Genomic DNA, 87,805 nt, shown 5'->3' on the forward strand with positions numbered 1-87,805 from the left:
TTTTACCATTTTCAAATTCGGCCAGTTTAAATTCCTTACGGAACCACCAGGGCTTATCAAGCCGGGCATCGTTCAGTTTTTCGAAATTTCTTCCATAAAAAGGATCAAAATCATATACCTTATTGGCAAGCAACCCGGCAATAACAGTGGTTGGCACACTTACTTTGTACCATTTATCAGCTTTAAAATCAGCTTTTGAGATCTGGCCACCGGTTGAGGCATCAGTAACCGCTGATTGCATGTTCCAGTCGTTTTTCAATAACAGCCGGTAATTTTCTGTTGCATCCTGGCCAAACGAGTGCTGGCAGGCAAAGCCCAGCAATCCAAAAAGTATAAGTTTTTTCATTTTAATGTTTAAAAAAGGCTAATGCCCTGATAAATAGCAGGTGTATAAATAATGGTACACAATTTTAATAAAATAATATCATAAACTTTATTGAATAGTATACTTTTTACGACCTTAGACCCTACAAATTCACTACTTATGAAATCGATCTGTATTTTTTGTGGAGCTAATTTCAATGGCGATCCCAGTTTAATACAAGCTATTGAAGAATTGACCGAAATTATGGTGGACCGCAGCATCGCCCTGGTATATGGCGGTGGTAAAGTAGGTGTAATGGGGATTTTAGCCGATGCGGTATTAAGTAAAGGCGGGAAAGCTATCGGGGTGATCCCGCAGTTTTTGATGGACAAAGAAGTTGGTCACCACGGACTAACCGAACTGCATATAGTTGAAAACATGCATCAGCGCAAACAACTGATGAATGATCTTTGCGATGGCATTATTATGCTGCCCGGCGGCTTTGGTACATTGGAAGAGTTTTTTGAAGTTTTAACATGGCTGCAGCTTGGCTTACATACACATCCCGTGGGAATATTAAACGTAAACGGATTTTATGACCTGCTGCTAAAGCAAATGGATGTTATGGTTGAGCAAAAGTTTTTAAAGCCGGCAAATCGTGCGCTGGTTTTAACGTCAGGTGATGCAATTGAGCTGGTAAACCTGATGGATAATATTGAGATAAAACCTGATGAAGTTTGGTTTAAGGATAGGAATTTGACGTAGGGCATTCGTCTTTAAAATAAATCCGAATGAGAGCCAGCTCTTAAAAGCAAAATTTCGCTGTCTTTAATAATTTCAAACCAAATTATCAGCAAATCAGGTTTTATGTGAGCTTCCCAATCGTTTTTATAATTTCCTGAAAGCTTGTGCGGTAAATATTTTCTGTCAAGTCCCAAAGCCCCGGTCTCTTTTAATTCAGAAAGAAAATCAAATATTAGCGTGTAATTTCGAGGTGATCGCTTTTTTAATGTCTTAAGATCTTTTTAAACTGGCTGGTTATTTTTAAAGTAAACATTACAACGAGTCCATAAAAGCTTTAAGATCAGTAATAGGGCCTTCTATACCGATTCCATTACGAGCATCCTCAATGGTTTTAGCCGTCAATGCATTTGGAATATGTGGTTTAGTACTTTTAACAATAGCTTTTTTGTCAATAGTAACCCCCAATTCTTTTAACAATTGCTTTACCAATGCGCTTTTTTTCTCAGGAATATTTATCACCAGCGTTTCCATACACAAATATAAATAAATCAAACAGCATCTGAAAATATTACTGACTAGCCTGTCTTTACAAATCTATACAGTAAATAATACCCTCCAGCTGCCACAACGCTTAATCCGCATAACGCCCACCATAACAAACTAAACCCACCAAAGGCAATTATCAAACCACCGGTAAGTGGGGCAATCACTTGTGCTGCAGACCACGACATAGTGTACAAAGCAGCATATTCGCCGCGGTTATATTCGGTTGAGCGACTGATCCAGAACGTGTTCATAAATGGCATGGCCAACATCTCGCTGAAGGTCATCAGCAAAACAATAAGTATTGCCGCTGCCGTGCCTGCCGGTAAAAATACCAGCAATACAAAACCAGCAGCGCCCATTAAAACGCCTGTTATTATATAGGTTAAACCGTTCCTTTTGCCTTCAAGGTTGTGGATCAGCACCATTTCCACAATGCCTATCAGGATCCCATTTAAAGCCATCAGGAAACCAATAAAACGCTCGCTAAAGTGCCATTGGATCTTATAGAAGACAGGCTCCATTATAAAGAACTGGAAAAAGCAAATGCCAAACAATGCCGAAAGCAAGATGAAAGCCAGGTATATTCGATCTTTATAGGCTGAGGTACTGACAATGCCTTCTTCAATCTTTTTAATCGTGTTTATTACGCTTGCCCTTGGCATTAATCTTAACAAAAACAGAGCTGCCATAATATTGGTTACACCATCAACCCAAAACAATAAATGATAATTTATAGATGCCAGTAAACCTCCAAAACCGGCGCCCACTGCCCAGCCCAGGTTGACTGCCAACCTATTTAAAGAATACGAACGTGTTTTATTTTCAGGTGTGCTGTAATGTGCTATAGCCGTTGAGTTTGCCGGCCTGAATGATTCATTACAAAAGCTGAGCACAAAAGTGCCGATGCTCACGCTTAAAAAAGTATGCTGGTAACCTAAGATCAAAAATAGAATACCGCCGCTTAATAAGGCCCCAACCTGCAGATCATAAAAACCAAATTTATCAGTTAGCTTACCGCCAACAAACGCCCCGCTTATTGACCCTACCCCAAACAAGCTCATGATGGTGCCCGCTTCAACAATGCTGAAATGCAATTGCTTTATACAGTAAATGCTCATAAAAGGCACAACCATAGTACCGCTGCGGTTAATGAGCATTACTATGCACAGGTACCAGCTGTTACGTGAAAGGCCGCTATAAGCTTGTTTATATAATTGGAAAAAGGAGGTGAGCATTGTTGCACAAATATAATGTGCGGATGTGCGAATATGAAGATGTGCGGATGTTTTTTTATTGATTAAACCTTATTCAAAATCTATCGAGTTTATCAACTGCTCCCGTTCGTGAAAATTAATGATGCGATCATCTGAAATAATGTCTTCTTTTTTGATCGTTCTTTTTAAGGTTATGCCGTTTAACGTGCGGCAGCGGCTAAGGGCAGTGTACATTTGCCCGTTTACAAACGTACCGGTGCCTACATCAATTATTACATTATCAAAAGTGAGGCCCTGGCTTTTATGGATGGTTACCGCCCAAGCCAGCTTAATGGGGTATTGGGTAAATTTACCTTTTACCTCTGACACAATCCTCCGTTTAAATTTATCGTATTGAAACACCCTGTTTTCCCACGTGGCTTTTTCCAGTTTGTGAATGCTGCTATCCTGCAGCCTCACCTCAATGAAATTGTCAGAGATAAAGTCAACTTTGGCAATTGTCCCGTTTACCCATCTTCCTGCTGAATCATTCTTTATAAATATTACCTGTGCATATTTTTTAAGCTCGAGAACTTTATCTGCAGGAAACTTTTCCTGGTTAAATTCGCCCTCTATTTGCGCTTCGAATTTAAAGGCAGTGTAGGGTAGTTCATATAGTCTTCTCGCGTTTTCGCTATAGGCAATAGCATTATTTGATGTTAGCGTAATTACAAATTCATCATTTTGCGGTATGTACAACGGATCAACCCTGGTATTTAAGTTTTGAAGTACTTCGTTATTAATATCACAAACCCTTACTTTATCCAATAGATCTACAAAATCTAAGTCTGAGCCTTGCCTGTAAGAGATCTTAAATTCAAAATATGTTGGATTTAACTTTTTATAAGCCAGTGAATCAAAAAAATATTTACTCTTATACTCCTCCGTAAAAAGCATATTTTCGAGGGTATCGTTTGAATTGGCTACCGGGGGTAGTTGAAAAATATCACCAACAAAAATAATTTGCTTGCCTCCGAAAACTTTATTGGGGTCGCCTCCATTAATTCTTAACGAATAATCAATGGCTTCAACAATATCAGCGCGGAGCATAGATACTTCATCAATAATGATGGTATCAATTTCCTGTATCAAATTGTATTTCTTCGAGTATTGCTCAAACTTGGTAATTTCATCATCTTCAGGCAGTAATGGTTTCAGCGGGAACCTGAAAAACGAATGTATGGTTTGCCCGCCTACATTAATTGCAGCAATGCCTGTAAATGCGCACATTAACAGCTTTTTGCCGGTTTTTTTGGCGAAGTATTGAATAAATGTAGATTTACCTGTACCGGCTTTGCCTGTGATATAGAAACTGTCATTAGCTGTTTCAAGCTTTTCGAACAGCTGTTTTACAATCATATTCTTTTCGTAGCCATCGGGAAAGTTTTTAAACCTGCTGTATAGATCGGGAAGGTATAATGGCTCATCAAAAATTTTCAACTGAATTTCACCGCATTCAATTCGTGCCAAATAATCAATTTCACGAAAAGTGTCTTTATAAGGATTGGCTAAAACAAGGGTTTGTCCATAATGGGCAAGCGTTTTTAAAAGATAATAACACTTGTCTACAAAATTTTTGTACTCGGCAGGGTTTTTTCTGATGTGCTCTTTTAATCTATCGCTGTTTAATTTTATCCCTATAAAACTTAAGAACTCGTTACATTTTTCTAAAACAGCTAATACATCTAATGAAGAATGAATTGAATAATAACTTTTAAAGTCGAAAAGAAAATCGTCCGGACAAAGGCTGTTCTCTGATTTTCCATAGAAAAACTGGAAAGCAAAATCACTTTTAAAAAGCCCGGTAGAGCTATCCACCAGGGGTGAATTTCTAAAATTCTCTATCCACCTTTTTTCTACTGCTTTTATGTTAGACATTTATAGTTGATGCACAGGTAAAATGCTTTGTCTAACAAAATTAGCAAATAAAATTTCTTTACGCTAATAGAATTAGATTTGTCAACTTTTTAAAAAGCTAACAAATTTTCCCGGGTTAGTAAGGCAGAAGAGGGGGCATTATTGAATTCCTGTTTCTTAGCCAATGGTCGGCAAGTACCAGCGCCGCCATTGCTTCAACAATGGGTACAGCACGCGGTACAACACAAGGGTCATGACGGCCCTTACCCGAGATTTCGGCTGCATTGCCCTGGCTGTCAATAGTTGCCTGGTTGTGCATTATGGTGGCAACGGGTTTAAAGGCTACCTTAAACTCAATTGGCATCCCGTTGCTTAAACCGCCCTGGATGCCGCCTGAGTAATTGGTAAGTGTTCTGATCTCGCCTAAATGATCTTTTATAAAGATGTCGTTATGTTCTGATCCGCGCATTTCGCTGCCTGAAAAGCCTGAGCCATATTCAAAGCCATGTACCGCATTAATGCTAAGCATAGCTTTCCCCAAATCAGCATGGAGCTTATCGAACACAGGCTCACCTAATCCAACGGGGCAGTTTAAAATATGGCAGCTTACTTTGCCGCCAACGGTATCGCCCTGCTTGCGGATGGAATCAATGTATTCGATCATTTCTTCTGCAGTTGCCGGATCAGCACAGCGAACAATGTTCTTTTCTCGCTCATCAATAAATTCCTGCGCACTTCTTATCTCTACATTTGGCGCATCAATTTTACCAACGCTGCTTACATGGGCAACAATTTCAATGCCCTGTGTTTTTAACATGAGTTTTGCTATTGCACCTGCAGCGACACGTGCAGCAGTTTCGCGGGCTGATGAGCGACCACCACCACGATGATCGCGGATTCCATATTTTGTCTGATAAGTGTAGTCAGCATGTGAGGGACGGAACACATCAACATTGTGGGTATAATCCTTTGAACGCTGGTCCTCATTTGGGATCAGCATGGCAATAGGAGTGCCGGTAGTTTTACCTTCAAACACACCCGAAAGTATTTTTACCGTATCGCTTTCCTTACGTTGTGTAGTGATCTTTGATTGGCCCGGCTTGCGTTTATCAAGTTCACCCTGGATATAATCCATGTCGACCTCCAGTTGTGCCGGACAGCCGTCAATAATTACCCCAATAGCCTCGCCGTGCGATTCGCCAAATGTTGTTATCCTGAATAGTTGCCCGAATGAATTGCCTGCCATATTATTTTTTTGATTTCACCGATTATGTTGTGATTACACTGATTGGTGAATGATTACACTATATTGTGATTACACTGATTGGTGACTGATTACACGGATTATTTACGGCCACTTTGTATTCGCACAACTTTCTTGGCGATTATCTGCAATATACAAACTTAGTCCAACTTGTTGGTGACAACACCAACAAGGGCGCTAGCCTCATCGAATGCAAAGCGGTTAAGCACAGTTCGCGATTGCTTCGTACCTAGCAAAGACAAGTTTGTTAAACCTTTCGCGTTTTTCCTTTATCCTTTCACCTCTTCCTCAAACCCCATCTTTTCCAGATCTTTCCAAAATGCCGGGTATGATTTTTCAACCACGTCGGCATCTTCAATTTCAACCTGCGGGATCAGTAAAGCTAACGGCGCAAAGGCCATGGCCATTCTGTGATCATCGTAAGTATTAACAAATATACGTTCGGGGATCTGTTTTTCGCTGCAATCCAGTTTATAAACCTGTCCTTTTTCAATCAACTTAACCCTTAACTTGGCAAGCTCATTTTGCAAGGCTTTTATACGATCTGTTTCTTTAATCTTCAGTGTTTCCAGCCCGGTAAAGGTAGCGTCGTGACCTAATGCTGCGCATATCACAATAATGGTTTGGGCAAGATCCGGGCATTCTTTCAAATCAAAGATCTTGCGGGATATTTCTTTTGCTTCTTTTTGCAAATACACGCCGCCATCCTTAAACTGCGAAGTAATGCCAAAATTGGCCATTATCTCGGTTATAATGCTGTCGCCCTGTAAGCTGTATTGCGCTAATCCAGGTAAAAACAGTTCCGCTTCATCAGCTAATGCCGCTATAGAGTACCAGTATGATGCTGCGCTCCAGTCGGGCTCAATATACAGAGAAGTGGTCGCAAATTCCTGGTTTTGTACGGAAATCACATTGCCCTGCCAGTTATGCTGAATGCCCGCGGTTTGCAGCATGGCCAGCGTCATTTCAACATAAGGGCGTGATGTTAAGTCGCCTTCAATGTGCAGTTCCAAACCAAAAGGCAGCCGGGCAGCTATAAGCAAAAGCGCGGTGATGTACTGACTGCTTATATTTCCTTTTATACTGATCTTATTAGACTGCTGCACTAAGCTGCCTTTTAGTTTAATAGGGGGGAAGCCCTCGTTCTCAACGTATTCAATTTGCGCACCCAACTCACGCAACGCCTCCACCAGGATCCCTATTGGGCGCTGTTTCATCCGCTCGCTGCCGGTTAATATCACTTCTTCATTCTGCAAAGTAAAGTATGCAGTTAAAAAACGCATGGCTGTTCCGGCAGGACCGATGTTTATGAGTCTTAAGTCTTGAGTCTTAAGTCCGGAGTCATTTGATTTTTGACTTAAGACTTTCGACTCTAGACTCAGGACTTCGGCCAAAGTCACCGCATCCGCAGCGTCTGATATATTTTCAACTTTTACCTTTCCATTGCTTAACGCCTCAATTATAAGGGCGCGGTTACATTCACTTTTTGAACCGGTAAGTTGTACAGTGCCTTTTATTGATCTGCCTTTTTTGGTAAGGATGATGTTATGCTTCATTACAAAATATAATCCTGTAGAGACACAATACTTTGTGTCTTTCTGTATACAATTTAATATAAGAAATTAAAGGCCCAATCCAGAGACGCAAAGTATTGCGTCTCTACGGGGTTTTCGAATTTACGCGTGAGTTAATTTTTCTGCTGCTTGTCCGGCTTCGTCCTTATTCATTATTTCAGTTTGTTTACGGATAGATTCAGCGTGGATCAGTTCCAGCAATTTTTCAGTAAACTCGGTGCTTAACTTAAGTGCTTTAGCATAACTGGTACGTTTGTTTAAGATCTCGTCCCAACGATTAACCTGTAAAATAGTGATGTTGTTATCCTTTTTATAGTTGCCGATTTGCTCAACAATTTTCATGCGCTCAGCCATTTTCTGAATCACCAGATCATCAATTTTATCAATCTGGTTACGCAGTTCTTCCAGCTTATCTTTCACTTCTGCATTACGGATCTCAGGTTTGCGCAGGGTTAGGTGCTCAATTATCTCAACTAAAGCAGCAGGGGTAACCTGTTGTTTAGCATCTGTCCAGGCAACGCTTGGGTCAATATGCGATTCAATCATCAATCCCTGCATATCAAGGTCAAGCGCTTTTTGTGAAATGTAACCAATCAGGTCACGGTTACCGGTAATATGGCTTGGATCATTAATCAAAGGCAATTCGGGTGCTAATGTTTTAAGGCTAATGGCCAGATCCCACATGGGCTCATTGCGGAAAGCACTTTTTTCGTGTGATGAAAACCCACGGTGAATAGCCGCCAGTTTGGTAATACCAGCATTGTTGATCCGCTCAATAGCGCCAATCCATAAAGAAAGATCAGGGTTTACAGGGTTTTTAACCATCACTGGTATGTCAACTCCACGCAAAGCGTCAGCAATTTCCTGTACTGTAAAAGGGTTTGCGGTTGAACGCGCTCCAACCCACAAAATATCCACACCTGCCTTTAAAGCTTCTTCAACATGTTTTGCGGTAGCAACTTCAACAGCGGTAGGCAAGCCGGTTTCTTCTTTAGCGCGTTTAAGCCATTCCAAACCAATACTGCCGATGCCTTCAAACTCTCCGGGACGGGTACGCGGTTTCCAGATGCCGGCACGTAAAGCAGATACCTTGCCGGTTTTTGCTAATAAATGCGCTGTGGCTACTAACTGATCTTCGGTTTCGGCACTGCACGGACCAGCAATTAATAATGGCTCACTTCCGGTTTTAATCCAGGAGCTTAATGGTTGTATGTTTAAATTCAGTTTCATCGTTTTGTTTTTTGTTAGTCCGGAGATCCGGAAAATGATTTTTATTTATTTTAATTATTTTTGGCTCTTTAATAATTTCGGATTTCTGACTTTCAGACCTCCGCCATCCTTCTGTCTTTTGGACTTCCGGACTTTCCCGACTTTCCGACTCCTCCCTCAACTCATCTTCTTCATATTTATATATGTACGCGGCACCTTTACATTCTTTACCGTTTTTGGCAATTTTTCATTCTCTTCATCATGCCTTTCATATTCACCCAGGATGTTGAAGTTTTGCGTGTACTTCAGGATCTGCCTTATTGCTGTATCGTATTGTTTGGCATCATCCCATTCAACATCTACATAAAAATTATACTCATTGCGTTTGCCTAAAATTGGCATACTCTGTATTTTGCTCATGTTAAGGCTTTGTTCAGCAAAAATGTTCAGCACCTTTGCTAACGCGCCAACCTTATTGCTTACCTGGAAACAAAGTGAAGCTTTATTAGGATGTTTCTTAACCACATTTTCATGATGGGTAAGGATCAAAAAACGGGTAAAGTTCTTTTTGTTCGATTCTATCCTGCGCTCCAATACATCCAAACCGTAAAGCCTTGCTGCTAAGGTGTTTGCAATAGCAACAGTATCTGTAAGCTGCTCATCACGGATGCGCTTGGCACAGGCAGCTGTATCATTGCTTTCAATAATGTTTAAATGTGGATACTCATCAAAAAAATCAACACACTGGCGGATAGCAATAGGATGGGAGGTTACATTTTTAACATCCTCAAACTTTACCCCCGGCAGCGCCATTAAATGCAATTGGATAGGAAGATAGATTTCGCCAACTACCGGGAAGGCATAGCTAAGCAACAACGAATAGTTAGGCAATATGCTGCCGGCAATGCTGTTTTCAATAGCCATCACCACATAATCGGCATTTTTATTTTTTAAAGCCTCAAATGTTTGCTTAAAGGAATTGCACTCAATGGTTTGGATATTTTCACCAAAATATTTTAATGCGGCCTCTTCGTGAAACGAAGCGCGGATCCCCTGTATTGCAACTCTCAGATTTTCGTTTTTCATAAATCCATTTAAAGCAAAAAGTCCCGGTTTTTGGCCGGGACTTTTCAGTTTCTTATATGTTTGTTATTGCATATTAGTCCCGGCTCTTACTGTTAAAGTAAAAGTAGTAACCATAAAAATATGCAGTGTTAAATTTCATTTGTTTTTGTTTGCGATGTAAATGTACATGTAAAAATGATATTGTCAATAGAAAATTTTATTTTTTTGAAAATTAATAGGGTAAACAGAATATTATTTGGCGAAATGCTTACCCGATTGATATTATATACCGGTTTTTAATTTCCAGTTTTCCCACACAAGTTCATATTGGTAGGTTAACTCATGGGTTTTGCTCAATTTTCTCTGGATATTTTTCATTCTTTTAATTGCCCCGGGAAAAAAATCATGAAACTGGACCTGGATATTTTCTATTTTATGGGCCGTCCCTTCATCAATCAGTTCGTCCAAAAGGTCGTATTCTCCTCCTTCGATATTGATTTTCATTAAATTGATCAGGTCAATATCATGTTCCTTTATAAAAGCCGAGGCTTTAACTATTCTTATTGTGGTTGAATTTTCATTATCGCTTTCACTTTCATCCTGTTTAAACAAGGATGACCTGTTTGCCGAGATATGAAGTTTTTCATCAGTATCAGTCTTTCCCAGCCCAATTGAAAATACCTTTATTTTGCTATTGCCTTTAAAACGTAGTTCAATATCCTTAGCATAGGGCAAGTAAGGTTCAAAAACATATACCGCGCAGTTATATCTCAAAAATATCTCATTTGCCCATTGCCCTTCATAACCACCCAGATCCATCACTATTGAATTATCGTTAAGCCCGGGGTAATTTAAACGGAGGGTTTCGTCGCCGTTATCGCTGTACCAGGCTTTTAAAGCAAGGGCTTGTTTATCTTTAAACACGAAGCGGTATAGCTTTTTAATCAACACGGCTGGCATTTGGTATATTAAATTTAGATGGGATTTTGTATAGATGTAAAACTAAATAAAAATCAGGCATTAATTCATAGGTGTTTTATAGATTGGTTAAATATACTCGTATCGCTCTTTCAGCAACCCCATCATATAAACATTAATATCCCATTGATTAGCCACCGGCATTTTGGTATAAGGCAATGCGGGCATATAAGGGGCAGGACCAAATTCGGGTGTGATTGTTAAAAGCTGAGCGCCATGTTTTAAACGGCATTGAACAATAGCATCCCACCAGTTAAGATGTGCTTCTACTTCTGCTTTCCATTCTTCAGCCCTTGGGTCTGAAACCTGGGCCGATTCCGCATGGCCGACCCTTGCATGAATATGTACGGTTTTACTTACAGCAATATCAACGGCATCCTGCTGTTGTTCCAGTAAGCTTTCAGATACATTGCACCAATGGGAAAAATCCGCCGTGATCACTGCATCCGGGTTATCCGTCAGCAATTCTTTTGTTACATGCACCGCAAACAAGGCTTTGTTCCGATGAGTTTCATGGGCTATCACTATCCCGGTGTCATCAGTTATTTTCTTAGCCAATTGGAAAAGCTCCCGGTTTTGAGCATGGGTAAAGTAATCTTTCCCGGTTTGCGAATCGATTAGCAAAGGCTGCAGACCGGCTAAACTTTCAAGATGCTTTTTAAAGCTCTCTTTATGCAGCTCCAAATCTTTTTCAAATGATTGGTAGTACTGGCCGATTAGCAGAAGATCATGCTTTTTTAATGCAGCAGTAATTTCTTTTTTTTCGCCCTCATCAAAAGATACAGGGGTTTCAATTCCGTCATAGCCTGCTTCTTTTACTTTGGCACAAAAGTTATCCCAGGTTATATTATCAGAACCCCATTTTGGACAAAAAAATTTGATTTGCATAAATAAATAGTTTCATCAAAAATCAATATAAATTAGATAAATTCCTATTGCTTTACCCACCGCCTTTAATGTTTCAAATTTGAGCGACTTGATCAAATAGATATAGAAAATTGGATGAAAGATTTGATATAGCGCATTTAGATAGTTGTATTTTCATACTCCTGCTGCAATACCCTTGCCGTTTGCGTACTGCCATCATGACTCCATCCCGGCGGATTTAGAAAATATTGCAGCTTGGTTTTTAACTCTGGCACTTTTTTCACATCAGCCAATAAAGCTTTCCATTCATGGAAAAGGATGTTCACAGGCCCGAGGTTATCCGGCTGATGCGTTAGTCCGTATTTTACAGGCTCAGGCAGGTTTTCTTCACGGAAGGTGCCGAACAGCCTGTCCCATATAATCAAAACCATACCCATGTTTTTATCTAGATAGGGAATGTTTGATGCGTGGTGTACACGGTGATGGGATGGGGTTACAAATATAAGCCCGTACCATTTTGGAAGAGGGAAATTGTATTGCGTATGTACCAGGTTACCATATAGCTGCGTAACAAGGTAAGCATAAAGTATATCCACCGCGCTAAAACCCATAATGGCCAGTGGTAAATAAAAAAACACCCGGTAAAGTGGCTCAAAAACAGTGGAGCGGAAGCCGGTTGTGAAGTTAAAATGCGCTGAAGAGTGGTGTGTTACATGTATAGCCCAAAACAGGCGGCAATAATGCCCGGTATAATGCAACGCCCAATATAAAAAATCCTGCATTACAACCAGCACAAACCAATAAAGTATAGCATTATGTATCTCAAACAGCCTGAAATGCCAGGCATAGTGCAAAATGAAAAACGTACTGCCGCCAACAGCCATATTTAGCAGGAAGGCAAGAGTGGTTAAATAAATATTTGTAAGCGTATCTCTTTTCTCGTAATATTTACGGTTTTCGCGGTAACTAAACCACATTTCAAGCACAGTTATTACTACCAGCAAGGCTACCAGTAGCAATGCTGTTTCTTGTCTAATGTCGGGGTGAAACATTTTTATTCGAATGAAGGGTGTTCGATTTCGGATTTTTAAAATCGATTTATAAAAGTAGCACTGTATTAATTTATATCCTAATTTCCAAGCTATAAGTTTGCATAATAGGATAAACTCTCACAAAGTTCGGCATCTGTGCAAATATTATCAAGACTGCATTTGCCTATGCTTGTCAATAAAGTGCAATTTATTTGGCCGTTTTGGTTCTTTTTGTCTTTTAACATTATGGAACACATGGTCTCATAATTTGTTTCTGGCAGGCTGTACTTGGGATACAGGTTGCTTATCACGGTAACTATTTCGGTCAGTTCATCACTGCTTAATCCTGTTTTTTTGTGGGATAGATAAGCCTCGCAAATCATCCCTAAAGCAATGGCCTCACCATGGGTTAAAGGATCCTTATCGTTTATCAGCGAATAGGTTTCTACTGCATGGCCTACAGTATGGCCAAAGTTAAGAGCTTTTCGAATTCCCTTTTCCTTTGGATCTTCAATAACAACCTCGTTCTTTATCTCAACAGACCGGTGGATCAATTCACCTGAAGGGACACGTAGGTCACTGTTTTTTAATGCCTCCCAATAAGCCACATCAGTTATAAGGCCATGTTTAAGCATTTCTGCAGTACCTGATAGAATTTGCCTTGCGGGCAAGGTTTTTAAAAATTCATCAGCAATAAACACTGCTTTTGGTTGGGTAAAGGTACCGATGATATTTTTTATATTGTCCATATCAATACCCGTTTTACCACCCACGGAAGCATCCACCTGCGAGAGTAGGGTAGTAGGCACATGCACAAAATCTATCCCGCGCTTAAAGGTTGAAGCCGCAAAACCACCCATATCAGTAATTACGCCGCCGCCCAGGTTTATCAGCAGGCTTTTACGGTCGGCTTCAAAATCAATCAGCATTTTCCAGATGCCGATACAAAAATCAATAGTCTTGCTTTCCTCACCTGAATTAACTTCTATAATGTCGAAATTTTCGCGACCTTCAAATTGCGCCTGTATCAGTGGCAGGCAATGTATTGAAGTATGCTCGTCAGTTAATATAAATGACCTGGAATAATTGCCGGCTTTAACAAATTTTTCAAGCTCGGCTATGCTGTTCTCAAAATATATGGGGTAATTGTCGCTCTGAATAGTTTTCATATGTTATATCACTGTGATAGTTTCGCCGCGGAATTCAACGGTGTCACCTTTTTTTACTTTAAGGCGTTTACGAAAATCAACCTGGCCATTATACATTACTTCTCCTTCTGTTACAACTATTTGCGCTTCGCCACCGGTTTGTACCAGGTTGGCCGCCTTTAGTAGTTGGATCATGGGGATATAATCTCCGGTAACTTTAAATTCTATCATGAGGCAACAAAAATAAACTATTCAATGAATAATGAGATATTTGGCTTGCAATTTATAATTTTGCGCACCGGTTTATATTTCATTGGTCATAGTTTATGGTTGTTTCCCATTTATTATGAACGAATAACTATGAACCATGTACTAACTGACCATGAACGAAAAGAATAATTTATCTTTTGAAAATACGGAGATAGCTTTCCGGCATTCTTCAAATTTCGACCTTAAACGCGCATACTGGCTATTTAGAGTAATTAACGTTAACTTTTTAGTGAAGATAGGCCCTCCGGTAACTAATTTCGCAATAAAAATAGGGCTGCCTGTTAAAGGTCTTATAAAGGCTACCATTTTCAAACATTTTTGCGGCGGCGAAACCATTGCCGAATGCGATAAAACAATTAAAAACCTTAATAATGGTGGTGTGGGCACCATTCTTGATTATTCAATTGAGGGAGAGGATGATGAACATGTGTTTGATAACACCCGCGATGAAATTATCCGAACCATCGAAAGGGCATCGGCTGATAAAGCTGTGCCAATTACGGTATTTAAAGTTACAGGTGTCGGTCGTTTTTCGCTATTGGAAAAACTTGACGAAAAAGCACAGCTAAGCGTTATTGAACAGGAAGAATGGCAAAAAGTGCAGGCAAGGGTTTTAGCGATTTGCGAAAAAGCACATTCAACGGGTATCCCGGTAATGATTGACGCTGAAGAAAGCTGGATTCAAAAAACTATTGACATGCTGGCTTTGGATATGATGCACCTGTACAATACTGAAAAAGCAATAGTTTATAATACTTACCAGTTATACAGGCATGATAAACTGGCATCGTTAAAAAACGACCATGCAATTGCCGTTAAAGGGAAATTTATATTAGGAGCCAAATTAGTGCGTGGCGCTTATATGGAAAAAGAACGTAAACGCGCTGAAGAAAAGGGCTATCCCTCACCAATTCAACCGGATAAACAATCATCAGATAAAGATTATGATGCCGCGCTTAATTGCTGCACTGATCATATTGATACAATTGCTTTTGTGGCCGGTACGCACAATGAAGAAAGCTGCAGATTGCTCGCTGATCTTTTGGATAAAAAGAATATCGACCATAGAAACCCGCATGTGTATTTTTCGCAATTGCTGGGTATGAGTGATAACTTAAGCTTTAACCTTGCCAATGCACAATATAACGTGGCCAAATATGTTCCATATGGGCCAATAAAGGCAGTTTTGCCTTACCTTTTCAGGCGCGCCCAGGAAAATACCGCTATTGCCGGACAAATGAGCCGCGAACTGAGTTTAATAGTAAAGGAGGTAAAGCGGAGAAAAATTTCCGGATAATTTATCTCCGGTCATGCTTATTAATAATACAGGCTTAATAATGATCATATTAAGCCTGTTTCTGCATTAAGAAACTTAAAGTTTTTTTAAGCTTTTTATGTATGGAAGTTATCACGGTTTTTCAATCTTCCGGGCCTGGTTTAAGTAAGGAAGATATTTCATGCAACATTGTCAGGATAATTATTATCTTGGTCAACGGATTCGTGCTCACGATGTCGACTATCTTTAATCCCCAAAAATTTCTTTAAACCCATTGATTTAGTATGAAAAAAACACTACTACTCGTTTCTCTTGTTATGGGCCTGACATTTAGCCTGTACGCCTTAAAATCACATTTTTACACGCTTGAGGGTAAGACTGGCAACACAAATTCATCTGCCAAACATACTAACGGTAAGCCCCGAATTAGCAATGCCTCCGCAGGTTACTCTTTAGTAGATACGGTTGTTCATTTGAGCACAATTGCGCAAATGATAGGGTATACAGATTCTGCCACTTCTGTTATATTATCAGATACCCTGCAAGGCGGCTCAACACCTTTTATTTATCAGCCGGCATATACCGGCGCTATTGATAGCGGCATTTATTTTCCTGCAACAGGAAAGGGGCACGGCGCCTGGCAAAGGCTGACCACCGGGAGTAAATATTCTGTAACCTGGTGGGGTGCAAAGGGAGATTCAGTTAATGTTGATACGCATTACATTCAAAACGCTATTACTTATTTAAACAGGACAGGTAACCGTGTAGGTACACAAATACTGTATTTCCCAAAGGGCAAATATGTGGTTGACCGCACACTGTTTTTATACAGCAATATATCATGGGAAGGTGATGGAGTTGGAACGTCAAAAATTTATCCCCGTGGTAATTATGGAAACTCAGTTGATACATTATACACTATAGCACTTGGAATTGTAAGTAAAGGGGGCACGGTTATTCCCTGGCGTGGGTCGCACATAACAGGCATCCAGTTTCACCCAAATGCGGGTACAAAAGTAGGAACTCTTATTAACGGATTTTCTATTGACGATAGTTATATCAGCAATAATTACCTCTATTTAGCCGACCTCGTTCCAGCCAATGGGCTTTGCACAGCAATTGAAACAGCATTAAACACTTCCTGGTGTGCCGGTAGTTCAATAACTGATTTTACCATAACAAACAACAAAGTTACCGCAAAGCATGCTTATAACCAGGGTGAAGGTATTGGCGTTACAAAAGGCACCCGCATAATTATAGATAATAATTACATCTCTGGTATTGGCGACGATGGAATTGCTTTTCACAACTGTACCAATGTGTCTGCCCGCAATAATAAAATATACGTTGTTGATGGCCGCATATTTTTATCAAATACCAAAGATGCCAAAATTGATGGCAACTATATTGAAAGGATAGCAGATCAGCAGTCGGGTAAATGGATAAGCGGAGGTGATTTTATTCGTGTAACACTTGAAGCCATTGGCACGGCCCAGGGCAGTGAGAATATTGATATTACAAATAATACTGTCTATTTGCCATCTAACGTAATTGATACAACTTTCCAAACCTATCAAATTCGTGTTCAGGGAGTACAAGCAGGTCATATAACCGGCAATACCTGCATTAGTAACAGTGCAAGGATTCAGAGCGCCATTTCAATTGAATCGGTTACATTAGCAGGCTGGACAGGCGTTTCAGGTAATCCTGATTTTTCGAATGGTGGTACACAGCGGCCGCGTAATATTATCGTTAACGGCAATGTTTGTAAAGGAAATAATTCGGGAAATATAGTTGAAAATGCCTTGAGCACAGCAAATATTGTTGGCCCCATATTATACACCAATAATATAGGCAAATACAGCCTCATTGGGGCACAAAGCTTTGTGGGCGGTCAGTTATTTGGTTCGGGCACACCACAATCAGTAATAGCAGCCCCGCCAGGCTCAATGTATACTGACATAAGTAATACAACTAATAACTTATGGGTAAAGTTATCCGGTACAACCAATACCGGCTGGGCTCAATTTTCGCCTTCAATACCTTCCGGTATCTATGCGTTTTCAGGGAATGCTTCAACAACTTCATTTAGCGTTACTTACACAGCTTTAGGATATGTTCCGTCAAATGTAATATTAATGCCAAGCAGCACGGCTGCCTCTTCCGACTGGTCAATTGTTTCACTGGGTTCTACCGGCTTCACAATTAATTACAAATCACCACCGGCAACAGGTACTAATAATATAACTGGTAAGTATTCAATAATCAGATAAATAATTTACAAAGGCAAAATCGTATAGACGCAAAATATTAGTCTATACGATTTTGATAATTTAAAATGACTGTATGAACTGCATCTTCCTTTAGCTTCAATCACCTGGCAAATAATAATTAATACTCAATTGTCAGGGTACTTTTAATTATAAAAAAGTACCTGATGCAAAAATTTAATATAGCGGGGGGATGCCATTATCATTGATCCGCACGCACGTCATACAATCACTAACATCAGGAATGCCGACCGGTTGATGATCAGGTATGGGATCCCATTAGATAAACCTTCGGTATTTGTGACAAGCAAAAGTCAGCATGACAGTGCTGCCAAAGAGGCTTTTGATAACCGTAACCTGCATGAGCTTGGTTATTTGCCTTACAGGGGCAAAAAGAGCATTCCAATCACGATATAGATTTTTATCCTGTGCTGGAAAGCCTGCACATGGACCCTCTTGACCCGCTTGATCCATAGGAGTTGGCACTAATAAAAGAATAAATACACGTATTGATTTTTAATTTGTGTAAAAATAATAAGCAGCAAAAGGAGCAAAGCACAAACTTTGTTCCTTTTGTATGTTACCCAGGTTTGCGTTTGTCATGCTTCCATAAGCCATAATTTTTTGTCCAACGCTGGGTTTTAAACCTGTACCAAAAATGTAAGCACATGGACAAAATGAACAGGATTGGTAAAATGATCCAGAGCAATTTGCTTCCCCACAAAAAGTACAGCATCCCGCCAATTAAAATATATTTCAAAATCCTGAACCAGCCCGGCTGAGAGTGTTTTGAAAATGCAACCTCCGGTTCGCGTTTTATAGTTTCAGTACATATCATACTAGGTTCGTTGTTATTAAAATTTCTGTGGCGTAAGCGTGATCTTTTAAATCAAATCATCATAATAAAGAAACCGCATCAATAAGATCGATCCCGCAATCCAATTATTTTTTTGTAGTAAGGCGGTATTGTTCAGGAGATGCACCCATAAATCTTTTAAATAAGCGGGAAAAGTAATAGGGATCATCATATCCCAAATCCATTGCTACTTCTTTTATTTTTATCTCATTGGCGTGTAAAAGCTGGCAGGCTCTCTGCATTTTAAGATTAATAAAATAATCTATTGGCGGCATCCCTGTTTTTTTCCTGAATATGTTTGAGAAATGGGATGCGGATAGCTGGTGCTGATATGCCATATCATCAACTGTAAGCTTGTTTTCCAGGTTAGCCTTCATGTACCTGATGGTGTCATTTACAAAATCCTTATTCTCCTGTTTCTCTGATACGATATGCTTATCCGGAAACATGAAGGTTGCTAGTAAATGGTAAAGACAAAAACTGGCGTTGCATAAATTCTCAATACTGTAACCTAATTCAAGGCTGTTATATATGCTTGTCCATATCTCAATGGCTTTTTCATTAAATGGAATTTGAAAAGGCCCTTTTAATGCATTAAAATTTAACGACCGGTTAAAGTCATTCAAGTCGTTTCCGCTAAAATGCACCCAGTAAATAGTCCAGGGATCATCACTGTCTGCCCAATAGCGCATGTATTTATCCGTGGCAGGTAACATCACAAATTGGTTTGCAACTACGGTATACCGCTTATCATCTAAAATATAATAACCTTTGCCATGAAGGCAATAAATTAAGATATTATCCTCACAACCCTTTCTTCTCTCCCTGTAATGAAAGGAGGCTTTTGGAAAATATCCGATATGCGTAATGTAAATTTTAAATAAATGGGGATCGCGGCGAATGGCGTCTTTCCATACTTTCTCCGGCAGGCTGATCAGCTTTTCACCCTCAAAGCCATCTCTTCTTTTCAGAACATGGGGCATACACAACCAGGTTTAATATAAATAATTGGATATTCCATCACAACCGGGAGTTGTAAATGTTTTTTGCTATATTAATCAATTTGTGGTTAACTGAGTAATATAATGTAAATAATTTTTGATTATGATAAAAATTAAATGATGGAATAATCCATCAAAAAAAATGAATTGCCTATTATATGATGTATTAAGGTCAGCTACATTTGAAATGAGAAGTCTATAAACCAATAATCATCCCGTCAAGGTATTAAAGTGGATCAGTAATTATTCTTATAATCACTACGTACATCTATATGCAATCATTAAACAATAAAGTAATCTTTTTAACAGGCGGGACAGCAGGTATTGGGCTTGAATGTGCTAAAGCTTACCTGGAAGCCGGTGCAAGGCTAAGTATCCTGTCTAACGATGAGCAAAGTATTGAACGGGCCGGAACACAGTTGCCAACAGCAGAAACTTTGTTTATTTATGCTGATGTTTCGATTGCCAAAGAGGTTGATGCTGCCATATGTGAAACTGTAAAAAAATTTGGGAAAATCGATGTGATTCATAATAACGCAGGTATTTCCAATCCCTCAAAAGCACTGCATGAAACTACTGATGAAGAATGGGAGCACCTGTTCAATGTTAATGTAAAAGGAATATTTAATACAACAAGGTTTGGCCTGCAGGAACTGATTAAAACAAAAGGGAATATTTTAAATACCGGGAGCCTGGTAGGTGAAATAGGACAGGAAATACATGCTGCTTATACTGCAACCAAGGGTGCTGTAAGTGCTTTAACAAAATCAATGGCACTGGATTATGCTAAATACGGGATCCGGGTAAATGCCGTGGCGCCTGCCGGTGTGTGGACACCCATGCTAAGAAGCTGGAGCAGGCAGCAAACTAACAGGGAGGCTACAGAAGAATACCTGGATCAGATTCATGCGCTGGGTTATTGCCCGGAAGGGGATGTGGTTGCTGATGTTTGTCTGTTTCTGATATCAAACCAGGCCAGGTTTATAACGGGCTGTGTTATGCCGGTCAGCGGTGGCGCCGAGCTTGGTTATAAGAGGTATATGAGCGATCTGCCTCCAAATCGTAATAATAATTTTTTGTAATCTATAAACTTAAGTTAACCGGGATGATTTCAAGAATTGAGATTAATGACATCCGTTACCCATTACCTGGTAATGCAGGGAGTGATGCTATTCACCGGGATCCGGTATATTCATACGCGGTTACCCGTTTGTTTGATGACAAGGGCTTTATTGGTACCGGCTTTGCCTTTACACTTGGAGAAGGGAATGACCTGGTATGTAAGGCTGCCAAATATTATGCGGATAAGCTTGTTGGAAAAGATATTGAGGAAACCATGGCAACATTTGGCTCCTTATTTTTTGAGTTATCTAACGATCAGCAGTTTCGCTGGCTGGGCCCGCATAAGGGTGTGGTGCACCTGGCGCTTGCCTCAGTAACCAATGCCTGTTATGATTTATGGGCAAAAAAACGAGGTGTGCCCTTGTGGAAATTGTTGATTGACCTGTCGCCCGAAGAGATCATAAATACGCTTGACCTTTCATACCTGGAAGATGAACTGACCAGGGAGCAGGCATTGCAAATTTTACGGGTGCAGCAATCCACCATAAAGAACAGAGAAAAGATCATGGAAACCGGTTATCCCGGCTATGATACATCCATAGGCTGGTTTAACTATTCGGACGAAAAGGTGCGCGAAAATTGCTACAAAGCAATTGCCGAAGGATTTACTGCCATGAAATTAAAGGTAGGATCGGCAGATCCGGACCGTGATATTCGCAGGGCCGGGATTGTGAGAGAAGTAGCAGGTGCGCAGGTAAAAGTTATGCTTGATGCCAATCAGCAATGGAATTTGCCACAGGCCATGGCAATATGCCAGCGCCTGAAAGATATACATCCTTACTGGATTGAAGAGCCTACCCACCCGGATGATATATTGGGCCATAAAAAACTGGCTGATAGCATTGCGCCTTTAAAACTGGCTATTGGAGAGCATGTTCCTAATAAAGTTGTTTTTAAAAATTATTTACAGGCGCAGGCTGCTTCCTTTATACAGGTTGATGCCGTGCGTGTTGGCGGAGTAAGCGAATTTATTACTATAAGTTTGCTGTGTAAAAAATATGGTGTGCCTGTGGTACCGCATGTTGGCGATATGGGGCAGCTTCATCAGCATCTGGTATTATTTAATCATATTAAAATGGGGCATGAAGTAATTTTCCTGGAGCATATTCCGCACTTAAAAAATCGTTTTATCCATCCCGCACAAATAATAAACGGAACTTATAAAACACCACAGGAAGCCGGAAGCAGCTGTGATTTAGTTGAACTGGCCAAATAAGCCTCAAAAACAATGCTGTAAAAGTACGATGATACAAACATTAGATCTTACCATCAGCGCATTTTATGTTGGTGCCATATTTATTATAGGCTTATGGGCCGGGATCCGTCACCGCAGGAAAAATCTGTATAAAAATGAGGCTGCCAATGATTATTTTCTTGCCGGAAAAAGCCTCCGCTGGCCAATGATCGGGCTTGCTCTTTTTGCAACCAATATCTCCTGTGTGCACCTGGTAAGTTTGGCGCAAAGTGGTTTTGATACCGGACTGCTAAATGGCAATTTTGAATGGATGGCATCATTTACGCTGATCATTTTGGCATTGTTTTTTGTTCCATTTTACATGAAATCAAGGGTAACTACCTTACCCGACTTCCTGGAAAAGCGCTATGACCGGGCCAGCAGGGATTGGCTGGCCTTTGTTTCAGTATTATCTGCAATTATAATCCATATCGCTTTTTCCCTGTTGGCAGGAGGGATTGTGCTCGAAACATTATTCGGTTTTAACTTATATACCAGCGTAATGGTTATAGCTATAATTACAGCAATTTATACCATTATAGGAGGTTTGAAAGCAGTTGTAATTACGGAATCTATCCAAACCATTGTACTTATTAGCGGAGCCGTTATTATGAGCATTGCATCCTATCATAAAATGGGGGGATGGGAACCAATGGTCCAAGTATTAAAGCGGCATAACGAACTTTCAATGCTATCGATGATGCGGCCACAAGGCGACCCTGCCGGGATGCCCTGGTATGCGGTTTTTTTAGGATACCCTATATTGGGTATTTGGTACTGGTGCGCCGATCAAACCATTGTGCAGCGCGTTTTAGGCGCAAAGGATGAAAATAACGCCAGGATTGGGGCCTTATTTTGCGGGTTTATAAAAATTTTGCCTGTTTTTATCTTTGTTATGCCCGGTTTATTTGCTTACACGCTTGCACAATCTGGAAAATTGGATGTTAGTGCTTTAACAACAATGCAAGCAGGAAAGGCGGTTGTAAACAGCAAAGGCATTTATACTTTGATGATTATCCAATTAATTCCAAAAGGGTTGATTGGCGTATTGGTTGCTGCACTGTTATCAGGTTTAATGAGCCAGATCTCTGGTGCTCTGAATTCAATATCAACACTGGTAAGTTATGATATTTATAAACGCAGGCAACCCAATGCTAAGGATGATGCATTGGTAAAGGTTGGTAAAATAGCAGCCGGGCTCTCATTGATATTATCACTGGCACTGCTGCCGCTGTTAAATCACTATGAAAGCATATTTAATGGTTTAAATGATATTATAGCGCACATTGCACCACCTATTACCTGTGTGTTTCTGTTAGGTATATTTTGGAAGGGAGCCTCCGTACATTCTGCAAAATTCACACTCTGGATCGGGTCGGCTATCGGGGTTTGCGTGTTCTTTGCCAGTAAATTATATCCTGATTCTGTTATAGGGCACATCACATTTATGATGATGGCTTTTTATTTGTTTTGTGGCTGCGTTTTCATACAGGTTTTATTTTCGTATTTATATCCCGATGAATCCGGTATTGCCATTGCAGAGCTTACATGGTCATCTCCTTTCGAACCGCTCAAAAGCCCTGGCTGGAAAGGCATCGGCAATTATAAATTTCTTTCTGTGCTTTTATTAGTCGTGATGGCTGTATTATTCTGGATCTTCAGATAGTATTTTAAACTATTTTTCTTCACAGGTTTGCTTAAACGCCAGCCTATAAGCCGGTACTTTCGGAATAAGAAGATTCTTGTTAATAAACAGTAATTATCCATTACTTCAATTTGAAATCCAGCTTGTGAAAAATTAAATTAATCGTGGTTACCTGTTGCTCCCTTTTATTCCCCGGCTAATTGTCCCTAAATTGAATATCTTGAATGTTTTAGCTATTAAGTATTATTAGCAACAGTATAAAATACTTAATTCTTATCGCTATAAATTTTCTTTAAATAAGGTACAATAGATCATTATTTGCGTAGAATAATCCATCTACATTAAAGATTTATCCATTTCATGGGATTTTCCCTGTATCTAACTTTATGGCAACCAATATTTAAACTCCTATATGAAAAGATTTACTCATCAATCAGTAAGACATTATTTTGTTTTGCCCTGGCCCTCCGGTTTCTTTTATTCCGGGTAATTTAATAAAAGATCTATTTATAGCCTCGCTATCTTATTAATGGTTTTATATCACCTGGTGTATTGCCCAAACGGGGATTATCCAGGGCCGGGTATTTGATGCTAAGGGTCTCTCCCGGGCGTTGCGGTACAGGTGCAGGGGACTACCAAGCGGCGGTGTACCGGTGCAAAATCCAAACTTTTAATTATACCAAAAAAAGGAGTTATTTTAGCCTGACTCCTTTTTTTGTAATCAATAAATCTGTATTAATGTTTAATCGTTTTCTGATATCTTTATTAATTCTTGCACCTGCTTTATTAAGTGCACAAACCACTGTACCCGATGCAGAAACCTGGATGGGTTTTAAGCGTGTTTTTATAACGATAGACAATCATAAAGCTTATTATGTAAAGCCGGATAACCCACTCCCGGGCAATCCCTGGGTTTGGCGTGCTTCATTCCCCGACTGGCACACCCAAATTGATAGCATATTGCTAAAAAGAGGCTTTTATGTTGCATATATTAATGTTGATGACCAGTATGGAAGTCCGCAGGCTATGCAGGTTTGGGATAAGTTTTATGCGTATTTAACAGGTAAGGTTTCATTAGCGCCGCGAGTGAGCCTTGAAGGAGTAAGCCGGGGTGCATTGTATACTATGGCATGGGCAAAAAGAAATCCAGATAAGGTAAACTGTATCTATAACGAAACGCCTGTTTATGACTTTAAAAGCTGGCCTGGTGGCAAAGGTAAGGGCCCGGGTGATACAGCCGCCTGGAAACAATTGAAACAGGTTTATAATTTTACAGAGCAGCAGGCAATGGATTACCGCGATAATCCAGTGGATCATTTGGAAGGCCTTGCCGGCTTTAAGGTGCCGGTTTTAAATGTTATTGGCATCAACGATGAATTAGCACCGCGTGCAGAAAATACGGACCTGTTTGTACAGCGATACACTGCGTTAGGGGGGCCGGCAAATATTTACCCGGTAACAGATGGGCCGCAGGAATTGCGCGGGCATCATTTCCCTATTAAACACGCCCTGCTTTATGCTGATTTTATTTACAGTAATTCGTACCCGGTAAAAAAGGTTTTGCCTTATACCGATTATTTTACAACGAGGGATGGACTGCCCCATTTTTTTGACGCGGCATTAAATAAAAAGAAAGCAACGGTTGCTTTTCTTGGTGGTTCAATAACCTATAATCCCGGTTGGCGGGAAAAAACCTGTGCTTACCTTAAAGAGTGTTTCCCCGCAACTGAATTCCATTTTATTGCTGCCGGCATCCCTTCATTAGGCAGCCTGCCTCATGTATTCCGTTTACAAAAGGATGTGTTGGATTCCGGAAAAATCGACCTGCTTTTTGTGGAAGCAGCCGTAAACGACCGGGTTAATGGTACGGATAGTATTACCCAGGTACGGGACCTGGAAGGGATAATCAGGCATACCAAACAAAACAACCCACTGGTGGATATCGTAATGATGGAGTTTGCTGATCCTGATAAAAACAAGGATTATAGTAAAGGGGTTAGTCCGGTAGAAATAAAAAATCATGAATTGGTGGCCGGGCACTATAATTTTCCTTCCATCAACCTGGCTAAGGAAGTATATGATAAACTAGAGGTCAATGAATTTAGCTGGGTTGATGATTTTAAGGACCTGCACCCCGCTCCGTTTGGACAGGAGCTTTATTTTGAAACGATCAAAAGCCTGCTGCAGGCCTGTTGTGAAAACTATGCCTTGCACACACAGCCGATCAGCCCAAACCTATCATTGCCAAAACCACTGGATAAGTTCAGTTTCACTAATGGAAGCTATTACCCGGTCACACATGCCAAATGGGACAGCAAATGGGCATATACCCAAAACTGGAGCCCGCAGGATCACCTCGGTACAAGGGAAGGTTTTGTACATGTTCCGGTACTAAGTGCAGAGCAGCCCGGCGCTTCATTAACTTTATCTTTTAAGGGAACGGCGGTCGGCATTGCCATAGTATCAGGCGCAGATGCCGGGATGGTTATCTATTCAATTGATGGGGGGCCATCAAAAACCATCGACCTTTATACGGAATGGAGCAGTTTTCTGCATTTGCCCTGGTACCTTTTACTTGATGGAAGTCTGGCCAACAAAGGTCATATCTTAAAACTAACAATAGTAGATAGTAAAAACCCAAGCAGTAAGGGAAATGCCTGCCGCATTGTTACTTTCTTTAAAAATGATTAAACAACTCCTTGATTGGAAGCGGATAATAACAAACCGCTCGTTTATTGATAAAAAAATAGGATAGTCCATTTTTATTAAAGATTTATCCATTTTAAAGCACAATATTGCATAGTAATTTAGTACGACCAATTACATTGAATAAAATCTATATAATTCCTGAGCTGTCCTGATAAAAATTAACATCATGAATAAAAAACTGCAATTATTTTTAACTGTAATATTTACATTTATATATCATGCCGGCATTTGCCAGCAAAGCAATTTACAGCTATGGTATAATAAGCCGGCCATACATTGGGAAGAAACTTCGCCATTGGGCAACGGTCGTTTAGGCATGATGCCCGATGGGGGCATTAACCGGGAAAATATTGTATTGAACGATATTACCCTTTGGTCTGGCTCGCCACAGGATGCAAATAATTATGATGCCTATAAAAGCCTGCCCCGCCTCAGAAAGTTACTTGCACAGGGTAAAAATGATGACGCGCAAGTTTTGGTCGACTCCAATTATATCTGTAAAGGGCCCGGATCAGGCAGCGGGACCGGAGCTAATGTGGCTTTCGGATGTTACCAGGTATTGGGAAATCTCTCCCTTAAGTTCAGCTATAATGGACAGTCGGCTGATACTACAAAGCTTGAAAATTATAAAAGAACTTTATCTTTAAATAATGCAATAGCTACCTGTTCCTATAAATCTGGCGGGGTAACTTATAGCCGCGAGTACTTTACCAGCTTTGGTAACGATGTAAGCCTGGTTAAACTTACTGCAGACAGGCCGGGGCAGCTTAATTTTACAATCTCGCTTTCACGACCCGAAAGGGCATTAGTTAAAGCGGGGGATGGCATGCTGCAAATGTATGGACAGCTTTCCAGTGGTACAACTGCCCCCGGCATGAAGTATCTTGCCCAGGTAAAACCTGTTTTAAATGGTGGCTCTATAGGTGTGAAGGATAATATGCTGGTGATAAAAAATGCAACATCAGTAATTCTGTATATCTCTGCCGGTACTGATTTTAAAAATCCGCATTATCAAGCAAAAGTATCATCATCGTTATACAAAGCTACGCGTACCGCGTATGCTGCAGAGAAGGCACAACACTTAAGCCATTACCATAAATTGTTTAACAGGTTGCATTTGTCTATAGGTAATCAAAATAAAGCCGGTATACCTACAGATGAGCGCCTGGTAAGCTATCATAATAACCCGGATGCCGATCCCGGGTTCCCTGTTTTATTTTACCAGTTTGGCCGGTACCTTTCTATTTGTAGCACAAGGGTGGGCCTGTTGCCTCCAAATTTGCAGGGCTTATGGGCCAACCAGGTACAAACACCATGGAACGGCGACTATCATTTGGATATAAATGTGCAGATGAATCACTGGCCGGTAGAGGTGGCTAACCTGCCTGAGCTTGATTTGCCATTAACCGCTTTGGTTAAAGGAATGGTAAAAAATGGCGAACGCACGGCAAAAGCCTATTATAATGCCGATGGCTGGATTGCCCATGTAATTACAAACGTATGGGGCTTTACTGAACCCGGCGAAAGCGCCTCGTGGGGCATCACCAAATCAGGTTCGGGCTGGTTGTGCAATAATTTGTGGGAACATTACGCCTTTACAATAGACAAGAAATACCTGGCAGAGATCTACCCTATATTAAAAGGATCCGCACAATTTTATAACAGCACGCTGGTACACAATAGTAAAACGGGTTGGCTGGTCACTTCGCCTTCCTCATCGCCCGAAAATAGTTTTTATCTGCCTAACGGCAAAACAGCAAGCATTTGTGAAGGGCCTACAATTGATAACCAGATCCTTAGGGAATTATTTAATAATGTGATCACTGCATCAAAAACATTGGGTATAGATGCTTCGTTGAGAAATTTGCTGATCTCAAGACTTAAGCAGCTCCCTCCCCCAGGTCAAATTGCCAAAGACGGCAGACTAATGGAATGGCTGGAGGATTATAAAGAAACAGAAGTACATCACCGGCATGTTTCTCACTTGTATGGACTGTACCCTGCTTCCCTCATTACACCCGAATCAACACCCGAACTTGCTGAAGCTTGTAAAAAAACACTGGATACGCGCGGCGATGATGGGCCGAGTTGGTCTATTGCTTACAAACAACTTTTTTGGGCAAGATTGCACGACGGTAATCGCGCCTATAAGCTGTTTACAGAGATGACAGCGCCAACGCTTAAAACCAATATGAATTACGGCGCGGGCGGAGGCGTTTATCCCAATTTGCTTTCGGCCGGGCCGCCTTTCCAAATTGACGGCAATTTTGGGGCCGAGGCCGGGATCTCAGAAATGCTGATCCAAAGTCATGCAGGCTTTATTGAACTGCTACCGGCAATGCCTGATGCATGGAAAGCAAAGGGAGAGATAAAAGGTATGAAGGCGCGCGGAAACTTTACCGTAGATTTTAAATGGAAGGACGGAAAAATAATAAATTACAGGATAAGTTCTCCTAATCCCCGGAAAGTAAGACTAAAAATAAACGGGGAACTAAAAACTATAACTGCTGAAAAAGCATAACTTAATAATATTTATAAAATGATTACAGGTAAGTATAACAGCCTCTTAAGTTTTATTGCAATAGTTTTTTTAGTGGTTCTGCAATTTAAAACTGTATTTGCAAAAAAACCTGCAGCACAACAAATCATCCGGATGGAATATGGTATTAGGGGTGTTATTAAGTATGATCTGAAAAGCGGCACCTTCAGTATTTACAAGGATAACAAAATTGTAATTTACAACGCATATTCTTCGGCCAGGGTAAATAACAGATCAATATCATCAAGAGATTATACCGAAAGAACCTATAGTCATACAGCTATTATGGACGGTTTTGGCAAAGGACAAAAGTATGTAGTGATTTCAGCAGGAGAAGGCCTGCCCGTTATGAAACAGGTATTTTATGTTTACCCGGGCAGGGCATTTTTGCTTATGGAAGAAGAATTAAACGGAACTGGCTTAAGGAGCAATTATATGGCTCCTTTAACAGGAAGTTTTATGCCGGTTAAGGGTGATGTGAGATCATTAATAGCTCCTTTTGATAATGATACTTTTATAAGTTATGACGCAAGGCCCTTTACTGCTTCGGGCATTGATACCAGCGCAGAGGTTGGGGCTGTATTTGATAACGTGAACCGGAATGGAATTATTGCCGGATCGGTAGAGCATGGCACCTGGAAAACAGGCATCAGGACAGCATCAAACATAAAGGCTAATGAAATTGAAGTTTGGGGCGGATATGCTGCAGTAAATGTTACAAGGGATGAAATAGCACATGGAGTAATTACCGGCAAATATCTTAAATCACCAAAAATATTTATAGGTTATTTTTCTGACTGGAGAGAAGGCATGGAAGAATATGGCAAAGCTAACCGTATCGCTGATCCGCCGTTTGTTTTTAACTGGACAAAGCCTGCACCGGTTGGCTGGAACAGTTGGGGAGTTATGCAAGAAAAAATAACCTATGAAAAAGCTGTAAAGGTTGCAGATTTCTTCGCCGATAGTTTAGCTTCCCTTCGTACAGGTAATACAGCCTATATTGACCTCGACTCCTATTGGGACAAAATGGTGAAAAACGGTGATTACAGTAAATTAAAGCAGTTTGCTGATTACTGTAAATCAAAAGGGCTGCAGCCCGGCGTTTATTGGGCGCCTTTTACCGATTGGGGGCATAAGGCCGGCCCGGATAGGAAGGTTGAAGGCAGCAATTACAAATATGGAGACTTATGGGCCAGGGTTGGTAATGGTTATCATGATATTGACGGAGCAAGAGCATTGGATCCTACCCATCCCGGTACGCAGCAACGCATCGATTATTTTATAGGCCATTTAAAGGCCTGCGGATTTAAAATGATCAAAATTGATTTTTTGGGCCATGCTGCAATAGAAGCAAATAAATTTTATGATACTACTGTAACTACAGGGATGCAGGCCTACCGTAAGGGAATGGAATATCTGGTTAAGCAACTCGACGGTCAAATGCTGATATATGCTGCTATTTCACCAAGCCTGGCAACCGGAAGATATGTACATTCACGGCGCATTGCATGTGATGCCTTCCAAACCATAGCTCATACCAAATACACGCTGAATAGTGTTACTTATGGATGGTGGCAAACCTGGTTGTACAACTACATTGATGCAGATCACGTTGTTTTAGATCATCAGTCAGAAGGTGAAAACCGGGCGCGTATGTTATCATCTATAGTTACCGGAACATTTATTACCGGGGATGATTTTTCAGAACATGGCCCGTGGTCAGTACGTGCAAGGCAATGGTATCAAAATAAAGAACTACTTAAAATTATTGGAAACGGAAAAGCATTTAAGCCCGCAGATGGGAACGTTGGTAAAGGCGCATCAAATATATTTAGCCGGCGGATAGGAGCATACCTGTACCTGGCTGTTTTTAATTATGATGCAGATCCCAAAACCTTTATAATCGACACAAAGCGGATTGGATTATCTCCTCACCATTTATATAAGGGTGTTGAATTATTGCAGGGAAATAAGATATCCCTTAATGATTCAGCTCAGATAAATTTGGCAGGCGCTGATGCTATATTATTCAAAATTAAAATCAATTAAACGGGTATTAGTAACTGCATAATTATATAAAGTTCTCTCTCATCCCGTGGTAGATTCCCTTATAACAAGTTTGGACGGTATAATGATATGCTCTTCTTCCAGCTTGATATAATTATGTGATAAATACTCAAAAAGCAGTGCACCGGCTTTTTGCCCCATTTCATAAGCTGGCTGTAAAATGGTTGTAAGAGGAGGGTTTAAAACCGGAGCCGTGATCTGGTTAGTAAAACAAGCAATCTTTATGTCATTTGGTATGCGGAGTTTGATTTCATGACATGCGAGATAAGCTGAGGTTGCCAGGTGCTCAACAGTTAACAAAAGGCCATCCGGCCGGGCAGAGATCAGGTGATCCCTGATCAGGGCAATATTTTCATCAGTATACTTATTTACACAGTAAATTAAATTTGAGCCATCGCTGGTAATTGCCATGTCTGACAACGCTTTCTTGTAGCCTTCTTCTCTTGAAGAGAAGATAGAAACATATCCCTGAACCGTTATCAGTGAGATATTTTTACATCCCTGCGCAATCATGTGGCTTGCGGCAATATAAGCACTATTGAAATCATCTGTTGTAACACTCGCAGCAGAAAGCTGGGCGCAATCCCGGTCAAAAAAAACTATTGGCATACCAGCCTGCTGCAATTTGCTGATATGAGCGGTATCACTGGTATTGCTTGCGACGGATATAAGTATGCCATCTACCCGGCCGCTTGTAAATTCGTTAAGAATACTTACTTCACGTTCATAACTATCATGCGTCAGATAAATCAGGAAGTGATATTTTTCTTTGCCTGCGATACTTTCGATGCCATTAATAACCTGACTGAAAAAACTGTCAGCTATTTCAGGAATCACTATAGCTATGGTATTGCTGAGGTGTTTTCTCAGACTGCTTGCGTGTGGATTAGTAACATAATTTAACCGGCTGGCAGCCTCTTTAACCCTGGATTTAGTTTGATCACTGATATCATAGCTGTCTCTTAATGCTTTAGAGATTGTGGCAGTTGACAGATTCAGCACTTTAGCAAGTGCTTTCATATTGATCTTTTTATCATCAGTGTTGTCTTCCATCTTTATTTATAGTAATTCAGGTATCTGGAAATTTAAAAATTCACTTTGCGATAAAACCAAGAGCGTTTAAACTGGCGAAGCAATATAAAAAACGCGACTGAATAATTCACTATTTTATCTTTTTAACCTTGTTATTTACTTAAACGATTAAGTAAATAAATTCAACCCTTTTACAAAAAGTAACTTTTTAAATCAGGAAATTTGATTCAAAGCCTTAAGAATTATTACCAATTATTCTTTTAATTTAATTATCATGAGCAAGATCATTCATACACAGGATCAGAATCCGTTGGCATCTATTGAAGAATGGGAAGAAGATCTTTTGATTCGTTATCCTGATGCGGAAACAATTGCGGCTGGACGGGATACAGCAGCCTTTCGTAATTATGAAACTACACTTAAAGATACAGTAAGGGAATTTTATCGTTTACAGCACATCAATCAAACTTATGATTTTGTTCTTCAAAAAAAGGAGCAATATTTAAAGTTTGACAAAAAGGAAATGTCAATATGGGAAGCATTTGATTTTTTAAATCAACTGGTTGACGATTCCGATCCTGATACTGATCTGGATCAGCTTCAGCATTTGCTGCAAACTTCAGAAGCTATTCGTGCTGATGGGCATCCGGACTGGATGGTACTTACAGGCCTGTTTCATGATTTAGGGAAAGTTCTTTGTTTATTTGGTGAACCACAATGGGCAGTTGTAGGCGATAGTTACCCTGTAGGTTGCGCTTTCTCGGACAAAATTGTTTTTCCTGAATATTTTAAAGACAACAAAGACAACGATGACCCTCGTTATAATACTAAGTATGGTGTTTATGAACCGAACTGCGGCTTGGAAAATGTGCACATGACCTGGGGCCATGACGAATATATTTATCATTTAATGAAACCTTATCTTCCCGAGCAGGCGCTATATATGCTCCGGTATCATTCCTTTTACCCGCAACACAGGGAAAACGCTTATAGCCATCTAATGACGCCGCACGACCATCGTTTATTTAAATCGGTGGCACAATTTAATCCCTATGATCTTTACTCAAAAAGTTCTGTGCCTCCTGATTGGAATAAATTACGGCCATATTATGAAGATCTCGTTGCCAAATACTTACCAGCTACCTTGAAATTTTAAAGTAACTGATAAATTATATTACTAATAGATAACCGGAAATAATAAACCAGGGCAATTGATCCCGGTGTGATCTGCAGGATTATGTGATTTTTACAAAGTGCTCAGCAACGTTGTTTAGCTGCAAAAGGTAGTAAAGAAAGATTGGGAAGTCCTGTATCCTGCCAGGATTCTTAAGATTAAGGTTTGAAAGTGACAGTTCAGATCAAAGTTTTAAAACTGTAGATCTGGCTTTATCTTGTGATCATTTCATTAAATGTTTCTAGTAGTTGAAGGTATTTGTTTTTCCAAATTTCATTTTCTTTTGAACTATATTTCGCAATATAGCTAACTTGTGAATCAGGCACCTGATGAATGATTTTAAAATCCTCACTTTTAAAGATTTCGGGAAATTCCTGTGAGAAATCATGTCTTATTATACACCCAATTTTATATATTACTTCATTTTTTAAATGCTTTTGATTAAACCAGTTGTAAATAGATCTTCTGTTTACATTTGTGGCCCTTGCCAGGTCACTAATACAATAACCATTTTTTCGTACCCTATATTCAACAATCTGACCGTAATGTTTGTCCATGGTATTTAATTAAATTATTAATTGAAACTATAAAAGTATTTCTCATTTGTAAAATGTATTAAGTTAAGAAAGCGCCTATTTGTGGCAAAAGTTGACACATATAATATAAATTTATTATAACTAAATTACAATTATTTAATTAAAAATCAATTTACTGATAATTATTATATTAATTTTTTAACGGGTTTTATAATTATGTAATTCGAAAAAGAAAATCGGCAAGTATTTTATAAATATTATTTAAGTGATTTATAAGAAGTCCGGAGTTGCATAAAAAACTCCAAATCAATATAAAATAAGCCAGTATTGACCCAGCGTATTTTATTGGCAAATAATTTAATTTGTAAATTATGAAATTTTATTTATAGGCTTACGGGGCAAATTTACATTATAAAACGAGAAAAATTTTGTATTAAAATCCCCATAAAACGTACAATATCGTTCTCACATTGGCTGGTTTCAGTAAGTTTAATCCCAGGTTGAAACATTGCCATAAAATTCTTCTCTCTCTTAAATAACTTTCAACGTAGAAGAATTTACAGAGCTTTATGCTTTGGAAGATAATATTATATATTATCAAATATTTACATATTTTCTCAATATGATATACACTTTCTTTCAAACATTATATCTGCTGTTTAGATGCTTTACTTTTACTATAAATAAAATGTATGGCTATGAAAAAAATCAACAAAAATTTAAATTGGAGCAAACCTATAAACTTGAGCGTAGGTACTTTCCCGGCATTATCTTACAATGCAAAAAGAGTTTGTTTATTATTGTATACAGTTATTTTGCTTTCTGGTCTGGGGTGTAAAAAAAACAATTCCGTGGCAGACCAAAGCTCTTACTATGGATATGGTAAATTAGTTGTAACATGTGGTGGAAAATGTCATGTATTATTTGGAGTTCCAGACAAAATGAATGCATATGATATTGACTCAACCACAGCAACCTATTCCTTTAGATACCAAACAAAATATGATCTTGATATAACGATAACCCCAACGGATAAAGATCAAAGTATTTCCATGGCTGTTTACAGTAGGGAAGAGAAACAAATCTTTCATAATACAGTAAATCAAAAGGTCGGGGTGCCCTGGCATTCAACAATACTTGTGCCTTAAGCTGTCAATTAACTTTATTGCTTTAATTAAGTAAGGTAACTACTAGTGTTGTGGCACATATAAATTGACGTTTAGTCCTGAGTCAAAAGTCTTAAGTTCTAAGTCAGAAAAAGGCAAAATTTGACTTACTTACGACTAAATACTGTTGACTTAACACTAGTGTATACTTTACTTAATTAAATTTATAATGGCTGCAGATTAATAAAAATCAATTCAGGTCATTTAATTATGTTTGAAATTTCACAGCAACACTTACCTAAACTGAGTATTGTTATTGCGAATCAACCTGAATTGTAAATAAAGTTATAAAGAAAAAAATGTCCTTTTGAATTTTGCGGAAAGCCTACTTGTTTAAGCAAATTATATAACCTTCCATACTAACCAGGAAAGTTGATTTTTATTAAGACCAGACTCATTGTCCACTCTCAATTCTGTTCCTTAAAAGATTGTTGTATTTTTCCAAAAGTTCAATATACTTATCTTTCCATAATGGGGGATTTGAAGAGTCCCAAATTGAAAAACCGTTTAAACCCGGTAGATTTTGACTGAAGTCTTCCTTTCTGAATAACTCAGGAAATTCAACTGAAAAATCATGGTTTAATATTATTCCTATTTGATAAATTATTTCTTGTTTTAAATATTTTTGATTAAACCAGTTATAAACAGACCTTCTGTTCATATGTGTTAAACGGGCCAATTCACTTATACTGAACCCTTTTTTTCTTATAACTAATTCAACTATTTGACCGTAATGCTTGTCCATAACTAATTTTAATTATTCAATTAAGACTAATATGCGGTTGACTTATTAAGAAGGAATCATAGTTTTCACTTATTTAGTTCCATATTTAAATTATAAGCCTAATTACTTATTAATTCTACTTTTTTAATTAATTGAAGACGATAATAACTGCTGACTCGTAAAGGAAAGTTGCTTTTGATTTATTTTTACGGTTAATGCACAATTAATATTGTCGAGGATCATCACAACTGATCGGCCTTGTATTTTTGAAACTTCCCCTTCGTGGTTCAAAAGCGGACCGTTTGTTACTTTTACAATGTCTCCAACGTTAATATTTTTTAAAGAAATAGTTTTAATGTCAGTGTATTCATTCACTATTGTACGTATGCGTTCAATTTCATTATCTTTCATTGTTGCTGGCTTGCCACAATAAGATATAAAATTGATAACACCTGAAGTTTGCATCACCCTGGCTCGTTCATATGCATTTATGTGTACAAATAGGTAAGATTGAAATAACGGGATTTCAATAATTTTATTTCTGTCAACCCATTGCCTGGTTGTTTTTACAAGTGGACAAAAAGAATTAATCTTTTGATTTTTTAGTAACCGGTCAACTTTTTTTTCACATCTCGATCGGGTATAAAGAACCATCCAATTTTTTATCTCAGCTTCTTTCATAGTTTCAGTAGGGTTAAATGTTTGATGTTTTACTGCTGTTAATTTAAAATAAACTCACTCTTTATTAACTATCATGAAACAGCACATTTTTATTCTAAGGTAAAATAAATGAAAGAATGATTTCAAATGCGTGAAGAGTTGTGTCGGAATTTGTGCAATTATGTGAAATAAAAAATGTGATTTTCACAACATTTGTGAAATAATGTGAAATAGCATTTTTAAACTATTTATAGTTCAAATCCACTCTGAAAAAGCAAATTCTCACATTTTCACAAATTGTGCACAACAAACGTTCAGGGGCGGTTTTATTTCCGTATTATAATTAAACTTGTTATATCTGAAATGCAAACGTTCTTCATGACAGACCCGATTTGTTACTGAGAAAGCGGAGCCATATCTAAAAGTTTGATTATTATTAATTGTTATCTCAAAAAGGTTATTCAAAGCCCAAAGGTTTAAAATATTTGCGCATTCCAATATCAGGTATAGCTGTTAAAAATCACCCAAAGATTATGAATTAAAGCATAAAGTTTATGGCTAAATTTTTTACCCTGCAAATTTTCTTATTTCTATTTTTTTATGCGCTTGGCAGTAACCGCCATCTCTATAATTATAACAACAAAAATGCCTCAGATTTTAAACAGGACACTTGCAATCATATAAGTACGCTGCCGTGTAGTGCAATACAGGTAAGCTTGCCATATAGTTTATCTTTCAATACAGCTATACCGGGAAGTATAGTTGATAAGTTTGGACAAGGCACAGGTTTTACAACTGTAAATAAGTATTCCGGAACACGCTTATCAGAAGATGGTCTGCCCTCGAACGCACTGGTGCCGGGTTATGAACCGTCAAAGATTGCAATAACAGGCGGACAATTACACCTGGTAACAAATAAAGGAGTAGATATTTTGACTAATAATAATCAGCTTAATGTATTGGGCGTAAAAATAGCCACTGCTAAAAAGCTGCAAATTGAGGTGAAAGTAATTAACCCATTTAATGGCACATTATCGCAGCAGGCAGGTATCTGGTATGGTTTAAATGATAAAACCTATATTAAATTAGATATTATTGGTAGTAAAGTTGAGTTAAGAAAAGAGGTTAATGATGCAACAAGTTCCGTAACCGGGAATGCCAATCCGGATCAGCGTATTACGGCTCTAATAAGTAATCTAAATACTAAAACTGTACGATTGCGCCTGGTGATAGATTCAGTGGCAAAAACTGCAGAAGGTTTTTATTCAACTGATGGTATAAATTATATCAGTACAGGAGCCGCTTATTCAATCCGGAGCCTTAATATTGCCGGAACTCATTTAACTGATAATGTAGCCTATGCCGGCATATTTGCTACACATCGTAATGCAACAACAGCCGTTACTTATAACTTCGATGATTTTCAAATGTCGGATGTTGCATCTGTTACAAAGATACTTTCTTTTTCAAAAAGCACTTTGAATTTAACTGTTATAAAAGGAGGGAAAATACTTCCACAATCAATTTATTTAACATCAAATGTAGCTTTACCACCCACATTTTCCTTTTCTAAAACAAATGCCGCCTGGCTTCATTTACCACAGCCACCAAATGATACCTTAGTTTTTAATTCACAACTGATTGATTCAACCACAAGTGTAGGTAATTACCAGGCATTGTTAACTTGCGCTGCAACTGGTTATCAGTCTGCCGTATTACTTATAAATTTTAATGTTATCAATGCACTGAAGCCGCAAACTGTTAACGTGAATTTTCAGGATCTCCCTACTATACCTCCATTAAACTACCTAAGAGATTACGGGCAAGCTTATGGATTACGAACAGGTTTGAACCAGGGTAATGGATTTGAATTTGGATGGAAAAGAAGGTCAGATGGAACATTAATAAATATTACAGGAAATGGCAGGAATAGAGGTTATCCGGAAGACTTATTGTTGGCCACCTTAATTTGTATGCAAGCCAATAGTATTAGTGGCACATTTAATGGTATAAAAGTTGAATCCTATTGGGACATTAAAGTTCCAAACGGCACATATGATGCTACCGTATCAGTAGGTGATGGCTTTGTAGGATCTTCACCGGAAAGTCACTCCATCAATATTGAGGCTGTAAATGCGATAAGTCATTTTGTACCAATCGGAAAACAAGGCTCAATAGGCCGTTTTAAATCGGCCACATCAAGGGTCACTGTGTCTGACGAGCACATGACAATTAATGCTGACGGGGGGACTAATACAAAAATTAATTTTGTTAGTATTACCCCGGTATCAATAAGCCCTTATTTATTTTGGGGAAAAAGTAACCAGGATTTAATTATTAACGCAGGTACACCCCAAACCAGGTCGTTCCCTGTAACATTGGGTTCTTCAAACAATTCCGCTACAACATATAAATTAACGGTTAGTTATGATAAACTTAAAGACTGGCTGAACTTTAACAGTACACAAACAGGAAAGCAACCAATTGTGAATTTTAATTATACGGCAGCAAAGAATTTGCCGGTTGGAATTTACAGAGCTACGGTTTCAGCAACAAGCTCTCAATTTACCAGTGCAACTTTTGCTGTACAAGTAGCTGTAGTAGATAGCCTTAGGCCTTATGTAGTTTCATCATCTCCTTTAAATGGTGCTGTAAATGTTCCGGTGAACACTGTAAGTATAGCTGCAAATAATCTTCATATTCCTGTGGTAGCAGGCTACCCGGGCGGGGTTGATAATTCTACTATTACATCCTCAAGCGTTCGGTTATATCAATTAGTTGATACCTCTTCAGTATTGGTGCCGGGAGTGGTACAGGGAACCGGCGGGGGGGATGCAATAAGTATTTCTCCTTCATCAGCTTTAATGCCTAACTCAAGGTACAAATTTGTGGTTACATCTCTTGTTAAATCATATCCCGGAGCCGCCTTTGCACCTTATGAAGCCATCTTTACCACGGCAGCAGCTAACCCGGATTCAACAAACATTCTTAATGCACAATTTACCAAAATTCCTGTTGCTGGTACTCAAAATAAAAAATACACGTCTTTAGCCATAGGACCTGATGGCAAATTTTATGCTTTAAGGATTGACGGAACAATTGAACGATACCTGATTAATCACACTAACGGAAGTCTTACTATGGATAAGACAATAAAGACGCTTGTAAATAAATACGGTGGGCGCACGGCCATTGGTCTAACTTTTGACCCTCAATCAACTCCTTCTAATGTTATAATATGGGTTTCACATTCTTCGGCCGGCCTTACAGCAGCGCCATCATTTGACGGTAATATTTCCCGTTTACAGGGCGACAGTTTACAAAACGAACAATTGATCATTACAAAGCTTCCGCGATCTACACGCGATCACATGGTTAACGGCCTGGCTTTTGGACCCGATAATGCTCTTTACATATGCCAGGGTAGCAATAGTTCCGCAGGTTTATACGATAACGACTGGCAAAGAAGCGAAACATTACTATCAGGCACTATTTTACGCCTGAGTTTGAATAAACTGAACTCTTTTGCCTTGCCTTTAAATGTACAAACAACAGCAAACTTAAGTGTTATTAATAGTGCACCATCTAATTTAGCAGTAATGAGTGATGGTACCTACAATCCTTATGGAAGCGCTTCACCATTAACAATATATGCGTCTGGTGTTCGTAATGCTTTTGATATGGTGTGGCATAGCAATGGGCAGCTATATCTGCCAACTAATGGATCAGGGGGCGGTGGTAATTCTCCGGCATCCGTTAATGGTACACGCAGACCTAACGGGACTTTTTATCAGGGCCCGTCGATCCCAGCCACTACAGGTGTAAAAGTGCAAAGTGATTGGTTATTTAGGGTTAACCCAGCTATGCCCGTAGGCTTTTATGGGCACCCTAATCCGTTAAGAGGAGAATATGTTATAAATAGGGGATATATCGATAATCCATTGTATCCACCTTCAATAGTATCTGACCCAAATTATCGGCCGGCTTATAATTTCGGATTAAATAATTCGCCGGATGGTGCTTTAGAATATAAAAGCAACACTTTCAATGGCGCTTTAAAAGGAAAATTGCTCATATGCAGATTTAGTGGTGGCGGAGACATTATTGTTATGGAACCTGGCTCATTAGTCAAAACAACTTACGTAGGAAATGATGATCATATTTATGATATTGTTAAAGTAAATACCGGTTCAGGTAATAGTGGCTTAGTGGGAATGTCCGGCTTTGGCAATCCTCTTGATATTGTTGAAGATGTTGTAAATGGTAATCTGTATATAAATGAATTTAACTGGAATAATAATCCAAATTTAACATCACAAATTACACTTTTAAAGGTCACAACCGCTAGCCAGCCAATGTCTGTACTTGCCCTTACAGCTATCCCGCAAGCCTTGGCAAATGATTACGAAGACAAAGAATACCAGGTAACGATAAGCAATAAAGGAGATGGCATATTAAAAGTTAAAGATATCAGCCTTTATGGAAATGACGCTTCAAAATTTAAAATAGCTGATATTCAGCTTCCATCTGGCAAAATGCCATTAGTTTTAAATAAAAACAGATCCTTAACTTTTAAGGTTTATACAAAATCATCATTAAAAGAAGCGCTAAATGCCAAACTAAGAGTTATCAGCATAGATGATACAATAAAAACAGTTGATATTGATAATTCTGCACATGTTGATTCAATAATAATTAAAAATGAAGATCAAAAAAGAATTGTTAAACTTCCAAAAGACGATGGTAGGATTTTAAAGGTTTATCCAAATCCTAATACTGCTGGAAAGATTTACGTTAGTTTAAAGAATTTCAAAGCAAAAGAGGACGTAAGCGTATATTTATTTGATATGACGGGTAAAAGAATTGAAACTATAGCAACACAAGCAAACATTCAGGGCGAAATTAATATACAGTTTGAAATTAAAAATATTATTGAAAATAAATTTTTTATAATCCGGGCCGTATATTCTACCGGATTCAAATACGCAAAAGTAATAGTAAACAATATGAATTAATAAATTCATAGATTTAGTAGCAGCTTAATTTAAATAAATGGGTACTTTTTTTAAAATCAGACATCTTAAATTTTATATAGTTTTTACTTTATTTATTTTTCTGATTTTTTTATTTGCCAGTAAATATGATACAATTATCGGGCCTGCCATTCATAATTACAAAGAAAAACCGCCTATAACAATACTTAGCCTTGCTGAAGAACCCATAATAGGAGCTGTAAAAATAAATTTCCAGGATGAAAAAACCGTGCCTCCTCCGGGATGGCTAAAAGATACAGGGGCAGCTTTTGGAAATAAGCCAGGTACCTATGAAGGCTCACAGCTTATGTATGGTTGGAAAGAGCGTTCAACTGGTAAAGTGGTTGATTTGAGTGGAAATGGCAGGGCAAGAAATGAACCGGAAGATGTTTTGCTTTCCACATTTGTGCATATGCAGGCTAATAACATAAACAGTTTTTTGTACGGCATGTTCAACGGAAAAAAAATTGAAGGGTATTGGGAGATTAAGTTACTAAATGGTGTTTACAAAGTAAGTGTTGCTGTAGGTGACGGCGAGATAACTAAGGCCCGGGAGAAGGATTGCATAAATGTTGAAGGTGTAAAGGCAATCTCTGATTTTGTGCCTATGGGTAAAATACGCAGTCCCGGTAGATTTAAAACTGCCGCTGTAACAGTAAATGTAAATGATGGTTTTTTAACAATTAATGCAGATGGAGGTGAAAATACAAAAATTTGCTATGTTGAAATAGAGCCGGTAAGTATTGCGCCTTATTTATACTTATCTGCAAGCACGCAAAATTTGTTGGTCGAGAGCAATATTGCAAGCGACAAAACATTTAGTATAAATCTTTATAATTCTTTGAAAAATAAAATTGTATACAATGTAACCTCAACATGCAGCGGACCGGTAAAACATTGGCTAAAAATGTCACCTAAAATACCGGGTAATGATTCACTATTGAATTTTGATTATTCAGGCGCAAAAAAATTGCCTGTTGGCAAATACACTGCAACTATTCAGGCTTCTTCAGAAGGATATAACAGTGCATCAATAAGTTTTGAATTAAGAGTTGTAGATCACAACCGCCCATATGTTATTTCATCAATTCCAATTAATGGTTCAAAAGCAGCAAATAACACAACCATTGCCGCCAATAATCTGTTTGTGCCAATGGTAAAAGGATTTAAGGGTGGAATTAACAATGCTACCATTACCAGTGAAACGGTTAAATTATTAAAGATCAGTAATGACGAAAGTTTAGAAGTCCAGGGAAATGTGCAGGGTACTGGTGGTGGTGATGCTATAAGTTTTACTACATTAAAGCCGCTGGAGCCTAATACTCTCTATAAGTTTGTTATAACAGGTGGAGTAAAGTCATATAGCGGATCTGCTTTAATGCCATTTGAAAGCACATTTTCAACTACCACCGTTCCAATTGATTCAGGTAATTTTATCAATGCTTCTTTTAATAAAATCTCGGTGCCCGGAACACAAAACAAAAAATATACTTCCTTAACATTCGGTCCTGATGGCAGGTTTTATGCACTCAAAATAGATGGCAGTATTGAAAGATATGATGTTAATCATAGTAGTGGCATGCTTAATAACTTAAAGGTTATAAACACGCTTGTAAAAAATCATGGAGAAACAACTGCAATAGGTTTAACATTTGATATAAATTCAAAGGCTGATAATTTGATTGCCTGGGTATCCTTTTCTTCTTCCGGATTAACATCAGCACCAATGTTTGATGGGAATGTTTGCAGGTTAAGCGGGGCTAACCTGCAAAACGAACAACTTGTTATTACTAAACTTCCAAGATCAACAAGAGACCATATGGTTAATAGCATGGCCTTTGGACCAGATAGTGCTCTTTACATATGCCAGGGAAGCAATAGTTCGGCGGGGAAGTATGATAAAGGATGGCAAAGAGATGAAACCCTTTTAGCTGGTGCTATATTACGACTTGATCTTCATAAACTTAGTAAAGTTAAGCTCCCATTAAACGCGCGAACAACCGCCAAACAAAATTTAATAAATAAAGCTTCAAAGGTAGAATTAGAATTACCAGATGGCACCTATAATCCTTATAGCATTAACTCCCCGCTAACTATTTATGCATCCGGGATCCGCAATGCCTACGATCTGGTTTGGCATAGTAATGGCCAATTATACGTTCCGGCAAACGGATCAGGCGGGGGAGGGAATTCACCGGCTTCGGTCAAAGGCACCCTTAGGCCAAACGGTACATTTTATAATGGCCCCGATGTGCCATCTACAGAAAATGTTCCGGTTCAGCATGACTGGCTGTTTAGAATAAATCCCAATAAACCGGCAGGATATTATGGTCATCCAAATCCGCTCAGAGGGGAATATGTTATAAACCGGGGTTCCATAGATAATCCAGGGTATTCACTAAATACTAAACCTGATGGTAACTATCGCGGCGCAGCTTTTGACTTTGGCTTTAACAAATCACCAAATGGTGTTATTGAATATAGGAGCAATGCATTTGGAGGGGCTTTAAAGGGCAAGCTACTGGTTTGCAGATTTAGTGGCGGAGGTGATATTATGATTTTGGAGCCAGGATCAATGGATAAGGAAAAAAGTATTCAATTTACTAAAGATGACCATTTGTATGATATAACTAAATCGGCTACCGGATTAAGTAATTATGGCTTGGAAGGAATGACCGGTTTTGCAAATCCTCTTGACATAGTAGAGGATGTTACCAATGGGAATTTGTATATAAGTGAATTCAACTGGAATGAGAATCCAAATTTGACTTCACAGATCACACTTTTAAAAGTTAATGAAAAGGCTAATAAGACAATTTTACTAAAAACTACAGCCCTTCCCTCAAATTAACCCATCCTTAAGAATATTAGGAATTCCTTCTTGAAAAAGAATTATAGATGCCATTGTTTTCATGGCGTCCTTAAATGACCTATCTGAATTAATCACTTACAAATTCAACTCACTATCATGAAAAAAATTAATTACCCGGCATTTGGTATCTTAAACCTTCACAAAATCTGTTTTATTCTGGCGTTTTTATGCCTGTTTTGCAGGCATGCTTACTGCATTGCTGGTTTTGGTACAAGTAAAAATGAAAGCAACAAACCATTCATTCACCATAATACGATGTTGGCTGACCCTTGCAGCCCTATAAGTACGCTGCCTTGTTCATCATTGTTAGTTAGTTTGCCATTCAATTTAACATTTAATGCTACCGGAGCTATTTTTGCAAGCATTTTTGCAACGCATCGTAACGCTTTAACAGCTCTTACGTATAATTTTGATGACTTTTCAGTAATCAGTATGCCTGTTGCGGCTTCAACAAATATTGATTTTTTGCCTGGAGGCAATCCTGTGCCAGCAGGTTTTATTGGGGATACAGGGCTGCCATATGATTCAACGAGAAAGTTTGGTTGGATAGACCCGGTTACCAAACAACCGGTAAGTTTAGAGGCCAATATGCGCATTAGAACAGGTACAACTGATGCAAAGTTGCGTTCTTTGGTTGCAATGCAAGCTAATACAAATAATCAACATCCCGGAACCTGGGAATACTCAGTACCAAATGGAAAATATACAGTAACAGTGAGTGCAGGTGATGATGGGTATTACGACAGTGATCACCAGCTAAATGTGGAGGGTTTACCAACAATTAGCGATTTTAGACCGTCATCAAGCAACAAGCATAGATCCGGTATAGCAACTGTTCAGGTTAGTGATGGCAAATTAACAATTGATGCTACGGGGGGGATAAATACCAAAATGAATTATTTAACTTTCACTCCCGCCACCACAGTTGCCGATACTCAACCACCTACAGCAAGTTTACGATTGGTAGGTGCGCTTAAATCTCCGGGTGTATATAATGATCAGGCACAAGTTTTTATTACAGCTAATGATTTAGGAGGATCAGGACTTACATCACTGCAATATTCAATAAACAATGGCACATATATTAATTATACAAAACCCTTTGTTATTAGTACGGCAGGCAATTATAGCATAAAAGTAAAGGCAGCAGACGCTAATAACAACCAAAAAATTACCAATGCCTATACGTTTACTGTGTCTCAAACAACAGGAGCAATGATGGTATTGAACAACCCTGATGCTTTTCCTGCCAATGATCATCTTGTTTTTTCCTTTATTCAAATACCATGGAGAAGAACAAGCCCTGATACTACTGCATATAATGCCAATCATAGCAAAGTGAAATTAAGGATAAGCAATAAAGGGACTGGTAAGCTGACCGTAAGCAATTTGACGCTATCTAATTCTTTGGCATGGAAAATTGTTTCTGTAAATTCAGATACTACAGGTAAAATGCCGGTAGGTATAGTTCCTGCGGCCTTTGCAGATGTAACAATACAATTTATAGCAAGAAATGCTGCAACAAGATTAAAGGTATTTAACGACACATTAACAATAGTTAGTAACGATAGTATTAATCCTGTTAAAAAAGTCACGCTTTCCGGAATTTGGCAAGCCGCCGGCGAAAGCACTAATGAGCCTTATGCACAACAGATTATAAGTGCTTTTGGTTTTGCTACCATTACCGGGTATGGGCATGACGATGGGGACATAAATGGTACTACCAGGGTGCCAAATTCAAGCGAAGTGAATGCAGCTTATTTTGTAATAGCTGATCCAAGCAGGCCAGTTACAGTTCATCAAATGGCAGCCTATCATGGGTGTTGTTCAGCTGTTGAGTCTTTTACTTATTTTGCAAAAGGGTCATCAACCATTACAACTTTATTTACACACACTTACTTTGATGGCCAGTCGGTATTGCCAAGGTTCACAAACACAACAAAAGGACCTGCCCAGGGTACATTTACTCCCACCGGTGCTGTTGGCTTTAAGATAGGAAGCTCATACTCTGACAGAACAAAAAATTTTAACGGACTTATAGGGATAAGATTCCTTAAAGTATATCGTGCAGACGGAAACATTGTACCCAATGCATATATTATGGATTGTGATTACCTCGGAACGTCTGCAACTAATTATGACTACCAGGATAATATTTATTATGTTGAAAATATAAAGCCTGATTCCGGCTCTCTTCATTATTCAGAACTGGCAGCACTTCCAAATACAGCAATAAATTTTAAACCAACCCTTACAGGCTCTTCAAATTCGTTTATTGTTACTTTGAAAAATCAAGGCAAGACTTATCCGGATGGCACCGGCGACTCTCCTATACAACTGAAGAGTGCTGCAATAGTTGGCCCTAATGCTGCAGAATTTACAGTAAGTGCTTTAAAAACATTTAACCTTGCTGAACAGGCAACAACAACGTTAACAGTAAAATTTAATCCTGCTAGCGTGGGCATTAAAAATGCTGCATTAGTTGTAAAGTATAATAATGCTTTATCTCCGTTACGGGTCCCTCTTTATGGCATAGCCAATAATACTACGAGTACAGTCAATGTTATTAAACGAATTAAAGGCGGGTCCGACGTTAATTTAACTATAGGCAACAATTTATATGTATCAGATATGGCTTACAGAAAAGGTTCTGTTAGATTAGATCATCAAACAATAATTTCAAATGTGGCTGGTACTGATATTGATTCATTATATGTTACGTATCTCTCTGCTCTTACAGACAATGCAGAAACAAGTTATGAAATCCCGGTTACAAACGGCAATTACCTGGTAAGGATGCATTTTGTAGAGAATTATTGGACAACCGCAGGCTCAAGGATATTTAATACAACTCTTGAAAATAAACTTGTATTACAAAACTTCGACATATATAGTGAAGTTGGTTATAGGGCAGCCTTAGTAAAAGATTTTAATACAACGGTAAGTGATGGTGTTTTAAACATTAAATTTAATCCAACAGCTAACCGTGTTGCACTTGCTGGTTTAGAGTTATTCCAGGTAACAAATACATCATCATTGTTTGCATCTGAACTTACTAATGAAAGTTTCATTGAAAAAGGCAGCAAAAAGAAGATCACTGTTTTCCCTAACCCAAATTCAGGGAGTACTTTTTATTTAAGTGCAAGCAATTATGCCAAACATGAAAGTGTTTTATTATCAATAACTAACATGTCAGGAAGATTGCTTCAAACTCAGAAATTTATTACTGATGACCAGGGTATGGCATCCACTTTTGTAACCTTTTATAATAAATTAAGCAAGGGTATATATATAATTAATGCCAAATCCTCATCTGGCAATTTATATTCAAAGTTACTGGTGGAGTAACCGTTTTCAAAATTTCTCGCTCTTTCACACTATTTTACATTTATGTATCAACACCCGGATATGGATTGAGATTATTAATATTTTGGCAATATTTGTTAAAATTGAATGAAAAGATTACCGTAAAAGGGTGAAATAATTCAATTGCTGATAATCAGTTATTTAAAATAATTGCTTTGTAAGCGAAATGGCGGAGCTTTATAAAATGCTCAAATTTAATAGCGTACCATATCATATTTCACAATCAGAACGCTCTTATTAAAACAGCTAGTTTGTAAAAATATTTGAAATGTAATTGTTTAAAAATGCGGTACGATCCAAAATTTAAATCATCATCAACTTTTAAACCTATGAAAAAAACAGCCTTTTTTACATTCCTATTTTTGGCCGTGATCTGCATGTTTTTATGTTCATGCGGTAATACTAAAAAGCTGATATATTTTCAGGATATTCCTGAGGCAAAAGCAGCGGCCCCTGTTGCATTGGGTAATTATAGTGAACCTATTATTCAACCAGATGATATTTTAGCTATAAATATTAATACCACTGACCCCGCAGCTACAGTTAGCATTAACAGTAGGAATGGCGTTTATGTAAACGGCGGAAGTAATCCACAAAACGGTTCAGCTAATCCGTTGGCCGGTTATTTAGTAGATAAGAACGGCAACGTTGAAGTACCTGTTATAGGAACTATAAAAATTGCAGGCTTAACTACATCACAAGCCCGTGCTGCTATAAAAGACCGTGCAAATCATTCTTTTATTGATCCCGTAGTTGATGTTCGCTTTTCTAATTTTAAAGTAACTGTTATAGGCGAAGTAAATCATCCGGCTGCTTACATTATTCCTAATGAACAGGTTACTTTATTAGATGCGATCGGGTATGCAGGCGACTTAACTATATATGGTCGCCGCACCAATGTTTTGCTTATACGGAAGCAAGCGGATGGTAAAAATGTATCAGTAAGACTTGATATGACTAAAAAGGAAATGCTTAGCTCCCCATATTTTTACCTAAAGCAAAATGACATTGTGTATGTTGAACCATTAAAGACCAAGGTGTTAAATAATGATAATAACCTGGTTAAATATCTTTCTCTTGCAGCCACTTTATTTACTGCTGCGCTATTAGCTCACCGCTATTGGTAAGTATAAAATGTACTGGAAGTAATTTAGTATCAGTTTTATTTAATTAAAATATTCAAGATGAAAACATATCTTAATAAGGAAAACAATCCGCAGATAAATAAATTCTTATTACAATTTAAAACTTATTGGTATTTATTTGTTATTAGCCTGTTTATTTTTCTCAGCCTGGCTTATTTATATAACAACTATGCTACGCAGCAATATTTGATTAGCAGCTCAATACTTTTACAACAGCAACCTAATAATCCTGATGTCTCTTCTGCTTATGCAAACGGCGGGGTTTCATCAGTATTAAATATTAACGAAATTATAAAGAATGAGGGGGATGTACTAAGGTCCCGTAACCTTATAAAGGAGATTGTACAAAAATTGCACCTCAATATTAAGGTTTTTTCAAATAGCGGCTTTTTAGGTTCTGAGATATATGAAGAAGCTCCGTTTGAAGTAAAAATAATTCGTAATAAAGTCGATTCTTTAAAAAAGCGTGAGTATATAATAAAAAAAATCAATAATCATACTTTTCATTTAGTTAATTCCGACGAAAACGTTAGCAAGGATTTTAGTTTTGGAGAACGAATAAATTTGCCTCAATATGACCTAACGATTGAGAAACGTCCTGGTATCCCTATTCTCCAGCAGGAATATTCAACTCAGATAGTTTCGGAAGACGATGCAATTTCCGATTTAACGAAAAATTATGATGCCGAATTTACGGACAAAGGAACAACCACAGTAGCTATAACTTTATACTATCCAAACTCAAAAAGGGGAGAGGTTATATTGCAAAGTTTAATGGAGCAATATTTAAAAGATAACATCAATCAAAAAAAGAGTGCAATTGATAGTACTATAAATTTTATCAATAATCGGTTGGGAGTAGTTGCAGGAGAATTGGATAACGTTGAAAAAAAATATCAAAATTATAGAACCGACAATGATATCACTGACATTGCTGAGCAATCAAAAGTACTTGTAGGTACGGCAACCGAAAACAGTAATAAATATCAACAGCAGCAAATTCAGCTGTCAATTATTAAGGATCTGAAAGCCCGGCTGGATGATCCGGAAAATAAACAAGTAATTCCAAGTTCGTTAAACATACAAAATGCTTCATTTGCAGCAAGCCTTGCACAGTATAACAATCTTTTAAATGAAAGGATTAAACAAAGATTGTCATACACTGAAACCAATCCCGTTATTGAAAACATTGATGAGCAAATACAAGTTGTACGACGCAATTTGTTAGAAAGCATAGATAGTTACAAAAATGAAATGGATTTAAATAGCAGTGGAATTAATGAACAAACCAATGTGTTAAGCGACAATATAAAAAAGGTTCCTGGTAAACAGCGTGCAATTATTGATTTTTCAAGGCAACAAGAGCTTAAGCAGCAATTATATGTTTATTTGCTGCAAAAACGTGAAGAGACTTCAATGGCTAAAGCGGCAAATATGCCTTATTCCAGAATCATTGATGGAGCAAAAAGTTCAAAGCAGCCAGCAAAACCTATCAGACCACTTATATATTTAATGTCATTTTTTACGGGATTAATTATCCCATTTGGTATTGTTAATTCTAAAGACTTTTTGCGATCCAAAATAAGTTCAGAGGGCGATATTGAAAACCAAACAGATGTAGTTATTATCGGAAAGATTGGTCACCAATCCGGATCCCATAGATCGGGAACCGATTTGTTATCAAGAACACAAGTTAACGAAAGTATCCGTACGCTTAGAACAAAGCTGCGTAATTTACTTGATAATGGTCAATCAAATGTTATTATGATTACATCAAGTGTTAATGGGGAAGGAAAGACATTTTTAACGAGAAATTTGGGAAGTACTTTTGCCATGGCCGGAAAAAAAGTTTTACTGATTGAACTTGATTTAAGAAAGCCAAAGCTTTCAAATGTTTTAGGTGTTGATAACACGGAATTAGGCTTTTCCAATTATATATTGGAAGACAATATAGATATAGATAGCCTGATAAAGCCAAGCCCGTTAAATGAAAATTGCTATATAATTACTTCCGGCCCTATAGTAGCTAATGCCAGCGAGCTATTACTTAGTGATAAACTGGCACATCTTATCAAAGAATTGAGAAAAAGATTTGAATATATTATTATTGATAGTTCACCTGTTGGTTTGGTTTCTGATGCACTCATTATTCAAAAACATGTTGATATGACAATTTTTGTGTGCAGACATAACTATACCAATAAAACACAAATTGAAACTATCAATGAAATAAAAGAGAAGGACAATGTTGAAAATTTGTATTTGGTTATCAATGATGTTAATTTTTCGAATTCCGGATATTTTGGCTACGGGTATGGAATAGGTTATGGTAATTAAATACAGCCTAAAGAGTTTTAAAAACCAAGCGGGAAGATTTGTTAATACTTAAAAAATTATCAATCCAGGTATGATTAATAGCCCAGTACTGTCTGCATCAACGCAGGATACAACGTCGTTTATTAAAAAATATGTAAATATATTGATGTTGTTTTTCCCAATAACATCATTTGTACTAGTTCCGTCTGTACCTGGCACTACAATTATTACTGTGCTGTCTGCTTTATTGTTTATAACTATTCCATTATCAACTTTAAAGGAAGAAAAAGGGAAATTTTTCCTGGAGCTCACTTACTTTTTTTGTGTTATAATTATTTTAAGTTTTGTTTCCCAGCTTATAAATCTGATAACTCACTTAAAACTATCTAAAAATCTCATATTGATTAATAAGAATGATTATACACGCACATTTTATCGCGCTTCGCATTTAACTCAAACGCTATCCCTTGTGGTAGGCTTTATTATTTATGGCTATGTGAAGCATCTTTCAAATGAATCAATCATAAAATATATTTATTGGGGGTTGAGATTATTGTGCTTTTATGCTTTATATGAGTTTTTACTTTATGCTGCAACAGGAATAAATGGTGATTTTATGGCGAACCGTACTTTGGGATATGATAGTGCACCAGCTTCCTTATTTCAAACCTTTAGTTTAGGGCCCATTAGCTTAATGCGATTAAAAGGATATACCGGAGAGCCTTCGATGTTTGTTTTTACAGTATTCCCTTTTTGGGTTTTAACATTCGGATTAAAGAGGCGCTTTGATATGTATTTGTTACTTACCTGCTTATTGCTTACTTTTTCAACCACAGCATACTTTTTTATGTTTCTATTTATGAGCTATTGGTTCATCTATAAAAGACAATACCAGGTTTTTTTTTACATGTGTATTTTTATAATAGTTGTTTGTTTTGTTCTCCAGTTGAACATGTTTCAACATTTATTTGATAGCTTATACGAATTTGTATTAGGTGGAAAAATTGGTGGAAACAGTGTCTCATCCAGGGAAAGAGGTAAAAGTTTTATTAATCAAATTGAATTTTGGTCAAATCTTAACGGTTTTAGCCAAGCTTTTGGGATAGGCTTTGGATATATTAGGTCTGCAGATTTCTTTTCAACGTTATTGCCTAATAACGGTATTATAGGGTTATTAATTTTTTCCTGGTTTGTTTTAAGGAACCTTTGGCTTGATATTGCTATACCGATATTATCCGGTTGTTATAAAATTGGGCTAATAATTGTCTATTTCATCATGATGGCCTCCGTGCCTGAATTTGCATATCCATCATTATGGATATTTATAGCCTTAGGTTTTGTGTTAAAGCATTTAAGCCATCAACCTCAATTTAAACAAGACTTAATCGCAAAGTTATAGCGTATAGTTACCTGTTTATAATCATTTTATAATATGACAAAGATTGGCAAATTTATCCTGAGTTCTACTTTCTATTTATTTATGAGCTTAATACTTAAAGCTCAAAATACAGATAAATCTTTCATATGGGGAATCAACGGTCATCCTTTAACCCAGCCTGATTATAGGAATAATTTAGACGAACAGATAGATGCTATTAAAGACTTAAAATTAAGTAGTTACAGGTTTGATGTAATTTTAAACCGCGATGGATATGCTAAAAATGAACCGGCATTTTTAAATGTATTAAACAGTCTGAAAAAGAATAATATTTTACCGCTGCCGGCAGTAATGCAAACCGGGTTTGGAGGTGATGAACCTGAAGCAATTTATCAAAGATCTGTGCAGCAAGGTAAAAATTTCGGAGTGCAGTATGGGGATTATTTTTCGGTAATTGAAGTTAATAATGAAGGGGATAATAAAATACGGGTCAAAAATAAGCCGGATGGCGCAACGTCTGGTGAATATGATATATTAAAAGCCCAGCGCTTTATAGCGGAAATAAAAGGATTTATTGATGGTATAAAAACTGTTAAACCATCAATAAAAATCACTCTTTCGGTAAGCTTTACACATTATTGGTACCTGCAGTTGTTAAAGGATAACAACGTGAATTATGATATTATAGGATGTCATTGGTACTCAAATATGGGTGATATAACCGATTTGAAACCACCTTTTGGTAATGTATTAAACTCAATTAGCCAAAGGTTTAATAAGCCTATATGGATCACCGAGTTTAACCGTTTTAAAGGAACTTCAAGCGTGGACTTTGCAAGTCAAAACGAATATATTACTAAAAATATTAAAAAAATAATTGCTCAGGGAACGGTTAAAGCTTTATACATATATGAGCTTTTTGATCAACCCTCATTAGCACAACGCTATCCAATTGAAGCACATTATGGCCTTATTTTTAAAGATGCCGCAGGCAATTATGTCCAAAAAGATGCTTACCAGGGCTTCAAAAATTTTATACAAAGGTAGTCCTGTTTATGCGCTCAAACTCAGTATTAAGAATATAATATTAAGGTTTACGATGAATTACTTATTTCAATAATAACTATTCTATATGAAAATAGCAATTGTTCATGATGACCTTGTACGCAAAGGCGGGGCTGAGCAAGTGGCATTGAGCTTTCACAATGCCTTTCCTGATGCGCCGATTTATACACTTACCTACGACCCTGACAACACTTATTCTGAATTTAAGGAATGTGACATAAGAACAAGCTGGTTTGGAAGAGTGATAAGCAGTGAAAAAAACATGAAACGTTATTTTTTTCCATTTGGGGTTATGGCAATGCAACGATTGAATTTAAATGGATACGACGTAATACTTCAATCAACTACTCATTGTGCTAAATATGTAAAAACAGATGTAAATTCAATCATAATTACTTATTGTCATAATCCTTTTCGGTTGGTATGGAGCACAGAATCATACGATAAAATCAACCATATGGGTAAAATAAAAACAAATATTTTAAAAAAAGTAATAGCTGTTTTAAAAGAAATTGATACAAAGTCGGCAAAAAAAACACACTGGTTTATAACTAACGCTCAGGAAGTTGTTCAACGTATTAAACTGGCCTACAATCCCATAATGCCTATTACTGTAATTAATCCATCTGTAAAGTGTAAAAATTTTTATGTTTCAAACTCACTAAGTGATTACTTTTTAGTTGTTTCCCGTTTTGAATCGTATAAAAAGGTTGATTTGGTAATAGAAGCCTTTAATGACATGCCTGATAAAAAGTTGGTAATTGTAGGTAAAGGGTCAAGAGAAAAGGAAGTTAAGGAAAACGCAGGTAGTAATATTACATTTTTAAGTGGGCTTGGTGCAGATGATTTGGCAAGGCTTTATGCTAATTGCAAATCATTTATTTTCCCCCAACTTGAAGATTATGGCATAACTCCACTCGAGGCAAACGCGTCCGGAAGGCCTGTTATAGCCTATGGAAAGGGAGGGGTTTTGGATACTATGATCCCTTATGTTGATAATTCTTTAAAATCTACAGCCATTTTTTTTGAACAACAAACCAAAGAATCATTAATAGAGGCGATTGAATTGTTTGAAGAATTAGAATTTGATCCTTCCTTTATTCGTGCCCATGCGGAAACGTTTGACGAAAGCTGTTTTGTAGAAAAAATAAGATCATTTGTTGAAAATAAATACCTTGAAAGTAAAAACATTAATACTGATTTGCGCGATAACAAAGCTATAGAAGTTACGGTATGAAAGTTTTACTTATTAATAGCTTTTATTATCCAACCTTTGTGGGAGGAGCAGAAATATCTGTGCAATTATTAGCAGAAGGTTTAAAAAGAACAGGCAATCAGGTATATGTTTTAACTACCGGACCCATTGATCGGATCTATCGTGTTAACGGTGTGATTGTAATTAGTCTAAAACAAAGAAATATATTTTCTACCCATAACGGTGTTGCTAATGTTTATGGATTTTTTAAAGTTTTCTGGCATCTTATCGACTCCTTTAATATATTTTATCATTTTAAAGTTTCTGCAATTTTAAAAAGAATTCAGCCCTCATTGGTTCATACAAATACCATCCAGGGCTTCTCCCCATTTATTTGGCTGACGATAAAAGCCGGCAAAATCCCCCTTATACATACAATGCGTGATTATTATCTGCTTTGCCATAAATGCAGTATGTTTAATAAAAATCAGAATTGTGACTCTTTATGCTTACCCTGTAAAATAACACATGGATTAAAGAAAAATTTATTAAGGTATCCTGATCATTATATAGGTATTAGCAGATACATACTAAACAGGCATAAGGCTTTTTTTGAGATTCCTGAATTTGGTGGACATTTAATATATAATGCTATACAAGGGGGGGCAAATGTTATTGAGAAAGCACCCGCAGATAAATTACACTTTGGGTATATTGGAAGGATAGCCCGCGATAAAGGAGTTGAATATTTAGTAAATGAATTTTTAAACTTAGGTGATCTGCAAAAAACAAAAATAAAAATTGTTTTCGCTGGAAAAGGCGAGCCGAAATTTATAGACCAGCTTAAAAATAAATTACAAGGCATTGAGTATGAATTTTTAGGGATAATTAAGCCACATGAATTTTATACGAAGATTGATATATTAATTGTGCCGGCATTGTGGAATGAGCCTTTTGGCCGAACTGTAATTGAATCATTATCCCATGGCGTTCCCGTTTGTCAAACTGATCGGGGCGGGCTTAATGAAATATATGATCCCAAAAGTTCCTGGATGTATTCGCCAAAAGAAGGTAATCTTTCACTTTTAATTGATCATATATTGAAAAATAAAATTGAAATCGATGAAAAGAAAAAACATTGCATAAATCGCGCGGAACAATTTTCTGTAGACAAGTATATCCAAAGCCACTTAAAGCTATACTACCAGATTATTGCACATAAAGCAGAAATGTACAAATCAAATTCATATTCAGCTTTACCTAATCAAATTGAGTAATTTCTAATTCGGGCTCTTGAAAGTAGTAAATTCATTCAAATTGTATCAATATTCGATAGTTATATGAGTAGCGTATTAAGAGAAACTATTTCAGACCCTGATAAAAAAGCACCCTCCCCTGGTACGGATAAAAAATTGGTAGCGTCTGGGATTTTCTGGAACCTTATTCAACTGATTATAAATCAGGCCTTCAATTTTATTTTAAAATTAGCACTGGCTAAATTGCTTTTTCCAAGTGAATTTGGAGTTGTGGGCATGGCAACCGTATTTACAGGATTTGTTCAGGTACTTAACGATTTAGGTGTAGGGGCAGCTCTGGTTCAAAGGAAAGAATCATCATTACGTAAAGAACATTACCACACAGCTTTTTGGACAGGGGTTATATGGTCCGTTATCTTATTTTTAGTTATGAGTTTTGGTGTAGGTCCTTTAGCTGCTATATTTTATAAAAAGCCCATTTTAGAAACTATCATCCCGGTTCTTAGCATCGGCATATTAATAAGTCCGGCTAACCTGGTGCACAAGGCACAGCTTACCAAGCAAATGAATTTTAAAAAGCTTGCCTTTATAGACAATACTTCAAACATAATTGTTGGCATAATTGCACTTTTATTGGCTTTTAAAGGAGCAGGGGTTTGGGCATTGGTATTCAACTCTGTGGGGAATGTTTTTTTGGCAATGCCTTTATTTTTTAATGCCACCAAATGGAAGCCTGCTTTTATAATGGAAAAGCAAGCTTTTAAAGATGTTTTTGGTTTTGGGGTTTACACAACCGGATCAAACATTTTAAATTATTTATATAATAATATTGATTATTTATTGATTGGAAAGTTATTAGGTGCAACTTCTTTAGGTATTTATACCCTGGCCTTTGTGTTAACAGATACTTTTAGAGGAAGATTAATGGCAGTGATAAATAATGTGATGTATCCAATTTATGGCAGAAAGCAAAATGATATTATTGCCCTTAAAAAATATTACTTAAAAGTGGTATTATTTAATTGCCTCTTTATTTTTCCGGTGATGATTTTCTTCGTTGTTGAGGGAAACTCTTTTATTGTAAATGTTTTTGGGGCCAAATGGCATGAAACGGTGGCTCCTCTGCAGATACTATCAGGATCTGTAATGTTTCATATTTTGGTTAGCGGTAACACTTCACTATTAAGGGGATTGGGGCGCCCGGGAATGGAAATGAAGCAACAGATACTTAAAGCACTTATATTTTTGCCAACGTTGGCATTGGGTATATACTATTATGGTATTATAGGAGCAGCATGGGCCATATTCCTTAATAAAATTATTGTAGTGATAGTAGCGCAATATACTTTCAATTTTCTTTTACCTGTTAAAATTTCAATAATCGAATTTATTATTGCTTTAAAAGCACCTCTTATTGCATCAATTTCAAGTTTCATAATCGACTACCTTTTAAACCTGGCAGGTTTAAATTATATAATTTGTGGTTTAAGTCTTTTCATAGTCTACTCCGGAATAATCTATCTTATGATGGGTTCCGAGCTTAAAGACCTTCTACAAAGTTTAAAGAAAAGATAATTCATTAAATAAACAAATACCCACTAATGATATCCGTTATTATACCTTGTTATAATTGCGCCAGCTTCATAAATCGCGCTGTTGATAGTGTTTTAAGGCAAACTTATCAAAATATTGAGATTATTTTGGTTAATAATAACTCAACAGATGATACATTGTCCTTGTTGAAAGATTATGAGCTTGCTTATCCGGATAAAATATACGTTTATAACGAAACTAAGAAAGGTGCACCTGCAGCCCGTAATTACGGTTTAAGTAAAGCAAAAGGAGAATGGATCCAATTTTTGGATGCAGATGATGAACTACTACCAAATAAACTACAAAAACAATATGATATAACAAGAATTAACAGCGCAGATGTAATTGCCGGTGATTGTTTGCTTAAGTATGATATAAATGGAAAAATTACCGACATCATCAGGTATGTAGAAAAGAATGTTTGGAAAGGACTAATTACATCAAATCTTGGTATTACAAGTTCAAATCTATGGCAAAAAAAAAAGTTGTTTAAAGTTGATGGTTGGGACGAAGCACTCACCTCATCGCAAGAATATGATTTGCTTTTTCGGCTTTTAAAAAACAATGCACAAATAGTACGTGATGATTCAATTAACACTATTGTCCATTTTTCGGGGAATTCAATTTCTAAAAGCAAGAACAAAGAAAAAATGATGAAAATACTTGATAATCGGATCGTTTTAAGATTAGATATCAGGGATTATTTGAAATCGTCAGGGCTACTGACCAATGAGCTGGCACAGGTAATTGACACATACATTTATACTGAAATAATGAGGTACTATCATAGTATGCCTGATTATGCAAAAGAACTTTTAAAAAAACACCCTCTCAAGGTAAAAATCCAACACATTTTAAAGCTAAGAAGCAAATTATTGTTTACTTCATTGCGTGCCTTTAAGAGTTCTTTCTTTTAGCCAACGTTATTATTTATATAATAAATCTCCTCTTTAATATGAATCAAAAATTTGTTTCCATAATTATTCCGACTTATAAAGATTGGGATAGATTATCATTATGTCTGAATTCCTTAAATGAGCAAAGTTATAACCAGGATTTATTTGAAATCGTAGTTGTAAATAATTATACGGCTGATAAAGTTCCCAAAGAATATTTTATACCCTGCAACTGTAAAGTGATTACTGAGGAAAAACCCGGATCTTATGCAGCTCGTAATACTGGCATAGCTATGTCATCTGGTTCAATTATAGGCTTTACAGATTCAGATTGCATTGCCGACAGGGACTGGATAACTAATGCGGTTAGTTTCCTTGAAAACAATAATGATTGCGACAGAATTGCAGGAAGGATTAATTTATTTTATCATTCAAAAAAACTTACTGAAGCTGAATTATACGAAAAAATTTATGCTTTCAATCAGGATATATATGTAAATGAGGATGGAACAGGTGTTACCGGCAATATGTTTAGTTATAAACATGTATTTGATAGTATAGGCTTATTTAAAGAAGACCTATTATCTGGTGGAGATTATGAATGGTCTATCAGGGCAAGAGATGCCGGTTACAAAATTAAATATGCAGAAAACGCAATAATTAATCACCCGGCAAGGCATAATATAAGTGAGCTGATAACTAAAGCCAAAAGGGTAGGCGGGGGCCAGGCGGGTTTTGGAAAGTCACCAAATAAAAACAGATTTAAATCAATCGTGAAGTTTCTTTATGACCTGCGCCCGCCAATTAAAAGTATTGGACTAATTTCTAAAAAAGGGAAAGATCTTCGAATAACTGAAAAATTACTTGTGTTTTATATCCGGTATTATTTATCAATTATTACTGCACGTGAAAAGTTCATGGTAAACTTAGGCAGGTCTGCACAGCGTCGTTAGATTCGTATTTGCCATTCCAGCTTTTTCCTAAAATATTTCAAAAATCAATTTATTCAATTTAATTAACAGCTTATGAAAATTGCTATTATCGGAACAGGCTATGTAGGCCTTGTAACAGGAATATGTTTATCAGAAACCGGAAACAATGTTACCTGTGTTGACATTAATAAACAAAAGGTAAAAATGATGCAACAGGGACAGCTACCCATCTATGAACCAGGCCTTGAACCACTTCTTCATCGCAACATAATTCAGGAACGAATACTTTTTACCGATGATTTAGCAAGTGCAATTGAAGATGCAAAAGTGATATTTTTAGCGCTGCCAACACCTCCGGGAGAAAATGGATCTGCTGATTTAAGTTATGTACTCGGAGCAGCTAAGGATATTGCAAAATTAATAACATCATATAAAGTTGTGGTTACCAAATCAACAGTTCCTGTTGGTACTGCCGAGAAAGTTAAGGCAATATTTGAGCAATATACAGACGTAGAAGTGGCTGTGGTATCTAACCCTGAATTTTTAAGAGAGGGTGTTGCAGTTGAAGATTTCATGAAACCAGATCGTGTTGTTATTGGTACTACTGATGAAAAAGCCCGTAAAATAATGACTGAACTTTACGCCCCGTATGTTCGCCAGGGAAACCCAATAATTTTCATGGATGAAAAATCATCCGAATTAACAAAATATGCTGCAAACTCGTTTTTGGCAACAAAAATTTCATTTATGAATGAAATTGCCAATTTATGTGAATTGGTTGGGGCTGATGTTGATATGGTAAGACTTGGCATAGGCTCTGACGAACGTATTGGTAAAAGATTTTTATTTCCGGGTATAGGTTATGGAGGAAGCTGTTTCCCAAAAGATGTTAAAGCCCTGGCAAAATCAGCGGAAGATAACCAATATGATTTTAAGATACTTAACTCAGTTATGGAGGTAAATGCTATTCAGAAAAAGATACTGATAGATAAGGTTAAAAAGTATTATGGAGGCAATTTAAAAGGTAGGCAATTTGCGATATGGGGTCTTGCATTTAAACCGGAGACTGATGATATACGTGAAGCCCCCGCTTTATATATTATAGATGAATTGCTTAAAGAAGGGGCTAATATAGTAGCTTATGATCCGGAGGCTATGAATAATGTTATGTACATGATTGGAGATAAGATTAGTTATGCAAATGACCATTATGAAGCACTAACCGGAGCAGATGCTCTTCTAATACTTACAGAATGGAGCGCTTTCCGCAACCCGGATTTCGATTTGGTGGAAACATTATTAAAAAACAAAGTAATTTTTGACGGGCGAAATTTATATGATCTTGCCAGAATGATAGATAAAGGCTTTTACTATAACAGTATTGGAAGGCAGGCAATCGGGAAAACTTTACAAGAGGTTATTTAAATTACAGTTAATCATACTCATAAGCCTGTTTAAAATGAATTAGCCAAAGCCTTTAAATGAAGCTTTGGCTAATGCTTTTATCGGCCAGCACACAATTTCACAGTTTTATACATATTCTTTTCATTGAATTGATTAAGTAAATTTTAACTAATACAAATTGTATTATTGTTAAACATTTACCAAAATAGTTGATATAATTATCTATTAATGCTGCGGATTTTACCATTTTAATTAAATGGTAAATCATCGATGTTTTTGATATAGGTTAATTATTTATGTTTTTTTTTAAGCATTAATATTAATTCTTCAATTAAGTATTAACAATAAAAAGAATCAAGATGAAAACGCGCTTCCTATATTTGATCTATTTTATAATGTCAATTACTGATATTGTAATTGTTAACTTATCATATCTTGGTGTCAATAATTTTTTTGCGCTTAAGGCAAACGGTGATATCAGTTCAATGATGGTAGCTAATTATATTTGGATACTTGCGGCCATGTTTTTTCGACTTTACACCTACAATTCTGCCTATAAATTGGACAACATTTATCGGTTAACAATTAAAAGCTTTATTTTATTTACCTTTTTATTTTTCTCGTACGTAGTTTTATCTAAAAGTGCCCAATTTTCTTTTGGCATGTTAGTGCTGTTCTACTCATTTGTGTTTACAGGTTTAATGCTTGCCAGATTAGTTGGGTCTGCCGTAGAAAAAAGTCTTAAGAAGCATTTTAAAATTACCAGGTCGGTAGCAGTTATTGGCTTAAATTCAATGGGATTGCGTTTGGCTGGTTTTTTTCAGGATAGTAACAATCATTTTGCCTTTGAAGGTTTTTTAAATCAGGAAGAAAATTCTTTTTTAGATAGTTCTGGTCAAATTTTACCCGTTATCAGGAAGCAAATTACCACTGCTGCAAATGCCGGTATAAGAGATGTTTATGTAACCCTATCGCCGGAAAGAATAACAGAATATAATCAGTTACAAAAGGAAGCAGAAAAACATTGTCTGCGTTTAAAATTAGTTCCTTATTTATCTAACTCTACTACGAATAATCTAAAGATTAGCTATATAGGTGACATTGCAGTGTTAAGTAACCGGAATGAACCCTTAGAAGAGATAGAAAATAGGTTTAAAAAACGAATTTTCGATATCGTATTTAGTTCACTTGTTATCATATTCATATTAAGCTGGCTTTATCCAATTATCGGTTTACTGATAAAGCTGCAAAGTCCGGGTCCGGTTTTATTTAAACAATTAAGAAGTGGTAAGGACAATCAATCATTTTTATGCTACAAATTTAGAAGCATGAAAGTAAATAATGACGGAGAAAAACAAGCTACTAAAGATGATAGCCGGATAACTAAAATCGGAAGCTTTTTGCGGAAGACCAGCCTTGATGAATTACCACAGTTTTTCAACGTCCTTATGGGCGATATGAGTGTCATTGGACCCCGTCCGCACCCATTAAACATGACCAAAGAATATAGTCAGATCATTAATCAATATATGGTACGTCAGTTCTTAAAATCAGGAATTACCGGATGGGCACAGGTAAATGGTTTTAGAGGAGAAACAAAGGACCCGATTTTAATGCAAAAAAGGGTTGAACACGATATATGGTACCTGGAAAACTGGTCAATGTGGGTGGATTTAAAGATAATTTACAAAACCATTTATAATATTCTAAAAGGAGAAGAGAACGCATATTAAACTTAATTATCGACACTTAACCGTAAAAATATGTTAATAGATAAGCTAAATAATATACAATCCTCGAATAATAAACCTAACATACTTGTTATTGGCGATTTGATGCTGGATCATTATATATGGGGTAACGCCACCAGGCTATCACCGGAAGCACCAGTTCCAATTGTTGACATCAAAGAAGAGTCTACCACTTTGGGGGGCGCTGCAAATGTGGTCAAAAATTTAGTATCCTTAGGCGCAAATGTAACAGTAGCCGGTGTAACCGGGAATGATAACATGGGTAAGCAGCTTATTGGCTTACTTGATAATGAAGGTGTTAATACTGATACTATCATTAAGGACAATAATAGAACAACGACAGTTAAGACACGTGTTTTAGTGGGTAACCACCAATTAGTAAGATTGGATAGGGAAATTACCACCACTTTATTGAGAACATTAGAAAATGATTTGATTAAGAAAGTAAGTTCTTGTATTGCTAATGCCGACTTGGTTGTTTTATCCGATTATAATAAAGGCTTATTTTCTTCTGCTTTAACACAGCGTATTATCAAAATTGCCAATTTAAATAATAAAAGGGTAATTATTGATCCTAAAGGACTTGATTATAAAAAGTATAAAGGCGCGTTTATTATTAAGCCAAACAGAAAAGAGCTTGCCGAAGCTTCTAAATCTGAAAACATAAATTCAATTGCTACTTTAAAAGAAGCGGCAAGTATACTTTTCAAACAAACAGGTGTACCATACCTGGTAGTAACACTTTCAGAGCAAGGTATGGTAATTTTAAGCAAGCACAATCATACTGAATTACCCGTAAAAGCTACAGAAGTATTTGACGTTACCGGAGCAGGCGATACTGTTTTGGCCACTATAGCTTATTTTTTGTCTCAGGGTTTAAATCTTGAAGAGTCTTGTGAACTTGCAAATCATGCTGCAGCCATTGTAATACGCCATCTTGGTAGTGCTACTACAACAATAGAAGAAATAATTAAAGATATGGTTGATGATGAAAAACAAAGAGTGAATTATATGTTTTAAAAAAAACATAGACTTATAATTATCTAATAATAACGATTTACCTTATCTCAAAATGGTTTTCGAAGAACTTAATGATCATTACAACATTATAAAAAAAGTAATTGATACGCTTACTCCACATATTGAATCAGGTTGTTTATTGATGAGTAATACTATTAAAGAGGGAAATACGGTTTTTCTTGCTGGTAATGGAGGAAGTGCAGCTGATGCACAGCACATAGCAGCAGAATTAACAGGGCGTTTTGTGAAAGAACGAAAACCACTGCCTGGTATTGCCCTAACTACTGATACATCAGCTCTAACTGCTATTGCCAATGATTATGGTTATGAATATGCATTTTCGAGGCAATTAGAAGCACTTGCAAAGCATGGGGACCTGTTCATAGGTATATCTACAAGTGGCAATAGTCCGGGAATATTGAAAGCCTTTGAAACCGCTAAAAAATTAAATTGTAAAACGTTAGGCTTTTCCGGGCGGGACGGAGGAAAAATGAACGGTATTTGTGATTTAAATATTATTGTACCATCAGATATAACTGCGCGTATTCAAGAGATCCACATTCTTATTGGCCACATCTTCTGTAAGGCAGTGGATGACTTGTTTTAATAATAAACCAGCAAACAATGAGAGTTGAAATTGAAAAGTTAATTAAAGATAAAATAATTGATCAAAGGAATATTAAAAACCAAATACTTATTTGGAGAAGTAATGGAAATAAAGTGACTTTTACTAATGGCGTGTTTGATCTGTTGCATATTGGGCATATAACTTACTTAGCTAAAGCTGCGGAGCTTGGAGATAAACTCATTATAGGTTTAAATTCAGATAGCTCTGTTAGACGCTTAAAAGGGAGAAACCGACCAATTAATGATCAAAACAGTCGGGCAACTTTATTGGCTGCTTTGTTTTTTGTTGATGGAGTAGTAATATTTGAAGAGGACACTCCCCTTAATTTAATAAGTTCTGTTTTGCCGGATATTCTTGTTAAGGGCGCCGATTATTCTCCGTCAGATATTGTGGGTTCGAGCGAAGTATTAGCTAATGGCGGTGAAGTTAAAACTATAAATTTTATTGAAGGGTGCTCATCCACATCCATAATTGAGAAGATAAAGAAATTGTCGCTTTGAAAAAATATTAGCTACCCAAATCTATTTTATCATTTTGCGATTTAACCACATTTATATACTCATAAAGTTTGATAAATTTTTTGAATTTTTCAAAATCATTTTAGGGCCCACATTGATATAAAACAATAAATTTTAAGAATGAATATTATGATTTAGAAGTACGGCCATTAGATGTAAACTTAAGCCATAGTGCTTTATCACATCGCTTGCAAGACCATTAATTAATATCACCCCAATATTAAAGTATAATTATAATGGAAGAAATACAATATAGATTTTATCCAAATATATCTCCTAAAACGGTAAGAAGAATAAAACTAATTGATAAGTTCCTTTATTTTTTCAAAAGAAATCAAAAAGAAACTTTAAATGCTCAGCCTTTCAACGAAATAACCGTTACCCAATTTGCACATATTGGTGATATGGTATTGATGTTACCGGCAATAAAGGCATTAAAGAGCATTGCAAATTATAAGATTAGTTTATTGGTAAGCAGCCAAAATTATACAATTGCAAGTAAATTGAGCTTTATTGATTCTGTAATTATTGCAGATGCTCCTTATTTTTCAAGGGGTAAAAAGGTTTCATATCTGAAGTATATCTTTCAATTGATGGAAATAACAACAGACTTAATTTATGATGTCAGGGGCGATTTGAGGAATAATTTTTTTATCAAGTTTTTTATCCGGAAGAAATTGTTTGTTGGATATAATGTTGGAGGAGGAGGGGCGCTTCTGGATGTAGTATTACCATTTAAAAATGGAGATCATGTTGCCAATTTGTTTGCGCCGCTTTTTAAATACCTAAGTTTTCCGGAAATAAATGTAGCTGATTATTGGAATGAAGAGGATATGCCTTTTGACGAAATAACCAACCTGGTTTTTCCGGCGGAGTTTTTGGTTGTTCACTTAGGAACCGGAGCTCAGGCCCGTAAATGGCCGGTAGAAAATTTTATTACAACAATTGAATTAATTTCCGGAGAAATTCCTGTTTATGTAATTGGGGTTTCTGAGGATCTTTCACCAGAACAAATGGAAATAATTTCTGTAATGCCAAATGTGATTAATTGTATAGGGAAATATTCGATATTGCAATCTATCTATATTATCAAGAAAAGTACGATGTTTTTAGGGCTGGATTCTGGCTTTTCACATATAGCATCTTTGCTCAAAAGGAAAATTATTGTATTATTTAGCGGAACTGTAAATAAAGATGTTTGGAAACCGATTAGTTTTTATAAAGATCAGGTGATATTATTAAATCAAAAAGTTGAATGCGATTTGGTTACAGGTTGTGGTAAGCTAATATGTAAGGATAATATATGTATGAAACAAATTACACCTCATAAGGTAGTTGAGGAGATTAAAAAAAACTTAAGTGAAAGATGCTTTAACTAGTTAATCGGCTCTTAATAACGGATTAAAGGGGCTTAATTGGGATAATTGTCTTTATATGTTATTGTACCTAACCTATTTATCAAACTATCTAACCGGCTATGATATTCACTAAGATTTAACTCAACCTTATTCATTGCCAATAATAGTGTCTCCAATTCAATTTTAATGGTTTGATCCTTTGTAAGACCATCCAGTACGTGTAGCCTGCCTTGAAGATAGCTTATAAATTTAGGGTCATTAACTGATTTAAGTTCCTGTTTTAATCGTTCAATTTTAACTTTTTCGCTTTTAATCAAATTTAAAACCCTCACATTATTATAGCACCTAATGATATTTAAAGCTCGTTTTCTTTGTCTTGGGATCATCTTAAATTTAAATAAACTAATTGAAAAAAAATATTTATTTAAAAGAATTGCGATTTTTTATGATTTAAAAATCCAACTATTCTCTTATTGTAATACGTGGAAAATTATATAATAGTTACTAAAAAGGTACTTTTTGTTATGTATTCGATTGATTTTTTAAAGAAGTTATCCTGCTTTTAAAAATATAACTGTCACTTAAAGTTCAATCATAATTGACACAATCCATATATGACATTAATTCTATAAGGTTTACTTTTTAAATAGATCTGATAGAAAATATTGAAAAGTATAGGTTTATTATGAATTAAATATGAATTTCACCGCCATTGCCATTTGCCTCACAAATTCTATCTCCAGGTGCTTTTGAAATTATCTATTCCATTATATTTGTTATAATAGATACCCCAAGGAATGCTAATGGATAATTTTTAGCACATTAATTTTGGCACTCATTTAACATGAATGTAAGGCAATCCCCCAAAAGCGTCTTAATTATTTCCTTATTAAGTTATAATCAATGTCGGTGTATTTATAAGAACGTTGGTCTATTTATAAGAATATTGGTTTATTTATAAGAACGTAGAAGTTAAAACAAAATTTGCCAAAAATAAAGCATGTATATAATGTTGTGAAATTAATGTGAAGTGTTGAGAACGTATAATTTTACTGATGTAACAAAATGTATTCGCAGCGCTTTTTTCACACGGGGTCTTTCAACTTATTTCACACTGATCTTTCAACTTATTTAAAAAGAATTATAATAAGGTTTAAATTAGATTAACAATAAATCAATTAAAAAGTTCTTACAATATCTCTTTATGTGAGTCTTTAATCGTTCTGATAAGCAAATATACAATAAAGCTTTAAATTGGATTAACAATAATTAATTAAAGTATCTCACAATATCTCCATATGTGAGTCCTAATCGTTTAGATTTTTCAGTTCAATCTGTGATAAATTGGTTTTACAGATATATACATATACGTATACAATCGGGTTTTTAGCCCGGATATCTCCGTAAATTTCACGAATTTGTATGTTTGATAGATATTGAATAATTGGTTAATTATAAGCGCTTTATAGAGTTTTAAACCTAAATGTTTTATGAAAGTTAAACCTATAAATTGTACAGGTCAATTGATAGTGATTTTATCTCTGTTAATTAGTATATCATCAAAATGCTTTTCACAATCAATTAAGCCCGGTTCATTGGATTACCTTAAATCAAGTAATGGCTTTAATGGAATAATTCTTGGATCTAATATAGGTCTTTTAAGTATGAATGATCTTTCTTACCTGGATGATAATGGGTATTATGACGCAGACAGTTGTATTCTTTACGAATATAAAAACTACAACATATTAAGGATAGATAATGATTTAAGTTTTAGAGCCCTGGCTATTAAGGTATATAAAAACAAAATCGTTGACATTTACATTTTCTTTAACAGGCCTGAAGGATTTAAAGTATTGAGTAAATTTTTAGCTAAATATGGCCAGTTTACTGACAGGCCAAATGATTATTTAGATATTTATAACTGGAATTGCAGCAAGGTAAAACTATCACTAAAATACCAGCTTGACCTGGATTTGGGTATAGCCGTTTTTACTTGTAAAAGTATAGAACAAGAAATTGAGATGAAAAGGAAAAAGCAATTACAGCAAGTTTTATTGACTAATAATTAACCAATCATGATATATTCAACTACATAATAAAAGTCATTGAAACATCTTTGTTGAAGATGGTAATATTAAAGCACACTTGGGTATTTATTGTAATTCATAACAATTATTAATTTGTTTGGATAGCCGCTTACGATTTCTTAAGCAAAATATTTTAGCCCTGGCAGTGTAAACTATATGAAAATTCAATGGTGAAGCGCTTATTGCACATAATTTGTGTATTAATCGTGTATTAATTGTGTAGTCTCCACTATGTCTCTGTGATTATATTTGATAATAGTTTATATAAGGTTAATTGTGACGATTTTTTTGAATAAGCCCCCTAAGAAAGGGCTTGTTTTTTTTAATAATGCAGTCTGTATTAAAATAGCAACTAATAACTTCTTAGTATTCATTTAAATTTCTATTTGGTTTATTAACAGCCATCAACCAGATGCTTTTATTACAACAAAATAAAAAATTTAATATCTGCTTACAATAATTTAAGAAGTGAATGTCTTTATTTTCATATCCATTTGATCTTCGATTCAGCACAAGCACATGCATTGTCATTCTTAAAAGATTTTGCACAATTTTTCTCATAAAATGTGTAGCTAATTGAGAAATAAAAATGTCTTGGCTGGTTTAAAATCCAATATATTTATATTAAATGTACCGTGTTATGTAAAGCGCTGTACACATGCATGTCACAGTCGTGCATGGCGAATATTTAGATGTTTGTTGAATTGAAATCATTAGAGAAACAAAAAACAATTTCATGCTTTTTAACTCTTTAACTTTTGCACTTTTTTTACCGGTAGTGTTTATTCTTTATTGGATTTTAAACAAGCATAGCCTCAAATATCAAAACATTCTTTTGTTAACGGCGAGCTATTATTTTTATTCATACTGGGATTATAGATTTCTTTTTCTTCTTATTTTTTCAACTTTACTTGATTATTTTACAGGTATAAAGATGTCGGAGGCAAAAAACCACAAGTCCAAAAAATTTTGGTTATGGTTAAGCATCTGCGTTAATTTAGGCTTCTTAGGCATATTTAAATATTACAATTTTTTCGCTCAGTCATTTGTTGATTCCTTTAGCCATTTGGGTATCCGAATGCAGCTTACAACCCTCAATGTGGTTTTACCGGTAGGTATTTCTTTTTATACCTTCCACGGTTTATCTTATGTACTTGACATATACAATAACAGAATTAAGCCGGAAAGGAATTTTATTGATTATTCACTATTTGTAAGCTTTTTCCCGCTTTTGGTTGCCGGGCCAATAGAGCGGGCAACGCACCTTTTACCACAAATAAAAAATAAACGCGAATTTAACTACACTGCAGCCATTGATGGCCTAAGGCAAATTTTGTGGGGTTTATTTAAAAAGGTAGTAATTGCAGACAACTGTGCCGAATATGCTAATATGATATTCAATCATTCAGCCAATTATTCTGGCAGTTCATTAGTATTGGGTGCCTTAATGTTTACATTTCAGATCTATTGTGATTTTTCCGGATATTCTGACATTGCAATTGGTACAGCAAAGTTATTTGGTATTGATCTGTTAAGGAATTTTGCTTTTCCTTACTTTTCAAGGGATATAGCAGAGTTTTGGAGACGATGGCATATCTCATTGTCCAGTTGGTTTAAAGATTATCTGTATATCCCTTTAGGAGGAAGTAAAGGCGGATTATGGATGAGAATAAGGAATACATTTATAATTTTCATTGTGAGTGGTTTTTGGCATGGCGCTAACTGGACTTTTATTATATGGGGAGTTTTAAACGCGCTGTTTATAATGCCTTCAATTATTTTTAACACCAACAGAAACAATTTAGAGATAGTGGCTAAAGGAAAAATTCTTCCCTCTTTAAGTGAATTGTTTAATATAGCACTTACCTTTTCTTTAACTGTTTTGGCATGGATATTTTTCCGATCAGCAAGCGTTGGCCAGGCTTTACAATTTATAGGTAATATTTTTTCAAAGGATTTGCTGAAAGCGCCACAAAATCCACCGAAACCAATAATGCTGATTATTTTAATAGCATTTATGCTTATTGAATGGACCGGGCGGGAAGGTAAATATGCTATTGAAAATATGGGAATTAGATGGACACCGGTTTTAAGGTGGAGTTTTTATTCGTTTATAATAGTTTGCATTGGTATGTATATGCAAACAACAGGATCAGATTTTATCTACTTTCAATTTTAATATATATGAAACGATTTGTATATAGATTAATCTTATTCATGGCGTTTACCTGTGTGTTTTATGTCGTTATGATTTTAATATATGGAATGGTGATCCCCTCGTCCCTTGCTAAAAATTTTAATTATTTTGGTAACTTAGGTTTTACAAGAAAGAGACTTAATGAAGCTAAAGAAATAAAAAATGTAGATTTAATTGTAGTTGGGTCATCACATGCTTACAGAGGATATGATCCAAGAATATTTAAAAAAGCCGGAATAAATACTTTTAATCTTGGCTCAACCTCTCAATCACCATTACAAACCCAGTATCTGGTAAGCAAATACATCAAAAATTTAAACCCCAAGTTTGTAATTATTGATATATATCCAATTTTGTTTAGTGTTGACGGCATGGAATCGCAAATAGATCTTATATCAAGTGGTTTAATGGATAGGGAAATAGTAAAAATGTCGTTCGATATGAATAATATAGCGCTTTACAATAGTTTGATATTTGGCGCATTTAATAGCATATTTCACCTGCGTCAGCAAAAAAAATCAGATAATAAAGGGGATACCTATATCCCCGGGGGGTATGTGCAATCTTATAAAAGTTTAAAGTTTAAGAAAACGAGATTTACACAAAAAATTACAATATCTGCTATACAATTGAAAGCTTTTAAGAAAACGCTTGAGTATTTAAAAACCAATAATATTAAATATGTAATAGTTCAGGCGCCTTTTTCCAAGTCAAATTATGACTCCTATACTAATAACGAAGAAATTGACAATCTGTTTTCTGGCTTGGGTGAGTATTATAATTTCAATAAGATATTGAACTTACCAGATAGCATGTATTATGATGACAGCCATTTAAATCAGTTTGGGGTTAACATTTATAATAAAAAATTGCTTGAGATTCTTAGAAGCAAAGGTGATTTAACGAAAATTGCTATGCGCAATTAAATGGTTTAAGTATTACATGATTAAAATTATTGGTTGAAATAAAAAATAAGTTATCTCAGGATAACCTATGAACCTGGATATTTAAAGGCTAAAAATAAAAGAGGCTGTCTCATATTTGAGAGCAGCCTCTTTTTGGTCTGTTACTTTTGTATCGGCTCTAATTAATAAGCAAGTGCTTTAATCAGTTTAAATAAATTTATATACTTAATTGATTGTTAGATTATTAGCAACAGTTTTTTTCGCCCAGGTAGTAAAAGGGTTGGTCCATTTTACAATGCCATAATTACCTTCAAGTGTATTCTTGGCGGGTTCATTAAATAGTTCATAAATAAGTAAAACTTTTACTTGTGGGTTGTTTTTACACTTGGCTATAAACTTGGTAAGAAAAGCGTTCTGATCTTGTTCTGCACTATTTACAGCTTTATATCTTGTATTTGTTTCCGTTATCCAAATTGGCTTCCCCGGGAATAAGGAAGAAAGCTTTACTGTAATATCAGGAATATTAGTTGGCGAATTTGGTGCAATAGCTTCCATTTCTGAATACCAGTTGTATGCTACAATATCAAACTTTACCCCATACCAATCCAGCATTCTTAAAAATCCGTAATGCAGCCATCCGGCAGATATCATAGTTTTTGCTCCGGGATCTTTTAATTTAATGCCTTCGTCCATGCCCTTTAAATAAGCAGCTAATACATTAAATTTATTCCTGTCATAATCAGCCTGACTTACTCCGGTTTGGTTGGGTAGTAAGAGTTTAAGTTCCAGATCATTACCAAGCTCATAATAGTCAAAATGCGAACCGTTTTTGGCTGCAAAATTGCTTCCTAATAGCTTTCCTGCCTTATAAGATTCGGATTGACTCGCAGAATAATCCAAAGTTCGTGGATAAAGCATAGGCAGCAGTTTTACATTCCCTGCATCTGCAGCAGTTATTAATGGATTGGAAAGATAAGGGACTGTTATAGAACCATCTGAGGTTGATTGAACATCGAACCTGTACCAGGACATACCCATACTCTTAATCAATGCAATTTGCTTTGTAGCGGAGGTTGCGACGTAAGGGGCATCGCCCAAAGGGTGCCCATTTATACCAAGTTGTAAAGTTGAACCTGCAACAGTGATTTTGGTTGAAGCGGTAGTTGCCAGTGATTGAGACAGATCGTTAGAGACTGAGATACTGGAAGGAGGTTGAACATCGTTTGTTTTTGAACAAGAAACAATAGTTACAGAGGCAATGCACGTGACAATTGCCATTTTAAAGAAAATGATTTTTGACATAAAATGCTAATTTTTAATTAATAGTTAGCGTTTTAACGTTGTTTTGATTAGGAATGTTGCATTAAATTGCCCAAAAATTAATAATTTGGCAAATTAAAATAAATTAAAACAATTTTACTCTTTTTTAACTATGATATAATACTTATTGTCAGCTTTTTATAAAAAGCTTAGTGTAATGAATTTGTTGCAAACTTTTTTTCATCCAATAGTTAAAAAATAAGAACATCTGGCTTAGATGGTGAAATAAACAGTTATAATGAGCCATGAGCAAAGGGTGCATGCTTATAATTACAGATACGTATCAAATACTCTTTATTATTTGTTCAAGGCTCTTTTGTGTTTATGGCTTTTGCCTTAAAACCGTTGTGGTTTTTAGGACGGTTGTTTAAATGAATGCTGATTTTTTAATTATTTACCTGGATAATACTATTGGTGGCAATTTATAAGCATATTTTTAACCACCGCATTAAGCTTTACTACCCGAAGCATGCTTTATTTGTAGTAGTAAAATCACACTGATGGGATTGTCTTGTTGAGTTGTGAATAGATAAATGTATTTAGGCGCGTAAAAGTACGCAGGCTTCGTTTGGTCGTCGATCAGGATCGGTGCAGATAGATAGCATGAAGTTGTAAGGACCACTGCGGTAGTGATGTTCAATTTACAGTGGGGCCAGTATATAGGCAAACTTGCTACATATTTAAGATGATTAAGTACTTGAGCCTGAACTTGATTATAAACATTTAATTGGATATTGAATCTTCTTCCTTTGGAAATGTAACATTAATCTCTTCCAACAAAGTAAAATATTTGAATTTCCAATAACTTTCTTCCTCCTGGCTTATGTTGGAGATGTGCATTAGATTTGGTTTTTGTAATTCATTTATAATATTAAATTCTCCGGCAGTAAATAATTCAGGAAATTCTCTTCCAAAATCGTGCTTTATTACACATCCAATGCGAAAGATCACGCTGCTTTTTAAGTCCTTTTGTTTAAACCAGTTATAAAGTGTCCTGCGGTTCACATCGGTGCCTTTTGCAAGTTCACTAATGTTAAATCCTACTTTTCTCACTATATACTCAACAACTTGGCCGTAATGTCTGTCCATAAAATTGCTTTAAGTTTCTTTAAAGTTCAATTTAAAGGCCAAAAAGGCAGCGGTTGCTTAATATAATCAATTTTATATTAATTTTATTATTAAATTAATATATATGTTATTCAAGTAATTAATTTTAAGTTAATAATTATATTAATTATGCAGAAGGTTTTTTTTCAATTTAATTAATTGGAAAAAAAACAATATCGGTTTGCGAACAAAAAATTTAAAGACTTGTTTATAATTTAAAATAATTCTCAGATATTCACAAATTTTGTTCATTGTGTTTAATTAATTATACACAAATTTTAGCCAATGTATTTAAAAAAGGGCGGTTGGTAATTTTTTTGTGATAAAATCAAAATAAGCCTTTAATAAGTTTTTTCTGTAAATAAATCCCCGGAAATGCAATAATAACATTAAGATAAAATAAAGAAATATTAAAATATATTAAATCAGAATTTAAAAACAGATTTATTTTTGAAAGGATTCGTGGTACAAGATTGATATTTTAACAGGCTTTGTCATAGTTGAAAAAGGCCTGCATTTTCAACTTATTAAAATATGCCGTCAATTTCGAAACATGTGCAGTTTGCAACTTCGTTTTCTTAAATAATTAAATGCTTATGGCAATAATGAACTCTTATATTTAAAAAACGTAACGTCTAAATGAATTAAATGAGCCCCGGGCAATATTTATCCCAATAATCAAGCATTAGTTTTTTACCAAAACTCGTAAAATTCATTCCCATTGAAGGGGTTGGCGTAAATTCACCAAATACACAGCCTTTATTAGTGGCATATAAATCAATACGCACAAACATACCATAGCTTTTACTTAAGGTTTTAGCTGTTGCCACCATTTCATTAAAACAATCAGGCGCTTTTTGATCAAGCCAGAGGGGATAATTAAATTGTACTTTTTTTAATTGGTTCCAATGCTCATCATAAAATATACCGTATCCACTTTTTGGACTTAGCCTCTTAATAACATACAAGCAAGCTATTTCGCCATTAAAACAATAAAATTTATAATCAGTAAGTATGGCATGATTTCCTTCCTCGTTTTCTAAAAACTCTTCAATTAAAAATTCAAGGCCTGGCGTTTTAGTTACTTCATTCTTTAATATTGCAATTATTTTTTCATGCGTGTAATGCTTTTTATCAAAAAGGTTTTGCCCGTTATCCATAACAAAAACATAATTGCAAGAATGGCCGACTGTCGGTCGAATAACATAATAGGGCGGAAGTTTCGAGAAATCTATGTTTTCAACATCAGCACCTTTCCAATACAATTCGGGTACCTGGAAACCATGCATTACAGCGAATTCTCGTGCATTATATTTATTGCTTAACCTTCTTTGCCAGTATGGAGCCGCTTTCCACGTTTCAATACTGTCATGCCGGGTCATAGGAGTGTTTCTTACTTGCTCGGCCTGGGGATCAAGCCAAAATATTTCATATCTCTTTTTTATCCTTTTTGAAAATTTGCCATTATTTCTAAGATGATGAACAATATAATTTAACATATTAAAATTTTGATCAATAAAAGTTATGTTGTACGGTTCCGCAAAATGTCGTTATAAAAAAAAGGGGTAACCTATTGGAAATGTTAATTGAATTTTAATGCGATTACTATGCATACATATTTAGTTTTAGATAATTTGGCTTAATGCCTTGTGTCTCAAATAAATTGAGGGATAATTTACACCCATTATCGTTAACGAGCAAGATTTATTTTAAGTATTAATATTATCTATTCAATTTAGCTGTATCAGATAATCTTTATTATCATGCGAATTTGATGCCAGCAAAATGCAAATCATCAAAAGATTTTTTTATTTTTCTATTTATCTGTTTTTGAATTTAATAAGAAAGAAGAGGATCAATCAAAACAATTGGTAGGTAGAATAAATAGATATCAGACGATGGAAGATTATTGTCCTATTAATTGTATCGGCATTTTTGGCCGATTCGGCCGTTGTTGCCACTTCTATCCCTGCAGGATGACTTGTCTTTAGGTTTCGCCTCAGAAGGGCCAAAGCTTCCGTTATCCTCTGCCTGTTGTGCATAGGGTTTGCATTTTGCATCATCCATGGGGGTTGTATTTAGCGAACCGGATGTTCTCCGTTGGTCCATGTAAGTTTCCTTATGTGTTTCAATCAGTTGCACTGTAGCAAATCGAAGATAGCCAAATATGTTCTCCCATGGGCGACGGCCTCTTCCTTTACTTGCAATAAAACGATCAATTGCACTTAATAATCGTGGTGCTGCGGGAGAGCCGGCATCAATGCCAAAAAGAGAAAGACGGGCGGCTGGATCCTGGAACTTTTTGTTTTGAAGCAACGCAAGGAACTGGTCAGCCAGCTGTACGTTTGTTATATCATTTCCAACCAGAAAGTTAGTAACTTCTTCAGGGCCTTTGAAGCCCACCTCTGTGATAGCATCAGCAAGGCCGCTACCAGGCAAAATGGAAGCTGTACGTCCGAGAAGTTCCCCGCCTGGTTCGGGCTCTGGCAGTTGAGCGTTTGTTCCAAGTTTTGGAGCCAGCAGATCACGCAAATGCCTGGCCCGTGATAAGGAAAGTTGCTGATTTGGAGTTGGCCTGTCACGGTTGTCTTCAGGTGAAGCGTAGCCAATTACTGATCCTATTTTAGCACCCGCATTTACGCGCCTGGTAACTTCATTCAGCATTTGAGTTGATTGAGCCTTAAGCACGGGATCGGTGGTGTCGTTTGCGGTGTCCAAGCTAAAGTAATAACGCAGCGGACTTGACTCACTAACCTCATAGGTTATGGGAACTTCATAATCACGTGGCGGTATGTCCTCAAGGCATTCATATACTACAGGGCAAGTGCATTCCTGGCAGGTTTTGTCATCTATCTTTTGCCCCGGAAGATCCCCTCCAATGACAGGTATAATTTGACGGTCTTTATCCTGCACATTTTTAACGTCGACGCCTACTATGATGCCACCTACCTTAACTCCTGCAATAATATCCGTATCGATCTTGCCGGTATCCAGTCCTTTAGTTAATTCACCGCTTAAACCTCCCTGTACCTTATCATTGCCGATTCTAAGGTCTACTTTACCATGAATTTTAGGCTCTGAACCGGTATTGCTAACCCCTCCTTCAACTCCAATATTAGCACCAACTCCACCTTTATTTGGCGCAATATTAATATCGCCACGAACAGTGATGTCGCCTTTGGTAAGGCCACTGGGCTTTAAAGTACCATCAAGAGTAGCTACAACCCTTCCCCTGCAAAACTCAAGCTTGAATCCGGTATCAGGCTGAAGCTGTGCATTTGCATGTTTTTCGGTAACATTTCTTAAATCGCAATTACATAAGTACCGGGTTATGGCAATCCGAACTTTGTCCTCGCCCCGTTTTCCGGCGTCAATGAACGCTGCCCTTGGTTGCCCTCCGCGTTTTTGTTCAGAACTAAAATCGGGTTCTGATGTGCTGGAAATATTTGATGAATCAGCAGACTGACGTCTTAATACCGGCATTGCAGAAATTTGCGTTACCCGGTTAATTTTACCATTAGTTATTTGTTCAGAAACATGTTCAGCTTCGGTTTCTTCCGGTGTATTAATAGCTCCAACTTTTAATTGCAATTGGAGCACAGAAGTCTTTGCTGGCGCTTGTTGTATAGTATGGGTTAATTCATGAGCAAGCAGCTTCCTCCCTCTAGCTGTATTTGGTGCATATTGACCACGGGCAAATATTACCTTATTCCCAACCGTGTAAGCGTGCGCATTTACTTTACTTGCTGATTCTGCGGCAATTGAATTTGTATGAATGCTAACCTGGCTAAAATCATGTCTGAAACGTGACTCCATAAAATTACGGGTAGATTTATCTAATGGTTGCCCGGGGGACTGTAAGGCCTGGTTTACCGTATTATAAGCTGGAATAGCTGAATTACCGGATTCTTTTTTTTGTAACTTTTTTTCTTCTTCTTCTTCACATTCAGCACACTTTCTTTGAATTTCTCCAGATTTATTTCTAAAAGAAAAATTAAACTTTTTATTAGCATGAATATATGGTTTGCTCATTACTTTTTCTGCTACCGCGCCAGCTTCCTGTTCGTAACTATCATTAGGCTGATTAACAGTAAGCTTTGGCATAAAAGTTACCGGCCTATTTATATGAATCTTAGCAAAATTAATTCCTGAGCTATTCTTCCCCAAAAATTCCCGTTTGATATCAGTAAGTTTTGATGGCTTTGTGTTGGAATTTTTAAATGCATTATCCGCCGCTTTTACCTGGTGATCAGAGACGCTTTGCTTTGACGATTGAGCTTGTAATGTACGCATATACCTGTGCCTTTAAAAACTTGATTTTTAACCTGATGCAAATATTTATGAAGGAATTTGTCAGAGCCAGCACAAAAAATAAAGAAAAGTATATTTAAACTATAACTATAGCCGCTTTGCAGTCCCTTTAATAAATGAATTTAATTAGACCTTAGATATTATTCAGTTAATTTTAATTCGGTATTGAATTTCGATGGAATAATTAGAACTATCTGGATTACAGTAAAATGATTAATACTCTAATTTAAAAATGTTTTTATGATATATCAATATTCCTTTAATGTTTTTTTAAATTGATTAATGAAAATAGTGAACGTAGAACGAAGCCTGACGATGCCCGAATCCCGCTTTATTGTTTTATTGGAGGATTTTGATGAACCTTAATGGGTAAACGTTTACCTCAAGATTTCTTTTTTTTTGTTAAGCCGTTATTGCATTTTTAAGTTAGGCAGTTCCTGATTTTAAGGATATAAGACCTTCCAATCGGAATTTTCTTATTTCCTATCATTACAAGGCTACTGCTGTGGCTTTCTACTTTATCTAAAGCCACAATAAACGAGCGATGAATTCTGGCAAACATTGCTCCCGGTAATTTATCTTCCAGTTCTGAAATAGATAAATAGGTCTTAAAAGGGCCATTTATGGTAAAGATCACAAGGTAATTACCTTGAGCCTCAAAATAACATATATCTCTAAAAAGTAGCTTTACCATTCGGCGCTCACATTTAATGTACAGGAATGCTTTATTTTCTTTATTGACTATTGGCGGATCTTTATCGTCACGATCCTTTTCTGCCCGAAGCTGCTGCAAGGTGGTCCTTTCTATATTTAAATACCGGTATAGTTTCAAGCAAAATGGGATGGTGAGTAAGAACTGAAGCTTTATAATATTATATAGGAAGGGCGCAATGCTTAGTAGTTGCTCTTTTTTCCAGGATATCAAAAAATATCTTAATATAATGTAGTTATCTATCAGGCGTAAAAGGAAAGCAAAAACAGCCATCAATAAAATATAAATGGCTATAAAACGGACAAATTTCCGGGTGAAAAGCAAATCGTCCAATAACTTTTCGGCCACTATCCACACAAAAATCAATTTTGGTGTCAAACTGAAAAGCTCGTTACGAAAAACCATGTAAAAGTCGCGGTCAGTAAACCCCTGTATTATCGTAAAAATCAATAGGTAACATGTCCAGTAAAGGAAATACAATTCAATTTTCTTCCATTCTTTATTTATAATCCAATGTGACACATTTTAAAATTAATAAAATAATCAAGGGACTGTCGGGATCTCGAAACATTAATTTTTTGAATAGTACAATCCTAAATGTAGTTCGTCATGTTTTATCCGCTGTTTACATCAAAATTTTTTTTGGTATCAAGTACATTTTACTTTGCGGCTCAATTATATAATCATGAAAAAGAATTTTTTAGTGTTGCTCCTTTTTATCGCATTTGGGTATTTGAAACTGTATGCACAGCAGATTGATATTTATCCTACGAACTGGTGGACAGGCATGAAAATGAACCACATTCAATTGTTGATAAGAAGCAAAGATGAAGCTTTATCCCGTCGAAAGATCCAGATCAATTACCCGGGAATTAAGGTGTTAAAAATCCACCATTTTGAGAATCCAAAATATACTGCTATTGATATCCTGATCACTTCAGCTGCAAAACCAGGACAGGTAAATATTATTTTAAAAGACGGCGTTAAAACTTCTGTGATACCTTGGTCTTTATTGGCAAAGCCATTAGGCAATGGTACGCTGTATGCCCAGGGCGTCACATCCAGCGATTTTATAGACTTACTATTGACAGACCGTTTTAGCAACGGCGATACCACAAATGACCAGATACCGGGAATGCGAGATCAGTCCTTAAACCGTGATTCCATGTATTTAAGACATGGAGGTGATTTCCAGGGTATACTAAATCATATTGACTATTTTAAAAATCTTGGTGTTACTGCGTTATGGCTCACCCCGGTTATGGAAAATGATATGCCTGACCGTACCGAGCATGGTTATGCCATTACTGACCATTATAAGATCGACGCGAGGTATGGAAGTGCAGCACTATACACGACCCTAAGCCATACGCTCCACAAAAATGGGATGAAGCTGATCATGGACGTTGTATATAATCATACCGGCCTGTATCATTTTTTAGAGCAAGACCCGCCGGCACCTAACTGGATGCACCGCTGGCCAAAATTTACACAAACAAATTACAGGGAACAAACCCAGTTTGACCCTTACGCCGCACCGTCGGATAAAAAGAAGATGACCGATGGGTGGTTTACGTCTGAAATGCCGGATGTTAATCAGTCCAATCCGTTTATGGCTAATTATATGATACAAAATATCATCTGGTACGTTCAAAAATTCGGGATAGACGGCATCAGGATCGATACTTACACCTATAATGATCCGGAGTTTGCTAATCGCTGTAACGAGGCTATTATGAACGAATTTCCAAGGATGACTTTATTTGGCGAAACAAGGGTGTTCGGAGTAGCCAACCAGGCCTATTTTAACCAGAATAATTTCAATTTGCCTTTTAAAAGTAATTTGCAGGGCTCGGTTGATTTTCAATGCCTGTATTTTGGTATTATCCCTGCACTCATGCAGCCGTTTGACTGGACAGATGGTGTTAATAAACTATACTACACTTTAAGTAGTGATTTTTTGAATAGAGATGCTACCCGCAATGTGCTTTTACTGGACAATCATGACGAACCCAGGTTTTTTTCAGTTGTAGGTGAGGACGTAGAAAAACAGAAAATGGGTTATGAATGGTTATTGACTTGCAGGGGCATACCGCAATTATATTACGGATCAGAAGTGCTGCTAAAAGGCTTTACCAACCCGGATGGTTTAGTACGGGCTGATTTTCCCGGTGGATGGGCCGGCGATAAAAAAAATGCGTTTACCGGGGAAGGGCTTACTGAAAATGAGCGTGCTGTTCAATTACTTGTCAAAAAGCTTGGTAATTTCAGGAAAAACTCTTCCGCTTTAAAAACCGGGAAGATGATGCATTACATACCTGCAGATGGATTATATGTTTATTTTAGATATGATGCGCGACAAACGATAATGTGCATTATGAACACCGCTAAAAAGAAAAGTGAAATAGATTTTGACAAATATACAGAAAGGATGAACGGCTTTACAAAAGCCAGGAATGTAATTAGTGACGAATTGTTGGACACATCCGTAAAAATAACCATACCAGCAATGCGCATGTGGGTTTTGGAATTGAGAAATTAGGCAGTATAATGGTTCGCTGAGCCTCAATCTAATTGGGCATCGAACCCCCAAAATGGCCTTACCATGCTCAAAAATGTTTTTTTAAATTGCTCTAAAATATCGAATCGCTTATCTCCCTGAAATAAGCGGTTCGTGTATTTTGTGCGCCCACCTGGGTGCCTTATCGAACCATTTCGTGGATGATTTGAGGAAATTAGTTTTAATTGAATTTAAAAAATACTGAAATGATAATTCAACGCACTTTTATATCATATTTTTTATCACCCATAAAGGGTGATTTTGATATTATATTGACCTAAATTTGTAACATTTTACCTATCTTACTTCGTCGATTTAAAAAGATAAAAGACAGAATAATGTTAGCTTTATAATGATTTTAACCCTCTAAAATCTGAAGCATATGATAAAGATCTCTGATATCGAAAAATGCTACCATACCGATGAACTGGATATCGTGGCATTAAACAAAATGTCCATCGAGGTTGATGAAGGCGAATTTGTGGCGATCATGGGCCCATCAGGCTGCGGGAAATCAACCCTGCTGAATATCTTAGGGTTTCTTGACGATCCCGATAGCGGAAGCTATGTTTTCAACGGCGTTGAAGTAATCCATTTTAATGAGCGTAAACGCGCAGACCTGCGTAAGCAAAATGTCGGCTTTTTATTCCAGAATTTTAATTTGATCGATGATCTGACCGTATTTGAAAATGTGGAACTTCCTATGATCTACACCGGTTTACCAACTTCAGTACGTGCAAAGAGGACCGAGGAAATATTGGATAAAATGCATATCGACCAGCGCCGAAAAACCTATCCACAGCAATTATCGGGTGGTCAGCAGCAGCGCGTTGCACTGGCAAGGGCGGTAGTGAACAGGCCTAAATTGATACTTGCAGACGAGCCAACAGCAAATTTAGACCATGACAACGGCAAGGAAGTTATGGACTTACTGGACGAACTGAACAAAGACGGGACGACTATCATAATGGTTACACATTCTGAAAATGATGCCAAATATAGTCACCGGGTTATCCGGTTGCCTGATATTCCGATATCAATAAAAAAATAATAGCTTACAAAAAAAGCGGATAATCAATGATTATCCGCCTTGTGCGCCCACCTGGTGTTTAATGTGCATTGTATATGAGATAGTTATAATGTATTTTGCGAATCACAGCATTGGTTTTTCAAGGAAAATTCCTAATTATCGGCCTGTAACACGTTGAATAAATCGAACTCTTGTTTATAAGATTCCTTTTGTTGCTTGTAAACTTGTATCGCCTCATTTACAATTCCTGCGTCAAAACAAGCTGTGAGCGTTTGGGCTAAAGTGGTAAGCGAAATCCTTGTATGATCAATAAAATACATCTTTGATGGCACTTTATTTCCTGTTGAGATTATTGATAAATATTTCCCCAGGGCAATCGAAACAATAGTCCCCGGCCATATTGTAACTGGCGTAAGATTACCTTCCTTATAAAAAGCCTCCAAAATGGCCAAATTGTGATTTACCTTAAGGGGGTCGCTTGTTACATAAACCATGCCATCACTATATGAGTCATCAGCCAATAAGGTACTAATCTGTAAAAGCATACTATGTTTTGATCGTTTATTTATTGGCCTTGAATTGACAGCCTGCTTTGCAATAGTTCATTATATTTTTCGAGCATATTGTTATATTTCTCCAAGACCTCTTCATATTTCCTTCGATAATATTCTCCATCATCTTCGACAGACTCTTCTGGCTTATAAGAGGGGTAAGGCTCTCTAATATTGCTTCGTAAGGCTTCAAGTTCCGGAAACTCTGCTTTGAAATCATATTTTAAAGCACGAGAGTACTCCAGTAATTTCTCATAGGGAAGATTCTCATCTTTAAAATCCCGGTAAATTGTCTTAACAGTCCAAGGTAATGACTCTGACAATTTTGTCAGGTTTACCTTACTCTTTCGCAGGTACTTTTCAAGTATGTCTCCCCTGTTTATCACCCTATCACAAAATAAAATGATATGTCACGACAATTATTTCCTGAAATTATTTGCAAATGTCCTAACATTGTCTTACAATTGTCTTATAAATGTGACACGAATGTCTCATTTGTGACTTTTTAAAACAATAACCCTTTAGTGTTATGGCATTTTCTGAACAGGAATTAATTAAAATCAAGGAAAAACTACCACGTGGATATAGTAAAACCCTTGCTCAAAAATTTGATATCACACCAAAAAGTATCGGTCGGATATTAAAAGGAACTCAAAACAATGAAGACGTTGTTTTAGCTGCGCTGTTCCTTGCGGAAGAGCACCAGCAAAGGATATCGCAGGCGAAGGAAAAATTAACGCCAGCATCTTTATGACCTTCAATTCACTCCCTGCAGGTCTGCTGGATAACCGGATTGAATTTTTCGGGATCCTAAACCAACCTGATATCTCCTACGCCCTTACCGGTGGCCAGGTATATCGGGTTAAGGATCTGCCGGCAGAAATTAAAATAAGCATTTGGGGCGATATAAACATGCATCCTCAAAAACTGGAGCAGCTGATTATTCTCGGGTATACAACTCCGGAAGCAATATTGGAGAAATACTGCTGCTGCTGTTTTGGCCTTTATGATGGCGAAGCTGATTATACAGACGGAACGTTTATACACGCTGAATATGTTCATTGCAACAAACGTGACACCTGCCCTGCCAATGGTGTTTTATGCAACCCGCTAACAGTAGGGAAGGGGCATGCGCTTACTCACCGGCAGGCCTCTGTGTTAAGATTAGCAGGGCGGTGTATGCTCAATAAAGAGATAGCCGGCCATTTAAAGATTAGTGAGGAAACAGTAAAAATTCACATTAAAAATATACAGCAAAAGGCTGGGCTGATGAATAAGAAGGACCTGGTTTTACTGGCACATCAAAAACAACTTATATAACCTTTAACCAAAAAAAGCAGTCCGTCACCGCCAAGTTCTGAACTGCCTTTTTGTTTTACTAATTAATTGAAAAAAATATGACTATAAAGAACTTCATGTTGGTGCAGCAGGGTAAATCTGCAGTCACTGTACAAAGTAACCACATAGCCAATACAATTAACGATGGTATTGCCTTAATTGTACGTAATCTGCGCAATTGTGTGCAAATTTTTACACTTCTGCTAATTGCCAGGTTATGATTATTGCAGAAGCCCAGCCACTTGACCTATTCCACCTGCGCCTGGTATTTACCGGCCCGGATGGCTTTAAAAAGGAGCCTGTAACGGTTGCCGATAAAAGCGAGGCTATTCGCCTGGTATATTTCTATAACCGGTTATATGTGGCCGATACCCTGAAAGGCTGGCTGCGCGAGCGCTACAATGTTTTTATGCATATTAATGACTTTGCCAGGGCTGATATGGCCAATGAGCTAACGAGCCTGATCGACAGGTTTAGCAAGGCATCATTACACCAGGTATGCCAGCTGGTAATAGATCAGCAGCGCAACCTTAATTACATAGCTCCGCGTGAAACATCCCGCTACTATAAAAAATACGCTGAGCTCATTATCCCCATTACACTTTTTTGCCAGGAAATGAAAGGAGTGCCACAAGCATGCTGAGCGCAGAATGGGTACGGATAAACGGGCTGCTGATCAGGCGTAAGGAGGTGCAGCAGGTATTGAACCTGAGGTATCCAACATTTACCACCCGGTTACACCAGGTAGCAATGATAGAGCGAAAAAAGGGGCAGGATTACTTTATAAAGCTGATGATAAACTACGGATCGCTGAGCGATGGGATGCTGAGGCGGGAGATCGGACGGCTTGATACTGAATTGGAATTTGAATTAGATAGGGCATTTACCTATTAAAAATATAGGGGGATAGTTCTTTATATCAGCAAATAAATAAGGCTGGTTTGAGGCCCGGCAACCCCTGCCGGTATTGCGCATAGTTCTTTATACACTTCGCCTGGTTACAACCCTGTGCCGGCAAATTCGTGATAAGGTTTAGGTCCGGCCAGCGCTGCCGGTATTATCCACTGCCCCGCCATAAAACGCGGGGTTTTGGTGGTACAAGGCGATTTCAATTTGTCTTTGTGATAAGGTTTAGGTTAAAGGCTGCGAGCCGCGAGGGCAAGCAGTCTTTTAAAAAACAAGTAACCAATTTAAAAACAGTTATATGTCAAATTTTGAAGTAAATAAAACGGTTATCCGCACAAGAATTGCGGATGCTGGGGAAGAGGGAAATGTTGTAGAGATCAAAGGCGAACGTGCACGGGTTTATTGGCCAAAAAGAAAAAGGAGAACCTGGGTTAGATTTCAAGATTTGAAGGTCAAGGATTAAGGGATCTGCGCATATAGCTCAACTGGTAGAGCATCCCGGATCCAACCGGGAAGGTCGCGGATTCAAATTCCGTTATGCGCGCACAATAGAGAGGGCCATGGGGATATGATCAGTGCGCATGCGGCAAAAATGAGTAGGGGCGATGATAAGTGCTGGAGGGTTGAAAGAGTAGCCCCGGTGATAGGCCGGGGCTTTAATGAGCTAAACAATTAAAACAATATATGAACGAATTTTCACAATTATTAAGCCCTGCCGAAAAGATCTATTACCCGGTAGAAAGTCAGCTTGACACGATGCCGGTTCACCGCGTTGAAGCTGCCGAAACAATGTGCATAGGCGTAATGACAGCGCACATGCAGCGCCCGGCGAAGCGGGTAAACCCGAATTTGGGACGTAAAAAAATGCTGCCGGAAGATTTAGCTATTAACCAGGAAGCCCGGAACAGCAAGAAATCAGCGGAGCGGATCCTGGCGGAACAGGACAGGATCTTTCGGGCAAATCAAAAGGCTGAAAAATTAGCTGCAGCACAAAAAAAGCTTAGGGAGATTAAGGATGATCAGGAGCGCCTGCAGCAGCTGCAGAATAAAAAACAGGTTGAGCCGGGTGATGAAGAGGCAATGCAGTTTGAGTTTGCCAATTACCCGCTAATCACAACGGGCCTACTGGCCATCCCGGGCAAAACGGGTGTGATGATCAACAGCAAAACCACCATTTATGTAAAGCATGGCCGCAGCATTCCGGATGCCATAAAAAAACACCTGGTTGAGCGTAAAGTAGCAAGCATATTTTAAAACCTGACACCATGATCATTATCGCAATAGCTTTTATAATCATTGTGTCCATAGGCGTATCAATTGATGTAAAAACGTACCGGCATAAAAAAAGAGTTGAAAAGAATTACCGGTTATTTAAACAAAGCACCATAAAGCCATGCCAACCATCCAGCAACAAAACGAAATAGTGATCACGCCTGAGAAGTTTCTGCAGGCCTGTTCAGCCAGCGAGCTATGGGAGATCGATATTCTTATAAAAAGCCCCCGCTTTAGATCAAAAATGATCCTGGCGATTGCAGCAGTAAAACCCGTGCCTACGCATTACCAATGTATAGATTGTAAGAAGCCTTTTAGAAGGGCTCATCCAAACGAGAACAGTTGCCATAGCTGCCGATCTAAGCTAATTGAAAAATCCACTGTGCCCCCTCAAATTTATTACTGCAGTATTTGTGAGCACACCCCTGTTGATGGGGATAACGGAATTATTAACTGCCAGCAATGCCTGGATAAAATGATATCGGCATGAATAAAGCACAACGAAAAGAGCTTTGTAAAGCGCTTGAGCTGATAGAAAATGCCAGTGAAATTATAATCCGAATAAAAGACGAAGAACAGGATAAGTTCGATAATCTGAGCGAGGGCCTACAGGCAACAGAAGTAAACCAAAAGCTTGAGGAAAATGCCCAGGAGCTGGAAACGATAGGCGACAGTTTAGAGGATATCAAACAGGAATTGTACGTATTGGCTGAAATATAATTAACAAAAGTATGATCACTGAAAATTCAATCCAGGAGATCCGCGACATTGACCTGGTAGAGGTTATAAAAAAATACGTGGATGACCTGAAAAAAAAGGGGGCTAATTATAACGGCTGCTGTCCGTTCCATGATGAGAAATCGGGCAGCTTTATGGTTAACCCGGCTAAAAACATTTACAAGTGTTTTGGCTGCGGCGCCGGCGGCGCTGATGCCATTAAGTTTGTGATGGATAAAGAACGCATGGAATTTATCCCTGCGGTTAAATACCTGGCAGATTGGTTCGGGATAACGCTGGAGGAAACAAAAGCCAAGAACGATGAGCCCGAAGAGCAAAAGGCAAAAAAGGTTGATTACCTAACCATTAATAAATGGGCTGCCGGAAAATACCAAAAAGCGCTGTTTGAGCTCAACTGTGGAAGTTGGCCGGTTGAGCCCTTTTCGCCGGTGATCCAGGAGCTGCTGGGTAACCGCTTGCTAACTAACGATAGTATAATTGATTTCCAATTGGGTTACGCCCCTGCTAAAGGCCGGCTGCTAACTGATGGCCTGGTTGAGCGCGGCATGTTTGTGCCGGCTAAGGAGCTGGGCCTGGTTAAAGAGGGCACCAACAGAAACTACGATAATTTCCGGGATAGGATCATTTTTCCGATTCATAATGAGCGCGGTGAGATCGTAGGTTTTGGGGCACGTAAAATGGAAGATGGCAATAAAGCTAATCCTAAATACATGAATAGCGATGCCAGCCTGATTTATAAGAAAGACCAGATTTTATACGGACTTTACCAGGCAGGCAAAGCCATCCGGGACAGCAAGTTTGCGGTTTTAGTTGAGGGCTATTACGATGTGATCAGCTTTCACCAGGGCGGCATGCCAAACACCGTTGCAGCTTGCGGCACAGCATTTACTGATGGTCACGCCAAGCTGCTAAAGAAATATA

At 37.1% G+C, this 87,805-nt stretch carries 71 protein-coding genes, 1 tRNA gene and 1 pseudogene (1 of these 73 running past the window's edge); 45 read left to right on the forward strand and 28 right to left on the reverse strand.

Going from position 1 to position 87,805, the window contains the following annotated elements:
• Window positions 1-346 carry the 5' end (the start) of a hypothetical protein gene (locus JWQ54_RS06870; protein WP_299582070.1) on the reverse strand. The gene continues 2,303 nt to the left of window position 1, outside the view, so the window shows 346 of its 2,649 coding nt (coding positions 1-346); it begins with the start codon at window positions 344-346; its stop codon lies off the left edge, out of view.
• A gap of 138 nt (window positions 347-484) precedes the next feature.
• On the opposite strand from JWQ54_RS06870, the gene JWQ54_RS06875 reads away from it, so the two are divergent.
• On the forward strand, window positions 485-1,069 hold the full coding sequence (locus JWQ54_RS06875) for a TIGR00730 family Rossman fold protein (RefSeq protein WP_299582073.1): 585 nt from the start codon (window positions 485-487) through the stop codon (window positions 1,067-1,069).
• A gap of 11 nt (window positions 1,070-1,080) precedes the next feature.
• Here the strand turns inward: JWQ54_RS06875 and JWQ54_RS29155 are convergent.
• From JWQ54_RS29155 to JWQ54_RS06935, 13 genes and pseudogenes are all read right to left on the reverse strand, one after another.
• Window positions 1,081-1,317: pseudogene (locus JWQ54_RS29155) on the reverse strand (type II toxin-antitoxin system YafQ family toxin); the annotation flags it as partial.
• A 43-nt stretch (window positions 1,318-1,360) separates the two neighbouring features.
• Window positions 1,361-1,579, reverse strand: a complete 219-nt coding sequence (locus tag JWQ54_RS06880) for a hypothetical protein (protein WP_299582076.1) — start codon at window positions 1,577-1,579, stop codon at window positions 1,361-1,363.
• 44 nt (window positions 1,580-1,623) lie between these two features.
• Entirely contained in the window at window positions 1,624-2,829 is a 1,206-nt protein-coding gene (locus JWQ54_RS06885) for an MFS transporter (RefSeq protein WP_299582078.1), read from the reverse strand.
• 69 nt (window positions 2,830-2,898) lie between these two features.
• Entirely contained in the window at window positions 2,899-4,725 is a 1,827-nt protein-coding gene (locus JWQ54_RS06890; protein ID WP_299582080.1) for an AAA family ATPase, read from the reverse strand.
• Between the two features lie 115 nt (window positions 4,726-4,840).
• Complete coding sequence (gene aroC / locus JWQ54_RS06895; RefSeq protein ID WP_299582083.1) at window positions 4,841-5,950, reverse strand: chorismate synthase; 1,110 nt, start codon at window positions 5,948-5,950, stop codon at window positions 4,841-4,843.
• Between the two features lie 287 nt (window positions 5,951-6,237).
• Complete coding sequence (aroA, locus tag JWQ54_RS06900) at window positions 6,238-7,524, reverse strand: 3-phosphoshikimate 1-carboxyvinyltransferase (protein WP_299582086.1); 1,287 nt, start codon at window positions 7,522-7,524, stop codon at window positions 6,238-6,240.
• Window positions 7,525-7,644: 120 nt separating this feature from the next.
• Entirely contained in the window at window positions 7,645-8,772 is a 1,128-nt protein-coding gene (locus JWQ54_RS06905) for a chorismate mutase (protein ID WP_299582088.1), read from the reverse strand.
• 156 nt (window positions 8,773-8,928) lie between these two features.
• Entirely contained in the window at window positions 8,929-9,837 is a 909-nt protein-coding gene (locus JWQ54_RS06910) for a prephenate dehydratase (RefSeq protein ID WP_299582091.1), read from the reverse strand.
• Between the two features lie 261 nt (window positions 9,838-10,098).
• Window positions 10,099-10,776, reverse strand: coding sequence for an FkbM family methyltransferase (locus tag JWQ54_RS06915; protein ID WP_299582094.1), 678 nt, complete (start codon window positions 10,774-10,776; stop codon window positions 10,099-10,101).
• Window positions 10,777-10,863: 87 nt separating this feature from the next.
• Window positions 10,864-11,682 (reverse strand): sugar phosphate isomerase/epimerase, encoded by an 819-nt coding sequence (locus tag JWQ54_RS06920; protein ID WP_299582097.1) that lies wholly within the window; start codon window positions 11,680-11,682, stop codon window positions 10,864-10,866.
• A 137-nt stretch (window positions 11,683-11,819) separates the two neighbouring features.
• The gene (locus tag JWQ54_RS06925) at window positions 11,820-12,713 is read right to left on the reverse strand and encodes a sterol desaturase family protein (protein ID WP_299582100.1); all 894 of its coding nucleotides are present in this window, start codon (window positions 12,711-12,713) and stop codon (window positions 11,820-11,822) included.
• An 89-nt stretch (window positions 12,714-12,802) separates the two neighbouring features.
• Window positions 12,803-13,861: a 3-dehydroquinate synthase gene (gene aroB / locus JWQ54_RS06930; RefSeq protein WP_299582103.1), complete on the reverse strand. Its 1,059-nt coding sequence runs from the start codon at window positions 13,859-13,861 to the stop codon at window positions 12,803-12,805.
• 3 nt (window positions 13,862-13,864) lie between these two features.
• Window positions 13,865-14,071 carry an RNA-binding S4 domain-containing protein gene (locus JWQ54_RS06935; RefSeq protein WP_299582106.1) on the reverse strand — a complete coding sequence of 69 codons (207 nt, stop codon included), beginning with the start codon at window positions 14,069-14,071 and terminating at the stop codon, window positions 13,865-13,867.
• A 151-nt stretch (window positions 14,072-14,222) separates the two neighbouring features.
• Between JWQ54_RS06935 and JWQ54_RS06940 the strand changes: the two genes are divergently transcribed.
• Together JWQ54_RS06940 and JWQ54_RS06945 are read left to right on the forward strand one after the other, a co-directional pair.
• Window positions 14,223-15,407, forward strand: a complete 1,185-nt coding sequence (locus JWQ54_RS06940) for a proline dehydrogenase family protein (protein ID WP_299582111.1) — start codon at window positions 14,223-14,225, stop codon at window positions 15,405-15,407.
• A 263-nt stretch (window positions 15,408-15,670) separates the two neighbouring features.
• On the forward strand, window positions 15,671-17,659 hold the full coding sequence (locus tag JWQ54_RS06945; protein WP_299582113.1) for a right-handed parallel beta-helix repeat-containing protein: 1,989 nt from the start codon (window positions 15,671-15,673) through the stop codon (window positions 17,657-17,659).
• Window positions 17,660-18,236: 577 nt separating this feature from the next.
• Here JWQ54_RS06945 and JWQ54_RS06950 read toward each other — a convergent pair.
• Window positions 18,237-18,494 carry a hypothetical protein gene (locus tag JWQ54_RS06950; RefSeq protein ID WP_299582115.1) on the reverse strand — a complete coding sequence of 86 codons (258 nt, stop codon included), beginning with the start codon at window positions 18,492-18,494 and terminating at the stop codon, window positions 18,237-18,239.
• Between the two features lie 104 nt (window positions 18,495-18,598).
• Entirely contained in the window at window positions 18,599-19,495 is an 897-nt protein-coding gene (locus tag JWQ54_RS06955; RefSeq protein ID WP_299582118.1) for an AraC family transcriptional regulator, read from the reverse strand.
• A 290-nt stretch (window positions 19,496-19,785) separates the two neighbouring features.
• On the opposite strand from JWQ54_RS06955, the gene JWQ54_RS06960 reads away from it, so the two are divergent.
• The 6 genes from JWQ54_RS06960 to JWQ54_RS06985 all read left to right on the forward strand — a co-directional run bounded on the left by JWQ54_RS06960 (window position 19,786) and on the right by JWQ54_RS06985 (window position 30,811).
• On the forward strand, window positions 19,786-20,595 hold the full coding sequence (locus JWQ54_RS06960; RefSeq protein ID WP_299582121.1) for an SDR family oxidoreductase: 810 nt from the start codon (window positions 19,786-19,788) through the stop codon (window positions 20,593-20,595).
• Between the two features lie 23 nt (window positions 20,596-20,618).
• On the forward strand, window positions 20,619-21,851 hold the full coding sequence (locus JWQ54_RS06965) for an enolase C-terminal domain-like protein (RefSeq protein ID WP_299582124.1): 1,233 nt from the start codon (window positions 20,619-20,621) through the stop codon (window positions 21,849-21,851).
• Between the two features lie 28 nt (window positions 21,852-21,879).
• The gene (locus tag JWQ54_RS06970) at window positions 21,880-23,535 is read left to right on the forward strand and encodes a sodium/solute symporter (RefSeq protein WP_299582127.1); all 1,656 of its coding nucleotides are present in this window, start codon (window positions 21,880-21,882) and stop codon (window positions 23,533-23,535) included.
• Window positions 23,536-24,252: 717 nt separating this feature from the next.
• Entirely contained in the window at window positions 24,253-26,205 is a 1,953-nt protein-coding gene (locus tag JWQ54_RS06975) for an SGNH/GDSL hydrolase family protein (protein ID WP_299582130.1), read from the forward strand.
• Window positions 26,206-26,389: 184 nt separating this feature from the next.
• Window positions 26,390-28,744, forward strand: coding sequence for a glycoside hydrolase family 95 protein (locus JWQ54_RS06980; RefSeq protein ID WP_299582133.1), 2,355 nt, complete (start codon window positions 26,390-26,392; stop codon window positions 28,742-28,744).
• 18 nt (window positions 28,745-28,762) lie between these two features.
• Window positions 28,763-30,811, forward strand: a complete 2,049-nt coding sequence (locus JWQ54_RS06985; protein WP_299582135.1) for an alpha-galactosidase — start codon at window positions 28,763-28,765, stop codon at window positions 30,809-30,811.
• Between the two features lie 39 nt (window positions 30,812-30,850).
• Here JWQ54_RS06985 and JWQ54_RS06990 read toward each other — a convergent pair whose 3' ends face one another.
• Window positions 30,851-31,882, reverse strand: coding sequence for a LacI family DNA-binding transcriptional regulator (locus JWQ54_RS06990; protein WP_299582139.1), 1,032 nt, complete (start codon window positions 31,880-31,882; stop codon window positions 30,851-30,853).
• A 253-nt stretch (window positions 31,883-32,135) separates the two neighbouring features.
• Here JWQ54_RS06990 and JWQ54_RS06995 point away from each other — a divergent pair, with 253 nt between their 5' ends.
• Window positions 32,136-33,017 (forward strand): inositol oxygenase family protein, encoded by an 882-nt coding sequence (locus tag JWQ54_RS06995; protein WP_299582142.1) that lies wholly within the window; start codon window positions 32,136-32,138, stop codon window positions 33,015-33,017.
• 230 nt (window positions 33,018-33,247) lie between these two features.
• Here the strand turns inward: JWQ54_RS06995 and JWQ54_RS07000 are convergent, their stop codons facing one another.
• Window positions 33,248-33,592: a hypothetical protein gene (locus JWQ54_RS07000; protein WP_299582145.1), complete on the reverse strand. Its 345-nt coding sequence runs from the start codon at window positions 33,590-33,592 to the stop codon at window positions 33,248-33,250.
• Between the two features lie 677 nt (window positions 33,593-34,269).
• Here JWQ54_RS07000 and JWQ54_RS07005 point away from each other — a divergent pair.
• Window positions 34,270-34,719, forward strand: a complete 450-nt coding sequence (locus JWQ54_RS07005; RefSeq protein WP_299582148.1) for a hypothetical protein — start codon at window positions 34,270-34,272, stop codon at window positions 34,717-34,719.
• Between the two features lie 412 nt (window positions 34,720-35,131).
• Here JWQ54_RS07005 and JWQ54_RS07010 read toward each other — a convergent pair whose 3' ends face one another.
• Together JWQ54_RS07010 and JWQ54_RS07015 are read right to left on the reverse strand one after the other, a co-directional pair.
• Entirely contained in the window at window positions 35,132-35,482 is a 351-nt protein-coding gene (locus tag JWQ54_RS07010) for a helix-turn-helix transcriptional regulator (RefSeq protein ID WP_299582151.1), read from the reverse strand.
• Window positions 35,483-35,605: 123 nt separating this feature from the next.
• On the reverse strand, window positions 35,606-36,142 hold the full coding sequence (locus JWQ54_RS07015) for a UpxY family transcription antiterminator (protein WP_299582154.1): 537 nt from the start codon (window positions 36,140-36,142) through the stop codon (window positions 35,606-35,608).
• A gap of 533 nt (window positions 36,143-36,675) precedes the next feature.
• Here JWQ54_RS07015 and JWQ54_RS07020 point away from each other — a divergent pair.
• The 18 genes from JWQ54_RS07020 (at window position 36,676) to JWQ54_RS07105 (ending at window position 65,868) form a co-directional block, all read left to right on the forward strand.
• The gene (locus tag JWQ54_RS07020) at window positions 36,676-41,136 is read left to right on the forward strand and encodes an Ig-like domain-containing protein (protein WP_299582157.1); all 4,461 of its coding nucleotides are present in this window, start codon (window positions 36,676-36,678) and stop codon (window positions 41,134-41,136) included.
• 37 nt (window positions 41,137-41,173) lie between these two features.
• A complete protein-coding gene (locus JWQ54_RS07025; protein ID WP_299582159.1) occupies window positions 41,174-44,005 on the forward strand; it encodes an Ig-like domain-containing protein in 2,832 nt (943 codons plus the stop codon).
• Between the two features lie 117 nt (window positions 44,006-44,122).
• Window positions 44,123-47,374, forward strand: a complete 3,252-nt coding sequence (locus JWQ54_RS07030; protein ID WP_299582161.1) for a malectin domain-containing carbohydrate-binding protein — start codon at window positions 44,123-44,125, stop codon at window positions 47,372-47,374.
• A gap of 347 nt (window positions 47,375-47,721) precedes the next feature.
• Complete coding sequence (locus JWQ54_RS07035) at window positions 47,722-48,519, forward strand: polysaccharide biosynthesis/export family protein (RefSeq protein ID WP_299582164.1); 798 nt, start codon at window positions 47,722-47,724, stop codon at window positions 48,517-48,519.
• 57 nt (window positions 48,520-48,576) lie between these two features.
• Window positions 48,577-50,874 (forward strand): tyrosine-protein kinase, encoded by a 2,298-nt coding sequence (locus JWQ54_RS07040; RefSeq protein WP_299582166.1) that lies wholly within the window; start codon window positions 48,577-48,579, stop codon window positions 50,872-50,874.
• A gap of 379 nt (window positions 50,875-51,253) precedes the next feature.
• The gene (locus JWQ54_RS07045; RefSeq protein ID WP_299582168.1) at window positions 51,254-52,252 is read left to right on the forward strand and encodes a hypothetical protein; all 999 of its coding nucleotides are present in this window, start codon (window positions 51,254-51,256) and stop codon (window positions 52,250-52,252) included.
• A gap of 33 nt (window positions 52,253-52,285) precedes the next feature.
• Window positions 52,286-53,278 carry a glycosyl hydrolase gene (locus JWQ54_RS07050; RefSeq protein WP_299582170.1) on the forward strand — a complete coding sequence of 331 codons (993 nt, stop codon included), beginning with the start codon at window positions 52,286-52,288 and terminating at the stop codon, window positions 53,276-53,278.
• An 85-nt stretch (window positions 53,279-53,363) separates the two neighbouring features.
• On the forward strand, window positions 53,364-54,533 hold the full coding sequence (locus JWQ54_RS07055; RefSeq protein WP_299582173.1) for a glycosyltransferase: 1,170 nt from the start codon (window positions 53,364-53,366) through the stop codon (window positions 54,531-54,533).
• Window positions 54,530-55,768: a glycosyltransferase gene (locus JWQ54_RS07060; RefSeq protein WP_299582175.1), complete on the forward strand. Its 1,239-nt coding sequence runs from the start codon at window positions 54,530-54,532 to the stop codon at window positions 55,766-55,768. Before JWQ54_RS07055 ends, JWQ54_RS07060 begins: the two co-directional genes overlap by 4 nt.
• Window positions 55,769-55,831: 63 nt before the next feature.
• Window positions 55,832-57,322, forward strand: coding sequence for a lipopolysaccharide biosynthesis protein (locus JWQ54_RS07065; protein ID WP_299582177.1), 1,491 nt, complete (start codon window positions 55,832-55,834; stop codon window positions 57,320-57,322).
• A gap of 26 nt (window positions 57,323-57,348) precedes the next feature.
• A complete protein-coding gene (locus JWQ54_RS07070; protein ID WP_299582180.1) occupies window positions 57,349-58,257 on the forward strand; it encodes a glycosyltransferase family 2 protein in 909 nt (302 codons plus the stop codon).
• Between the two features lie 38 nt (window positions 58,258-58,295).
• Window positions 58,296-59,189, forward strand: a complete 894-nt coding sequence (locus JWQ54_RS07075; RefSeq protein ID WP_299582182.1) for a glycosyltransferase — start codon at window positions 58,296-58,298, stop codon at window positions 59,187-59,189.
• Between the two features lie 72 nt (window positions 59,190-59,261).
• Window positions 59,262-60,593: a UDP-glucose/GDP-mannose dehydrogenase family protein gene (locus tag JWQ54_RS07080; RefSeq protein WP_299582185.1), complete on the forward strand. Its 1,332-nt coding sequence runs from the start codon at window positions 59,262-59,264 to the stop codon at window positions 60,591-60,593.
• 374 nt (window positions 60,594-60,967) lie between these two features.
• Window positions 60,968-62,305: an undecaprenyl-phosphate glucose phosphotransferase gene (locus tag JWQ54_RS07085; RefSeq protein WP_299582312.1), complete on the forward strand. Its 1,338-nt coding sequence runs from the start codon at window positions 60,968-60,970 to the stop codon at window positions 62,303-62,305.
• 30 nt (window positions 62,306-62,335) lie between these two features.
• Entirely contained in the window at window positions 62,336-63,343 is a 1,008-nt protein-coding gene (rfaE1, locus tag JWQ54_RS07090) for a D-glycero-beta-D-manno-heptose-7-phosphate kinase (protein WP_299582188.1), read from the forward strand.
• A gap of 52 nt (window positions 63,344-63,395) precedes the next feature.
• Window positions 63,396-63,950: a D-sedoheptulose 7-phosphate isomerase gene (locus JWQ54_RS07095; protein ID WP_299582191.1), complete on the forward strand. Its 555-nt coding sequence runs from the start codon at window positions 63,396-63,398 to the stop codon at window positions 63,948-63,950.
• Window positions 63,951-63,967: 17 nt separating this feature from the next.
• The gene (gene rfaE2 / locus JWQ54_RS07100; RefSeq protein WP_299582194.1) at window positions 63,968-64,471 is read left to right on the forward strand and encodes a D-glycero-beta-D-manno-heptose 1-phosphate adenylyltransferase; all 504 of its coding nucleotides are present in this window, start codon (window positions 63,968-63,970) and stop codon (window positions 64,469-64,471) included.
• 254 nt (window positions 64,472-64,725) lie between these two features.
• A complete protein-coding gene (locus JWQ54_RS07105; protein WP_299582197.1) occupies window positions 64,726-65,868 on the forward strand; it encodes a glycosyltransferase family 9 protein in 1,143 nt (380 codons plus the stop codon).
• Window positions 65,869-65,900: 32 nt separating this feature from the next.
• On the opposite strand, the gene JWQ54_RS07110 is transcribed toward JWQ54_RS07105, so the two are convergent.
• On the reverse strand, window positions 65,901-66,233 hold the full coding sequence (locus JWQ54_RS07110) for a hypothetical protein (protein ID WP_299582200.1): 333 nt from the start codon (window positions 66,231-66,233) through the stop codon (window positions 65,901-65,903).
• A gap of 1,278 nt (window positions 66,234-67,511) precedes the next feature.
• Here JWQ54_RS07110 and JWQ54_RS07115 point away from each other — a divergent pair.
• From JWQ54_RS07115 to JWQ54_RS07125, 3 genes are all read left to right on the forward strand, one after another.
• Window positions 67,512-67,919 (forward strand): hypothetical protein, encoded by a 408-nt coding sequence (locus JWQ54_RS07115; RefSeq protein ID WP_299582203.1) that lies wholly within the window; start codon window positions 67,512-67,514, stop codon window positions 67,917-67,919.
• Window positions 67,920-69,015: 1,096 nt separating this feature from the next.
• Window positions 69,016-70,116 (forward strand): MBOAT family O-acyltransferase, encoded by a 1,101-nt coding sequence (locus JWQ54_RS07120; RefSeq protein WP_299582206.1) that lies wholly within the window; start codon window positions 69,016-69,018, stop codon window positions 70,114-70,116.
• Between the two features lie 5 nt (window positions 70,117-70,121).
• On the forward strand, window positions 70,122-71,060 hold the full coding sequence (locus tag JWQ54_RS07125) for a hypothetical protein (RefSeq protein WP_299582208.1): 939 nt from the start codon (window positions 70,122-70,124) through the stop codon (window positions 71,058-71,060).
• Between the two features lie 204 nt (window positions 71,061-71,264).
• Here JWQ54_RS07125 and JWQ54_RS07130 read toward each other — a convergent pair whose 3' ends face one another.
• The 5 genes from JWQ54_RS07130 to JWQ54_RS07150 all read right to left on the reverse strand — a co-directional run bounded on the left by JWQ54_RS07130 (window position 71,265) and on the right by JWQ54_RS07150 (window position 79,011).
• Entirely contained in the window at window positions 71,265-72,341 is a 1,077-nt protein-coding gene (locus JWQ54_RS07130) for a glycosyl hydrolase (RefSeq protein ID WP_299582211.1), read from the reverse strand.
• Window positions 72,342-73,082: 741 nt separating this feature from the next.
• The gene (locus tag JWQ54_RS07135) at window positions 73,083-73,448 is read right to left on the reverse strand and encodes a hypothetical protein (protein WP_299582214.1); all 366 of its coding nucleotides are present in this window, start codon (window positions 73,446-73,448) and stop codon (window positions 73,083-73,085) included.
• 662 nt (window positions 73,449-74,110) lie between these two features.
• Window positions 74,111-74,965, reverse strand: a complete 855-nt coding sequence (locus tag JWQ54_RS07140) for an ATP-grasp fold amidoligase family protein (RefSeq protein WP_299582217.1) — start codon at window positions 74,963-74,965, stop codon at window positions 74,111-74,113.
• Window positions 74,966-75,383: 418 nt separating this feature from the next.
• Window positions 75,384-77,759, reverse strand: coding sequence for a DUF4157 domain-containing protein (locus JWQ54_RS07145; RefSeq protein ID WP_299582220.1), 2,376 nt, complete (start codon window positions 77,757-77,759; stop codon window positions 75,384-75,386).
• Between the two features lie 439 nt (window positions 77,760-78,198).
• A complete protein-coding gene (locus tag JWQ54_RS07150) occupies window positions 78,199-79,011 on the reverse strand; it encodes a LytTR family DNA-binding domain-containing protein (protein ID WP_299582223.1) in 813 nt (270 codons plus the stop codon).
• A gap of 163 nt (window positions 79,012-79,174) precedes the next feature.
• On the opposite strand from JWQ54_RS07150, the gene JWQ54_RS07155 reads away from it, so the two are divergent.
• Window positions 79,175-81,031 carry an alpha-amylase family glycosyl hydrolase gene (locus JWQ54_RS07155; protein ID WP_299582226.1) on the forward strand — a complete coding sequence of 619 codons (1,857 nt, stop codon included), beginning with the start codon at window positions 79,175-79,177 and terminating at the stop codon, window positions 81,029-81,031.
• Window positions 81,032-81,431: 400 nt separating this feature from the next.
• Window positions 81,432-82,100 carry an ABC transporter ATP-binding protein gene (locus JWQ54_RS07160; protein WP_299582229.1) on the forward strand — a complete coding sequence of 223 codons (669 nt, stop codon included), beginning with the start codon at window positions 81,432-81,434 and terminating at the stop codon, window positions 82,098-82,100.
• A 131-nt stretch (window positions 82,101-82,231) separates the two neighbouring features.
• On the opposite strand, the gene JWQ54_RS07165 is transcribed toward JWQ54_RS07160, so the two are convergent.
• Together JWQ54_RS07165 and JWQ54_RS07170 are read right to left on the reverse strand one after the other, a co-directional pair.
• Complete coding sequence (locus JWQ54_RS07165; RefSeq protein ID WP_299582232.1) at window positions 82,232-82,624, reverse strand: hypothetical protein; 393 nt, start codon at window positions 82,622-82,624, stop codon at window positions 82,232-82,234.
• Window positions 82,625-82,644: 20 nt separating this feature from the next.
• The gene (locus JWQ54_RS07170) at window positions 82,645-82,953 is read right to left on the reverse strand and encodes a hypothetical protein (protein WP_299582235.1); all 309 of its coding nucleotides are present in this window, start codon (window positions 82,951-82,953) and stop codon (window positions 82,645-82,647) included.
• Window positions 82,954-83,159: 206 nt separating this feature from the next.
• On the opposite strand from JWQ54_RS07170, the gene JWQ54_RS07175 reads away from it, so the two are divergent.
• The 11 genes from JWQ54_RS07175 to dnaG all read left to right on the forward strand — a co-directional run.
• On the forward strand, window positions 83,160-83,384 hold the full coding sequence (locus JWQ54_RS07175) for a hypothetical protein (protein ID WP_299582238.1): 225 nt from the start codon (window positions 83,160-83,162) through the stop codon (window positions 83,382-83,384).
• Complete coding sequence (locus JWQ54_RS07180) at window positions 83,381-83,950, forward strand: helix-turn-helix transcriptional regulator (RefSeq protein ID WP_299582241.1); 570 nt, start codon at window positions 83,381-83,383, stop codon at window positions 83,948-83,950. Before JWQ54_RS07175 ends, JWQ54_RS07180 begins: the two co-directional genes overlap by 4 nt.
• A gap of 77 nt (window positions 83,951-84,027) precedes the next feature.
• A complete protein-coding gene (locus JWQ54_RS07185) occupies window positions 84,028-84,189 on the forward strand; it encodes a hypothetical protein (protein WP_299582244.1) in 162 nt (53 codons plus the stop codon).
• Window positions 84,186-84,611 carry a hypothetical protein gene (locus JWQ54_RS07190; RefSeq protein ID WP_299582247.1) on the forward strand — a complete coding sequence of 142 codons (426 nt, stop codon included), beginning with the start codon at window positions 84,186-84,188 and terminating at the stop codon, window positions 84,609-84,611. Before JWQ54_RS07185 ends, JWQ54_RS07190 begins: the two co-directional genes overlap by 4 nt.
• Window positions 84,605-84,862: a hypothetical protein gene (locus tag JWQ54_RS07195; protein WP_299582250.1), complete on the forward strand. Its 258-nt coding sequence runs from the start codon at window positions 84,605-84,607 to the stop codon at window positions 84,860-84,862. Before JWQ54_RS07190 ends, JWQ54_RS07195 begins: the two co-directional genes overlap by 7 nt.
• Window positions 84,863-85,172: 310 nt before the next feature.
• On the forward strand, window positions 85,173-85,337 hold the full coding sequence (locus JWQ54_RS07200; protein WP_299582253.1) for a hypothetical protein: 165 nt from the start codon (window positions 85,173-85,175) through the stop codon (window positions 85,335-85,337).
• Between the two features lie 7 nt (window positions 85,338-85,344).
• Window positions 85,345-85,418: transfer RNA gene (locus JWQ54_RS07205), tRNA-Trp, on the forward strand.
• A gap of 140 nt (window positions 85,419-85,558) precedes the next feature.
• Window positions 85,559-86,128, forward strand: a complete 570-nt coding sequence (locus JWQ54_RS07210; RefSeq protein WP_299582256.1) for a hypothetical protein — start codon at window positions 85,559-85,561, stop codon at window positions 86,126-86,128.
• A 139-nt stretch (window positions 86,129-86,267) separates the two neighbouring features.
• Window positions 86,268-86,636 (forward strand): hypothetical protein, encoded by a 369-nt coding sequence (locus JWQ54_RS07215; protein WP_299582301.1) that lies wholly within the window; start codon window positions 86,268-86,270, stop codon window positions 86,634-86,636.
• On the forward strand, window positions 86,633-86,866 hold the full coding sequence (locus JWQ54_RS07220) for a hypothetical protein (protein WP_299582304.1): 234 nt from the start codon (window positions 86,633-86,635) through the stop codon (window positions 86,864-86,866). The genes JWQ54_RS07215 and JWQ54_RS07220 overlap by 4 nt, the downstream gene beginning before the upstream one ends.
• Before the next feature lie 11 nt (window positions 86,867-86,877).
• On the forward strand, window positions 86,878-87,805 hold a 928-nt coding region (dnaG, locus tag JWQ54_RS07225), incomplete at its 3' end, for a DNA primase (protein WP_299582307.1).

This window comes from Mucilaginibacter sp. (assembly GCF_028288225.1).
Lineage (GTDB): Bacteria > Bacteroidota > Bacteroidia > Sphingobacteriales > Sphingobacteriaceae > Mucilaginibacter.

What these genes read in the sequence shown, in the direction of transcription:
- JWQ54_RS06875 (WP_299582073.1), top strand. Translation starts at nt 485, where the DNA reads ATGAAATCGATCTGTATTTTTTGTGGAGCTAATTTCAATGGCGATCCC.
- JWQ54_RS06880 (WP_299582076.1), bottom strand. Translation starts at nt 1,579, where the DNA reads ATGGAAACGCTGGTGATAAATATTCCTGAGAAAAAAAGCGCATTGGTA.
- JWQ54_RS06885 (WP_299582078.1), bottom strand. Translation starts at nt 2,829, where the DNA reads ATGCTCACCTCCTTTTTCCAATTATATAAACAAGCTTATAGCGGCCTT.
- JWQ54_RS06890 (WP_299582080.1), bottom strand. Translation starts at nt 4,725, where the DNA reads ATGTCTAACATAAAAGCAGTAGAAAAAAGGTGGATAGAGAATTTTAGA.
- aroC (WP_299582083.1), bottom strand. Translation starts at nt 5,950, where the DNA reads ATGGCAGGCAATTCATTCGGGCAACTATTCAGGATAACAACATTTGGC.
- aroA (WP_299582086.1), bottom strand. Translation starts at nt 7,524, where the DNA reads ATGAAGCATAACATCATCCTTACCAAAAAAGGCAGATCAATAAAAGGC.
- JWQ54_RS06905 (WP_299582088.1), bottom strand. Translation starts at nt 8,772, where the DNA reads ATGAAACTGAATTTAAACATACAACCATTAAGCTCCTGGATTAAAACC.
- JWQ54_RS06910 (WP_299582091.1), bottom strand. Translation starts at nt 9,837, where the DNA reads ATGAAAAACGAAAATCTGAGAGTTGCAATACAGGGGATCCGCGCTTCG.
- JWQ54_RS06915 (WP_299582094.1), bottom strand. Translation starts at nt 10,776, where the DNA reads ATGCCAGCCGTGTTGATTAAAAAGCTATACCGCTTCGTGTTTAAAGAT.
- JWQ54_RS06920 (WP_299582097.1), bottom strand. Translation starts at nt 11,682, where the DNA reads ATGCAAATCAAATTTTTTTGTCCAAAATGGGGTTCTGATAATATAACC.
- JWQ54_RS06925 (WP_299582100.1), bottom strand. Translation starts at nt 12,713, where the DNA reads ATGTTTCACCCCGACATTAGACAAGAAACAGCATTGCTACTGGTAGCC.
- aroB (WP_299582103.1), bottom strand. Translation starts at nt 13,861, where the DNA reads ATGAAAACTATTCAGAGCGACAATTACCCCATATATTTTGAGAACAGC.
- JWQ54_RS06935 (WP_299582106.1), bottom strand. Translation starts at nt 14,071, where the DNA reads ATGATAGAATTTAAAGTTACCGGAGATTATATCCCCATGATCCAACTA.
- JWQ54_RS06940 (WP_299582111.1), top strand. Translation starts at nt 14,223, where the DNA reads ATGAACGAAAAGAATAATTTATCTTTTGAAAATACGGAGATAGCTTTC.
- JWQ54_RS06945 (WP_299582113.1), top strand. Translation starts at nt 15,671, where the DNA reads ATGAAAAAAACACTACTACTCGTTTCTCTTGTTATGGGCCTGACATTT.
- JWQ54_RS06950 (WP_299582115.1), bottom strand. Translation starts at nt 18,494, where the DNA reads ATGATATGTACTGAAACTATAAAACGCGAACCGGAGGTTGCATTTTCA.
- JWQ54_RS06955 (WP_299582118.1), bottom strand. Translation starts at nt 19,495, where the DNA reads ATGCCCCATGTTCTGAAAAGAAGAGATGGCTTTGAGGGTGAAAAGCTG.
- JWQ54_RS06960 (WP_299582121.1), top strand. Translation starts at nt 19,786, where the DNA reads ATGCAATCATTAAACAATAAAGTAATCTTTTTAACAGGCGGGACAGCA.
- JWQ54_RS06965 (WP_299582124.1), top strand. Translation starts at nt 20,619, where the DNA reads ATGATTTCAAGAATTGAGATTAATGACATCCGTTACCCATTACCTGGT.
- JWQ54_RS06970 (WP_299582127.1), top strand. Translation starts at nt 21,880, where the DNA reads ATGATACAAACATTAGATCTTACCATCAGCGCATTTTATGTTGGTGCC.
- JWQ54_RS06975 (WP_299582130.1), top strand. Translation starts at nt 24,253, where the DNA reads ATGTTTAATCGTTTTCTGATATCTTTATTAATTCTTGCACCTGCTTTA.
- JWQ54_RS06980 (WP_299582133.1), top strand. Translation starts at nt 26,390, where the DNA reads ATGAATAAAAAACTGCAATTATTTTTAACTGTAATATTTACATTTATA.
- JWQ54_RS06985 (WP_299582135.1), top strand. Translation starts at nt 28,763, where the DNA reads ATGATTACAGGTAAGTATAACAGCCTCTTAAGTTTTATTGCAATAGTT.
- JWQ54_RS06990 (WP_299582139.1), bottom strand. Translation starts at nt 31,882, where the DNA reads ATGGAAGACAACACTGATGATAAAAAGATCAATATGAAAGCACTTGCT.
- JWQ54_RS06995 (WP_299582142.1), top strand. Translation starts at nt 32,136, where the DNA reads ATGAGCAAGATCATTCATACACAGGATCAGAATCCGTTGGCATCTATT.
- JWQ54_RS07000 (WP_299582145.1), bottom strand. Translation starts at nt 33,592, where the DNA reads ATGGACAAACATTACGGTCAGATTGTTGAATATAGGGTACGAAAAAAT.
- JWQ54_RS07005 (WP_299582148.1), top strand. Translation starts at nt 34,270, where the DNA reads ATGAAAAAAATCAACAAAAATTTAAATTGGAGCAAACCTATAAACTTG.
- JWQ54_RS07010 (WP_299582151.1), bottom strand. Translation starts at nt 35,482, where the DNA reads ATGGACAAGCATTACGGTCAAATAGTTGAATTAGTTATAAGAAAAAAA.
- JWQ54_RS07015 (WP_299582154.1), bottom strand. Translation starts at nt 36,142, where the DNA reads ATGAAAGAAGCTGAGATAAAAAATTGGATGGTTCTTTATACCCGATCG.
- JWQ54_RS07020 (WP_299582157.1), top strand. Translation starts at nt 36,676, where the DNA reads ATGGCTAAATTTTTTACCCTGCAAATTTTCTTATTTCTATTTTTTTAT.
- JWQ54_RS07025 (WP_299582159.1), top strand. Translation starts at nt 41,174, where the DNA reads ATGGGTACTTTTTTTAAAATCAGACATCTTAAATTTTATATAGTTTTT.
- JWQ54_RS07030 (WP_299582161.1), top strand. Translation starts at nt 44,123, where the DNA reads ATGAAAAAAATTAATTACCCGGCATTTGGTATCTTAAACCTTCACAAA.
- JWQ54_RS07035 (WP_299582164.1), top strand. Translation starts at nt 47,722, where the DNA reads ATGAAAAAAACAGCCTTTTTTACATTCCTATTTTTGGCCGTGATCTGC.
- JWQ54_RS07040 (WP_299582166.1), top strand. Translation starts at nt 48,577, where the DNA reads ATGAAAACATATCTTAATAAGGAAAACAATCCGCAGATAAATAAATTC.
- JWQ54_RS07050 (WP_299582170.1), top strand. Translation starts at nt 52,286, where the DNA reads ATGACAAAGATTGGCAAATTTATCCTGAGTTCTACTTTCTATTTATTT.
- JWQ54_RS07055 (WP_299582173.1), top strand. Translation starts at nt 53,364, where the DNA reads ATGAAAATAGCAATTGTTCATGATGACCTTGTACGCAAAGGCGGGGCT.
- JWQ54_RS07060 (WP_299582175.1), top strand. Translation starts at nt 54,530, where the DNA reads ATGAAAGTTTTACTTATTAATAGCTTTTATTATCCAACCTTTGTGGGA.
- JWQ54_RS07065 (WP_299582177.1), top strand. Translation starts at nt 55,832, where the DNA reads ATGAGTAGCGTATTAAGAGAAACTATTTCAGACCCTGATAAAAAAGCA.
- JWQ54_RS07070 (WP_299582180.1), top strand. Translation starts at nt 57,349, where the DNA reads ATGATATCCGTTATTATACCTTGTTATAATTGCGCCAGCTTCATAAAT.
- JWQ54_RS07075 (WP_299582182.1), top strand. Translation starts at nt 58,296, where the DNA reads ATGAATCAAAAATTTGTTTCCATAATTATTCCGACTTATAAAGATTGG.
- JWQ54_RS07080 (WP_299582185.1), top strand. Translation starts at nt 59,262, where the DNA reads ATGAAAATTGCTATTATCGGAACAGGCTATGTAGGCCTTGTAACAGGA.
- JWQ54_RS07085 (WP_299582312.1), top strand. Translation starts at nt 60,968, where the DNA reads ATGTCAATTACTGATATTGTAATTGTTAACTTATCATATCTTGGTGTC.
- rfaE1 (WP_299582188.1), top strand. Translation starts at nt 62,336, where the DNA reads ATGTTAATAGATAAGCTAAATAATATACAATCCTCGAATAATAAACCT.
- JWQ54_RS07095 (WP_299582191.1), top strand. Translation starts at nt 63,396, where the DNA reads ATGGTTTTCGAAGAACTTAATGATCATTACAACATTATAAAAAAAGTA.
- rfaE2 (WP_299582194.1), top strand. Translation starts at nt 63,968, where the DNA reads ATGAGAGTTGAAATTGAAAAGTTAATTAAAGATAAAATAATTGATCAA.
- JWQ54_RS07105 (WP_299582197.1), top strand. Translation starts at nt 64,726, where the DNA reads ATGGAAGAAATACAATATAGATTTTATCCAAATATATCTCCTAAAACG.
- JWQ54_RS07110 (WP_299582200.1), bottom strand. Translation starts at nt 66,233, where the DNA reads ATGATCCCAAGACAAAGAAAACGAGCTTTAAATATCATTAGGTGCTAT.
- JWQ54_RS07115 (WP_299582203.1), top strand. Translation starts at nt 67,512, where the DNA reads ATGAATGATCTTTCTTACCTGGATGATAATGGGTATTATGACGCAGAC.
- JWQ54_RS07120 (WP_299582206.1), top strand. Translation starts at nt 69,016, where the DNA reads ATGCAGCTTACAACCCTCAATGTGGTTTTACCGGTAGGTATTTCTTTT.
- JWQ54_RS07125 (WP_299582208.1), top strand. Translation starts at nt 70,122, where the DNA reads ATGAAACGATTTGTATATAGATTAATCTTATTCATGGCGTTTACCTGT.
- JWQ54_RS07130 (WP_299582211.1), bottom strand. Translation starts at nt 72,341, where the DNA reads ATGTCAAAAATCATTTTCTTTAAAATGGCAATTGTCACGTGCATTGCC.
- JWQ54_RS07135 (WP_299582214.1), bottom strand. Translation starts at nt 73,448, where the DNA reads ATGGACAGACATTACGGCCAAGTTGTTGAGTATATAGTGAGAAAAGTA.
- JWQ54_RS07140 (WP_299582217.1), bottom strand. Translation starts at nt 74,965, where the DNA reads ATGTTAAATTATATTGTTCATCATCTTAGAAATAATGGCAAATTTTCA.
- JWQ54_RS07145 (WP_299582220.1), bottom strand. Translation starts at nt 77,759, where the DNA reads ATGCGTACATTACAAGCTCAATCGTCAAAGCAAAGCGTCTCTGATCAC.
- JWQ54_RS07155 (WP_299582226.1), top strand. Translation starts at nt 79,175, where the DNA reads ATGAAAAAGAATTTTTTAGTGTTGCTCCTTTTTATCGCATTTGGGTAT.
- JWQ54_RS07160 (WP_299582229.1), top strand. Translation starts at nt 81,432, where the DNA reads ATGATAAAGATCTCTGATATCGAAAAATGCTACCATACCGATGAACTG.
- JWQ54_RS07165 (WP_299582232.1), bottom strand. Translation starts at nt 82,624, where the DNA reads ATGCTTTTACAGATTAGTACCTTATTGGCTGATGACTCATATAGTGAT.
- JWQ54_RS07175 (WP_299582238.1), top strand. Translation starts at nt 83,160, where the DNA reads ATGGCATTTTCTGAACAGGAATTAATTAAAATCAAGGAAAAACTACCA.
- JWQ54_RS07180 (WP_299582241.1), top strand. Translation starts at nt 83,381, where the DNA reads ATGACCTTCAATTCACTCCCTGCAGGTCTGCTGGATAACCGGATTGAA.
- JWQ54_RS07185 (WP_299582244.1), top strand. Translation starts at nt 84,028, where the DNA reads ATGACTATAAAGAACTTCATGTTGGTGCAGCAGGGTAAATCTGCAGTC.
- JWQ54_RS07190 (WP_299582247.1), top strand. Translation starts at nt 84,186, where the DNA reads ATGATTATTGCAGAAGCCCAGCCACTTGACCTATTCCACCTGCGCCTG.
- JWQ54_RS07195 (WP_299582250.1), top strand. Translation starts at nt 84,605, where the DNA reads ATGCTGAGCGCAGAATGGGTACGGATAAACGGGCTGCTGATCAGGCGT.
- JWQ54_RS07200 (WP_299582253.1), top strand. Translation starts at nt 85,173, where the DNA reads ATGTCAAATTTTGAAGTAAATAAAACGGTTATCCGCACAAGAATTGCG.
- JWQ54_RS07210 (WP_299582256.1), top strand. Translation starts at nt 85,559, where the DNA reads ATGAACGAATTTTCACAATTATTAAGCCCTGCCGAAAAGATCTATTAC.
- JWQ54_RS07215 (WP_299582301.1), top strand. Translation starts at nt 86,268, where the DNA reads ATGCCAACCATCCAGCAACAAAACGAAATAGTGATCACGCCTGAGAAG.
- JWQ54_RS07220 (WP_299582304.1), top strand. Translation starts at nt 86,633, where the DNA reads ATGAATAAAGCACAACGAAAAGAGCTTTGTAAAGCGCTTGAGCTGATA.